Origin of the sequence: Pseudomonas sp. NPDC087336, assembly GCF_044744285.1 — a bacterium.
In the GTDB taxonomy this organism is placed as follows: Bacteria; Pseudomonadota; Gammaproteobacteria; order Pseudomonadales; family Pseudomonadaceae; genus Aquipseudomonas.
The window spans coordinates 114,965-230,307 of sequence record NZ_JBIUYA010000008.1 but is presented as its reverse complement, the minus strand read 5'-3'; the positions used below and the strand labels follow the sequence as shown (position 1 = coordinate 230,307).

At 60.7% G+C, this 115,343-nt stretch carries 99 protein-coding genes and 2 pseudogenes (2 of these 101 running past the window's edge); 50 read left to right on the top strand and 51 right to left on the bottom strand.

Annotated features, from left to right (window positions below):
- The 24 genes from ACIO0C_RS10775 to ACIO0C_RS10660 form a co-directional block, all read right to left on the bottom strand.
- Positions 1-141: the 5' portion of a hydroxyquinol 1,2-dioxygenase gene (locus ACIO0C_RS10775; RefSeq protein ID WP_401311374.1), read on the bottom strand. It extends 354 nt beyond the left edge of the window; 141 of the gene's 495 nt are visible here — the first part of the coding sequence; the start codon lies at positions 139-141; its stop codon lies off the left edge, out of view.
- 177 nt (positions 142-318) lie between these two features.
- A complete protein-coding gene (locus ACIO0C_RS10770) occupies positions 319-1,248 on the bottom strand; it encodes a LysR family transcriptional regulator (RefSeq protein WP_401311372.1) in 930 nt (309 codons plus the stop codon).
- A 189-nt stretch (positions 1,249-1,437) separates the two neighbouring features.
- Complete coding sequence (locus ACIO0C_RS10765; protein ID WP_401311370.1) at positions 1,438-1,899, bottom strand: nuclear transport factor 2 family protein; 462 nt, start codon at positions 1,897-1,899, stop codon at positions 1,438-1,440.
- A gap of 45 nt (positions 1,900-1,944) precedes the next feature.
- The gene (locus ACIO0C_RS10760; RefSeq protein ID WP_401311367.1) at positions 1,945-2,340 is read right to left on the bottom strand and encodes a c-type cytochrome; all 396 of its coding nucleotides are present in this window, start codon (positions 2,338-2,340) and stop codon (positions 1,945-1,947) included.
- Positions 2,341-2,372: 32 nt separating this feature from the next.
- Positions 2,373-4,100 carry an FAD-dependent oxidoreductase gene (locus ACIO0C_RS10755; protein WP_401311365.1) on the bottom strand — a complete coding sequence of 576 codons (1,728 nt, stop codon included), beginning with the start codon at positions 4,098-4,100 and terminating at the stop codon, positions 2,373-2,375.
- 49 nt (positions 4,101-4,149) lie between these two features.
- The gene (locus tag ACIO0C_RS10750; RefSeq protein ID WP_401311362.1) at positions 4,150-5,061 is read right to left on the bottom strand and encodes a transporter; all 912 of its coding nucleotides are present in this window, start codon (positions 5,059-5,061) and stop codon (positions 4,150-4,152) included.
- Between the two features lie 326 nt (positions 5,062-5,387).
- Positions 5,388-6,092, bottom strand: a complete 705-nt coding sequence (locus ACIO0C_RS10745) for an NAD(P)H-dependent oxidoreductase (RefSeq protein ID WP_401311360.1) — start codon at positions 6,090-6,092, stop codon at positions 5,388-5,390.
- A 9-nt stretch (positions 6,093-6,101) separates the two neighbouring features.
- Positions 6,102-7,748 (bottom strand): ABC transporter ATP-binding protein, encoded by a 1,647-nt coding sequence (locus ACIO0C_RS10740; protein ID WP_401311358.1) that lies wholly within the window; start codon positions 7,746-7,748, stop codon positions 6,102-6,104.
- A gap of 2 nt (positions 7,749-7,750) precedes the next feature.
- Positions 7,751-8,578 (bottom strand): ABC transporter permease, encoded by an 828-nt coding sequence (locus ACIO0C_RS10735; protein ID WP_401311355.1) that lies wholly within the window; start codon positions 8,576-8,578, stop codon positions 7,751-7,753.
- 3 nt (positions 8,579-8,581) lie between these two features.
- Positions 8,582-9,541, bottom strand: coding sequence for an ABC transporter permease (locus tag ACIO0C_RS10730; protein ID WP_401311353.1), 960 nt, complete (start codon positions 9,539-9,541; stop codon positions 8,582-8,584).
- Positions 9,542-9,706: 165 nt separating this feature from the next.
- Positions 9,707-11,308: an ABC transporter substrate-binding protein gene (locus ACIO0C_RS10725; RefSeq protein WP_401311351.1), complete on the bottom strand. Its 1,602-nt coding sequence runs from the start codon at positions 11,306-11,308 to the stop codon at positions 9,707-9,709.
- Positions 11,309-11,406: 98 nt separating this feature from the next.
- Positions 11,407-12,822: an aldehyde dehydrogenase family protein gene (locus ACIO0C_RS10720; RefSeq protein WP_401311348.1), complete on the bottom strand. Its 1,416-nt coding sequence runs from the start codon at positions 12,820-12,822 to the stop codon at positions 11,407-11,409.
- The gene (locus tag ACIO0C_RS10715) at positions 12,815-14,005 is read right to left on the bottom strand and encodes a pyridoxal phosphate-dependent aminotransferase (protein ID WP_401311347.1); all 1,191 of its coding nucleotides are present in this window, start codon (positions 14,003-14,005) and stop codon (positions 12,815-12,817) included. The genes ACIO0C_RS10720 and ACIO0C_RS10715 overlap by 8 nt, the downstream gene beginning before the upstream one ends.
- Positions 14,006-14,029: 24 nt before the next feature.
- Positions 14,030-15,637 carry a 5-guanidino-2-oxopentanoate decarboxylase gene (locus ACIO0C_RS10710; RefSeq protein WP_401311345.1) on the bottom strand — a complete coding sequence of 536 codons (1,608 nt, stop codon included), beginning with the start codon at positions 15,635-15,637 and terminating at the stop codon, positions 14,030-14,032.
- 10 nt (positions 15,638-15,647) lie between these two features.
- Entirely contained in the window at positions 15,648-17,747 is a 2,100-nt protein-coding gene (locus ACIO0C_RS10705; RefSeq protein ID WP_401311343.1) for an acetate--CoA ligase family protein, read from the bottom strand.
- 17 nt (positions 17,748-17,764) lie between these two features.
- The gene (locus ACIO0C_RS10700; protein ID WP_401311340.1) at positions 17,765-18,925 is read right to left on the bottom strand and encodes an acyl-CoA dehydrogenase family protein; all 1,161 of its coding nucleotides are present in this window, start codon (positions 18,923-18,925) and stop codon (positions 17,765-17,767) included.
- A 69-nt stretch (positions 18,926-18,994) separates the two neighbouring features.
- Positions 18,995-19,786, bottom strand: coding sequence for an enoyl-CoA hydratase/isomerase family protein (locus ACIO0C_RS10695; RefSeq protein ID WP_401311338.1), 792 nt, complete (start codon positions 19,784-19,786; stop codon positions 18,995-18,997).
- Positions 19,787-20,129: 343 nt separating this feature from the next.
- Positions 20,130-21,542: an amino acid permease gene (locus ACIO0C_RS10690; protein WP_401311336.1), complete on the bottom strand. Its 1,413-nt coding sequence runs from the start codon at positions 21,540-21,542 to the stop codon at positions 20,130-20,132.
- 204 nt (positions 21,543-21,746) lie between these two features.
- A complete protein-coding gene (locus ACIO0C_RS10685) occupies positions 21,747-24,008 on the bottom strand; it encodes an ATP-binding protein (RefSeq protein ID WP_401311333.1) in 2,262 nt (753 codons plus the stop codon).
- A complete protein-coding gene (locus tag ACIO0C_RS10680) occupies positions 24,005-24,751 on the bottom strand; it encodes a substrate-binding periplasmic protein (protein ID WP_401311331.1) in 747 nt (248 codons plus the stop codon). Before ACIO0C_RS10680 ends, ACIO0C_RS10685 begins: the two co-directional genes overlap by 4 nt.
- Before the next feature lie 32 nt (positions 24,752-24,783).
- Positions 24,784-25,500: a response regulator gene (locus tag ACIO0C_RS10675; protein ID WP_401311328.1), complete on the bottom strand. Its 717-nt coding sequence runs from the start codon at positions 25,498-25,500 to the stop codon at positions 24,784-24,786.
- Positions 25,501-25,574: 74 nt separating this feature from the next.
- Positions 25,575-26,237: a TetR family transcriptional regulator C-terminal domain-containing protein gene (locus tag ACIO0C_RS10670; RefSeq protein ID WP_401311325.1), complete on the bottom strand. Its 663-nt coding sequence runs from the start codon at positions 26,235-26,237 to the stop codon at positions 25,575-25,577.
- A gap of 210 nt (positions 26,238-26,447) precedes the next feature.
- Positions 26,448-27,239: a class II aldolase/adducin family protein gene (locus ACIO0C_RS10665; RefSeq protein WP_401311322.1), complete on the bottom strand. Its 792-nt coding sequence runs from the start codon at positions 27,237-27,239 to the stop codon at positions 26,448-26,450.
- A 76-nt stretch (positions 27,240-27,315) separates the two neighbouring features.
- Complete coding sequence (locus ACIO0C_RS10660; RefSeq protein ID WP_401311319.1) at positions 27,316-28,365, bottom strand: ABC transporter substrate-binding protein; 1,050 nt, start codon at positions 28,363-28,365, stop codon at positions 27,316-27,318.
- Between the two features lie 215 nt (positions 28,366-28,580).
- On the opposite strand from ACIO0C_RS10660, the gene ACIO0C_RS10655 reads away from it, so the two are divergent.
- On the top strand, positions 28,581-30,542 hold the full coding sequence (locus tag ACIO0C_RS10655) for an FAD-dependent oxidoreductase (protein WP_401311316.1): 1,962 nt from the start codon (positions 28,581-28,583) through the stop codon (positions 30,540-30,542).
- A 171-nt stretch (positions 30,543-30,713) separates the two neighbouring features.
- Positions 30,714-31,295, top strand: coding sequence for a cupin domain-containing protein (locus ACIO0C_RS10650; protein ID WP_401311313.1), 582 nt, complete (start codon positions 30,714-30,716; stop codon positions 31,293-31,295).
- Here ACIO0C_RS10650 and ACIO0C_RS10645 read toward each other — a convergent pair.
- The gene (locus tag ACIO0C_RS10645; RefSeq protein ID WP_401311311.1) at positions 31,292-32,224 is read right to left on the bottom strand and encodes a helix-turn-helix domain-containing protein; all 933 of its coding nucleotides are present in this window, start codon (positions 32,222-32,224) and stop codon (positions 31,292-31,294) included. The two genes, ACIO0C_RS10650 and ACIO0C_RS10645, sit on opposite strands and share 4 nt — an antisense overlap.
- Before the next feature lie 162 nt (positions 32,225-32,386).
- Between ACIO0C_RS10645 and ACIO0C_RS10640 the strand changes: the two genes are divergently transcribed.
- From ACIO0C_RS10640 to ACIO0C_RS10595, 10 genes are all read left to right on the top strand, one after another.
- Positions 32,387-33,745, top strand: a complete 1,359-nt coding sequence (locus ACIO0C_RS10640; RefSeq protein WP_401311309.1) for a glutamine synthetase family protein — start codon at positions 32,387-32,389, stop codon at positions 33,743-33,745.
- 107 nt (positions 33,746-33,852) lie between these two features.
- A complete protein-coding gene (locus ACIO0C_RS10635; RefSeq protein WP_401311307.1) occupies positions 33,853-34,941 on the top strand; it encodes a polyamine ABC transporter substrate-binding protein in 1,089 nt (362 codons plus the stop codon).
- Complete coding sequence (locus ACIO0C_RS10630) at positions 34,938-36,239, top strand: NAD(P)/FAD-dependent oxidoreductase (protein WP_401311304.1); 1,302 nt, start codon at positions 34,938-34,940, stop codon at positions 36,237-36,239. Before ACIO0C_RS10635 ends, ACIO0C_RS10630 begins: the two co-directional genes overlap by 4 nt.
- Before the next feature lie 221 nt (positions 36,240-36,460).
- The gene (locus tag ACIO0C_RS10625) at positions 36,461-37,057 is read left to right on the top strand and encodes a paraquat-inducible protein A (RefSeq protein ID WP_401311301.1); all 597 of its coding nucleotides are present in this window, start codon (positions 36,461-36,463) and stop codon (positions 37,055-37,057) included.
- On the top strand, positions 37,054-37,710 hold the full coding sequence (locus ACIO0C_RS10620; protein ID WP_401311298.1) for a paraquat-inducible protein A: 657 nt from the start codon (positions 37,054-37,056) through the stop codon (positions 37,708-37,710). The genes ACIO0C_RS10625 and ACIO0C_RS10620 overlap by 4 nt, the downstream gene beginning before the upstream one ends.
- Positions 37,691-39,367 carry an intermembrane transport protein PqiB gene (locus ACIO0C_RS10615; protein WP_401311296.1) on the top strand — a complete coding sequence of 559 codons (1,677 nt, stop codon included), beginning with the start codon at positions 37,691-37,693 and terminating at the stop codon, positions 39,365-39,367. Before ACIO0C_RS10620 ends, ACIO0C_RS10615 begins: the two co-directional genes overlap by 20 nt.
- Positions 39,368-39,384: 17 nt before the next feature.
- Positions 39,385-39,951, top strand: a complete 567-nt coding sequence (locus ACIO0C_RS10610) for a membrane integrity-associated transporter subunit PqiC (RefSeq protein ID WP_401311293.1) — start codon at positions 39,385-39,387, stop codon at positions 39,949-39,951.
- Between the two features lie 350 nt (positions 39,952-40,301).
- Positions 40,302-41,315, top strand: coding sequence for an iron ABC transporter substrate-binding protein (locus ACIO0C_RS10605; RefSeq protein ID WP_401311291.1), 1,014 nt, complete (start codon positions 40,302-40,304; stop codon positions 41,313-41,315).
- A 3-nt stretch (positions 41,316-41,318) separates the two neighbouring features.
- Positions 41,319-42,917: an ABC transporter permease gene (locus tag ACIO0C_RS10600; RefSeq protein ID WP_401311289.1), complete on the top strand. Its 1,599-nt coding sequence runs from the start codon at positions 41,319-41,321 to the stop codon at positions 42,915-42,917.
- Positions 42,914-43,984, top strand: a complete 1,071-nt coding sequence (locus ACIO0C_RS10595) for an ABC transporter ATP-binding protein (RefSeq protein ID WP_401311286.1) — start codon at positions 42,914-42,916, stop codon at positions 43,982-43,984. The genes ACIO0C_RS10600 and ACIO0C_RS10595 overlap by 4 nt, the downstream gene beginning before the upstream one ends.
- 9 nt (positions 43,985-43,993) lie before the next feature.
- On the opposite strand, the gene xerC is transcribed toward ACIO0C_RS10595, so the two are convergent.
- Positions 43,994-44,932, bottom strand: coding sequence for a tyrosine recombinase XerC (gene xerC / locus ACIO0C_RS10590; protein WP_008062697.1), 939 nt, complete (start codon positions 44,930-44,932; stop codon positions 43,994-43,996).
- Positions 44,933-45,121: 189 nt separating this feature from the next.
- Between xerC and ACIO0C_RS10585 the strand changes: the two genes are divergently transcribed.
- Positions 45,122-46,501 carry a UDP-glucose dehydrogenase family protein gene (locus ACIO0C_RS10585; RefSeq protein ID WP_401311284.1) on the top strand — a complete coding sequence of 460 codons (1,380 nt, stop codon included), beginning with the start codon at positions 45,122-45,124 and terminating at the stop codon, positions 46,499-46,501.
- A gap of 16 nt (positions 46,502-46,517) precedes the next feature.
- Here the strand turns inward: ACIO0C_RS10585 and ACIO0C_RS10580 are convergent, their stop codons facing one another.
- Positions 46,518-47,480 carry a LysR family transcriptional regulator gene (locus ACIO0C_RS10580; protein WP_401311281.1) on the bottom strand — a complete coding sequence of 321 codons (963 nt, stop codon included), beginning with the start codon at positions 47,478-47,480 and terminating at the stop codon, positions 46,518-46,520.
- 308 nt (positions 47,481-47,788) lie between these two features.
- Between ACIO0C_RS10580 and argH the strand changes: the two genes are divergently transcribed.
- The 10 genes from argH to ACIO0C_RS10530 all read left to right on the top strand — a co-directional run bounded on the left by argH (position 47,789) and on the right by ACIO0C_RS10530 (position 58,394).
- Positions 47,789-49,216, top strand: a complete 1,428-nt coding sequence (gene argH, locus ACIO0C_RS10575; RefSeq protein WP_401311278.1) for an argininosuccinate lyase — start codon at positions 47,789-47,791, stop codon at positions 49,214-49,216.
- A gap of 151 nt (positions 49,217-49,367) precedes the next feature.
- Complete coding sequence (locus ACIO0C_RS10570) at positions 49,368-50,246, top strand: amino acid ABC transporter permease (protein WP_180206290.1); 879 nt, start codon at positions 49,368-49,370, stop codon at positions 50,244-50,246.
- 10 nt (positions 50,247-50,256) lie between these two features.
- Positions 50,257-51,021, top strand: coding sequence for an amino acid ABC transporter ATP-binding protein (locus tag ACIO0C_RS10565; protein WP_095194808.1), 765 nt, complete (start codon positions 50,257-50,259; stop codon positions 51,019-51,021).
- Between the two features lie 39 nt (positions 51,022-51,060).
- A complete protein-coding gene (locus tag ACIO0C_RS10560) occupies positions 51,061-51,885 on the top strand; it encodes an ABC transporter substrate-binding protein (protein ID WP_401311274.1) in 825 nt (274 codons plus the stop codon).
- A 134-nt stretch (positions 51,886-52,019) separates the two neighbouring features.
- Positions 52,020-52,868, top strand: coding sequence for a polysaccharide deacetylase (locus tag ACIO0C_RS10555; RefSeq protein WP_401311271.1), 849 nt, complete (start codon positions 52,020-52,022; stop codon positions 52,866-52,868).
- The gene (locus ACIO0C_RS10550; RefSeq protein WP_401311268.1) at positions 52,861-53,748 is read left to right on the top strand and encodes a polysaccharide deacetylase; all 888 of its coding nucleotides are present in this window, start codon (positions 52,861-52,863) and stop codon (positions 53,746-53,748) included. The genes ACIO0C_RS10555 and ACIO0C_RS10550 overlap by 8 nt, the downstream gene beginning before the upstream one ends.
- 189 nt (positions 53,749-53,937) lie before the next feature.
- Complete coding sequence (locus ACIO0C_RS10545) at positions 53,938-55,116, top strand: MFS transporter (RefSeq protein WP_401311266.1); 1,179 nt, start codon at positions 53,938-53,940, stop codon at positions 55,114-55,116.
- Positions 55,117-55,274: 158 nt separating this feature from the next.
- On the top strand, positions 55,275-55,982 hold the full coding sequence (locus ACIO0C_RS10540; RefSeq protein ID WP_401311263.1) for an HPP family protein: 708 nt from the start codon (positions 55,275-55,277) through the stop codon (positions 55,980-55,982).
- Between the two features lie 150 nt (positions 55,983-56,132).
- Positions 56,133-57,239, top strand: a complete 1,107-nt coding sequence (locus ACIO0C_RS10535; RefSeq protein WP_401311260.1) for an enoyl-CoA hydratase/isomerase family protein — start codon at positions 56,133-56,135, stop codon at positions 57,237-57,239.
- A 3-nt stretch (positions 57,240-57,242) separates the two neighbouring features.
- Positions 57,243-58,394, top strand: a complete 1,152-nt coding sequence (locus tag ACIO0C_RS10530) for an acyl-CoA dehydrogenase family protein (RefSeq protein WP_272602165.1) — start codon at positions 57,243-57,245, stop codon at positions 58,392-58,394.
- 64 nt (positions 58,395-58,458) lie between these two features.
- On the opposite strand, the gene ACIO0C_RS10525 is transcribed toward ACIO0C_RS10530, so the two are convergent.
- From ACIO0C_RS10525 to ACIO0C_RS10500, 6 genes are all read right to left on the bottom strand, one after another.
- Positions 58,459-59,232, bottom strand: a complete 774-nt coding sequence (locus ACIO0C_RS10525) for an enoyl-CoA hydratase (RefSeq protein ID WP_401311257.1) — start codon at positions 59,230-59,232, stop codon at positions 58,459-58,461.
- 14 nt (positions 59,233-59,246) lie between these two features.
- Positions 59,247-60,374 (bottom strand): acyl-CoA dehydrogenase, encoded by a 1,128-nt coding sequence (locus tag ACIO0C_RS10520; protein WP_401311254.1) that lies wholly within the window; start codon positions 60,372-60,374, stop codon positions 59,247-59,249.
- Between the two features lie 66 nt (positions 60,375-60,440).
- The gene (locus tag ACIO0C_RS10515) at positions 60,441-61,634 is read right to left on the bottom strand and encodes an acetyl-CoA C-acyltransferase (protein WP_401311251.1); all 1,194 of its coding nucleotides are present in this window, start codon (positions 61,632-61,634) and stop codon (positions 60,441-60,443) included.
- 12 nt (positions 61,635-61,646) lie between these two features.
- Positions 61,647-62,408, bottom strand: a complete 762-nt coding sequence (locus tag ACIO0C_RS10510; RefSeq protein ID WP_401311249.1) for an SDR family NAD(P)-dependent oxidoreductase — start codon at positions 62,406-62,408, stop codon at positions 61,647-61,649.
- A gap of 13 nt (positions 62,409-62,421) precedes the next feature.
- The gene (locus ACIO0C_RS10505) at positions 62,422-64,086 is read right to left on the bottom strand and encodes an AMP-binding protein (protein WP_401311246.1); all 1,665 of its coding nucleotides are present in this window, start codon (positions 64,084-64,086) and stop codon (positions 62,422-62,424) included.
- A 167-nt stretch (positions 64,087-64,253) separates the two neighbouring features.
- A complete protein-coding gene (locus ACIO0C_RS10500) occupies positions 64,254-65,273 on the bottom strand; it encodes an AraC family transcriptional regulator (protein WP_401311243.1) in 1,020 nt (339 codons plus the stop codon).
- A 233-nt stretch (positions 65,274-65,506) separates the two neighbouring features.
- Between ACIO0C_RS10500 and ACIO0C_RS10495 the strand changes: the two genes are divergently transcribed.
- From ACIO0C_RS10495 to ACIO0C_RS10485, 3 genes are all read left to right on the top strand, one after another.
- Positions 65,507-66,364: an SDR family oxidoreductase gene (locus tag ACIO0C_RS10495; RefSeq protein WP_401311240.1), complete on the top strand. Its 858-nt coding sequence runs from the start codon at positions 65,507-65,509 to the stop codon at positions 66,362-66,364.
- Positions 66,365-66,505: 141 nt separating this feature from the next.
- Positions 66,506-67,855, top strand: coding sequence for a cation:proton antiporter (locus ACIO0C_RS10490; RefSeq protein ID WP_401311237.1), 1,350 nt, complete (start codon positions 66,506-66,508; stop codon positions 67,853-67,855).
- 202 nt (positions 67,856-68,057) lie between these two features.
- Positions 68,058-68,534, top strand: a complete 477-nt coding sequence (locus ACIO0C_RS10485; protein ID WP_401311234.1) for a hemerythrin domain-containing protein — start codon at positions 68,058-68,060, stop codon at positions 68,532-68,534.
- Positions 68,535-68,684: 150 nt separating this feature from the next.
- Here ACIO0C_RS10485 and ACIO0C_RS10480 read toward each other — a convergent pair whose 3' ends face one another.
- From ACIO0C_RS10480 to ACIO0C_RS10470, 3 genes are read right to left on the bottom strand one after another with little or no spacing between them, the layout of a single operon-like run.
- Positions 68,685-70,604: a PAS domain S-box protein gene (locus tag ACIO0C_RS10480; protein ID WP_401311231.1), complete on the bottom strand. Its 1,920-nt coding sequence runs from the start codon at positions 70,602-70,604 to the stop codon at positions 68,685-68,687.
- Between the two features lie 7 nt (positions 70,605-70,611).
- Positions 70,612-72,924 carry an ATP-dependent DNA helicase gene (locus tag ACIO0C_RS10475; protein ID WP_401311229.1) on the bottom strand — a complete coding sequence of 771 codons (2,313 nt, stop codon included), beginning with the start codon at positions 72,922-72,924 and terminating at the stop codon, positions 70,612-70,614.
- Entirely contained in the window at positions 72,921-74,573 is a 1,653-nt protein-coding gene (locus ACIO0C_RS10470) for a VRR-NUC domain-containing protein (protein WP_401311226.1), read from the bottom strand. Before ACIO0C_RS10470 ends, ACIO0C_RS10475 begins: the two co-directional genes overlap by 4 nt.
- 208 nt (positions 74,574-74,781) lie before the next feature.
- On the opposite strand from ACIO0C_RS10470, the gene ACIO0C_RS10465 reads away from it, so the two are divergent.
- Both ACIO0C_RS10465 and ACIO0C_RS10460 read left to right on the top strand, forming a co-directional pair.
- Positions 74,782-75,006: a YgdI/YgdR family lipoprotein gene (locus ACIO0C_RS10465; RefSeq protein ID WP_008063639.1), complete on the top strand. Its 225-nt coding sequence runs from the start codon at positions 74,782-74,784 to the stop codon at positions 75,004-75,006.
- Positions 75,007-75,104: 98 nt separating this feature from the next.
- The gene (locus ACIO0C_RS10460; RefSeq protein WP_401311223.1) at positions 75,105-75,764 is read left to right on the top strand and encodes an MliC family protein; all 660 of its coding nucleotides are present in this window, start codon (positions 75,105-75,107) and stop codon (positions 75,762-75,764) included.
- A gap of 26 nt (positions 75,765-75,790) precedes the next feature.
- On the opposite strand, the gene ACIO0C_RS10455 is transcribed toward ACIO0C_RS10460, so the two are convergent.
- Positions 75,791-77,197, bottom strand: coding sequence for an NAD(P)/FAD-dependent oxidoreductase (locus ACIO0C_RS10455; RefSeq protein ID WP_401311220.1), 1,407 nt, complete (start codon positions 77,195-77,197; stop codon positions 75,791-75,793).
- 50 nt (positions 77,198-77,247) lie between these two features.
- The gene (locus tag ACIO0C_RS10450) at positions 77,248-78,060 is read right to left on the bottom strand and encodes a nuclear transport factor 2 family protein (RefSeq protein ID WP_401311218.1); all 813 of its coding nucleotides are present in this window, start codon (positions 78,058-78,060) and stop codon (positions 77,248-77,250) included.
- A 260-nt stretch (positions 78,061-78,320) separates the two neighbouring features.
- Here ACIO0C_RS10450 and ACIO0C_RS10445 point away from each other — a divergent pair, with 260 nt between their 5' ends.
- Positions 78,321-78,593: a DUF1652 domain-containing protein gene (locus tag ACIO0C_RS10445; protein ID WP_033054957.1), complete on the top strand. Its 273-nt coding sequence runs from the start codon at positions 78,321-78,323 to the stop codon at positions 78,591-78,593.
- 507 nt (positions 78,594-79,100) lie between these two features.
- Here ACIO0C_RS10445 and ACIO0C_RS10440 read toward each other — a convergent pair.
- A complete protein-coding gene (locus ACIO0C_RS10440; RefSeq protein ID WP_401311215.1) occupies positions 79,101-81,575 on the bottom strand; it encodes a UvrD-helicase domain-containing protein in 2,475 nt (824 codons plus the stop codon).
- Positions 81,576-81,852: 277 nt separating this feature from the next.
- Between ACIO0C_RS10440 and ACIO0C_RS10435 the strand changes: the two genes are divergently transcribed.
- Positions 81,853-82,548 (top strand): pirin family protein, encoded by a 696-nt coding sequence (locus ACIO0C_RS10435; protein WP_401311212.1) that lies wholly within the window; start codon positions 81,853-81,855, stop codon positions 82,546-82,548.
- A 160-nt stretch (positions 82,549-82,708) separates the two neighbouring features.
- Here the strand turns inward: ACIO0C_RS10435 and pgm are convergent, their stop codons facing one another.
- From pgm to ACIO0C_RS10415, 4 genes are all read right to left on the bottom strand, one after another.
- Positions 82,709-84,355 (bottom strand): phosphoglucomutase (alpha-D-glucose-1,6-bisphosphate-dependent), encoded by a 1,647-nt coding sequence (pgm, locus tag ACIO0C_RS10430; protein ID WP_401311209.1) that lies wholly within the window; start codon positions 84,353-84,355, stop codon positions 82,709-82,711.
- A gap of 99 nt (positions 84,356-84,454) precedes the next feature.
- Positions 84,455-85,855, bottom strand: coding sequence for a PLP-dependent aminotransferase family protein (locus ACIO0C_RS10425; protein WP_401311206.1), 1,401 nt, complete (start codon positions 85,853-85,855; stop codon positions 84,455-84,457).
- A gap of 67 nt (positions 85,856-85,922) precedes the next feature.
- Positions 85,923-87,401: a hypothetical protein gene (locus ACIO0C_RS10420; protein WP_401311204.1), complete on the bottom strand. Its 1,479-nt coding sequence runs from the start codon at positions 87,399-87,401 to the stop codon at positions 85,923-85,925.
- A gap of 568 nt (positions 87,402-87,969) precedes the next feature.
- Positions 87,970-88,992: a zinc-dependent alcohol dehydrogenase family protein gene (locus tag ACIO0C_RS10415; protein ID WP_401311201.1), complete on the bottom strand. Its 1,023-nt coding sequence runs from the start codon at positions 88,990-88,992 to the stop codon at positions 87,970-87,972.
- Between the two features lie 269 nt (positions 88,993-89,261).
- Here ACIO0C_RS10415 and ACIO0C_RS10410 point away from each other — a divergent pair, with 269 nt between their 5' ends.
- The 5 genes and pseudogenes from ACIO0C_RS10410 to ACIO0C_RS10390 form a co-directional block, all read left to right on the top strand.
- Positions 89,262-90,176, top strand: coding sequence for a LysR family transcriptional regulator (locus tag ACIO0C_RS10410; protein WP_223505297.1), 915 nt, complete (start codon positions 89,262-89,264; stop codon positions 90,174-90,176).
- A 398-nt stretch (positions 90,177-90,574) separates the two neighbouring features.
- Complete coding sequence (locus ACIO0C_RS10405; protein ID WP_401311198.1) at positions 90,575-91,267, top strand: 3-oxoacid CoA-transferase subunit A; 693 nt, start codon at positions 90,575-90,577, stop codon at positions 91,265-91,267.
- A gap of 8 nt (positions 91,268-91,275) precedes the next feature.
- Positions 91,276-91,917 carry a 3-oxoacid CoA-transferase subunit B gene (locus ACIO0C_RS10400; RefSeq protein WP_401311196.1) on the top strand — a complete coding sequence of 214 codons (642 nt, stop codon included), beginning with the start codon at positions 91,276-91,278 and terminating at the stop codon, positions 91,915-91,917.
- 71 nt (positions 91,918-91,988) lie between these two features.
- Positions 91,989-92,036: pseudogene (locus ACIO0C_RS10395) on the top strand (hypothetical protein); the annotation flags it as partial.
- A gap of 144 nt (positions 92,037-92,180) precedes the next feature.
- A pseudogene (locus ACIO0C_RS10390) lies at positions 92,181-92,558 on the top strand (OprD family outer membrane porin); the annotation flags it as partial.
- 30 nt (positions 92,559-92,588) lie between these two features.
- Here ACIO0C_RS10390 and ACIO0C_RS10385 read toward each other — a convergent pair.
- A complete protein-coding gene (locus ACIO0C_RS10385; RefSeq protein WP_401311441.1) occupies positions 92,589-93,491 on the bottom strand; it encodes a LysR family transcriptional regulator in 903 nt (300 codons plus the stop codon).
- Between the two features lie 166 nt (positions 93,492-93,657).
- Here ACIO0C_RS10385 and ACIO0C_RS10380 point away from each other — a divergent pair, with 166 nt between their 5' ends.
- The 5 genes from ACIO0C_RS10380 to ACIO0C_RS10360 all read left to right on the top strand — a co-directional run bounded on the left by ACIO0C_RS10380 (position 93,658) and on the right by ACIO0C_RS10360 (position 97,445).
- Positions 93,658-93,855: a 4-oxalocrotonate tautomerase family protein gene (locus ACIO0C_RS10380; protein ID WP_401311193.1), complete on the top strand. Its 198-nt coding sequence runs from the start codon at positions 93,658-93,660 to the stop codon at positions 93,853-93,855.
- An 84-nt stretch (positions 93,856-93,939) separates the two neighbouring features.
- Entirely contained in the window at positions 93,940-94,293 is a 354-nt protein-coding gene (locus ACIO0C_RS10375; RefSeq protein WP_401311192.1) for a putative quinol monooxygenase, read from the top strand.
- Between the two features lie 70 nt (positions 94,294-94,363).
- A complete protein-coding gene (locus ACIO0C_RS10370; protein WP_401311190.1) occupies positions 94,364-94,978 on the top strand; it encodes a nitroreductase family protein in 615 nt (204 codons plus the stop codon).
- Between the two features lie 91 nt (positions 94,979-95,069).
- Positions 95,070-96,437, top strand: coding sequence for an MFS transporter (locus tag ACIO0C_RS10365; protein ID WP_401311187.1), 1,368 nt, complete (start codon positions 95,070-95,072; stop codon positions 96,435-96,437).
- A gap of 54 nt (positions 96,438-96,491) precedes the next feature.
- Positions 96,492-97,445, top strand: coding sequence for an alpha/beta fold hydrolase (locus ACIO0C_RS10360; protein ID WP_401311185.1), 954 nt, complete (start codon positions 96,492-96,494; stop codon positions 97,443-97,445).
- Between the two features lie 27 nt (positions 97,446-97,472).
- Here the strand turns inward: ACIO0C_RS10360 and ACIO0C_RS10355 are convergent, their stop codons facing one another.
- Positions 97,473-98,372 (bottom strand): LysR family transcriptional regulator, encoded by a 900-nt coding sequence (locus tag ACIO0C_RS10355; RefSeq protein WP_401311182.1) that lies wholly within the window; start codon positions 98,370-98,372, stop codon positions 97,473-97,475.
- A gap of 113 nt (positions 98,373-98,485) precedes the next feature.
- Between ACIO0C_RS10355 and ACIO0C_RS10350 the strand changes: the two genes are divergently transcribed.
- The 3 genes from ACIO0C_RS10350 to ACIO0C_RS10340 are packed head-to-tail and all read left to right on the top strand — an operon-like array spanning position 98,486 to position 100,409.
- Positions 98,486-99,313, top strand: a complete 828-nt coding sequence (locus tag ACIO0C_RS10350; RefSeq protein ID WP_401311180.1) for a DODA-type extradiol aromatic ring-opening family dioxygenase — start codon at positions 98,486-98,488, stop codon at positions 99,311-99,313.
- Positions 99,314-99,319: 6 nt separating this feature from the next.
- On the top strand, positions 99,320-99,991 hold the full coding sequence (locus ACIO0C_RS10345; RefSeq protein WP_401311178.1) for an alpha/beta hydrolase: 672 nt from the start codon (positions 99,320-99,322) through the stop codon (positions 99,989-99,991).
- A gap of 16 nt (positions 99,992-100,007) precedes the next feature.
- The gene (locus ACIO0C_RS10340) at positions 100,008-100,409 is read left to right on the top strand and encodes a DoxX family protein (RefSeq protein WP_401311175.1); all 402 of its coding nucleotides are present in this window, start codon (positions 100,008-100,010) and stop codon (positions 100,407-100,409) included.
- Between the two features lie 77 nt (positions 100,410-100,486).
- Here ACIO0C_RS10340 and ACIO0C_RS10335 read toward each other — a convergent pair whose 3' ends face one another.
- Positions 100,487-101,368: a LysR family transcriptional regulator gene (locus ACIO0C_RS10335; protein WP_401311438.1), complete on the bottom strand. Its 882-nt coding sequence runs from the start codon at positions 101,366-101,368 to the stop codon at positions 100,487-100,489.
- A 158-nt stretch (positions 101,369-101,526) separates the two neighbouring features.
- Between ACIO0C_RS10335 and ACIO0C_RS10330 the strand changes: the two genes are divergently transcribed.
- The 5 genes from ACIO0C_RS10330 to ACIO0C_RS10310 are packed head-to-tail and all read left to right on the top strand — an operon-like array spanning position 101,527 to position 106,357.
- A complete protein-coding gene (locus ACIO0C_RS10330) occupies positions 101,527-102,543 on the top strand; it encodes an LLM class oxidoreductase (protein WP_401311173.1) in 1,017 nt (338 codons plus the stop codon).
- Entirely contained in the window at positions 102,540-103,340 is an 801-nt protein-coding gene (locus ACIO0C_RS10325) for a sugar phosphate isomerase/epimerase family protein (protein WP_401311171.1), read from the top strand. Before ACIO0C_RS10330 ends, ACIO0C_RS10325 begins: the two co-directional genes overlap by 4 nt.
- 15 nt (positions 103,341-103,355) lie before the next feature.
- Positions 103,356-104,162 (top strand): sugar phosphate isomerase/epimerase family protein, encoded by an 807-nt coding sequence (locus ACIO0C_RS10320; RefSeq protein WP_401311168.1) that lies wholly within the window; start codon positions 103,356-103,358, stop codon positions 104,160-104,162.
- Between the two features lie 44 nt (positions 104,163-104,206).
- Positions 104,207-105,190 carry an LLM class flavin-dependent oxidoreductase gene (locus tag ACIO0C_RS10315; protein WP_401311166.1) on the top strand — a complete coding sequence of 328 codons (984 nt, stop codon included), beginning with the start codon at positions 104,207-104,209 and terminating at the stop codon, positions 105,188-105,190.
- Between the two features lie 57 nt (positions 105,191-105,247).
- The gene (locus ACIO0C_RS10310; protein WP_401311163.1) at positions 105,248-106,357 is read left to right on the top strand and encodes an S-(hydroxymethyl)glutathione dehydrogenase/class III alcohol dehydrogenase; all 1,110 of its coding nucleotides are present in this window, start codon (positions 105,248-105,250) and stop codon (positions 106,355-106,357) included.
- Between the two features lie 75 nt (positions 106,358-106,432).
- On the opposite strand, the gene ACIO0C_RS10305 is transcribed toward ACIO0C_RS10310, so the two are convergent.
- From ACIO0C_RS10305 to ACIO0C_RS10285, 5 genes are all read right to left on the bottom strand, one after another.
- A complete protein-coding gene (locus ACIO0C_RS10305; RefSeq protein ID WP_401311160.1) occupies positions 106,433-107,884 on the bottom strand; it encodes an aldehyde dehydrogenase in 1,452 nt (483 codons plus the stop codon).
- Positions 107,885-107,911: 27 nt separating this feature from the next.
- Positions 107,912-109,057, bottom strand: coding sequence for an NAD(P)-dependent alcohol dehydrogenase (locus ACIO0C_RS10300; protein WP_401311157.1), 1,146 nt, complete (start codon positions 109,055-109,057; stop codon positions 107,912-107,914).
- Positions 109,058-109,105: 48 nt separating this feature from the next.
- On the bottom strand, positions 109,106-110,044 hold the full coding sequence (gene catA, locus ACIO0C_RS10295) for a catechol 1,2-dioxygenase (RefSeq protein ID WP_401311155.1): 939 nt from the start codon (positions 110,042-110,044) through the stop codon (positions 109,106-109,108).
- Positions 110,045-110,124: 80 nt separating this feature from the next.
- The gene (gene salA / locus ACIO0C_RS10290; protein ID WP_401311153.1) at positions 110,125-111,408 is read right to left on the bottom strand and encodes a salicylate 1-monooxygenase; all 1,284 of its coding nucleotides are present in this window, start codon (positions 111,406-111,408) and stop codon (positions 110,125-110,127) included.
- A 176-nt stretch (positions 111,409-111,584) separates the two neighbouring features.
- Positions 111,585-112,925, bottom strand: a complete 1,341-nt coding sequence (locus ACIO0C_RS10285; RefSeq protein ID WP_401311436.1) for an MFS transporter — start codon at positions 112,923-112,925, stop codon at positions 111,585-111,587.
- Positions 112,926-113,263: 338 nt separating this feature from the next.
- Here ACIO0C_RS10285 and ACIO0C_RS10280 point away from each other — a divergent pair, with 338 nt between their 5' ends.
- Positions 113,264-114,166 (top strand): LysR family transcriptional regulator, encoded by a 903-nt coding sequence (locus ACIO0C_RS10280; RefSeq protein ID WP_056856509.1) that lies wholly within the window; start codon positions 113,264-113,266, stop codon positions 114,164-114,166.
- Between the two features lie 130 nt (positions 114,167-114,296).
- A protein-coding gene (locus tag ACIO0C_RS10275) for an FAD-dependent oxidoreductase (protein WP_401311150.1) crosses the window boundary here: on the top strand, positions 114,297-115,343 show its 5' portion. The gene runs 849 nt beyond the window's last position; 1,047 of the gene's 1,896 nt are visible here — the first part of the coding sequence; the start codon lies at positions 114,297-114,299; the stop codon falls past the right edge of the window.

Genomic DNA, 115,343 nt, shown 5'->3' with positions numbered 1-115,343 from the left:
TTCATACGCAAGGGATTTGTCCGCCACCTCGAAAACGTTGGAAAAGGCATAGTGACTGGCCTGGCCGCTGATGATTTCAACCGAGCCCTTGGTGTACTTGTCCAGCGAGCCGAAGACCGTTTCGATTGCCGCGCTACTCATGGGTTTTCACCGTTTTGTTGTTGTAGTAACAGTGAGCCAACAGTACGTCGCGCCTGGTCCCGGGACAATTAGAGGAGCGGCGACAACAGTGTTTGCGAAACGCAAACACTGGGGGTGGCGATCTCTTCTTGTAGGAGCGGAGCTTGCTCGCTCCTACAAAAATAGGCGGCGCATCTCTCAGCGGACCCAGCCGCGCTCCAGCAACGGCTTATCCCAGCAGGGCTCATCGCCGAAATTCTCCACCAGGAAGTCGATCAACGTACGGACTTTCAAGGCCCGGCGCTGGGTCGCGGGATACACCGCGGAGAAATTGAAGGAGGACAACGCGTACTCGGACAGCACCGGAATCAGGCGTCCGCTGAGCAGGTCGTCACTGGCCACCAGCGTTGGCAGGCAGACAATACAGACGCCGGTCTGCGCGTAATCACGCAACAGGTGCACCGAGTTCGAGCGCACCTGACCCGGCAGGCTCAGTTCCACCTGCTCGTCTTCGCGGTTGAACAGCCAGCGGTTGCGCGACGGATAACCCTCGTACAGGGCGATCTTGTGTTGCAGCAATTGCTGGGGATGGGTCGGCACGCCGAACTCGCTGGCGTAATCGGGGGACATGCAGAACAGCCGGCGCACGCTGAACAATTTGCGCTCGATCAGGGTTTCCGCCATCGGCGGGAACATCTGGAACGCCACGTCAAAACCTTCTTCGATCGGGTCCACCACCCGGTCGTTGACGATGACGTCCACCTCAATGTCCGGGTACAGCCGGGTGAATTCGGCCAACATGCGGCCGAAGTGCCCGATGGCAAACCCGGGCAGCATCTGCACCCGCAGTTTGCCGGTGGGTTTGGCGCGCAGTTCGCGCATGTGTTCGGTCAGCGAGTTAAAACTCGCGACCATGTCCGCGCATTCCTTGTAGTACGTCTCCCCGACCTCGGAGAGCCGCACATGGCGCGTGCTGCGATGGAACAGCGGCGCATTGATGAACTGCTCCAGCTGCTGGATGCGATGGGTGATGACCGAGCGGGTCACGCCCAGTTGCTGGGCCGCCCTGGCGAAGTTGCCGGTTTCGGCAACCCGCACGAAGGCTTCGACACTGAGTAAACGATCCATGGGGCAGGTTCTCTGGATGTTTTTTGTTCTTATAGGCATACGAGGTTAGCCTTTCGGCACCTCGCACTCCACATCCGGGGCGAGAACCTGCGATGAACTCAATTGGCGCCCCCTTGTAGGAGCGTGCATGCTCGCTCCTACAAGGGGTCAGCGGTCAGCGGTCAGCGGTCAGCGGTCAGCGGTCAGCGGTCACCGATTGAGCCACGGATAGCGCGCCGTGTCCTGGCTGCCGTAGTCAGGGTCCAGGTAGATAAAGCAGCGCTGGATCTTGAAATCACGGATCTCGAACACGTCAGCCCAGTAACCGGCACCGGCCGGCGACGGGACGCCCGCGCGCCAGTGGCCCTCGACGTGCTCGCCAAAACTGGTGCCTTCGCAGACCAGCGTGTCAGTGCCCGTGAGAATCCAGTTGAAGTGCGCGTAGTCGTGGGTGATCGATTTCAGGCGGCTGCCCAGGTCGCTGAACATCTGGCCGATCTGGTCACGGCCGGTGGCCAGTCCCCACTTTGGAAACAGGACCTGCGCATCCTCGGCGAACAGCTCGAGAATGCTGGCGCCAGTGGAGGTGATACCGCCGTTGTCGAATGCCTTGAGGTATTCCAGGGCGACCGATTTGCGTTGCTCGTCGGTCATTGTCAGGGTGCTGATCATGGCTGTCTCCGTCGGATTTTATGGGAGTGATAGGGATGCTGGCCGTCAGTGCAACGACTTGATGTAGGTGATGATCTTTTGCCGCTTGGCCGGGTCGTCCTGGGAATACACCATGGCACTGCCCGGCGCGACGCTCTGGGCATCGGTCAGCCAGGCGTCGAGCATCGGCTCGTCCCAGACCTTGCCTGCCATGGCTTTGGAGTAGCCGTCGCTATACGTAAAGTTGGTTTCGCTGGCCGCCTTGCGACCCAGCAACCCGAACAGGTTCGGGCCCTGACCCGGCGGTCCGCCCTTGTCGAAGGTGTGGCAGACCGCGCAGTGGTTGGTCGCCAGTTTCTGCGCCACCGCCAGGTCATCGGCCAAAGCGCTGCCGGTCAAAGCAAAACTTGCCGCCACCGCCAACAGCGCGGGGGCTCGCAGGTAGAAGTTGAAATGCGTCATATCGTTGTTCTCATGCAGTCACGGGGCTTGATTCAGCTTCGGCTCGGTTCCTTGTGCGCCTGGTTCGCCGCGCGATAGGCAAAGGCGATGATCGGGCCAAGCGTCGAACCACCGGCCCAATAGGCGCGACCGGAGGCCGACGCCACGCAGTTGCCGACGCCGTACAGGCCCGGGATCGGTGCATTGGCGTTGTTCAATACCTGGCCGACGGAGTTGGTTTTCGGGCCGCCCTTGGTGTCGAGGTTGCCGCCGGTGATCAACGCCGCGTAGTACGGACCTTTCGCCGCCAAGGGGTACAGGGTCAGGTTGCCGGTGCGATCGGGCTTGACCGGGCCGGTGAACACGCCCTGGATCACCCGTTCGCCGCGATGGAAGTCCAGGTCCTTGCCCGTCTTCGCCAGCTCGTTGAAGCGCTTGAGCGTGGCTTTCAAGTTGAGGTTGAAATCCACGCTGAGCTTCATCCCGCCAATGTCGGCGGCGTGCTTATCCAGGCGTTCGGCGATGTTCTTCGCCAGCTCTTCCAGGGTGTCGCCCCGCACCACATGGCGGTCGTTGCCGCCCTTGGGCACGATCGGCGAGCCGTATTCGTCGCTGCTGCAGTAGTCCTGGGCACGCTGGTCCCAGATCGAAAACATCACCAGGTTCGGGTATTCGGCTTTATCGCCATCCCACTGGAAGAAGGTCGGGACCAGTTCGTTGTAGACGGTTTTTTCGTTGACGACGCGCTTGCCGTACTTGTTCACCATCAGCATCGAATCGCCGTTCATGGTGAAGATGCCGGACATCGAACCGTCTTTGGCCAGGGCCTTTTCCAACAGGATCGGGCACGACCACGCGTAGTTCATGTTGCGCAGTTGCACCCCCAATTCGCTCGAGATACGGATGAAATCGCCTTCGTTGGTCAAGGCCGCGCAGCCACCGTAGACCGGGGCGTTGAGGAAGTTGCGGCGCAGTTCCGGATCGTGGGTAAAGCCACCCGTGGCGAAGATCACCGCTTTGCGCGCCTTGACCCGTTGCCGCGTGCCCTCCTCGGTTTCGACTTCGACACCAGTTGCTTCGCCTTTGCCGTTGAGGATCACCTTCACCACGCGTTCGCCAGTGCGGATTTGCACGCCGTCACGCTTGGCGGCGGCGGTCAGCGTACGAATCGCCACGCGACCGCCGTCCGACATGCTGGGCCGGGCTTCCTTGGGCACCAGTACGCGGCCTTTATTGGCCTTGTCTTCGGGCAACTCTGCGAAATAGTCCGGCACGTCCGGGCAATGGCGATAAGGCAGCGCGTCGCGTTCGGCCAACAGTTCGGCAGCGGGCGAGGCGCTCTCGTAGATCGCTTCGCACATCTCGTATTCCCAATCCGACAGGCCGAGCTTGGGCAGCGAGGCGTCGTAGGATTGTGGCCGTGTCAGGCGCGCGACATAGCGCAGGTAGTCGGCTTTTTCATCGACGATGCCCGCATCACGCATCGGCTTGTTGTTCGGCACCCAGTACCAGAACGCCGCTTTCGCTGCAGTGCCACCGGGGCTACCGGCCTTTTCCAGGATGACCACGTCGTTGCCCAGCCAACAGGAGAACAACGCGGTTGGCAAACCGCTGCCGCCACCGCCAACCACGACAATGTCGTGCTCTCTATCAAAGGGCAGCTCGTCGCTGGCCATCGCGCGTGCGGCCACCCCCGACAAGGCGGCGACAGCCGTACCGGCGGCGCCGGCCTTGATGAAGCTGCGACGTGACAGTGCAAGTTTCTGGTTTTCTTCGTTCACTTTTTATTCTCCGGAATGAGTCGCGGCGACGCAGGCAGGCGTCGGGGTTTCACCAGTAATGCCAGAGCTGCACAAACAAGCCGTCGGTGACGGTGGTGTTGCGCCCTTCCACGCCTTTGGAATAGTGGATGGACACCTGGTCCCACATTTTCTGGGCGAAGACCTTTTGCACGCCGGGTTTGAGCTGGAACAGCACGCCGGCGCCGAGCGCGGTTTCGTTGGATTCGGAGAACTCGATGGCATCGTTGTTGCGGTCATCGGAGCTGAAGGTTTTCTGGTAATCGGCACTGACGAAGGGCGTGATCTGGTAGGTCGGGCGATCGACGATGTTGTAGCCCAGGCGCAGGTTGGCGTGGGCTGTGTCGCCAGGTTCGGTGTGGTGCGGGCCATCGCCGCGTAGGATCGCGCCGACCAACAGGTCGATGTTCACCTTGCCCAGCCATTCGTTGTAGAAAAGCGAAGGCCACAAGGCGTAGGTGTCGCTGCTGACCGAATCGGCGCCGGTCGGCAGTTGCACATAGGCTTGCGCACCGATGGTGCGCAGCGGCGTCGGGTTGTACCAGACCAGGCCACCGACCAGCGGATCGCCGAACCCGCTGACCCGCGTGCCGTTGCCGCGCACCGCGATTTCCGGGAGGGTGATACTGGCGATGAAGCCGGTGTTGGGCAGGCCGTCCATCTTCCAGTAGTGCAACAACGACGTCAGGCCAACGTAGGTCTCGGTGTTGCTGCCGGCGACCTTGTTGCCGTGATCGTCGAAGCGCTTGCGGTCGTCGTTGTATTCAAACTCCTGACCCACCGAGTTGTAGGGCTCGGTGAAGTCCGAACTGAACTGAAAGCTTTGGGGCCGGTTGCTGGCAAAAGGGATGCCCGATGCTTGCGCCATCGCGGGAAACAAAATGCCAGCCCCCAGAACGGGAGCGAACAGGGTCGCTGCACAACCCCATGCACGAATACTCATACCTGCCTTCCTTATTTTTATTAGGCGCCAACCCCCCGAAGGGGCGTAAGGCCGAAAGCAAGGTATGACGTCTTGATGAGCCCTGGCGGGAGCTCCACCGGATCGTTGGCCGATCCCGGTGTTCGGCGAGATGGAGGCTACAAGCCGGCCACTGCACCAACAATTCCATTCTCGGCGACATCAGTGTTTGCGTATTCAGAACAATGGGGCGGGGAATTTGAAACTGTAGGAGCTGGCTCGCCGGCGAAAGCGCCAGGTCAGCCGACATCGATGCAATCTGTGCCGACCCATTCGCTGGCAAGCCAGCTCCTACAGGTTTTGTGATGTTATTGAGGCAGCGGATACAAATGCTCATCAAACTGCGACAGCTTCGGAAATTCCAGCGGCTGGTCGTCGCTCAGGTGTTGCAGACGCTGGGTGTAGTCCACCAGAAATTGCTGACGCGCCTCATCGCTGATATACGGCACATGCCAGGCCACGAACGGTTCCAGCACATCAAATCCAACATACGCCAGCGTGCCGCGCAAAATCGGTCGCAGCATGTCCTGCAACGGCCCATGGATCGCCTCTTCACCGAACATGTGTTCACGGCCACCCAGGGTCACGGTCACCAATGCCTTTTTACCGGCCAAGCCGCCCTGATCGTAGAAGCGCTTGCCGCCGTAACAGATGCCCGACACCAGCACCCGGTCGATCCAGCCCTTGAGCATGGCCGGGGTGGAGAACCAGAAGATCGGGAAGTTGAGGATCAGCAGGTCGGCCCACAGCAGTTTGTCCAGCTCGGCTTGGATATCCGCCGCCAGTGACTGGCTTTTCACGCCCAGGCGTTGTTCCAGCGCATAGACCAGGTACTCGGGATTTTCCCGCGACGAAAAATCATCGGCGCTGGCCACCGGGTTCCATTTCATCTTGTACAGGTCGCTGACCTGCACTTCATGGCCCTGGGCTTCAAGGGTCGCGACAGCCTGGTCGCGCAGGGCGGCGGTGAAGGATTGTGGCTCAGGGTGAGCATGGACGATCAGTACTTTCATGATGATTCCTTAGACTTTTTCCAGCGTAGGGTTTGAATTCGGGGTGGCGCGGCTGGCCAGCAGGTGGTCGAGCCAGTCGGGGTCCATTTGCGGTTCGCAGGAAAACAGCAGGCCGGTGTAGTCCTGGTGCGGTGGCGTGAAAATAGCACTGCGCGAGCCGTGATCCACCACCCGGCCCCGTTGCATCACCAGCACTTCGTCGGCAATCGCGCGCACGGTGGCGACGTCATGGGTGATGAACAGGTAGGCAACGCCGAGCTGTTGCTGAATGCGGTTGAGCAGCTTGAGCACGCCTTCGGCCACCAGTTGATCGAGGGCCGAGGTGACTTCGTCGCAGATGATCAGTTGCGGATCGGCGGCCAGGGCCCTGGCGATGCAGATCCGCTGCTTTTGTCCACCGGACAACTCCCGGGGCTGACGCTCCATGAAGGTCGCGGGATCGAGTTCGATCATCTCCAGCAACTCGGCCACCCGCGTGCGCATGGCCTTGCCCTTGAGCCCCAGATAAAAGGTCAACGGCCGGCCGATGATATCGACGATGCGCTGGCGCGGGTTCAGCGCAGTGTCCGGGATCTGGTAGATCATCTGCACGCGCCGCAGTTGTTCTTTGCTGCGCTGGCGAAAGTCCGCGGGCAGCGGCTCACCGTCGTACAACACTTGGCCGTAAGTCGGTGGCAACAAACCGGTGATCAGCCGTGCCGTCGAGCTTTTACCACTGCCGGATTCGCCGATGACCGCCAGGGTCTGGCCGCGATACAGCTTCAAGGAAACGTCATGCAGCACCGGTTGCTGCCCGTAACTGGCGCAGCTGTTGCGCAGTTCCAGCAGCGGTTTTTCCTGTTGCGGGCAGGGTTTGGGTTCGGTACGGAAACTGCGCACCGCCCACAACGACTTGGTGTAGTCCTCTTGCGGATCGCCGAGCATCTTGCGGGTCTCGGCCTCCTCCACCAGTTTGCCGTGACGCAGCACCATGATGCGGTCGGCCATTTGCGCCACCACCGCCAGGTCGTGGCTGATGTAGATCGCCGCGCTGCCGTAGGTCTTCACCGCATCGCGAATCGCCGCCAGCACTTCGATCTGGGTGGTGACGTCCAGCGCGGTGGTCGGTTCGTCGAAGATGATCAGGTCCGGGTGACAGGCCATCGCCATGGCGGTCATGACCCGCTGCAACTGGCCGCCGGAGACCTGGTGCGGGTAACGCTGGCCGATCAGTTCGGGGTTGGGCAGGCGCAGCACGCGATACAACTCCACCGCCTCGCGCATGGCCTGTTCACGACTGATGCCGCCGTTCTTCACCGCCGTTTCCACGTGCTGATCGATCAACCGATGGGCTGGGTTGAACGAGGCTGCCGCACTTTGCGCGACGTAGGCGATGCGCAGACCGCGCAACTTGCGCAGGGCCTCGGGCTTGGCCTTGAGCAGGTCGATGCCGTCGAAATGCACCGTGCCGCCAGTAATCTTGCAGCCGTCGCGGGTGTAGCCCATGGCGGACAGGCCCAGGGTCGATTTGCCCGCCCCGGATTCACCGATCAGCCCCAGCACTTCACCGCGCTGCAGGGTCAGGTCGATGCCCTTGATCAGCGGATGCCAGGCGTCCTCGTAGTGACCTTCGATGTGCAGGTTGCGGATTTCCAGCAAAGGTTTGGATGTCGTCATGTTCAGCATTCCTTGAGGCCACTGGACTTGTGCAGCATCCAGTCGACGACGAAGTTGACGCTGACCGTGATCAGGGCCACGGCCAGGGCGGGCAGTAATGGACTGATGTCGCCGAAGGTGATCAGCACCGCGTTGTCGCGCACCATGCTGCCCCAGTCGGCGGTGGGCGGCTGGATGCCCAGGCCGAGGAACGACAGCGCACTGATGAACAGGAACACGAAGCAGAACCGCAGGCCGAATTCGGCAATCAGCGGCGCCGCGGCGTTGGGCAGTACCTCGCGGGTCACCAGCCAGCACAGGCCTTCACCACGCAGGCGCGCGGCCTCGACGAAGTCCTGCACCACCACGTTCATCGCCACGGCGCGTGACAGGCGAAACACCCGGGTTGCGTCCAGCAGCGCGATCACCAGCACCAGCGACGTGGCCGTGGTGCCGACCACACTGAGAATCAGCAAGGCGAAGATCAATTGCGGAATGGCCATCAGGATGTCCACCACCCGCGACAGGCCCTGATCGACCCAACCGCCCTTGATCGCCGCGATCAGGCCGCAGGTGCCACCGAGCAGGAACGCCAGCACCGTGGTCAGGAAGGCAATGCCCAGTGTGTTGCGCGCGCCATAGACCAGGCGGCTGAACATGTCGCGCCCCAGGTTATCGGTACCCAACAGGAACTGCCCGCCCCACGGCGCGAAGCCCTCGCCCACCACCTGGGTTTCGCCAAACGGCGCCAGTACCGGGGCGAACAGCGCCACCAGGATGTACACAACGATCACCAGCAATCCGAACTTCGCACTCAGCGGCGCCCGGAGCAATTGTTTAAGCAGGCTCATGGTCTACCCCTTTGGATGCATCAGGCGTGGGTTGCTGGCAATCGACAGCACGTCGGCACTGGTATTGAGCAGGATGTAGGTGGCGGCGAAGATCAGGCTGCAGGCTTGCACCACCGGGATATCGCGCTTGGCCACCGAGTCCACCAGTAACTGGCCCAGGCCCGGATAGACGAACACCACCTCGACCACCACCACGCCGACCACCAGGTACGCCAGGTTCAGCGCCACCACGTTGACGATGGGCGCCAGTGCGTTGGGCAAGGCGTGGCGCAAGATGATGCGCGACTGGCTGATGCCCTTGAGCCGGGCCATTTCGATGTACGGGCTGGCCAGCAGGTTGATCAAGGAGGCGCGGGTCATGCGCATCATCTGCGCGATCACCACCAGGCTCAGGGTCGCCACCGGCAATACCGAGCGCTCCAGTACCTCACCCAGGCTGGCGTTCGGCGAGAGGTTGGAAATGCTCGGGAACCAGTTGAGTTTCACCGCGAACACCAGGATCAGGATGTAGGCGACGAAAAACTCGGGGAACGACACCGCGCTCAGGGCCGAGGTGTTGAGCAGGCGGTCGAACCAGCTGTTGCGATACAACGCCGCGAGCATGCCCAGCAACAACGCCAAAGGCACCGACACCAGTGCCGCCAACAGCGCCAGGCTGAAGGTGTTGCCCAGGCGGGTGCCGACCAGTTCGGCGATCGGCCGCTGGTTGGCCAGCGACACGCCGAGGTCACCGTGCAGCAATTGCCAGATCCAGTGCCCGAAACGGGTCAGGGGCGGCAGGTCCAGGCCCAGTTGCGCGCGGTAGGCCGCCACGGTTTCCGGGGTGGCGGACTGGCCGAGCATGGCCTGGGCGATGTCGCCCGGGAGCAGGCCGACGGCGAGGAAGATGATGACTGATACTGCGAACAGGGACAGCAGGCCCAGGGCCAGACGCTGCCCCAACAGCTTGAAAATACTCTTCATCGTGCAGTTCCTTGAATTGGGCACGCTGGTGAAGATTGCAAATTCCACTGTGGGAGCTGGCTTGCCAGCGATTGCGGTAGGTCTTTCAACATCAATGTTGACTGTGCCGACGTCATCGCGGGCAAGCCCGCTCCCACAGGGATTTTCATTGCATCGACTATTTCGTTACGCCTGCCACCAGCGCTCGATTACGCGCAATCCGTCGAGTTCGCCGTATGGCGCGGTCTGCCCGCCGTGCGCCACGCGGTTGGAACGCGCCGCCACCGAGCTGGCGAACAGCGGCACGATCGCGCCACCGTCATCCCGGCACAGGGACTGCATTTCGTTGTACATCTCGCGGCGCAGCGAGTCGTTCATCTCGCCCCGGGCGGCGTTGAGCAGCTTGTTAAACCTGGGGTTGTCCCAATGGGTTTCGTTCCACGCCGCGCCCTTGGCGTAGCCGATGCTGAACATGCGGTCGGCGGTCAGGCTGCTGTACCAGAACGAGGTGGTGAAAGGCTGCTTCATCCAGACGTTGGAGAAGAAACCGTCGGCAGGCTCGCGCACCACGTCGATGTCGATCCCCGCTGCACGGGCCTGTTCCTTGAACAGTACAGAGGCGTCGACGGCCCCGGTGTACGCCGCGTCGGAGGCCTGCAGGCGCACCTTGAGCGAATCCAGGCCGGCCTTTTTCAGGTGGAAGCGCGCCTTGTCCGGGTCATAGCTGCGCTGTTCCAGCGCGGTGTTGATGAAGCGGCTGCCGGGCTGGATCGGGTGATCGTTGCCCACCAGACCATAGCCGTGCAGCACCGACGCCAGCAGGGTTTCGCGATTGATCGCGTGCTTCATCGCCAGGCGCACGTCGTTGTTCTGGAACACCTGGCTGTCGGTGAGCATCGGGAAGGTGTAGTGCTGGGCGCCCTTGGTTTCTTCGATGACCAGGTTCGGGTTGCGCTTGAGCAGCGCCACGGTCTTGAGGTCGACCTTGTTGATCACATCCACTTGCCCGGTGACCAGCGCGTTGACCCGCGCTGCGCCGTCGGCGATGGCGATCAACTCGGCACTGGCGAAGTGCGCCCGCCCGGCTTTCCAGTAATCGGGGCTGCGTTCCAGGGTCATGCGCACGCCCGGCTCGAAGTCCTTGAGGCGATAGCCGCCGGTGCCGACGCCGGCCTGCCAGTCCGGCGTGCCGTCCTTGCTCGGCATGATCACCAGGTGGTAATCGGCGACCACGTAAGAGAAATCGGCGTTGCCCGAGTGCAGCTCGAACACCACGCTATCGCTGCCATTGACGCTGACCTTGGCCACATCGCCCAGCACGGTCTTGGCCGCCGAGGTGGATTTCTCGCCGAGGTGATGCTGGATCGACGCCACCACGTCATCGGCGGTCAGACTCTTGCCATTGTGGAAGGTCACGCCCTGGCGCAGCTTGAAGGTCCAGACGCGGGCATCGGGGGTCGAGGTCCAGCTTTCGGCAAGTTCGGGGATCGCCGTGCCGTCCACGGCAATTTCAGTCAGGGTGTTATAGACCGCCGAGAAGCCGACGAAGGTGAAGGTATCGCTCCAGGAACCGGGGTCCTTCGAGTCGGTTGTGCTGCCACCGGCCAGGCCCAAGCGCAATACGCCGCCGGCCTTTGGCGTCGATTCCGCGGCCATGGCGCCAAACGGCAGGCCCATGGAAAACGCCCCGGCGATTGCCGCAGCGCCAGCGCTGTACTTCAAAAAGTCCCGACGCGGAAAACTGAATTCATGGTTCGCTTGAGTAATCTTGTTTTTGTTATCGCTCATTGCATTGCCCCTGATCAAAAACTAATGGAATGCCGCTTCAAAACCACGCAAAACACCGGGCCAGGACCCGGTGCGCAAAACCTTTGAATCGCCAACAGTCACACCTGGATCGCCTTCACTTCGACGAATTCGCTGAGCCCCTCTTCCCCCCATTCACGCCCGTTACCGGATTGTTTGTAGCCGCCGAACGGCGCCTGATAGTTGAACGCCGCGCCATTGAGAAAACATTGCCCGGCGCGCAGTTGTCGGCCCAACTGCAAGGCACGCTCGGCACTGCCGGCCCAGACCCCGCTGGACAGGCCAAACGGCGAGTCATTGGCGATCTGGATCGCTTGCGCCTCATCGGCGTAGGGAATCAGGCACAACACCGGGCCGAAGATTTCTTCCTGGGCAATGCGCATGCGGTTGTCGACGTCGGCGAACAGCGTCGGGCTGACGTAGTAGCCCCGTTCGAACGCCGCGACCGAATCGCCGCCGCACAACAGCCGCGCGCCTTCATGCTGGCCGACCTTGATGTAGTCGAGCACGGTGCGTCGTTGCCCCGCCGAACACATCGGGCCGAGGAAGCTTTGTGGATCGAGCGGATCGCCCATGCGCAGGCTCAGGGTTTCAGCCAGTGCCAACTCCACGGCCTCGGCGTAACGGCTGGCCGGCAGCAACATGCGGGTCAGCGCCGTGCAGGTCTGCCCGGAGTTGATCATCACGTCTTGCACGCCATAGCGCACGGCGGCGGCCAGATCCGCGTCCTCGGCGATCAGCAGCGGCGACTTTCCCCCCAATTCCAGGCACACCCGTTTCACTGAAGGCGCCGCCGCCTGCGCAACCCGCACCCCGGCACCGGTGGAACCGGTGAACGACACCATGTCCACGTCCGGGTGCTTGGCCAAAGCCTCGCCGACCTTGGAACCCGGTCCGCTGACCAGGTTGAACACCCCGGCCGGCAGGCCGATGTCCTCGATCATCTGGGCCAGCAAAAACGCGTGCAACGGGGTTTCCTGGCTTGGCTTGACCACCACCGTGCAACCCGCGGCGAGTGCCGGGGCGAGTTTGCCGATCAACTGGTGCAGCGGGTAGTTCCAGGGATTGATGAACGCACAGACGCCCACCGCTTCACGAATCACCAGGGAGTTGCCGACTTCGCGCACTTCGTCCATCCAGCCTGCGAGTTCGACGTATTGCTCAAGCCCCACGATCGGTCCGTCCACTTGCACCGAACGGCACCATTGCACCGGCATCCCCAGTTCACTGGTGATCACCGAGGCCATTTCATCGGCGCGGGTCTTCAGTTGTTCCGCTAACGCACGGATGTAACCGGCACGCACACTCGACGGTGTGCGCGACCATGGACCGAAGGCCTTGCGGGCAGCGGCCACGGCGTTGTCGACATCGCGTTCATCGCCCAACGGCACGCTGCCGGCGACTTCTTCGGTGGCCGGGTTGATCACCTCGGCGATGCCCTGGCCGGACGGGGTTTGCCAGCGGCCATCGATAAACAGTGCCTTGTGGTTAAGCATGTGGCTGAGCCTCCATCAGTTCCTGGGCACAACGGGCGATGCGCTGACAGGCATCGCGCAAAGGATCAGGGCCAACCACCAGGCCGAGGCGAATGTGCCCCGCCGCACTCGGGCCGAAGGCTTCACCGGCCAGTACTGAAACGCCGTGGCGATCAAGCAGGCGGTCAGCGAACGCCTGGGCGCTCAGCCCGGTTTCACGAATATCGAGCATCACGAACATCCCGCCGTCGGGCTTCAAGGCGCGCACGCCCTGGCAATCGGCCAGGTGCTCACACACCAGGTCGCGACGCTGGCGATAGGCTTCGCGCATGGCGTCCAATTCCGGCAGGTCGCTTTCCAGCGCCACGACCGCCGCATCCTGAACGAAGTCGGGCGATCCGTAGAGCATGCACAGCGCGAGGTTTTCCAGGTGTGCGGCCAGGGACGGCGGCGCCACCACCCAACCGACCCGCCACCCGGTCATGGCGTGGGATTTCGACAGGCTGTTGAGCGTCGCGGTGCGCTCGGCCATGCCCGGCAGGCTCGCCGGGCTGATGTGCTCGCCTTCGAACAGCAGTTCGCTGTAGACCTCGTCGGAAATCAGCCACAGGTCGTGGGCGATGCACAAATCGGCCAGCGCTTGCCAGGTAGTGCGCGGCAGGCTTGCGCCGGACGGGTTGTGCGGGCTGTTCAGCGCCAGGGCTCGGGTACGCGGGGTGATGCGGGCGGCGACGTCTTCGGGCAGCACGCGGAAACCGTTTTCCGAACGCACCGGCACCGGCACGACCTTGGCGCCGCAAGCGCCGAACACCGCCTCATAGGTGACGTACATCGGCTCGGCCACGATCACCTCATCGCCCGGGTTGAGCACGCACTGGGCCACACTGAACAGCGCGCACTGGGCGCCGGCCAACACCGTGACGTCGTCCGCTGTCACCGACTGCCCGCTGCGTTGCTGGTGGCGCTTGGCGATGGCCTCACGCAAGGTGCGCTTGCCGCGTACCTCGGCGTAGTGGGTATTGCCAGCCAACAGACTGTCGATGGCGCCCTGGACTATAGGCTGCGGCGTGTCGAAATCCGGATCGCCCACCGACAGCAGCAGAATGTCCTTGCCCTGCTCCAGCATGGCCAGCGCGCGGTAATGAATATCCCAGGCGGCGGCGCCGTCACCGGCGATACGTTGAGTCAGATCGGAAAAGCGCATGGCTTCATCCCCTTAAAATACAGATCAGTGCGCACAGGCATGCTTGAGTTCGATCAGGGTCACGCCGTTGCGCTTGAAGCCGTGGCGCAAGTCGGTCTGCAACTCGGCCAGGCTTTGTGGTTGGTTCACCGTGCAACCGAACGCGCGACCGAGGGCGGCGAAGTCCGGGTTACGCGGCAGCACGCCGATGGGCTCGATATCCAGGCCGACCATGTCGTCGCGGATCTGCCCCAGCGCGTCGTTGTTCCACAGCAACACCACCAACGGGCTGTCCAGCTCTTCAACCGCCGTCGCCAGTTCCTGCGCGGTGTAGAGGAAACCGCCATCGCCGACCAGCACCAGGCCAGGCCGCTGCGGTGCGCCGAACTTGGCGCCGATGCCGGCCGGCAGGCCATAACCCAAGGTGCCGTAGCCGGTCGGGTGCAACCAGCTGCGGGGGGCCTGCGAGTCGAAGGCGTAGTTGCCGGTGTAGGCCAACTGGGTCATGTCGGTGCTGATGAAAGCGTTCTCCGGCAACTCTGCGCCAATGCGCTCAAGAATCGACTGATGAATCGATTGCAACGGGCCATGGCTGGCCTTGACCGCTTCACGCAGTGCGCTGACCGAAGCAATTGCAGCGCTGGCATCACGCACCTCGCACGGCAGGCGCTCGAGCAAGCCACAGAGGGTTTGTTGCGCATCGCCATGCAAGGCCACGGCGCACGGGTAGAAGTCGTTGAACTTGCGTGGGTCGATGTCCACCCGCAGCAGTTCGGCGTTGAGCGGCAGGCGCTCTCGCCAGAAGTCGGTGTCGGCCATTTCGGTGCCGACCGCCAGTACCACGTCGGCCTCGGCGATCAGGTTCCAACCCGGTTCCACACATAGCGAGGAACCGGCGTTGAGCGGCGCATTCGGTGGCAGCAAGCCCTTGCCAGCGACGCTGGTGAACAGAGGCGCGGCCAGTCGGGTGCTCAGCTCCTGCAACGGTGAAGCGGCATTCAATGCACCGCCGCCGGCGATGATCATCGGCCGTTTTGCACCCTGCAGTTTCGCTACGGCTTCATCCAGCACCGAGGCCGCCGGCATGCCGCGCCCGGGACGACGCACCACCTCGTTGCTCCAGTCACGCGTCACGGGTGCAGACAGCACGTCCAGCGGCACCGAAATGTGCACCGGGCGCGGACGCTCGCTGTCGAACACCGCATAGGCGCGGGCGATCAGTTCCGGCAGGTCCTCGGCAGTCAAGGCCACTGCCGAGAACGCGGTGATCGGCGCCGTCATTGCGCGTTGATCCTGGCATTCGTGGAGGATGCCCCAGCCCTTGCCCAGGCTGGCCGTGTGGTTGACGCTGGAAATCACCAGCATCGGAATCGAATCGGCGTAGGCCTGGCCGATGCCGGTGGCGGCGTTGGTCACACCGGGGCCGGTAATGACAAAGCACACACCGGGCTTGCCACTGACCCGGGCATAGCCGTCGGCCATGAAACTGGCGCCTTGTTCGTGGCGGGTCAGCACGTGGCGGATGCCGCTGCCGGGCAGACCGCGATACAGCTCCAGGGTGTGGACGCCGGGAATGCCGAACACGGTATCGACGCCGTAGTTGGCCAGCAGGCGCACCAGCGCCTGGCCACCGGTCAAGGTTTTGCTTTGCATGTTCAGGTCCTCACGCATGAGCGATGCGAATCAACGCATCGACCGCGGTCGTGCCATCGGCCCCGACCAACAATGGGTTCACATCGAGTTCCAGCAGCTGCGCGGCGTTTTCGCAGGCGTAGTCGGCCACGGCGCGGATTGCCGCCACCAGCGCATCGAGATCCGCCGCTTCACGACCGCGAAAGCCTTGCAGCAACGGAGCGCTACGCAGACTCAGCAAGGCCTGGCGAATCGCGCCGTCGGTGGTCGGCAGCAACAGGCTGCGACTGTCTTTGAGCAGTTCCACCAGAATCCCGCCGGCGCCAATCACCAGGGCCAGGCCGAAATCGTTTTCGCGCTTGATGCCGACGATCAGCTCGGCCAATGGCGGCTTGGCCATCGGTTCCAGCAGCAGTTGATCGAAGGCCACCTGTGGCGCGTACGCCTTGATGCTGGCGCGCATCCTGTCCAGCGCGGCGCTCAAAGCCATGTCGTCCTTGAGGTTCAGTGCCACGGCACCGGCTTCGGTCTTGTGCGGCAGTTGTGCACTGACGGCTTTGACCACCAACGGATACCCCAGCGCCGCGGCGTCCTTCAGGGCATGTTCTGGTGTGCTCAACACACCGTTGGGCGTCGGCAGGCCAAAGGCACACAAGGCCTGTTTCGAATCCCATTCGTTGAGCAATTGCCCCTCGCCTTCCAACGCCTGCGGGCACAGCGGCACCAGGGCCGATTCGCCGAGCGCCAGCAATGCCTGGCGCTTGCGTTGGTAACCGGCGATGCGCCCCCACGCCGCCAAGCCGTCTTCAACGCCCTGCAATGCCGCCACGCCCTGGGCATGCAAACGCTCGCGGGCGTGCGGCGGCAGCAGCTCCGGGAACGCCGAGGTGACGAAACCGGTCTTGCCGTGACGCGCCAGCGCCTCGCAGTACAGATCGAGCAACAGGTCGCATTCCTTGCGCTCGCCGGTGAACTGCGCCGGGTAGTCGAGCACCAGCATCGCCGCATCGGCTTCAGTGCGCAGGGCGCTGTCGAGCATGCGGTCCAGGGCTTCGCCGTCGCCCCAGATGGCGGTGGTGAAATCCAGCGGGTTGACCAGGTTGGCGTAGCTGGGCAGCACCTGCGCCAGTTCAGCCGTTTGCCCGGCATCGAGTTTGGGCAAACCCAAATCGTTGCGTTCGGCATAGTCGGCGATCAGGCCGGCATCGCCACCGGAGCAAGCCAGCGCGATCAGGCTGTTGCCCGCCGGCAGGTTGCCGCAGGCGGCCGCCTTGAGGGTTTCAACGAAGCTCACCGGGCCGCTGACACGGATCACGCCGAGACGATCGAACAGCGCGTCGTACAGCGCATCGGAACCGGACAACGAACTGGTGTGACTGAGGGCCAGTTCGGCACCGATCTGCGACACGCCGGTTTTCAGCGCGATGATCGGGATGCCTTTCTCCAGCGCCTTGTGCGCGGCGCGGGCGAATCCCGGGACATTCTTCAGGCCTTCCAGATGCAGGCCGATGGCGGTGACACGCGGCTCGTCGAGCAACACGTCCATCAGTTCCGCCACCCCCAGTTGCGCCTGATTGCCGACCGAGGCCATGTAGGCCACCGGCAGCGAGCGGTCGCTCATGGACAGGTTGTAGGCGAAGTTGCCGCTCTGGGTCAGCACCGCCACGCCCTTCTCTACCGCTTTGCCGCCATGGGCCACCGGCCACAGCGCGCTGCTGTGCAGGTAGTCGAGCAGGCCATAGCAGTTGGGGCCGAGCAAGGCCATGTCGCCCGCAGCGTCCAGCAATTGCTGTTGCAGGGCCTGGCCTTCGGCGCCGGTTTCGGCAAAACCCGATGCATAGCAGATCGCGCCGCCGGTGCCGATGGCGGCCAGTTCGGCGACACAGGTCAGGGTCAGGTCGCGGTTGGTGGCGATGAACACCGCGTCCGGCCCGGTTGGCAAATCGGCAATGCTGCGCACGCAGGGCACGCCTTCAAGGCTGTCATTCTGCGGGTTGACCAGCCACATCTGGCCTGGGTAGCCGCCCTCGGCGCAGCGCTTGAGGGCACGGGCCATGCTGCGCCCGCCGACAAAAGCCACATGCCGTGGCGCGAGCATGCGCTTGAGGTTGTCACGAATGGTCTGGGACATGGTGATTCTCCGGGCGCTCAGCGCAGCAGCGGCCGCAGCAGTTCACGGGAAATGATGTGACGCTGGATTTCCGAGGTGCCTTCCCAGACCCGCTCGATCCGCGCGTTACGCCAGATACGTTCCACCGGGATTTCGTCCATCAGGCCCATGCCACCGAAGATCTGCACCGCCTCGTCGGCCGCGCGGCCGAGCACTTCACTGGCGAATAGCTTGGCCATGCCGGCCTCGCCGTCGGTCATGGTGCCCTGGTCCATTTTCCAGGCGGTGTGCAGGGTCAGCAGTTCGGCGGCGCGGATTTGCGTGGCCATGTCGGCCAGCTTGAACGACACGCCCTGGAAGTTACCGATGGCCTGACCGAACTGTTTGCGATCGGCGGCCCACTGCAGCGACACGTCCAGCGCCCGTTGCGCCTGGCCCACGCAGTTGGCGGCGACCATCACCCGGCCTGCGGTGAGCCAGGCGTTGGCCACGTCCCACCCCTTGCCGACTTCGCCCAGCACTTTGTTGGCCGGTACCCGGCAGTCGTCGAAGAACATTTCGAAGGTGTGGTAACCGCGGTTGCTCACGCACTTGGGCCCGCGGCGGATGGTCATGCCCGGGGTGTTGCGGTCGACCAGGAACGAGGTCACGGCGTTGCGTTTCTTGCCGTTGTGTTCATAGGTGTCGGTGACGGCGAAAACGATGGCGAAATCGGCGTGGCCGGCGTGGCTGATGAAGTGCTTGCTGCCGTTGAGCACGAAGTCGTCGCCCTCACGCACGGCGCGGGTCTTGATCGCGTTGGCATCGGAACCGGCACCCGGTTCGGTCAGGGCGAAGCAGTCGATTTTCTCGCCCTGGATGCACGGCAAGAGGTAGTCCTTTATCTGCTCGCCTGTGCAGGCCATGAGGATTTTCGATGGCCGCGCGACAAATACATGCAGCGCCCAGGAAACCTTGGACAGCTCACGTTCGATCAGCGCCTGGGACAGGTAATCCAGGCCACCACCGCCCACCTCTTCGGGCATGTTGAAGGCATAGAAACCGGCGGCGATCGCCTTGCCGCGAATCTGCGCGGCCAGTTCCGGGGAGACTTCGTCGGCGCGGTCGACCTCGGTTTCATAGGGCAGCAGTTCCTTCTCGACGAAGCTGCGTACCGAGTCCACCAACATTTCTTGTTCTTGGGTCAGTTGGAAATTCATGGGTGCTACCTGTTGTTCGTTAACTGCGAAATGGGCGAGATGCCAAAAGCTTCGCTGGCAAGCCAGCGCCTACCGACCGATAAAGCGTACCGGGCGTTTTTCCGTGGCGGCACGCAAGGCTTCGTTGCCGTCTTCGCTGCGACCGCACAACAGGCCGGCGGCCAGTTCCGCTTGCAGTTGCTCGGCCAGGCTGCGATCGGCGCCTTCGCGCATGAGCTTTTTGGTCTGGACGAAGGCAAAGGTCGGCCCGGCGGCCAGGCGTGCGGCGAGTTCGCTGGTGACCGTCAGCAGTTGATCGTCGGCGCAGACTTCGCCGACCAGGCCGGCGTCCAGGGCGCGGTCGGCACCCCACAGTTCGTCGAGGAACAGCAGGCGTTTGGCTTGCTCGGTGCCAATCAGCCGTGGCAGGTGCCAACTGGCGCCGGCGTCTGGCGAATAGGCCATGCTGGTGTAGCCGGCCTTGAACCGGGCCGATTGCCCGGCGATGCGCAGGTCGCAGCACAGGGTCAGGTCCATGCCGGCGCCGACGGCGGTGCCATTGATGGCGGCAATGGTCGGTTTATCCAGGCTGTGCAGGCGGGTCATCAAGGCGTGGGCGGTTTCGGTCCAGCCGTAGGTTTCCAGGGCGCCACGCGCCTCGGCTTCGGCCCATTCAGCCAGGTCGGCACCGGCGCAGAAGCTGCGACCGCTGCCCGTCAATACCACCACGCGCACCGCAGGATCAGCGTTGAAGGCGTCGAGCAAGGCGTGCAGGTTTTTCAGGGTCGGGATGTCCAGCGCATTGCGCTGGGCGGTGCGATTGAGGGTGATCCAGGCAACGCCGGCTTCGACCTGACTGAGCAGCGAATCGTGAGTAGTCATGCGAGTCCTCGAATTATTGTGTTTGGTCTGAGGTGATGCGACTTGAGGTCATACTAAACGAGTGTTCAGTAAGGCGGCAATCGGGGATCAGATGCGCTGTAACAAGCTCTAGAGTTCGTTAACTCGTTGTTTTTATTGTATTTTTTATAGACAAAGGGGCGAAAGCCGTTGGCGTTGTTACAACTTCGAACAACTGGTGACAGAGCGCAGGTTCAGGTGACGCCACAAACCACTGTGGGAGCGAGCTTGCTCGCGATAGCGGTGGATCAGGCAACGATGATGTTGGACCTGATGCCGCCATCGCGAGCAAGCTCGCTCCCACAGGTAAAGTGAACAGCCTGCGTTAAACGCTCGGCAAGCTCGGCGCCAGCACCGCCCCACGCTTGCGATGAATCAGGAAGTACGCGCCATAACACAGCACAATAAATCCAAAACCCCAATACAGTGATGGTCGCTGGGTTTCATCCAGTGCCAGGAACACGAACAGCGAGCAGCACAGCGTGATGCACATCAGCGGCAACACCGGGAACCAGGGTGCGCGGTATTTCAGGTCGCTGAGTTTGCCGCCGTCACGCAGGTAGGCCTTGCGGAACTTGTATTGCGCCAAGGCGATGACAATCCAGGTCACCGTGCCGGACATGCCGCTCACCGCCATCAGCACCATGAACAAGGTGTCGGCGGCAATGAAACTGGTCATCAGCGATACCAGGGCGAAGCACAAGGTGATGCTCAACGCGCGCAACGGCACACCACGCTTGCTCAGCGGTGTCAGGCTCTTGGGCGCCATGCCGGTTTTCGACATGGCCCACAGGATGCGCGTCGAGGCGTACAGGCCGGAGTTGCCCACCGACAGGATCGCCGTGAGGATCACGAAATTCATCAGGTCGGCGGCGTAGGGAATGCCGACCATGTCGAACACCTGCACGAACGGGCTTTCCATCAACCCCGCCTGCTGCCACGGCACGATGGCCGAGAGTACGACGATTGCCAACACGTAGAAGATCAGCACGCGAAACACCACGTTGCGCACGGCGCGGGGAATGCTTTTTTCCGGCTGGTCGGTTTCGCCCGCCGCCACGCCCATGATCTCGCAGCCCTGGAAGGCGTAGACCACGGTCATCATCACCGCGAACACCGCGGACATGCCGTTGGGGAACAGCGAGTCGCCGATCAGGTTGCTCATCATGGGCGCAGGCGCGCCACTGGTCAGCGGGATGGCGCCGAAGATCACCAGCACACCGACCACGATAAAACCGAGAATCGCCGCCACCTTGATCCCGGAGAACCAATATTCCGCCTCACCGAAGGCACGGGTTGCCATCGCGTTGATGCCGAACAGCACCACCACGAACAGCGCCGACCAGTACCAGATCGGCACCGCCGGGAACCAGCGCGTCATCAACATCCCGGCGGCGGTGAACTCCAGGCCGACGGTGGTGGCCCAGCTCATCCAGTACACCCAGCCGATCATGAAACCGGTGGCCGGGCCGATGAATTTGGTCGCGTGGGTCTGGAACGAGCCGGACACCGGCATCTGCACCGACAGTTCACCCAGGCAGACCATCACCAGGTACATCAGGAAACCGGCGACCAGATAGGCCAGGATCGCCCCCACCGGCCCGCCCTGGTTGATGGTCACGCCAGAGCCCATGAACAACCCGGTGCCAATCACGCCGCCCAGGGACAACATGAAAATGTGCCGACTCTTCAGGGCCCGAGTCAGCTGGATACCTTTACGATCGGTGTTTTCGTTCATGCCCGGTACCCCGACTCGCTGAGGCGCGAAGCGCATGACCGGACGTCAGGCAGGGAGGAAGCAGCTTTACGGCAATTCATTATTATTATCTCCAATAAGCTTCGAAGACCGCGCTGCGGCGGTTGCGTCGATTATTGGAAAGCCATGTAAGGCCCTGTTGTACGTAAAGATCAAAGTTGTAGAAAGTCGTAACAAACTTGTACGTCAGCTCTGCAACAGGCCTTTGAGGGTGTGCAACGATCCTTGCAGTTGCGCTTCGACCAAGGGCACCAACGATCGAATCGCGGGTTGGTCATTGCCCAGCGCCGCGATTTCCAGGCTGCGTAATACCGCAGCCAATGCGCGAAATCCCAGGGAGTCGCTGCTGCCGGCCAGGCGGTGCGCCAGTTGTGCCACTTCGGTGCAATCGTCGGCCGCAATGGCTTCGCCCAGCCCCTCACGGTGTTGCAGGATCGAATCGCGCAGCACGGCCAGCAGGCCCTGGACTTTCTGCTCGCCAAGCAGACTGCGATGGGTCTGCAGCAACGGCCAGTCCATCGCTGCGTCGTCTACCTCGGACTGGTCGATCGTTGCCTGTCCGGCCAGCACCTGTCGCAGATTTTCCAGCTTCAAGGGTTTGGCCAGGATGCCGTCCATACCGGCATCCAGATAGCCGCGCACCAACGCCGGTTGCACGCTGGCGGTCAAGGCCAGTATGCGCGTGTGGCGGTTCGGTCCGTCGTTGCTGCGGATCTGTTCGCACAACTGCACGCCGCTCATCCCCGGCAGATGCACATCCAGCAAGATCAAATCGAAACTGCGCGCCGTGCATTGCACCCATGCCTGTTCGGCATCGATGGAAAGCCAGACTCGATGCCCGTCCCGTTGCAGCAAGCCTTCTGCAACTTCGCGGTTGAGCGCCACGTCCTCGACCACCAGGATGTCCAGCGCCGGGCCCGCGGCATGAGTGGGCGTCGCGGCAAGGGCTTGAAGGGCCGGCTGCAACGTCAACTCGAACCAGAAGCAACTGCCGCGCCCGACTTCGCTGCTGACGCCGATGCCGCCGCCCATCTTCTCCACCAGATGCTCACAGATGGCCAGCCCCAATCCCGTGCCGCCATAACGCTGCGCGACTTCTTCGCTGGCCTGGGTGAAACGCTCGAAAATCTTCGCCTGCATCGCCGGGGCGATACCGATGCCGTTGTCGGTGACACTCACCCGCAGACGTTGCCCGTGCTGCTCTTGCGCAAGCGCAAGCAACGCCACTTCGACACTGACGTCGCCGCCTTGCGTGAACTTGATCGCGTTGGCCAACAGGTTGCTCAACACTTGGCGCAGGTATTGCTCGGCGCCATGGTGGTGATCGGACACCCGTTGATCGACCCGGCAATGCAGGAGCGTGTCGTTGTCCAGCGCCTTGGGCTCCAGCAGCGTGAGGACGTCGTCGAGCAACTGGCGAATGGAAAAATTCACCGGCTCCGGGAGGCTGGTGCCCTCCTCCAGCTTGGCGAAGTACAGCACTTCATTGAGGATGCTCAGCAGCCCCTCGCCGGCCTTGTGCAACGCATCCAGGCGCCGGCTGTCCTGCGGGTCGAGACGGGCACCACGCAGCAACTCGGCCATGCCCAGGATGCCATTGAGCGGCGTGCGCAGTTCGTGGCTCATGGTCGCCAGGAACCGCGACTTGGCGAGGTTGGCCGCTTCGGCTTCGTCCTTGGCACGCATCAGGCTGGCCGTGCGCCGCTCGACCATTCGCAGCAATTCGTCGCGGTTGTCCTGCAGGGCCAGGCGGTCGGTTTCCCGGCGGTCGATGTCACTGAGAATCGCCCGGCGCATGTCGTCGAGGGCATGGGCCACGGTGTCGATTTCGTCGTTTTGCACGCCAGGCCGCTTGTCCAGGCGCAGCGGCTCGTGCCATTCCCCTGCGGCAATGCGCCGGGCAAATTCGGCCATGATTTTCAGGTGGCGGGTCACCAGGCGATAAAACAGCCCCGACAGCGCCACCGACAGGCCACAGAAAAATACCGCCATCCACAACAGGTTGGTCAAGCCGGTAGCGTACAGTCGCTGATACACCGCCCCCAGGTCGGTGCTGACTTCCAGTTCGCCGAGCTGGCGCAAAGGACCGGAAGGTGGTTGGTAATCGAGGGCAAAGCGCTCGATGCGCAACGGCCCTGCCGGCGCTGGATTGCCTTGTACCAGGTCGAAATCGGGACCGGTCAGATGCACCCTGGCGACGTCGGAGAAATCCACCAGGCCGCGCAGCTGCACATTCAACTGCTCCTGGTTCAGGTCCCAGAGACTGCGCTCCAGGCTGGCCAGGTAACCGGCGCGGATCAGCTCCATGCGCGAGTCGATCTCGCGCATTTCCCGGCGATACTCGATGTACAGCTGCACGCTGCTGGCAAGCACGGTGAAACACAGGCTGAACAGCAGAATGAACCACAGCAGGCGCCGCAGCAGACCACCGGGACGCGCGCGGATCATTGCGCGTTCACCGGCAGGTTGATCATGTCGCGGTAGATGACTTCGCTTTCATCGAGAAGGCGCTGGACATCACCGGCATCCACCATGCGCTGCAACTGCGCGTCTATCTGCGGCATGTGGGCGGACAGCGGCGAACGGCGGGAAACGGCGACCCGCAAGTAGTCCACGCTCAGGGCCTTGGGCAAGGCGACGATGTCCTGGGCGCCGGGCAGGTTCTGCACGTACAACTCGCCGGTGCGGCGCTCCTGGGTGATGAAATCGATGCGCCCGCGAATCAGCTTGCCGAAGTTCTGGCGGCTGCTGGCGACCCACTCGATGTTGTTGTGTTGGGCGACCATGCGATCGAACGCCACGCCGTAGCTTTCACCGAACAGCAAGCCGCCCCGGTACTCGGCCAGGTCCTGCAGTTGTTCGAACTTCACCGGGTGCTGGCGATTGATGAACAACGCCACCTCTTCGCGCAGCACCGGCACGCTGGAAAACAGCATGCTCTGTTCCCGTTGCGCGGTGCTATAGGCCAGCACCACATCGACCCGGCCTTCGGCAGCGTCCAGCAGGCAGCGTTTCCAGTTATCCAGCACCACGATCTCGACCTCGTAGCCGAGCTTACCGAACAGCTGCCGGACCACGCTCGGCGCCAGGCCACGCACGTGCTTGCCGTCGCTCCAGGAAATCGGCGGGTACACCGGGTAATCGCAATAGCGGATCTTGTCCGCGGCCTGCACATTGCTCGCCAACAACATCAGTAGCACCCAGAGCAACCGTCCCACCGCGGTCACGCCGCCAGGCTGGCAGTGAACAGGTAACCGGCGCCGTGGATGGTGATGATCAGTTGCGGTTCGGCGGGATCGTCGTGCAGCTTGCGGCGCAAGCGCCCGACCAGCACGTCGATCGAACGGTCGTTGGGCACCCATTCGCGGTTGCGGATCTGGTCCATCAATTGGTCGCGGCTGAGGGTGTGGCCGCTGTTGCGCAAAAACACGCTGAGCAACTGGTACTCGCCGTGGGTCAGCAAGGTCTCGCTGCCGGACGGGTCGATCAGGCGCCGGCGGTCGGTGTCCAGTGCCCAGTCGGCGAACTGCTTGACCGGCTTGGCGACGGCGGCGACCGGCTGGGGCATTTGCGCATGACGGACCCGGCGAATCAGGTTTTTTGCCCGCGACACCAGTTCCCGTGGATTGAGAGGTTTGATCACGTAGTCATCGGCGCCGCATTCGAGGCCGACGATTCGGTCGATTTCGTCATTGCGCCCGGTGATCAGGATGATCCCGACTTCCGAGCGCACCCGCAGCTCGCGGGTCAGGGTCAGGCCGTCCTTGCCCGGCAGGCGGATATCGAGCATGACCAGGTCGACGGCCTGGCTGGCCAGGAAGGTTTCGGCCAGTTCCGCCGTGGCGGCGCAGTGCACGTCGTAGCCTTCCTGTGACAGGTAGGCATGCAACAGATCGCGAATCAGCGGATCGTCATCGACGATCAGTACCCGAGGAGTCATTGCTGGGTGTCCTGCTTGTTTCTTATTAGAGGGCTTGCATCAGCGCCAGAGAGTAGCCACTGCTGAACGGGTGATCAACAGCTACTCGTCTGCACACAAAACCGCTGCCGGCCACCGGCCTGCAAACCGTCGACCCAGGCTTCGCAAATCTGGATGCCCTGCTCAGGGGTAAAGGTCCCGGGATTGAGCCCGGACTCCAGCCACAGGCCATCGAGCAACGCGCTGAGGCTGATCGCGGCCAGGTCGGCGTCGAAGTGCTCGCCCCCTTCCTCCTCCCACCCCTCCTCCTGCGCCAATTCCCTGAGCACCTTGCTCAGGATCGCGCGGTACTCGCCATAGGAATGCTCGTGGGCCTGATTGATCGCCTCGGCGGTTTTCACCGCGCCCCAGAAGGCGAGCCAGGCATCGATCAGTTGCGGGTCGAGCAATTCGGCGCAGAACGAAGCACGGAAAAATGCCGACAAACGCTCCCGGCCAGTGGGTGCCGCTTGCTCCATGGCGTCGCGCAGCAACGTCATGACGCGCCCGGTGATCGCCATGTACGCCTCGGCCACCAGTTCGTCCTTGCCCGAATAGTGATGGCTGATCAGCCCCACCGAAACACCCGCCTCGGCGGAAATCTTGCGGATCGACGCCCCCTGGAAACCATGGCGCTTGAGGCACACCAGCGTCGCCTCGATCAGGTTGGCCTTGCGCAACTCCGGTTCCATGCGGGAAAAACGGGCTTCCTGATTCATGGCAACATGCTCCTGGGTCTCGATCATCGGGGCTCGCTTTTAACTACGAGCTGAACGACTGTACAGCAATCGAGGGGCAAGGCTCCAGTCAGTCGTATGACTGTAGGAGCGAGGCTTGCCCGCGAAGAACGATGACGCGGTGTGGCAGGTAAACCTCAGCGTCTGGTTCGCCGGCAAGCCGGGCTCCTGCAAGAGATGGCGTCAGTCCATTCAGTCTCGATACCCCGGCGCCACCCGATCCAGCATCCGCAACAACGCCGCCCAAGCCAATTGCATGGCATCAGGGTCGCTCAACTCGCCGTCATCCAGAGGCCGCCCCGGATCATTGAACTGGCGCTCGGTGTGCGCGCAAACCTCGGCCGGCGGCAATACCAACTCGCCGGCCGCCTGCGCGGCCAGCTGGATTTCGCAAGCCTTTTCCAGATAATACATGCGCAAGAATGCCTGGCTCACGGTTTCGCCGACGGTCAGCAGGCCATGATTGCGCAGCATCAGCACCGGCTTGTCGCCCAGGTCGGCTACCAACCGCTGCTGCTCGCTCATGTCCAGGGCCACGCCTTCGTAGTCGTGGTAGGCAACGCGGCCGTAGAACTCCATGGAAATCTGGTTCACCGGCAGCAATCCGCACTTCAACGCCGCCACCGCGCAACCGGATTTGGTGTGGGTATGCAGCACGCATTGCGCATCTTCGCGGGCGCCGTGAATGGCGCTGTGGATCACGAACCCGGCCGGGTTCACCGGATACGGCGAAGGCTCCACGGCGTTGCCGTTGAGGTCGATTTTGACGAGGTTCGACGCGGTGATCTCATCGAACATCAGCCCGTAGGGGTTGATCAGGAAGTGATGCTCCGGCCCCGGAATGCGCACCGAGATGTGGGTGAAGATCAGGTCGGTCATGCGAAAGTGTGCAATCAGGCGATAACAGGCCGCCAGTTCTTCACGCAGGCGCTGTTCGGTGGCGCTGCGCTCAGGGGTGGTCTGGGCTGTGGCGAGGTTATTCATCGTCGGGTTCTCCAGGCTGTTCGGCTGGGCAGACAGTAAAGCTGGACGCTTCGGCACGTCCAGCCATCCTCTGGACTTATTTGCTGGCCCAGGCGTTGAAGCGCTCTTCCAGTTCTTCGCCATGGTCGACCCAGAAACCGACGTTCATCGACAACGCACCCTTGAGGTTCTGCGGCGCCGTGGGCACCCATTGCGCCAGTTTGTCATCGAGTCGCGCGGCGGCCTGGATGTTGGTCGGGCCATAGGGAATTTGCTCGACGTATTTCACCTGCGCATCCGGCTGGTTGGCGAAGGCAATGAAGCGCTTGGCCTGGTCGACGTGCCTGGAGCCCTTGATGATCGCCCAGTAGTCCATGCCGTACAGGCTGCCGGGCCAGACCAGCGCCAGGTGGCTGCCTTTGTGCGCAGCGTCGGCGATGCGCCCACTGTAGGTCGAGGTCATCACCACGTCGCCAGCGGTCAGCCACTGTGGCGGTTGCGCGCCGGCTTCCCACCACTGGATGTAAGGCTTGAGCTCAGTGAGTTTGGCGAATGCCCGGTCCACGCCTTGCGGGGTACCGAGTACCTTGTAGACATCTTCGGTTTTCACGCCGTCCGCCAGCAAGGCGAATTCCAGGTTGTACACCGCGCGCTTGCGCAGCCCGCGCTTGCCGGGGATTTTCTGTACGTTCCAGAAGTCCGCCCAGGACGTCGGGGCCTGGGCCAGTTTGTCGGTGTCGTAGGCAATCGCCACGCTCCACACCAGCGCGGCGGACCCGCACTCCTGCGCGGCCTCCGGGATCAACTGTTCGCTGTGGCCCAGGCGAGTCCAGTCCAGTCGCTCATACATGCCTTCTTCGCAACCGCGCATCAGGTCCGGGCCTTCGATCTGAACCACGTCCCAGTCGACGTTGCCGGTGTCGACCATGACCTTGATCTTGGCCATCTCACCGTTGTATTCGCTCTGGATCACCTTGCTCTGATCCACCGCGGCAAAAGGCTGGAAGAACGCCACGTCCTGGGCTTTTTGTCCGGCGCCGCCGTAACCGACCACCACCATGTCCGATGCGGCCTGTGCGCTGCCAAGGCTCATCGCCAGGGTCAGCGCCAAGGGATAAAAACCGTGCTTGAGCGTATTCGATTTCATCAGTGGTTCCTCGTGCAGGTGCCAGGCGAGCGAAGTCGGCATGGCCCTTTTTTATTGTTGGTGAGGTTCGCCCCAGGAGCGGGCTCGACACGAAACTACTCAACACATAGTAAAAAAACAAGTTGATTTTTTACTGAAGGTAAATTTCTATAGATCAATAATAACAACGCCGAAACCCGGTTTTTCGGCTTCAGCCTGCCTGGAGTGCCCGTACCATGCCGACCCCGACACCTGCCTTCGCGCACCTGTTCGAACCCTTGCAGATTCGTGGCAAGCGCCTGAAAAACCGCATCATGTCCAGCGGTCACGACACCTCCATGCCCACTGACAATTTGGTCAACGAGCAGCTGATTGCCTATCACCGGGCACGTGCCGAAGGCGGTGTCGGGCTGATCGTGCTGCAGGTGGCCGGGGTGCATGACAGTGCGCGGTACACCTCCCATGTGCTGATGGCCACCGACGATGAATGCATCGAGGGCTACCGCAAACTGGCGCAAACCTGCCACGCCCATGGCACCCTGGTGCTATCGCAGGTGTTCCATCCGGGGCGGGAAATCATGGAGTCCAGCGATGGCCTGCTGGCGGTGGCTTACTCGGCGTCGGCGGTGCCTAACGAGCGGTTCCGGGTGATGCCACGGGCGCTGGACCAGGCGATGATCGACGAGATTGTCCAAGGTTACGCGGCGGCGGCCCGACGCCTGCATCTGGCCGGCATCGATGGCGTGGAAGTGGTCGCCAGTCACGGTTACCTGCCGGCGCAGTTCATCAACCCGCGAGTCAACCGGCGCACCGACGGCTATAACGGCGAGTTGGAGCAGCGCCTGCGTTTCCTGCGGGAAGTCATTGCCGCCATCCGCGCTGCGACTGACGAACAATTCATCATCGGCCTGCGCATCTCAGCCGATGAACGCGACCCTGAGGGGCTGACCGAACACGAGTCCCTGGCTGCCGTGCAATCGCTGCAAGCGCAACTGGATTACGTCCACATCGTCGCCGGCACCTCGGCATCGCTCGGCGGCGCCGTACACATCGTGCCGCCGATGGCGATTGAAGCGGCGTACCTGGCCAAGGAGGCCGGCACCTTCAAGGCTGGCTTGAGCATTCCGTTGTTCGTCACCGGGCGCATTAACCAGCCCCAGGAAGCCGAGTTGATTCTGGCCCGTGGCCAGGCCGACGTGTGCGGCATGACCCGGGCGTTGATCTGCGATCCGCAAATGCCCAACAAGACCGATGTTGGCTGCGTTGAAGATGTGCGTGCGTGCATTGCCTGCAATCAGGCGTGCATCGGGCACTTCCACAAGGGCTTGCCGATTTCCTGCATCCAGCACCCGGAAACCGGCCGTGAGCTGATTTTTGGCCAGCGCCAACCGGCTGCAAGACGCAAACGCATCATGATTGCCGGCGGTGGCCCGGCCGGGATGAAAGCCGCTGCCGTGGCCGCCCAGCGCGGGCACGAGGTGACGCTGTACGAGGCCAGCGCGCAACTGGGCGGCCAGGTGTTGCTCGCGCAACTGCTGCCACGGCGCAGCGAATTCGGCGGTGCCAGTACCAACCTGCAACGGGAAATGCAATTGGCCGGCGTGCGTGTGGTGCGTAACACACGGGTCGACCGCGCACTGGTGGAGCAGGAAAAGCCGGACATGGTGATCGTCGCCACGGGGGCCGAACCCTATTGGCCGCCCTTCGAGCGCGGTGGCGAACTGCAGGTGGTGGATGCCTGGCAGGTGCTGCGTGAGGAGGTAAAAATCGGCCGTTCGGTGGTGGTGGTCGACTGGCGCTGCGACTGGATCGGCCCCGGTATCGCCGAGCGCCTGACCCGTGCCGGGCATCAGGTGCAACTGGCGGTCAACGGTACCCATTGCGGGGAAAACCTGCCGCTGTACGTGCGCGATCAACTGGCCGGCGAGCTGCACAAGCTCGCCATTCCCATCATCCCCTACGCCCGCTTGTACGGTTGCGACGACAACACGGTCTACTTGCAGCACACCGCCAGTGGCGAGCCGATGCTGATGGAGAATGTCGATACGCTGGTGCTGTGCCAGGGGCATCAACCGGTGGACACCTTGGGAGAGCAACTGCAAGGCCTGGTGGAATTTAGACGCATTGGCGATTGCCTGGCGCCGCGTACTGCCGAAGAAGCGATTTATGAAGGTTTGAAAGTCGCGTGGGAGCTTTAAGCCTGTTTATACTCCGGGGCTTTAATGACTAATCCCTAACTGTAGGAGCGAGCTTGCTCGCGATGGACTCGATAGCGCCGCGTTGAACCAGTCATCACGCGTCATCGTTCGCGACCATCGCGAGCAAGCTCGCTCCTACAGGGGCCGTAGATTTCCGGTTTGGAACTTCGTATGAGCAATGACAGCAAGACCCAGGCCGAACCGCATTTCCTCGGCACGCGCATCCGCGGCCTGCGCAAACGCCGGGGCATGACCCTGGCGGAACTGGCGCAGCAGAGCGAGCTGACCGCCGGCTACATCAGCCAGCTGGAGCGCAACCTCGCCTATCCGTCGATCCCGGCGCTGTTCAACATTGCCCGCAGTCTCGGCGTGACCATCCAATGGTTTTTCGCCAGCGAGGCAATCACCGATCCTGAAGACGACGGTATCGTCGTGCGCAAGCACAGCCGCCTGAACGTGCATTACGAAGACGGCATCGTCGACCAGTTGCTGACCCCGCAAGTCAACCGCCAGCTGGAAATGCTCCACTCGCGTTTCCCCCCCGGTACCTACAGCCAGCAAAGCTACAGCCACGACGGCGAAGAAGCCGGCTATCTGCTGTCGGGCAGCTTCGAGTTGTGGGTGGGCGAGCGCCATTTTCAACTCAATGAAGGCGACAGCTTCAGTTTCTCCAGCCAGGAACCGCACCGCTACGGCAATCCCGGTGAGGTGGATGCCGTGGTGATCTGGGTGATCACTCCGCCAACCTTCTAACGCCGGCCGCGCCCGACTGCCTGAGCCACGCTTGCACGCTTGAGGGTGTCGCTCGGCAGTTCCTTGAACAGCGCGCGATAGCTGCTGGAAAACCGTCCCAGGTGCCAGAACGACCAGTGCATTGCCACTTCGGCCACGGTGGTTTGCGCAGGCGTGCGGCTGAGCAGTTCGCGGCGGGCGCTGTTGAGGCGGCGCAGACGTAGCCACTGGGCCGGCGCCATGCCGGTGAAGGTCTTGAAGGTGTGCTGCAGCTGGCGTAGCGAAACCCCGGCGACCTGGGACAACGCCAGCAGGTTGAGCTGTTCTTCCGGGCTGTCCGCCGCCCATTCCCCTACCCGCTTCATGATCGCCCGCTCCCCGGCCCGGCGCTGCAGCGCACCCTGGTCGAGGCAGACACAGGCGTTGTCGAGGATGAACAGGCAGTCGTCCAGCAACTGCTGGGTCAAGGCTTCACGGCTTGGCGGGTCGTAGGTCTGCGACAGCTGGGTCAGGGTTGCGCTGAGCCAGCGACTAAACAATGCATTTTGCTGCGAATTAAGCGGCGCCATGAACAGCCCCTCCAGCCGCGCGACGTCCAGGGCATGGCGCTGGACAAACTCCGGCCCGAACACCACGGCGATTTCCTGGTAGTTCTCCGGGGTGATCCAGATGTTGCGGCTTTCGCCGTTCAACACGTACAGCGCATTGTCGCTGCGGTCGAAACAGAACGCCAGCGAGCCTTGTGGCGCGCTGAAATTCTGTTCGACCCGGGTGTTCATGTGCTCTTCGTAAATCTCCACGCCCTGCAGGTCCAGATAGCGCACCCTTCCGGCAAAATGCCCCGGCGACATCTGTTGGTAATGCTGGACCCAGCCCGGTGTGGCGCGGATTTGCTCGGCGATATCGGCCGTGCTGAACGCCTGGACCTGTAATGAATTGCAGACTGTCATAGGGTGACCCTGCGCACTCTTTTGGTGCGCTTTGTGCTGCTTAAAGTGGATAGATGGAACCGCAAGGCTCGCCCAAGATAGACGTCAACGCGCTACAGGGGAAGTGTCCGGCGGATGAAACCGGCCTCTCCTGGCGTTAATAAAACCAACTACGAGGTCTTTATGAATGTCCCTTTCGATCAGCTGTTCACTTGGCTGAAAGATCACAAGATTACCGAAGTCGAGTGTGTGGTCAGCGACCTGACCGGCATTGCACGCGGCAAAATCGCACCCACCAACAAGTTCCTGCATGAGCGAGGCATGCGCCTGCCGGAAAGTGTGCTGTTGCAAACGGTAACCGGGGACTTTGTCGACGACGACATCTACTACGACCTGCTGGACCCGGCCGATATCGACATGGTCTGCAAGCCGGTGTCCGATGCGGTGTACGTCGTGCCTTGGGCGATCGAGCCGACCGCCATCGTAATTCACGACACCTTCGACAAGTTCGGCAATCCGATTGAGTTGTCGCCGCGCAACGTGCTCAAGAAAGTCCTGCAGCTGTACACCGACAAAGGCTGGCGGCCGATTGTGGCGCCGGAAATGGAGTTTTACCTGACCCAGCGTTGCGAAGACCCGGACTTGCCGCTCAAGGCCCCGATGGGCCGCTCCGGCCGCGCCGAAAGCGGTCGCCAGTCGTTCTCCATCGACGCCGCCAACGAATTCGACCCGTTGTTCGAAGACGTCTACGACTGGTGCGAACTCCAGGGCCTGGACCTCGACACGCTGATCCACGAAGACGGCCCGGCGCAGATGGAAATCAACTTCCGCCACGGCGATGCCTTGGACCTGGCCGACCAGATCACCGTGTTCAAGCGCACCATGCGCGAGGCAGCGCTCAAGCACAACGTGGCCGCGACCTTCATGGCCAAGCCGGTCGGCGATGAGCCGGGCAGCGCCATGCATATCCACCAGAGCGTGGTGGACATCGCCACCGGCCAACCGATCTTCGCCGACGCCCATGGCAACATGAGCGAGTTGTTCCTGCACCACATCGGTGGCCTGCAGAAGTACATCCCCAAAGTCCTGCCGATGTTCGCCCCCAACGTCAACTCGTTCCGCCGCTTCCTGCCGGACACGTCGGCACCGGTGAACGTCGAATGGGGCGAAGAAAACCGTACCGTCGGCCTGCGCGTGCCGACCTCAAGCCCGGACGCCATGCGCGTGGAAAACCGCTTGCCAGGGGCCGATGCCAACCCTTACCTGGCCATCGCCGCCAGCCTGCTGTGCGGTTACCTGGGCATGGTCGAGCGCATTGAACCCAGCGCTGCGGTGCAGGGCCGGGCCTATGAACGGCGCAACCTGCGCCTGCCGATCACCATCGAAGATGCGCTGACGCAGATGGAAGAATGCACCACCGTCAGCCGCTACCTGGGCGACAGGTTCGTGCGTGGCTACGTCGCGGTCAAGCGCGCCGAGCACGAGAACTTCAAGCGCGTGATCAGTTCGTGGGAGCGTGAGTTCCTGTTGCTCAGCGTCTGATTCCCCCCCCCCCCCGCTTCACACATCCCCTGTGGGAGCGGGCTTGCCCGCTCCCACAGGGAAAGCGAACACCAGAAAATCTCAACAAATCCAAAAAAGGTGTCGATATGCGTCTATTGAAATCCGTGGTCCCGCTAGCACTGACCGTATTGTTCAGCGCCGTTGCCCAGGCGCAGCCACAAGTCAGCGTCTACAACTGGACCGACTACATCGGCGAAACCACCCTCGCCGACTTCCAGGCCAAAACCTCAATCAAAGTGATCTACGACGTTTTCGATTCCAATGAAACCCTGGAAGGCAAGCTGCTCGCTGGGCGTACCGGGTATGACGTGGTGGTACCGTCCAACCACTTCCTCGCCCGCCAGGTGAAGGCCGGCGCGTTCCTCAAGCTGGACCGCGAGCAACTGCCGAACTTCAAGAACCTCGACCCGAAACTGCTGGCGTTGCTGGAGAAAAACGACCCAGGTAATGCGCACTCGGTGCCGTACTTGTGGGGCACCAACGGCATCGGCTACAACGTCGACAAGGTCAAGCAGGTGCTGGGCATCGACCACATCGATTCCTGGGCCGTGCTGTTCGAACCGCAAAACATCAAGAAGCTCAGCCAGTGCGGCGTATCGATGATGGACTCAGCCGATGAAGTGTTCCCCGCGGTTCTCAACTACATGGGCATGGACCCGCGCAGCGAGAACCCCGAAGACTTCAAGAAGGCGGAAGCCAAGCTGTTGAGCATCCGCCCGTACATCACCTATTTCCACTCGTCCAAGTATGTCTCGGACCTGGCCAACGGCGACATCTGCGTGGCGTTCGGTTACTCGGGCGATGTGTTCCAGGCCGCCAACCGTGCCAAGGAAGCCAAGAACGGCGTGAACATCGCCTACGCCATTCCCAAGGAAGGCAGCAACCTGTGGTTCGACCTGCTGGCCATCCCCGCCGACGCCAGCAACCCGAAAGAAGCCCATGCCTTCATCAATTACCTGCTCGACCCGCAAGTGATCGCCAAAGTCAGTGCCTCGGTCGGCTATGCCAACCCCAACCCGGCGGCCAAGCAGTACATGGACCCGGAACTTGTGAACAACCCCGAGGTTTACCCGCCTCAGGAAGTGCTCGACAAGCTCTACATCTCTACCACGCCGCCGCAGTCGATCATGCGCCTGATGACCCGTTCGTGGAGCAAAGTGAAGTCCAACAAATGAACCAGAACCCACAGGAACATACTCGCTCGTACTACGCCGCGTCGGCCCATGGCATGGCGCAATTTCCGGGGCTGACGGCGGACCTTGAGGCCGATGTCTGCGTGATTGGCGGTGGTTTCACCGGCATCAACACGGCCATCGAACTGGCTCAGCGCGGGCTCTCGGTGATCCTGCTGGAAGGCCGGAGGATCGGCTGGGGTGCCAGCGGGCGCAACGGCGGACAACTGATTCGCGGCATTGGGCATGACGTCAGCGGCTTCGCCAAACATATCGGTACCGAAGGCGTGCGTTATCTGGAGCGCGCCGGTATCGATTCGGTCGAGCTGGTAGGCCGGCGTATCCGCGAACACGGCATCGATTGCGACCTGCGCTGGGGCTTTTGCGAATTGGCCAACACCCCGGCGCAGTTTGCCGGGCTGAAGGCTGAATACGCAGCGCTCAAGGAGTCAGGTTACGCCCACGAAACCCGCCTGGTGGAACCCGGGCAGATTCGTCGGCAGGTGGTGAATTCCGGCATGTATGCCGGCGGCCTGGTCGACATGGGTTCCGGACACTTGCACCCCTTGAACCTGGCCCTGGGCGAAGCGACGCTTGCGCACTCCCTTGGTGTACAGATCTTCGAACAGAGTACGGTGCTGGAGTTGATCCATGGCGACACCGTGCAGGTTCGTTGTGCCAACGGCACGGTTCGCGCTGGCAGCCTGGTGCTCGCCTGCAACGCCCACCTGGACGAGCTCGAACCGAAGCTCAGCGGCAAAGTGCTCCCGGCCGGCAGCTACATCATCGCCACCGAACCCTTGTCGGCCCAGGTTGCCGAAGAGCTGATCCCTCGCGACCTGGCGCTGTGCGACCAGAAAGTCGGCCTGGATTACTACCGGCTCTCGGCGGACCGGCGCCTGTTGTTCGGCGGCGCCTGCCATTACTCCGGCCGTGACCCTGCGGATATCAGCGCCTACATGCGCCCGCAGATGCTCAAGGTGTTCCCCCAGTTGGCGAATGTGCGCATCGACTATCAATGGGGCGGCAAGATCGGCATCACGGCCAATCGATTCCCTCAGGTCGGGCGCCTGCGCCAGCACCCGAACGTGTTCTACGCCCAGGGATACTCCGGCCATGGCCTCAACGTGACCCACTGGTGCGCGAAGCTGCTGGGCGAAGCGATCCAGGCCGGCCACAGCCGCGGTTTCGACCTGTTCAGCGCCGTCCCCCACATGACCTTCCCGGGCGGCCGCGCCCTGCGTTCGCCACTGCTGGCCCTGGGCATGCTCTGGTACCGGATGCGCGAAGTGCTCGGCTAACCCCTCTGTACATTCCTGTAGGAGCTGGCGCAGGCTGCGATCTTTTGATTTTGTTGTTTAAAAGCAAAAGCAAAAGCAAAAGATCGCAGCCTGCGCCAGCTCCTACTCGGAATCGACGCCCTTCCCCATCGCCTTGTTCGGCCTTTCGATTTGCTCAATCGCGAGTCACTTCTATATTGAGGGGGTGCTCTGAACTTCCTGCCTCCTGTTGAGCCTGGCCCATGGCAACTACTGATCAACTGATCATCTGCGAGCACTGCGACTGCGTGTATGAAAAAGTCACGCTCGCCAAACATCAGAAAACCCTGTGTACGCGCTGCGGCGGTGTGCTACAGCGCTATAACGGCCTGACGGTGGAACAGCGTCTGGCGTTGACCTTCACCGCATTGATGCTGTGGATCTTTGCCAATTTCTATCCGGTCATGAGCATCAGCCTCAAAGGCCTGAAAAATAGTGCAACACTCTGGGATTCGGTGCTGGCATTGAGCCAGGGCCCCATCACCTTCATCGCCATGGTGGCCGCGATCGCCATGATCATCGCGCCGATTTTCCAGTTGGTGCTCTTGATCTGGGTCCTGGGTTTCGCCCTCGCCCGCAGGCGTTCACCCGGTTTCAGGTTCTGCATGCGCTGGCTGGAAACCCTCAGGCCCTGGAGCATGCTGGAAGTCTGCCTGCTGGGGGCAATGGTCGCGGTGATCAAGCTCGCCGGGTTGCTGGATGTACTGCCCGGCATCGGTCTGTTTGCCCTGGCGATCCTCAGCCTGATGATGATCCGCATTGCCGGCCGCGACATCCGTGAACTGTGGGACATTGTATGACAACACCTCCCGTCGCCAGCGATCTCAACCTGTGCCTGTGCCACAGCTGCGGCCTGGCCTGCGACATGACCTTGGAACCCCACGAATGCGAGCGCTGTGGCGCCCCCCTGCATCGACGTAAAACCAACTCGTTGACCCGGACCTGGGCCTATATGTTCACCGCCCTGGTGTTTTACATCCCAGCCAACCTGTTGCCGGTGATGAACACCAAGATGGTCGGCAATGGCGCCGACAGCACCATCATGAGCGGCGTGATCGAGTTCTGGCAGCACGGCGCCTGGGACATCGCCCTGATCATTTTCATCGCCAGCATCGCGGTGCCAGGCGTCAAGTTCGTCGCCCTGACGCTGCTGCTGGTGACCGTTCAGCGCGACAGCCAGTGGGCACTGCGCGAGCGCTCGCAAATGTACCGTTTTGTCGAGCTCATCGGTTATTGGTCGATGCTTGACGTCATCGTGGTCGCCCTGGTGGCCTCCCTGGTGAAATTCCAGGCCCTGGCCGATATCGAACCGCGACCGGGCATCCTGTTCTTTGGTCTGGTGGTGGTGTTCACCATGCTCTCGGCGATGAGTTTCGATCCGCGACTGATCTGGGATAAAGAGCGGCAAAAACCATTAAATGAGGAGGTCACGGATGAAGTCACAAGCCACTGACGGGCCGCTGGTTCCCGGGCAGGCTCCGATCAAGACCCGCCGCTTCGGCTTTTCGCTGGTGTGGATCGTGCCGATTGTTGCCGTGCTGATAGGGATATCGCTGGTGGTCCACAGCATCTTGCAGGAGGGGCCGACCATCACCGTCACGTTCAAGACCGGTGGCGGCCTGACCGCCAACAAGACCGAGGTCAAATACCGCAACGTGGTGATCGGCCAAGTCTCTGACGTGGAACTGAGCGACGACCAGAAAAGCGTGAACGCCACCATCAAACTGGCCAAACAGGCGGAAAGTTTTACCCGTAAAGACTCGAAGTTCTGGGTGGTACGGCCGCGGATCGGCGCTGGTGGGGTGTCGGGTATCGACACGCTGTTATCCGGGGACTACATCGGCGCCGATATCGGCCAGGACAATGCGCGGGCGAAGCACTTCACAGGCCTGGAAAACCCGCCGCCGATCACCTACGGCGAGCCAGGCAAGCGTTTCACCCTGCACACCCAGGATCTGGGCTCGCTGGATATCGGCTCTCCGGTCTACTACCGCAAGATACCGGTCGGCCAAGTGGTGGCCTACGCGCTGGACCCCGACGGCAAGGGCGTGAACATCGAATTGTTCATCCATGCGCCCAATGATCAGTACGTTACCGAGAACACCCGCTTCTGGAACGCCAGCGGTGTCGACGTGAGCGTTGGCGCCAACGGCTTTGCGGTCAAGACCGAGTCCTTGTCGTCCCTATTGGTCGGCGGCATCGCCTTTCGCGCTCCGGAGTACAGTCCCAACGACAAGCAGGCCCCGGAAGATTATGCCTACGAACTGTTCCCCGACCAACTGACCGCCCTCGCCCCGCCCAATGGCAAGGCGCAGTTCATGGTGCTGCGCTTTGATCAGGCCTTGCGCGGGCTAAAGGTTGATGCGCCGGTGGAGTTCCTGGGTATTGATATCGGCAAGGTGGTCTCGGTCAACCTGGATTTCGACGAGAAAAAACGCACCTTCCCGGTCAACGTAGGCATCGTGATTTACCCGCAACGCCTGGGCCAGGCGCACACCAAGATGCTCAAGGTGCTCAATCATGACCCTAACAACGAAGCCGCGGGCGTACGCGTGATCGGCACCTTCATCGAGAATGGCCTGCGCGCCCAGGCCCGCACCGGCAACCTGTTGACCGGTCAGCTCTACATTTCCCTGGACTTCTACCCCAAAGCGGAGAAAGTCGCCTTTGATCCGACGTTGCGACCGGTCGTCCTGCCCACCGTACCTGGCAGCCTCGAACAATTGCAGGAAAAGCTCGAGGCCATGGTCACCAAGATCAATCAACTGCCCATCGAACGGATCGCCGGCAATCTGGACAGCAACCTCGTCGAAATGCGCAAGAGTCTGGCGCAATTCAATGCCAAGACCCTGCCTAGCGTGCAAAGCGCCCTGGGCGATGTCAGCAAAACCCTGCAATCGGCCAGCACGACCCTGCAATCGGCCAATTCGACGCTTGCCGAAGACTCGCCGCAACGGGAAAAACTTGGCCAGACCATGGACGAACTCGGACGTACGTCGCGCGCCTTGCGTGATCTGGCGGATTACCTGGGCCGACATCCGGAATCGCTGATTCGCGGTCGTCCGAACAATGCCGCGCCGATCGATCTGCAAGGGCCGCCGAGCAAATGACCACAGGAGCAACATTCATGGCTTTTCCGCTGAAATTCACCTTGGTTGCCGCGTTGTCGTTGCTCGCCGCCTGCCGCAGCGATCCGATCCAGTTCCACACCCTGACCCCGGCCCAACTGACGGGCAGTTCACGCAGCTCCGCGGATATCCAGATTGAGTTGCTCACTGTCCCGCCGCAGGTCGATCGCCCGCAGATCGTCGTGCGCCAGGGCAATACCGGCATGGCGATCCTGGAAACCGACTGGTGGGGGGCCAGCCTGGTGGATGAATTACGCAGTGCCTTGGTCGACCAGATGATCAACAACAATCCGCAACGCAAATTGTCGGTGCGCGTGGAGGTCCAGCGCTTCGATTCGATTCCCGGCCAGTACGGATTGCTCGACGTGAAATGGCGCCTTCGCAGCAGCAATGGCCATGAAGACGTCATGGAAAATTGCCGCAGCACCCTGCAGACGCCGTCGGGCCCATCGATCGATGAGCTGGTAGCCGCGCAGCAGAACAACGTCAGGCGCCTGGCCGCGCTGATCAGCCAGGCAGCGGCCGGTACGCAAAAAGGTTGTCCTTCGGCAAATGCCAACCCATGACGCAATACCCCTGTGGGAGCGGGCTTTGTCGGCTCGAGAATTGATCGTTCCCACGCTCTGCGTGGGAACGATCAGATCCCGGACAGACCTGCATTCAGGTCGGCTGTCAGGCCGCCTCACTTTGGCTTTTGATTTTCTTTCCACATCGAGCCACTAAAGTGAACAGCATTACCTGTAGGAGCGGGCTTCGTCGGCTCGAGAATTTGACGATTTTTTCTCATTCGCGGCTCTACATTAGCCGCGCCTTAATCTGCAAATGATTCGTATTGATCTAGAATAATTGAAGTCCTTCTTTTTTCGATTCACTCGAATCAGCCTGCAAGAGCAAAAATAACAGGAGCTGGCGCTGCATGAAGTCCCCTATCCCTTCGTTCCTCAAAAAGGCCTTGCTGGCCACCGCTTTGCTGAGTGCTGGTCAGGCGTACGCCGCCGATACGGTCGGTATCGTGGTCTACAACGCACAGCATGAAAGCCTGACCAAATCCTGGGTCGAAGGTTTTACCCAGGAAACCGGTATTGCGGTGACCTTGCGCAACGGCGATGACACCGAAATGGGCAACCAGATCGTACAGGAAGGCGCCGACTCGCCGGCCGATGTGTTCCTCACCGAAAACTCCCCGGCGATGGTCCTGGTCGATAACGCAGGCTTGTTTGCGCCCGTGGACAAAACCACCCTGGAGCAGGTCGACTCGGCCTACCGTCCGGCCCACGGCAAATGGGTGGGGATCGCTGCGCGTTCCACGGTGTTCGTCTACAACCCGAGCAAACTGCCCCAAGCCCAGTTGCCCAAGTCGATCATGGACCTTGGTGCACCGAGCTGGAAAGGCCGCTGGGGCGCATCGCCCGGTGGCGCCGACTTCCAGGCGATCGTCGCCGCCATGCTGGAACAAAAAGGCGAAGCCGCCACCCTGGACTGGCTCAAGGCGATGAAAACCAACTTCACCGCGTACCGGGGCAACAGCTCGGTGCTCAAGGCGGTCAACGCCGGGCAGATCGACAGCGGCGTGATCTACCACTATTACAGCTTCGTCGATCAGGCCAAGACCGGCGAGAACAGCAACAATACCGCCTTGCACTATTTCAAGCACAAGGACCCGGGCGCGTTCGTGAGCATTTCCGGGGGCGGCGTCCTGGCCTCCAGCAAGCACAAGGAAAATGCCCAGGCGTTCCTCAAATGGATCACCGGCAAGGACGGCCAGGCCATCCTCAAGAACGGTAAATCGTTTGAATACGCCGTAGGCAAGAACGCCGAATCCAACCCTAAACTGGTGCCTTTGCAGCAGCTCGACGCGCCGTCTGTCGACGCCTCGAAACTCGACAGTAAAAAAGCCGTGGAGCTGATGACTCAGGCGGGACTGCTTTAATTGATGCCTGAAATCCTGCCGGTGGGTACCGCCCAGGCGTTACCCGAAAATTTGCGTAAACGGTCACGCGGCGCGTTCGCGAGCCGCGGTGGCGCATGGGTGATCGGTTTGTCGGTGCTGGTGTCGGTGCTGGCGCTGCTGCCGATTGCCTACGTCATCGGCGTGTCCTTGCAGACGGGCTGGTCCACGGTGGTGACACTGGTGTTCCGGCCACGGGTGGGCGAGTTGTTGACCAACACCGTGTTGCTGGTGGTGCTGACGATTCCCCTTTGCGTGGCGCTGGGCGTGACGCTGGCCTGGCTGACCGAGCGCACGGATTTGCCGGGGCGGCGTTGGTGGTCGTTACTGGCGACGGCGCCCCTGGCAGTGCCAGCCTTTGTCCACAGCTATGCCTGGGTCAGCCTGGTGCCGCCGATCCACGGCTTGTTCGCCGGGGTGCTGGTGTCGGTCATTGCCTACTTCCCGTTTCTGTACCTGCCGATTGCCGCGACGCTGCGTCGCCTCGACCCGGCCATCGAGGATGTCGCCGAGTCGCTTGGACTGAAGCCCTGGGCGGTGTTTTTTCGCGTGGTGCTGCCGCAGTTGCGCCTGGCCATTTGCGGTGGCGCGTTGCTGGTCGGCCTGCATTTGCTGGCCGAGTACGGCCTGTACGCGATGATCCGCTTCGACACCTTCACCACCGCGATCTTCGATCAGTTCAAGTCCACCTTCAACGGGCCTGCCGCCCACATGCTGGCCAGTGTGCTTGCCCTGTGTTGCCTGGTGATGCTGACTGTGGAATCCACCGCACGGGGCCATGCGCGCTATGCCCGCGTGGGCTCCGGTAGCGCCCGTGAGCAACGGGTGGTGTGCCTGAAATCCCCCGCCAGGGTGCTTGCACTGGTTTTGCAGGCCGCCACCTGCGTCCTGGCGCTGGGTGTGCCCTTGATCACCCTGGGCCGGTGGTTGATCGCCGGCGGTGTGCAAGCCTGGGACCTGGACGAACTGCTGCCGGCGCTGCAACAGACCCTGCTGCTGGGCGTCGCGGGCGCCGCCCTGACCACCTGCGCCGCCATTCCGATTGCCTGGCTGTCGATCCGTTATCCTGGTCGCTTGCAACGGGTACTGGAAAGCTGCAACTACATCACCAGCTCCTTGCCGGGCATCGTCGTGGCGTTGGCACTGGTAACCGTGACCATTCACTTTGCCCGGCCGATCTACCAGACCACCATCACCGTGCTCCTGGCTTATCTGCTGATGTTCTTGCCCCGGGCCCTGGTGAGCTTGCGCGCCGGCATCGCCCAGGCCCCCGTGGAACTGGAAAACGTGGCCCGCAGCCTGGGTCGCTCCCCAGCCCGCGCGTTGTGGCTGATCACCCTGCGCCTGGCCGCTCCGGGGGCTGCGGCTGGCGCTGCGTTGGTGTTCCTGGCGATCACCAACGAACTGACGGCCACCCTGTTGCTCGCGCCCAATGGCACCCGGACCCTGGCGACCGGGTTCTGGGCGATGACCAGCGAAATCGACTATGTCGCGGCGGCGCCCTATGCCCTGCTGATGATCCTGTTGTCGCTGCCACTGACCGGGCTCCTTTATCACCAATCGAAAAAAACGGCTGGCCGATGAGCACTCTAGAACTGCATTCACTGAACAAATCCTACGGCACCCATAGAGCCCTGGATAATGTAAGCCTCTCGGTGCCCAGCGGCAGCCGCACGGTCATTGTCGGTCCCTCGGGCTCGGGCAAGACCACCTTGCTGCGCATGATTGCCGGCTTCGAGTTCCCCGACTCCGGGCGCTTGTCGCTCAATGGTCAAACCCTGGTCGACAGCACCCATGAAGTACCGGCGCACCAACGCCTGATTGGCTATGTCCCGCAGGACGGCGCCTTGTTCCCGCACATGACGGTGGCTGCCAACATCGGCTTCGGCTTGTCGATCAAGGGCAACGAAAAGCATGAGCGAGTCGCTCAGTTGATGGACAGCGTGGCCCTCGATTCGAACATGGCCGAGCGCTGGCCCCACGAGCTGTCCGGCGGCCAGCAGCAACGTGTGGCACTGGCACGGGCGCTGGCGCAGCAGCCGCGCCTGATGTTGCTGGACGAGCCGTTTTCGGCACTCGACACAGGCTTGCGCGCCGTCATGCGCAAGATGGTCGCGCGCCTGCTGGAAGATGCGGGGGTCACCACCATCCTGGTCACCCATGATCAGAGCGAAGCCTTGTCCTTCGCCGATCAACTGGCAGTGATGCGCCATGGCCGGCTGGTGCAGTCAGGCCATCCGCTGGACCTCTATCGCTACCCCGAAGACGAACAGACCGCGCTGTTTCTCGGCGACGCCGTGGTCATGCCGGCCCGGATCGAGGCTGGCTGGGCGCACTGCGACCTGGGCCGGATACCGGTCAACAATCACCGCAACAACCACAGCGCGCAGATCATGCTGAGGCCCGAACAGTTGCAACTGGCCAGCGTTTTGCCCGACGACACAGGTGCCGCTGGCTGCCGGGCCAGGGTGATCGACCGGGATTTCAGCGGCAACACCTGCACCCTGACCGTGGAGTTGCAGCCTCGCGCCCCCGATCAGCCCATCGGCCGATCATTGCTGGTACGCAGTTCCGGCATGTATGCGCCGCCTGCCGGCAGCGCCGTCCAGGTCTCGACCATCGGCCATGCGCATGTGCTGAGCGAGCCTTGATCAAAGCGGTCAAAGATCGAAGCGGTCCACCGCCCGGCGCCGCTCGTTGTCGTCGCGCACATCGTAGTTGGCCGTGGTCTGGATATTGCTGTGATGCGCCAGTTTTTGCGCGATGGACAGGTCGTGTTCTTCAATCACCCGGGTGATGAACGAGCGGCGAAAATCATGGGGCATGATTTTCACCCCCACCTGCGTGCCCCGCTGCCGGGCGATGTAATAGATCGCGTGCTTGGTGATGCGCTCACGGGTGATGTGACTGCCACGGCGGATACGGTTGAACAGGAACGGGTCGTCCTCTTCGCCTTCCTTGAGCATCGAGCGGCGCAGTTCCAGCCAGGCATCGAGTTTGGCGAAGGCCCAGGCCGGGGCGTACTTGATCAACTGCTTGTTACCCTTGGCCGTCACGCGCAGGCTGCGCTCATTGAAGTCGACCTGGTTGAGGTCGAGGTTCACCGACTCCGATTTGCGCATGCCCGAGCCGTACAGGATCGCGATGATGGCGGCGTCCCGCAGGCCTTGTGGCCGAGGATCGGCGGCGCAGACTTCCATCAATTCCTGGATCAATGAGCGCCGCAGGTTGCGCCCCTGGGACAGGCGCGTGCCGGCGATCCCCTTGACCGAGCGCATTTTCAGCAAGTGTTCCTGGCTGATCAGGCTCATGCGCCACGCTTCGTTCATCACGCCGCGCACCGCATTGACGTACAACGACGACGTGTTGGGCGCATAACCGTCGGTGCGCAACGTGGCGACCAGGGCGATGACGTCTTCGGGTTGCAGGTCGTGCCAGGCAATCTCCTCGAGATTCACCTCTTCGTAGCCCAGGCGGTCGGCGGCGTCCTGCAGGACATAACGCATGGTCAGCTGGCTGGAGGGCGCCAGCCGTGCCAGATACAGGGTCAGGGGATTGGGTTTGGCGGCTTTTGGATCAGCAGCAGGTAAGTCAGTCAAACGAAACGGCCTTGAAGAAAGAGGAAGCAGAAAACGGTGTTAGACAGCGATGGCCGCTACGCTGCCGGTCATGGCCTTGAAAGTCAAATGCTCTGCCGGCAACGACCAATTTGGCCGACGAAGCGATAGACGAATTGAAACATGGCGCTGCTAAACCTTGACCGGACTCGATCGGGGCAGGAGCAAACCATGAGAATCAGTGTGTTGGGTAGCGGCTACGTTGGCCTGGTGCAAGCGGCCGTTCTGGCTGAAGTCGGCCACGACGTGGTCTGCATGGACGTCGACGAGAAAAAGGTCGAGTCGCTGCGACAAGGCCACGTGAGCATTTTCGAGCCCGGGCTGGCCAGCCTGGTGCGCGAGGGCCTGGACGCCCGTCGTTTGCAGTTCACCAGCGATGAGAAACTCGCGGTGCAACATGGCCAGGTGCTGTTCATCGCGGTCGGTACGCCATCGCGCGACGATGGCTCGGCAGACCTGAGTCAGGTGATGGCGGTGGGCGAGGCGGTGGCGCGGCACCGCGAACAACCGCTGATCCTGGTGGAGAAGTCCACGGTGCCGGTGGGGACTGGCGATGCCCTGCGCGCGCATATCGACAAGTGCCTGATCAAGGTCGGGCGGCTGTTGCAGTTCGATATCGTCTCCAATCCCGAGTTTCTCAAGGAAGGCTCGGCGGTGGCCGATTGCCGGCGCCCGGACCGTATCGTCATTGGCTGCGAACGTGAAGACGTGCGCGAGGTGATGCGTGACCTGTACGCACCGTTCAACCGCAACCATGAACGCATCATGTTCATGGACCTGCGTAGCGCCGAGCTGACCAAATACGCCGCCAACTGCATGCTGGCGACCAAGATCAGCTTCATCAACCAGATCGCCGAACTGGCCGAACACCTGGGTGCCGACATCGAATCGGTGCGCCTGGGCATCGGCGCCGACTCGCGCATCGGCTACCACTTTATCTACCCCGGCTGCGGTTATGGCGGCTCCTGCTTCCCCAAGGACATGCGCGCCCTGATCCACAGCGCCGCAGAGGCCAATTGCACCAGCGACCTGCTGCAAGCGGTGGAAGCCATCAACCAGCGGCAGAAACACAAGTTGTACGAACGCATCAAGGCTTTCTACCAGGGCGATTTGCGCGGCAAGACCTTTGCCCTGTGGGGGCTGGCGTTCAAACCCAACACCGACGACATGCGCGATGCGCCAAGCCGGGTGCTGCTCGAAGCGCTATGGGCCGCCGGTGCCAACGTGCGAGCGTTCGACCCGGAAGCCATGCAGGAGACCCAGAAACTGTACCCCGATGAAACCCGGCTGATGCTCATGGGCACGCCGGAATCGGTACTCAACGGTGCGGATGCGCTGATCATTTGCACCGAATGGCAACAGTTCAAGGCCCCGGATTTCGACCTGATCCGCCAGCGCCTTACTGCACCGGTAATCTTCGACGGCCGCAACCTGTACGATGCCGAACGCCTGGCGCGCAATGGTTTCCTGTACTTCCCGATGGGCCGCGGCGAGTCGCGCAAGTTGCCGATTCCTTATCAGCAATGGCCGGCGGCACAGGGGGTCGCATAACAATAAGCGTTGCCCGTTAGTTACTCTTCAAGTCCACGCCCAACGCCTGGGCAAACGCCTTGACCAACGGGCTGCGCACCGTGTTGTGACGCAGGATCAGATTGAACGGTGTGACAATGCTGATCAGGTCAGGGCGTATCGCGCGAAACTCTGCGCGATCGACCATGGGTGCCGCGTAATGCTGCGGCAGGAAACCCACGAAGCGGCCGGTCTTGATCAGCAGCGCCACGGCTTCTACCTGGGTCGCCGAGGCGGAAAAGCTGTCGTAGTGGGTGAAGTAGAGTTTGTCGCGATGGATCGCGTAACGGTGGTTGATGCACGCGTAGTCCTTGAGCACATCGGCGCCTGTTTGTGCGTCTGCCAGAGTGAATAACGGGTGGCCAACAGCGCAATAAACGTGCGAGCGCTCCTCATACAGCGCAAAGTAATCAAATTCTTCGCGCTTTTGATAAACCGGCACAATCCCGGCAACTAACCGGCCCTCTACGACACCCCGCTCAATTTCATCCAGCTGCGCCGCCTGAAGTTGCAATCGAACTTTCGGCGAGTGCTCATTCATGCTTCTAAGCGCGGCAACTAGAGGCGAATTGTCGTCGGAGATAGTGTTATCAATAATGCCCACTCCAAGATCGCCGACCAGTTCGTTTTGAGCTGAACTAAGGCGATCGCGGAAGTTGTCGACCGAGGCAAATAAATCAATCGAAGCCTGATACACCAAGCGCCCTTCTTCGGTCAGGTGGAAACCCTCGCGACCTCGGGTGCACAGGCGCATACCGATACGGATCTCCAGGTCGGAGATTTGTTTGCTGATCGCCGCCAAGCCCACATTCAACTCATTTTGCGCCGCACTAAAACCGCCGGCCTCGACCACCGCCTTGAACACCTTGAGCAGCTTGAAATCCAGCCCACTGAGGGCCAGCGGTGCCCGTTGCAGCGTTTTCGGTGGCGGGTTTCCGGAATTGGAAAGTGGGGTTTCCATAATGCTTATTTACCTCTGGCGCCATATTCAACAACCTGTGTCCAACAACAAAAACATAGCTGGCCTAATAATAATGAACACAGAAAACCAGGCTTGGCAACCGCCAAAAAATTCCCGAACATCAGTGCCAACTGGCTGTTCTCCAAACAATAAAAGCTGACACTACGATCAGCTTCGGCCACCCGGCAACCGCGTTTTTTCCCCTGCCCTTGAAAACTGATTTGGCCTGAATGCGCCCGAATGCTCTTCGGCACTCGCGGCAATCCGGCACTGCGATTTCAATCCGCTTATCGACGAGGAAAACAACAATGTCTCAAACCACCGACCGTCTCTGGGGAGCACGCTTCAAAAGCGGTCCGTCCGAAGCCCTGGCCGCGCTGTCCCGTTGCCCGGAACGCTACTTTCGCCTGACCCCGTATGACCTCGCCGGCTCCAAGGCCCATGCCCGGGAACTGCAGCGCGCCGGGCTTCTGAGCGAACAGGAAACCCGGACCATGCTCGACGCCCTGGAAGGCATCGGTGCTGATTTTCGCGCCGGCAGCATCCGCCCAACCCTCGACGACGAAGACGTCCACACCTTCATCGAACGCCTGCTGACCGAGCGTCTTGGCGCGCTGGGTGGCAAGCTGCGCGCCGGACGCTCGCGCAACGACCAGACCGCCAACGATCTGCGGCTGTTCCTGCGTGACCATGTGCGCACCCTGGCTGTTGAAGTGCTGGCCTTGCAGCAGGCGCTGGTGGAGCAGGCCGAGCAACACATCGAAAGCATCTGCCCCGGTTTCACCCACTTGCAGCAAGCACAGCCGATCGTGTTTGCCCATCACTTGCTGGCCCACGCCCAATCGATGCTGCGCGACGTCCAGCGCCTGGTGGACTGGGATGTGCGTACCTCGCTGTCGCCACTGGGCGCGGCAGCGATGGCGGGCTCGGCCATTGCGCGCCTGCCACAGCAGTCGGCGCAGGAGATGGGTTACCGCGGGGTGTGTGAAAACTCCATCGACGCCGTCGCCAGCCGCGATCACGTCGCCGAGTTCCTGTTCATCGCCAGCATGCTTGGGGTCAACATTTCCCGGCTCGCCGAAGAGTTCTGCCTGTGGTCCTCGCGCCAGTTCCGTTGGGTCGCCCTGGACGACGCCTACGCCACCGGCAGTTCGATCATGCCGCAGAAGAAAAACCCGGACATCGCCGAACTGGCCCGGGGCAAGGCCGGCCGCCTGATCGGCAACCTGACCGGTCTGCTGTCCACCCTCAAATCCCTGCCGCTGTCCTACAACCGCGACTTGAGCGAAGACAAGCACGGCGTGCTCGACAGCGTCGACACCCTGCTGCTGGTGCTGCCGGCCATGGCCGGGATGGTGGCGACCATGAAGGTCAACGTCGAAGAATTGCGGCGCCAGGCGCCCCTGGGGTTTACCCTCGCCACCGAAGTCGCCGACTGGCTGGCGGTGCGCGGCGTGCCGTTCAAGGAAGCTCACGAAATCACCGGGGCGCTGGTCCAGGCCTGCGAGAAACACGACATCGAACTGTGGGAAGCGTCGCCTGCGTTGCTGGCCGAGATCGACCCGCGCCTGACGGCGCAGGTGCGCGACAGTCTGACCCTGGAAGCCGCCATTGCTGCACGCAGTGGTTGGGGCGGCACCGCGCCGCAACAGGTACGCGAACAGATCGCCCGCCTGAAAACCGCCCTCGCCGCCCAGCAGGCCTGGACCGAGGACTATCAGGGCTTGCGCCTCTGAGCCAAAACACAAAACCTGTAGGAGCTGGCTTGCCAGCGAAAGCGGATTTTCAATCAACTTCGATGTTGACTGTGCCGCCGTCTTCGCTGGCAAGCCAGCGCCTACAAGGGATTGGTGTTTGACCTGAAATAACGTGTACGGAGAAACAACCATGAGCCAGACACAAGCAGAACGACTCCAGGCGGAGCGCAAACTGGCGGAAAACCAGTTCGACATTACCCAGTACGATCATGTGCCGCGGCGTTACTACGGACGGATTTTCTTCGCCACGGTGATTGTCATTGCCATCATCGGCCTGGTGCGGGCTTTTGCCGAAGGCAAGATCGAATGGTCGTACATCGGCCAGTTCCTCACCTCCCAGGCAATCATGTGGGGCTTGCTCAACACCATCGTCATGGCGGTGCTGGCGATGGCGCTGGGTATCGTGTTCGGGGTGATCACCGCGATCATGCGCATGTCGGCCAACCCGATCCTGCGCTACGTGGCGGTGACCTACACCTGGCTGTTTCGCGGCACGCCGCTGATCCTGCAACTGCTGTTGTGGTTCAACCTGGCGTTGATCTTCCCCACCATCGGCATCCCCGGCCTGTTCGAACTGGACACCGTGAGCCTGATGACGCCCTTCGTGGCCGCCCTGCTCGGCTTGAGCATCAACCAGGGCGCCTACACCGCCGAAGTGGTGCGCGCCGGCCTGCTCTCGGTGGATACCGGACAGTACGAAGCGGCCAAGTCGATCGGCATGCCGCGCCTGCAGGCCTTGCGCCGGATCATCCTGCCCCAAGCCATGCGGATCATCATTCCGCCGGTGGGCAACGAGTTCATCGGCATGGTGAAAATGACTTCGCTGGCGAGCGTGATCCAGTACTCGGAACTGCTCTACAACGCCCAGAACATCTACTACGCCAACGCTCGCGTGATGGAGCTGCTGATCGTCGCCGGTATCTGGTACCTGGCCACCGTCACCGTCCTGTCCTTTGGTCAAAGCCGCCTGGAGCGTCGTTTCGCCCGCGGTGCCGGCAAGCGTTCTTGAGGAATCCGACATGAGAAGCATCGTCAAGGCCGTGAGCCTGAACAAGTACTACGACCATTTCCACGCCCTCAAGGACATCAATATCGAAGTCGAGCAAGGCGAAGTGCTGTGCATCATCGGGCCGTCGGGCTCGGGCAAGAGCACCTTGCTGCGCTGCGTGAACCAGCTGGAAAAGATCGACAAGGGCGGCCTCTGGGTCGACGGCGAACTGGTGGGTTACCGCATCGTCGGCAACAAGCTGCACGAACTCAACGAAACGCAGATCGCCCGCCAGCGCCTATCCACCGGCATGGTGTTCCAGCGCTTCAACCTGTTCCCGCACATGACCGTGCTGCAAAACATCATCGAAGGGCCCTGCCAGGTGCTCAAGCGTTCGCCCAAGGAGGCGCATGAAGAAGCCGTGGAATTGTTGGCCCGGGTCGGCCTTGCCGACAAGCGCAACAGCTACCCGATCGAACTCTCGGGTGGCCAGCAACAGCGGGTGGCGATTGCCCGCGCCCTGGCCATGCGCCCCAAGCTGATGCTGTTCGATGAACCCACTTCGGCACTCGACCCGGAACTGGTCGGTGAGGTGCTGTCGGTGATGCGCGATCTGGCGCAGACCGGCATGACCATGATCGTCGTCACCCATGAACTGGGCTTCGCTCGCGAAGTGTCCAACCGCATGGTGTTCATGGACGGCGGGCAGATCGTGGAGGCAGGAAGCCCCGAAGAAATACTAATAAGTCCGCAAAACCCACGCACCCAAAGCTTCATTTCTGCCGTTCGAACCTGAACGCCAACTGGCGTTACAACACACATAAGAGAACGACCCATGAAGAACTTCGTTATTCCAGCAGTACTCGCAGGCGTTATGGCATCCAGCTTCACCATGGCCGCCGAGTTGCCGGCCAGCATCAAGGAAAAAGGCGAGATCGTCGTCGCGATCATGCCCAACTATCCGCCGATGGACTTCAAGGACCCGGCCACCAACACCCTCACCGGGCTGGACGTTGACCTGGGCAACGCCCTGGCCGAACGCCTGGGGGTGAAGATCAAATGGCAGGAAACCGGCTTCGAGCAAATGATCAACGCCCTGACCACCGACCGCGTGGACATGGTGCTGTCGGGCATGACCGATACCAAGGAACGCCAGGCCAGCGTGACCTTCGTCGACTACTTCACCAGCGGCCCGCAGTTCTACACCCTGCAGAAAAACGCGGCCACCAACGAGATCATCGACCTGTGCGGCAAGAAGGTCGGCACCAGCCGCCGTACCACCTTCCCGGCGGAAATCGCCGAGTGGAGCAAGGCCAACTGTGAAGCCGCGGGCAAGCCTGCGATCAACGTGATCGGCACCGAAGGCTCGGCCGATGCCCGCGCGCAACTGCGCCAGAGCCGTATCGATGCGGCCATGCAGGGCAGCGAAACCCTGCCGTACCTCAAGACCCAGGAAAAGGACATGTACAAGACCGTGGGCCTGCCGATCTCCTCGCAGTTCACCGGCCTTGGCGTGAGCAAGAAAAAACCTGAGCTCAGCGAAGCGGTGAAGGTAGCGCTGCAGAGCATGGTCGATGACGGCAGCTACCAGGCGATCCTGAAGAAGTGGGACCTGGAACTGGGCGCGATCAAGACCGTGACCATCAACGCCGGCAAGTAATGCTTGCCCTGTAGGAGCTGGCTTGCCAGCGAAGGCGTAATGCCAGACAACCCCCATGTTGCTGACACACCGCCTTCGCTGGCAAGCCGGCTCCTACAGGGTGTGCGTTTACCCATAGATAGCGGAGCGCAACGATGTCCTCCTCACCCCAACCCACCTGGCCCGACCAGCACAAGGCCTGCCTGGCCCTGGCCTTCGACCTCGACGGCCCGACCGGCGATGCCATGCTCAACGGCTCGATCTGGCGCAAGCCTGAGTACTTCGGATTCGGTGGCTACGGCCCCTACCGGGCATTGCCGCGGATTCTCGATTTGCTCGACGAATTCCGCCTGCCGACGACGTTCTTCGTCCCGGCCTGGGTCGTGGAGAACTGGCCAAAACAGTGCCAGGCAATTGTCGAGCGCGGGCATGAGGTGGCTTATCACGGCTACAAACATGAATCCTTCTACGCCCTGACGCTGGACCAGCAAAAGGACGTGATGAAACGCTCCCGCGAGGTCTTCTGGAAGCACTTGCACATCCGCGCCGAAGGCTTCCGCACGCCCTCCGGCGACTGGCGCGCCGAAACCCCGGCCATGCTGGTGGAAGCCGGCGTGACCTACTCCAGCAGCATGCGCGGCGATGATCGGCCGTACCTGGTCAACGTGCCGGGCCACGCCACGCCGCTGGTGGAAATCCCCGGGCGCTGGGAAATGGACGACTACGCCTCCATCGCCTACACCCGGGCTCCGGACTTCCCGTCCGGGCTGGACCGCACCGCCAGCTACGCGCTGACCCTGGACAACTGGTGCCGCGAATACGACGGTGCGATGAACGAAGGGTTGTGCCTGACCACCCTGTTCCACCCCAAGATCACCGGCAAACCGGGGCGCATCCTGTTGCTGGAAAAACTCTTCGAACACATGCGCCAACGCGACGACGTCTGGTTCGCCACCTGCCGTGACGTCGCCCGCTGGTGGCTCAAGGAGCATCACCATGGCTGAGTCCACCGTCTGGCCCAAAGGCTATCGCTGCGCCGTGGTGCTGACCGTCGATTACAACGACATCCACGGCATTCTCACCCAGGCCCCGGACGTGGCCGGACGCGACAAGACCCTGTCAGTCTGGCGCTACGGCACCCAGCGCGGCGTGGAGCGTTTGCTCGGCCTGTTCAAGGAGCTCGGTGTCTGCAGCAGCTGGTTTGTCCCCGGCATCGTCGCCGAGGAAAACCCCGGCCACATTCGAGCAATCACTGCCGGCGGGCATGAAATCGCCTGCGCCGGGTATCGCCACCAGAACTACGACACTCTCGACCTCAGCGCACAAAGCGCCGAGGTGGCCAAGGGTTGCGCCGCGTTGACCGCGCTGACCGGCCAGCGCCCCAGCGGTTTTCGCATTCCGGCCGGCAACGCGGCCCCAGGCTTCATCGAGGCGCTGCAGGATCAGGGCTTTGAATGGTCGTCGTCATGGCGCGGCGATGACCTACCGTTCACGCACCCGACAGCTGCCCAGTTGATCGAGCTGCCGTTGCACTACGAACTGGAGGACGAACCCTACTTCGCCTTCAACCTCAGCCCGGCAGTGCCGCCGGCGCAATCGCGGATCGCCTCCTACAGCCACACCTTGGGCAACCTGCAAATGGACTTCGCCGGCTTCCACCGTTTTGGCTTGTGCTACGTGTTGCGCCTGCACCCGGAAATCATTGCCACGCCCGGGCGCATCGGGGTGTTGCGCGAATTGCTCGAAGGGTTTTTGCAGCACGATGACGTGTGGATCGCCACCGGCGCCGAAGTCGCAAGGTGGTGGGCGCAAACCGCAGCCCCCGTGACCGAGGATCATCCGGCGTGCGTGTTTGAACGGCATTATCGGGATTACCTGTCATGAGCGGGCGCATGCAGCGACTGGAGGAATTGGCATCCATTGAAACCTCGATCGTTCCCATGCTCCGCGTGGGAACGCAGCCAGGAACGCTCCGCGTTCCAGAGGCGGACGCAGAGCGTCCGGTGAGGCATTCCCACGCAGAGCGTGGGAACGATCTGTCAGAGCTCATTGAATAAGGACATTTGCACCCCCGTGGCCACTTACTCGCTCGTTATTCGCCGGCTGATGATCGTGTCGCTGACCATCGTCGTCAGCCGCGCCATCACCAGCCCGCTGCTCACCCTGTTCCTGAGCAACAAACTGGGCCTCAACCAACAGGACGTCGGCTTGCTGCTGGGCATCGCGGTGTTCATCGCCACCCTGCTCGCCCTGTACGGCGGCTACATCATCGACCGCCTGGAAAAACGCCGGTTGCTGATCCTGGCGATGCTGTCCAGCGCCATCGGCTTCGTGCTGCTGACCTTTGCCGAAAACCTCTACCTGACCACCCTGACGCTGGTCATCACCGAGACTGCCTCGGCCTTGTTCCTGATCGGCTCCAAGGCGATCCTCAGCGAAAACCTGCCCATGGGCCAACGCGCCAAAGCGTTTTCCCTGCGCTATACCCTGACCAACATCGGCTACGCCACCGGCCCCATGCTCGGCGTGGTGATTGCCGGGGTCTATCCGATCGCGCCGTTCCTGATCGCCGGGGGCATCGCGTTCTTCAGCATCTTCCTGATGCTGGGAATCCCCAGGGACTCAGCACAGTCATCGACAGTCAGCCAACCGCAGAGCTTCCTCAAGACGCTGGTCACCCTGAAAAATGACCGCACGTTGATCATGTTCACCTGCGGCTGCCTGCTCAGCACCGTGGTGCACGGACGCTTCACCCTGTACCTGTCGCAATACCTGCTGGTCACCGAAGATTCCAAGCGCGCCCTGGAAACCATGGCGGCCCTGCTCGCCTGCAATGCGATCAGTGTGATCCTGCTGCAATACCAGATCGGTCGCTTCCTCAACCGCGAGCAACTGCGTTACTGGATCGCAGGCGGCACCAGCCTGTTCATTGTCGGGCTGATCGGTTTCAGCCTGGCCGACAGTCTGGTGGGCTGGTGCGTGGCGATGTTCATCTTCACCCTTGGCGAAATGATCATCTACCCGGCCGAATTCCTCTTCGTCGACACCCTGGCCCCGGAAGAACTGCGCGGCAGCTACTACGGCGCGCAGAACCTGGCCGCCCTCGGTGGCGCATTGAGCCCGGTGATCTGCGGTTTCCTGTTGATGCACACCCCGGCACCGACCATGTTCTACGCCTTGAGTGCGCTGACGGCCATGGGCGGTTTCCTGTGTTTCATGAGTGGCCGGCGCGTGACGATACATCAGAAATAATGAACTAAAGCTTCATTAATATGAATTTGTCAGCATCGAGAATGCACGGCACACTGTCATCGTTCCTCCCCCAACAGTTGGAACACCTTCAAGGGCTTTCCGGGTTTCCCAGGCAAGCCCTTTTTTTTACTCGGTTTTTTATTGGAACGATGTTCATCATGCTTGCTCGCTGGTTGCCCGCTGCTATCAATACCCGACCTTCGGAATGGAGTCGCGCCGCCATCGGCATGGCCTTGGGAACGATGTTCAGCGTCTGGCTGTGCGCTCAGGTATTCGGCATGCAGGTGGCGCAGCATCTGGTTGGTCCACTGGGTGCCTCGGCGGTGTTGCTGTTTGCCGTGTCGTCCGGCGCGCTCGCGCAACCTTGGTCGATACTCGGCGGCTACTTGAGCGCCGCGGTGGTAGCGCTGCTGGTGGCCCACGTGCTCGGCCGGACCCTGGGCAGTGCTTGCCTGGCGGCGGGCATGGCGCTGATCGTGATGTGCTGGCTGCGTTGCCTGCACCCGCCAGCCGGGGCGCTGGCATTGCTGTTGGTCCTGGCCGACCCCGCGACCATTGCCATGGACTGGAAAGCCCTGGGCCCGGTGATGCTCGCCGCGTCAACCATGCTGTTCAGTGCCCTGGCCTACAACAACCTGACGCGCATCCGGTACCCGAAACGCGCCAGCGAACCGGTGGCCGTGGTGCCCGCCGACCACCCTCCGGTCGACAGCCAGGCGATCACCGCCCAGGACCTGAAACTGGCCCTGGCGCAGATGGAGGCCTTCATTGACGTTACCCCTGAAGACCTTGAACAGCTGATCCACGCCACCGAATTGCAGGCCAGGCGGCGCAGTATCGGGGAGGTGTTAAGCCGTAGCGCTTGAACCGGACTGTTTTCCTGTAATGGCTTCTGCAAAAATGCAGAAAGCACCTGCACATTTCCCGGTTGTACTAGGCAAATTTGCACTGTTACGATCCGGCATCGCTCGCGCGCGAGCTTGTCTATAAAGAACAATAAAAGCAGGGAGTTAGTGATGACTGCTCAGGTTTTATCGAAGGGCACTTCGTCCATGGATGCCATGCAGAACGAAGTGCTGGCCGAGGTTCGCAACCACATCGGTCACCTGACCCTCAACCGCCCCGCCGGCCTCAACGCCATCACCCTGGAAATGGTCCGCGACCTGCGGCGTCAGCTCGACGCCTGGGCGCAGGATGACCAGGTGCATGCCGTGGTGCTGCGCGGCGCCGGCGAAAAAGCCTTCTGTGCCGGTGGCGACATTCGCTCGCTGTACGACAGCTTCAAGAGCGGCGACACCCTGCACGAAGATTTCTTCGTCGAGGAATACGCACTCGACCTCGCGATTCACCATTACCGCAAACCGGTGCTGGCCTTGATGGATGGCTTCGTGCTGGGCGGCGGCATGGGCCTGGTGCAAGGCGCCGACCTGCGGGTGGTCACCGAGAAAAGCCGGTTGGCGATGCCTGAAGTCGGCATCGGTTATTTCCCGGACGTTGGCGGCAGCTACTTCCTGCCGCGCATCCCCGGGGAGCTGGGGATTTACCTGGGCGTCAGCGGCGTGCAGATCCGCGCGGCCGATGCGCTGTACTGCGGTCTGGCCGATTGGTACCTGGACAGCAGCAAACTGACCACGCTGGATGAGCGACTCGATCAACTGCAGTGGAATGACACGCCACTGAAGGACCTTCAGGGCCTGCTGGCGAAACTCGGGGTGCAACAGTTGCCCGATGCGCCGCTGGCCGCCTTGCGCCCGGCTATCGACCACTTCTTCGCCTTGCCCGATGTGCCGAGTATTGTGGAGCAACTGCGCGAAGTAACAGTCGCCGACAGCCATGAGTGGGCCGCGACCACCGCCGACCTGCTGCAGACCCGCTCGCCTTTGGCCATGGGCGTGACCCTGGAAATGCTCCGCCGCGGTCGGCACCTGGGCCTTGAACAGTGCTTCGCCCTTGAGCTGCACCTGGACCGCCAGTGGTTCGAGCGCGGCGACCTGATCGAAGGCGTGCGCGCCTTGCTGATCGAGAAAGACAAGAATCCGCGCTGGAACCCGCCTACCCTGCAGGCGCTGGACGCCGAGCACGTAGCGAGTTTCTTCAGCGGTTTCGATGAGAGCGGGAGCTGAACCATGCATGATCTCGAATTGACTGAAGAACAAGTCATGATCCGCGACATGGCCCGGGACTTTGCCCGTGGCGAAATCGCGCCCCACGCCCAGGCCTGGGAAAAGGCCGGCTGGATCGACGACGCCCTGGTGGCGAAGATGGGTGAGCTGGGCCTGCTGGGCATGGTGGTGCCCGAAGAATGGGGCGGCACCTATGTCGATTACGTTGCCTATGCCCTGGCGGTGGAAGAAATCTCCGCCGGCGACGGCGCCACCGGCGCGTTCATGAGCATCCACAACTCGGTGGGCTGCGGGCCAGTGCTCAACTACGGCAGCGAAGAACAGAAACAGACCTGGCTGGCGGACCTGGCCAGCGGCCAGGTGATTGGTTGCTTCTGCCTGACCGAACCACAAGCCGGTTCCGAGGCGCACAACCTGCGCACCCGCGCCGAATTGCGCGATGGCCAGTGGGTGATCAACGGCGCCAAGCAGTTTGTCAGCAATGGCAAGCGGGCCAAGCTGGCCATCGTGTTTGCCGTGACCGACCCGGACCTGGGCAAGCGCGGCATTTCGGCGTTCCTGGTACCCACCGATACCCCGGGCTTCATCGTCGACCGCACCGAACACAAAATGGGCATCCGCGCTTCCGACACCTGCGCGGTCACCCTGAACAACTGCAGCATTCCAGAAGCCAACCTGTTGGGTGAGCGCGGCAAGGGCCTGGCGATCGCCCTGTCCAACCTCGAAGGCGGCCGCATCGGCATCGCCGCCCAGGCACTGGGCATTGCCCGCGCGGCATTCGAAGCGGCGCTGACCTATTCGCGCGAGCGCGTGCAGTTCGGCAAAACGATCAATGAACACCAGAGCATCGCCAACCTGCTGGCCGACATGCACATGCAGCTGAACGCCGCGCGGCTAATGATCCTGCACGCGGCACGCCTGCGCACGGCCGGCAAGCCGTGTCTGTCGGAGGCCTCGCAGGCAAAGCTGTTTGCGTCGGAAATGGCCGAGAAAGTCTGCTCGTCAGCGATTCAGATTCATGGCGGGTATGGCTATCTGGAAGATTACCCGGTCGAGAAGTATTACCGGGATGCGCGAATTACGCAGATCTATGAAGGGTCGAGCGAGATTCAGCGGATGGTGATTGCCCGGGAACTCAAAAACTACCTGGTGTAAAGCCTTAAAAGCTTCGCGGGCAAGTCGGATCGCCGCCCGCGAAGACGTCAGCGAAAACGCTACATTACTTGCCTTGGAACTCAGGCTCACGCTTGGCAATGAACGCCGCCATCCCTTCCTTCTGATCCTGCGTCGCAAACGCCGCATGGAACACCCGGCGCTCAAAGCGCACGCCTTCGGACAGGCTCACTTCAAAGGCACGGTTGACGCTTTCCTTGACCATCATCGCAATCGGCAGCGATTTCCTGGCGATCAACGCCGCGACTTTCAGCGCTTCATCCAGCAATTCATCGCTTGGCACGATGCGCGCCACGATGCCGCAACGCTCCGCTTCCACGGCATCGATCAAGCGACCGCTCAGGCACATTTCCATGGCCTTGGCCTTGCCCACGGCGCGGGTCAGGCGTTGGGTACCGCCCATGCCCGGCAACACGCCGAGGTTGATTTCCGGCTGGCCGAATTTGGCGTTATCGCCGGCCAGGATGAAATCGCACATCAGCGCCAGCTCACAGCCGCCGCCCAGGGCGAAACCGTTGACCGCGGCGATGATCGGCTTGCGGCGGTTGGCCACGCGGTCGCTGTCGCTGAACAGGTCGTCGATGTAGATCTGCGGATAGGTCAGCTCGGCCATTTCCTTGATGTCGGCACCGGCGGCAAAGGCCTTTTTCGATCCGGTCAGGACGATGCAGCCGATGTTCGAGTCGGCCTCGAAGCCGTCGAGGGCCTGGTTCAGTTCGCTGACGATCTGCGCGTTCAACGCGTTCAGCGCCTGCGGGCGGTTGAGGGTAATCAGGCCGACCCGGCCATGGGTTTCCAGCAAAATCGTTTCGTAGCTCACAAGTGGTTTCCTTTTCAAAGATTGCGTGAAATGACCATGCGTTGAATATCGCTGGTGCCTTCGTAGATCTGGCAAACCCGCACGTCGCGGTAGATCCGCTCCAGCGGGAAGTCGTTCAAGTAACCGTAACCGCCAAGGGTTTGCAGCGCCGAGGAGCATACCTTCTCGGCCATTTCCGAGGCGAACAGCTTGGCCATCGACGCTTCCACCAGCGCCGGCTTGCCGCTGTCCCGCAGCGCCGCCGCGTAATGCACCATCTGCCGCGCCACCGCGATCTGGGTCGCCATGTCCGCCAGGCGGAAGGCCACGGCCTGGTGCTCGATGATCGGCTTGCCGAAGCTCTCGCGCTCACGGGCATAGTCGCGGGCCGCTTCGAACGCGGCGCGGGCCATGCCCACTGATTGCGAGGCGATGCCAACACGCCCGCCTTCGAGGTTGGCCAGGGCGATCCGGTAGCCTTCGCCTTCTTCACCCAAGCGGTTGGCGACGGGCACTTTGACGTCTTCGAAGAGAATCTGGCAGGTGTCGGAGGCGTGCTGGCCGAGCTTGTCCTCGACCCGGGCGACTTTGTAGCCTGGCGAATCGGTGGGCACGATGAACGCCGTGATGCCGCGCTTGCCAGCAGCCGGGTCGGTCACGGCGAACACGATCACCACCGCGGCGTTCTGCCCGGAGGTGATGAACTGCTTGCAGCCGTTGAGAACGTAGTGATCGCTTTCCAGGCGCGCACGGGTTTTCAGGCCGCTGGCGTCGGAGCCGGCCTGGGGTTCGGTCAGGGCAAAAGCACCGAGCATCGCGCCGCTGGCCAGCGGTTTGAGAAAGCGCTCTTTCTGATCGTCGTTACCGTAGTTGAGGATCGGCACGCAACCCACCGAGTTGTGCACGCTCATGATGGTCGAGCAGGCACCGTCACCTGCGGCGATTTCTTCCAGGGCCATGGCGTAGGCCAGGTAACCGGTATCGCAACCGCCCCACTGCTCCGGCACCAGCATGCCGAAGAAGCCCAGCTGGCCCATCTCGGCGATGGCTTCCTTGGGGAAACGGTGTTCACGGTCCCACTCGGCCGCGAACGGTTTCAGCCGTTCCTGGGCAAAGTCCCGGGCCGCGTCGCGTATCTGCTGTTGTTCGTCATTGGGGATCATGACCATTCCTTGAAAATGTAATTACCCCCTGTAGAAGCGAGCATGCTCGCTCCTACAGGGATCGCATTAGTACAGGCACTCCACGGCCATGGCCGTCGCTTCGCCACCACCGATGCAGATCGCTGCAACACCACGCTTGAGGCCTTTCTGGCGCAGGGCCGAGAGCAAGGTCACGATAATCCGCGCGCCAGACGCACCGATCGGGTGGCCCAGGGCGCAAGCGCCGCCGTGCACGTTGAGTTTCTCGTGGGGAATTTCCAGGTGGGTCATCGCCGCCATGCCGACCACGGCGAAGGCTTCGTTGACTTCGACCAGATCGACCTGATCCAGCGACCAACCGGTCTTCTTCATCAGCTTCTTGATCGCGCCAATCGGCGCCACCGGGAACAGGCCCGGGGTATCGGCGAAGGCCGCATGGCCATGGATCACCGCCAGCGGCTTGAGGCCACGCTTGTCGGCTTCGGAGCGGCGCATCAGCACCAGTGCCGCCGCGCCGTCGGAGATCGAACTGGAGTTGGCCGCCGTCACGGTCCCGCCATCGCGAAACGCAGGCTTGAGCGAGGCGATCTTGTCCAGCCGGGCTTTCGGTGGCTGCTCGTCGTTGCTGATCGTCACCTGTTCCTTACCGACGGTGACCGTCAACGGCACGATCTCGTCCTTGAAGCTGCCGTCCTTGATCGCCTGCTGGGCGCGGGTGGTCGAAGCCACCGCAAACGCATCCTGGGCCTCACGGCTGAAACCGTGGGTTTCGGCGCAGTCTTCGGCGAAGGTGCCCATCAGGCGCCCCTTGTCGTAGGCATCTTCCAGGCCGTCGAGGAACATCGAATCGAGCACCCGGCCATGCCCCATGCGGTAGCCGCTACGGGCGCGGTCCAGCAGGTACGGCGCGTTGGACATGCTTTCCATGCCACCGGCGATGACCACCTCGGCGCTGCCGGCCACCAGCATGTCATGGGCCAGGATGGCCGCTTCCATGCCCGAACCGCACATTTTGTTGAGGGTGGTGCAACGGGTCGACTTATCCAGCCCGGCACCCAGCGCCGCCTGGCGCGCGGGCGCCTGGCCCTGGCCGGCAGGGAGGACGCAGCCGAACAGCACTTCGTCGACGGCATCGCGTGCAACGCCGGCACGTTCAACCGCGGCCTTGATCGCGGCGGCACCGAGTTGCGGCGCGGTGAGGCTTTTCAGTTCGCCCTGGAAACCACCCATCGGGGTGCGGACGGCGCTGACGATAACAATCGGATCGTTGGTTATAGTCATGACAAATCCTCCTTATTTGGCCGCCATGCGCAAGGCACCGTCGAGACGGATCACCTCGCCATTGAGCATGCTGTTTTCAATGATATGCCGAACCAGGGATGCGTACTCGGCAGGCTTGCCCAGGCGCGGCGGGAACGGTACGCCGGCGGCCAGGGAGTCGCGAACTTCCTGGGTCATGCCGGCCATCATCGGCGTTTCGAAAATGCCCGGGGCGATGGTCATTACGCGGATGCCGAAGCGCGCCAGTTCACGGGCCGCGGGCAAGGTCAGGCTGACAATCGCTCCCTTGGACGCCGAATAAGCCGCCTGGCCGATCTGGCCATCGTAAGCCGCGGCGGACGCGGTGTTGATGATCACGCCGCGCTCGCCATCGGCGTCCGCTTCAGTCTCGGCAATCGCCGCGCAGGCCAGGCGCAGCATGTTGAAGCTGCCGATCAGGTTGACGTTGATCACCTGGCTGAAGCTTTCCAGGGCGTGCGGACCATTCTTGCCGAGGATCTTTTCGCCGCGCACGATGCCGGCGCAGTTGACCAGGCCATTGAGCCCGCCAAAGGCCTTGACGGTCGCCTGTACCGCGGCCTGGGCCGCGGCTTCGTTGCTGATGTCCGCCACCACGCTTTGCGCGCCCAGTCGCTGGGCCTGGGCCGCGACGGCTTCGGCGTTCATGTCCACCAGCATCACCTTGGCGCCGGCCGCGACCAGCATCTCAGCGGTGGCCGCACCCAGCCCGGAAGCACCACCGGTGACGAGAAAAACCTTGTTTTCGATCTGCATCATTGTTTCCTTTTCAAGCTGGAACGTTCTTCGCGGCGGCCTCTTGAGCCTTGGCGATTTCCTGGTTGCGCAAGATAAAGCGCTGCAATTTGCCGCTTGGGGTTTTCGGCAACTCGCTGACAAATTCGATTTCGCGCGGATACGAGTGAGCCGCCAGACGCTTGCGCACGTATTGGCGCAACTCTTCGGCCAGCTCCGGCGTAGCGCGGTATTGCGAGCAGATCACGACGAACGCCTTGACCAGCTCGGTGCGTTCCGGGTCGGGTTTGCCGACCACGGCGGCTTCCACCACCGCCGGGTGCTCGATCAATGCGCTTTCCACATCGAACGGACCGACGCGGTAGCCGGAGGTGGTGATCACGTCGTCGCTACGGCCGACGAAGCTGATGCTGCCGTCCGGGTTCCACTCGACGGTGTCGCCGCTCAAGTAATAAGTGCCGACGAAGGCCTTGGTCGGTACGCCTTCGTAACCGGCGAACCAGCACATCGGCGACTGGCTGCGGTCGATGGCCAGAATGCCCGGCTGGCCGACGCCCAGTTCCTGGTAGTCGTCATCCAGCACCACGATGCGGTGGCCGGGCGAGGCAAAACCGGCAGCGCCCATATGGATCGGGTGCTCCAGGCCATGGTGGTTGCACAGCACCATGCCCAGCTCGGTCTGGCCGTAATGGTCATGGATGACCACGTCCAGATTATCGGCGAACCAGCGGATCACTTCCGGGTTCAGCGGCTCGCCGGCGCTGCTGACGATGCGCAGCTTGCCTTTGATCGACCGGGCGAATTCGTCGCCACCGGCGATCAACAGGCGATACGCCGTCGGTGAGCCGGTGAGGTTGGTGATTCCATATTTGTTGATCACCCGGCAGGTGCTTTCCAAGGTGAACGGGCCATCGTAGAAGGTGATCGGGTGCCCCAGGGCCAATGGACCTGTAACGCCAAAATAGATGCCGTAGGCCCAGCCCGGGTCGGCCAGGTTCCAGAAGGCATCTTCGGGCCGCAGATCCACCGCGTCACGGGTGTAGCCCTGGAAGGCGACGATGGCCTTGAGCGGCACAGACAACGCTTTCGATGGGCCGGTGGTGCCCGAGGTGAACATCAGCAGGAACGGGTCTTCGCCGGTCAGCAGCACCGGCTCGCAGACATTGGCGTAGTTGGCCAGTTCGGCCCAGAAGCTGTAATCGCCGCGGACAATGCCCTGCCCCTTGGGGCCTGCGACGGTGACGATGGTCGGGCAGTCGGCGACCTCCGCGAGTTTCGCGCGGTTGACCGCGTCGGTGACCACCACCCTGGCCCCGGAACTGCCCAGGCGATGCTCGATGGCCTTGGGGCCGAAGGCGGTAAACAACGGTTGATACACCGCGCCGATGCGCCAGGTGGCGAACACGGTGATCAGCAATTCGATATTGCGTGGCAGGAGACCGGCGACCTTGTCGCCTTTCTTCACGCCCTGGGCCAGCAGGAAGTTGGCAAAACGCGCGGCTTTGTCCTGCAGCTCGTTGAAGGTGTAGGTCGCGCTGGTGCCGTCACGGCCTTCCCAGAACAGCGCGATACGCCCAGGCAGCGCATGCCGGTCACAACACTCGATGCAGGCGTTGAGAGCGGTCAGATTGCCTGCGAGTGCGGCATCGACGGAGTGCTGATAGTTGAACTGTGAAACGGCAGACAAGTAATCGCGCATTGCCAGAGTCCCTGTGTATTTTTGTTAGGTGGGGGGAACCGTAACCAACAGGGAAATACTCGCTCTGCGCGGGGTCTCGGGCAATGGTCAAAGTTATCAAGTTGCTTGACTGGTTTGGCCAAGGTCCAACCTTCGAACGCGATCTCTGGAGCTGCCGAAGGCTGCTCCTACAAGTGAGATTCGTTGAGAATCAGACTGCGGTAATGCCCGGGATTGGACCCCGACCATTTGCGAAACGCCTTGTAGAACGAGCTCGCATCGGCGAACCCCAGCCGGGCGGCGATTTCGGCGAAGCTGATGGCAGGTTCCGCCAGCCAGGCGATGGCCAGCTCCTTGCGCACGCTGTCCTTGAGCCCCTGGTATGTCTGGCCCTCCTCGGCCAGGCGCCGGCGCAGGGTCGAGGCCGACATGCACAGGCGTTGCGCCAGAGCTTCGGTCTCCGGCCAGAGCTCGGCGGGCAGTTGTCGCAGGTCCTGCTTGATCCGGCTGGCCAGGCTTTGCGGATCGCGGTACTTGACCAGGATGTTGGCCGGCGCCTGGGCCAGGAAGCGTCGCAACTCTTCATCGCTGCGCTTGATCGGCAAACCCAGGCAGTCGGCGGAAAAGATCATTCGCGTACGCGGTCGGTCGAAGCGCAGGTTCTCGGAGAACATCACCTGATAGTCATGGCAGAAATCCGGCTGCGCACAGCGCAGTTCGATCGCCAGGATCGGAATTCGTCGCCCGGCCAGCCAACAGGCCACGCCGTGCACGATCATCCAGTAGGTAAAGTAAGTGAAGGCCCGGCGCGGCTCATGGTCGTCTTCGTGCAACACGATTTCCGCGAGGCTTTGCTGATGCACCAGCTCGGCGGGCATGCGCTCGAGCATCAACGACAGGAAGTTCAGACCACTGGTAAGCCCGGCGGCCAGGCTCGGCTGGACCATGGCACAGCGACAGAGGAACTCCAGGCTGCCGGATTTGAGCTTGCGCGGATCCATGCCAAAAAACTCGTCATCCCCCCGCCGGGCCAGCAAGCGCCACAGACGCGCATAGGCACTGGCCGGAACACGGGCGTCGCTGCTGCCGAGCAACGCCGGATCGAGGCCGACCTTGTGCAACACCTCATCGGTGGCCGCGCCGGGGTCGCAACTTTGCAGCAGCGCTTCACGCACCAGCTGAATGGAAATGGTGTCTTTTTCCGACATGCGCCAGGCGTGCCCTGTTCTGGTTTGAGTGGTGGGCATATTAGCGCAGCGGCTGGCTTGTCGGCGAAGGCGAGTCCATACAAAGAGCGAAACCCTAAGTGGCCGTTACCGCAGGAATGGATATGTACTCCGACAACAAGCAAGGAATTCAATGGATCGCCATCCAACCGAACTCCACCCAAAAGGCCAGGGTCAACCCTTTGACCGTCCAACCTTGAATGCGGAGAGCGATGATGAACAACTACCCCAAACCACCCTTCCCCAAACAACACCAACCCGTCCCCGGCTCCCAACGCAAAATGGACCCCTACCCGGACTGTGGTGAGCAGAGCTACAAAGGCTCGGGTCGACTGGACGGCAAGATCGCCCTGATTACCGGAGCCGACAGCGGCATAGGCCGCGCGGTAGCCATTGCCTTCGCCCGTGAAGGCGCCGACGTGGCCGTGGCCTACCTTGATGAACAGGAAGATGCGCAGGAAACCGCGCGCTGGGTTGAACAGGCCGGCCGCCAATGCCTGCTGCTGCCGGGTGACCTGGCGCACAAGGTGCACTGCCGGGCCCTGGTGGAGAAAACGGTCGAGCGTTTCGGCCGCATCGACATTCTGGTCAACAACGCGGCGTTCCAGATGACCCACGAGAACCTCGAGGACATTCCCGACGAAGAATGGGTGATGACCTTTGACGTCAACATCACCGCCATGTTCAGGATCTGCCAGGCGGCGCTCAAACATATGCAGCCCGGTAGCTCGATCATCAACACCAGTTCGGTCAACTCCGACATGCCCAATCCCACCCTGCTGGCGTATGCCACGACCAAGGGCGCGATCGCCAACTTCACCGCCGGCCTGGCGCAGATGCTCGGACCGAACAATATCCGGGTCAACAGCGTGGCGCCGGGGCCGATCTGGACGCCGCTGATCGTCTCGACCATGCCCGAGGAAACGGTACAGAACTTCGGCGCCAACACCCCACTCGGCCGTCCGGGCCAGCCGGTTGAAGTCGCACCGATCTATGTGCTGCTGGCTTCGGATGAAGGCAGCTATATTACCGGCCAGCGTTTTGGGGTAACCGGGGGCAAGCCGATCCTTTGATGCGCGATGCCTGAAAAATGGAACCTGTCCATGCCTCCAACGCTCAACACTTCATAGGCCCTGGGTGGCGGGTCTTTCGATACCTGGAGGTCGTCATGTCCGCACCTTTCGCCAAACTGCTCACTCAATGACCCCCGGGCCATGAGTTTCATTGCCTGGGTCGCGGTGTTGGGTGCCGTTCTGCTGACGCTGGCACTGACCTCGTCCTACCTGCGCTGGATGCCGGTGACCACCTCGGCCGTCTGCCTGGCATTGGGTGTGGCCATCGGGCCGGCGGGGTTGGGCTGGCTCAGGCTGGACATCATGGAGGCCGCGTACTGGATGGAGCACCTGACGGAAGTCGCGGTGCTCTTTTCGTTGTTCGTCTGTGGACTCAAGCTGCGCCTGCCCCTCAGGGATCGCAGGTGGCGCGTGGCTTTCGGGCTGGCGGGACCGGTCATGGTCCTGACCATCATCGGTGTCTGCCTGTTGCTGCATTATGCCTTCGACTTGCCGTGGGGACCGTCGTTGCTGATCGGTGCGATCCTGGCGCCCACCGACCCGGTACTGGCTTCATTGGTGCAGGTCAACGATGCCAAGGACGTCGACGCGGTTCGCTTCGGCCTGTCCGGTGAGGCCGGGCTCAACGATGGCATTGCCTTTCCCTTCGTGATCCTGGGCTTGCTGTTCATCCAGCTAGGCGGCGGTTCTTCCACCGCCTGGCTGGATGACTGGGCGCTCAAGCGTCTGCTGTGGGCGGTGCCCGCCGGATTGCTGGTCGGCTATGGCATGGGCCGTGCCATTGGCCGCCTGACGTTGTCCATGCGCATCAGGAATGCCGACAGCACCCTGTCGCCCAACGACTACCTGACCTTTGCCCTGATCGCCCTGGCATATGTCACCGCCGAGGCAGTGCACGGCTACGGTTTCCTGTCGGTGTTCGCGGCGGCACTGGGGTTGCGTCGGGCCGAAGTCAAATCCATGGGGCACTCACAGACGCCGGCCGAGCACCTGGTGCAGCCGGTCGTCGGTCATCAGAACGTCGAGCCCGATGCCGCCGTGCATGGCGATGTGGCGAACATGGAGGAGGCGCAAGTGGCGGCCGGGATCATGATCGGTGACATGCTGTCCTTCGGCAGCCTGGTCGAACGGGCCATGGAGGTTTTCCTGGTGACCTTGCTCGGGGTGGTGCTGGTGGGCCATTGGGACTGGCGCGCACTGGCGATTGCACTGGTGCTGTTCTGCGTGATTCGCCCGCTGATTGTCGGGTTGGTGCCCTGGGGCAATTTGCTTGACGGCAAGCAACGGCTGTTGATCGGCTGGTTCGGGATTCGCGGTATCGGTAGTTTCTACTACCTGTTCTACGCCTTGAATCACGACCTCGCACCTTCGATGGCCACCTTGTGCACCGACCTCACGCTCTCGGTGGTTGCACTGAGCATTCTGATTCACGGAATCAGCACCCAACCGCTCCTCGCCCACTATGAACGGCAAAAGCAGCCAAGCGACTGATCTTCTCCGTGGCGAAGTGCATGAACCAAAGTTGGAACTCATGCAGCCTGCATGGCGCCTATTTGCCATTAGCGCGTACATCCCATTGATTTCCAAACTCTTTTAGGAGGCATCCAAAGCGGCACGACAAATGCTCCAGAACGATGAGTGACCTGCGGTGTAGAGACCGTTTGCGCTACCCACAACTTGGAGAGACTTGACCATGAACGCCATAGACTTGTTGAAAGCCGACCATGAACGCGTAAAAGGCATCCTTAGCCAACTGAGCGAATCCACCGAGCGCGGTCTGAAAAAGCGCGCCGACCTCCTTGCAAAGCTGGAAATGGAAATCTCGATTCATACCCGCCTGGAAGAAGACGTCCTGTACCCCGCCTACAAGGAAGCCGGTGGCAAGGAGCAGGACGTCATGTATTACGAAGCCAAGGAAGAACACCGTACCGTGGATTCCCTGGTACTGCCGGACCTGAAAGTCACCGACCCGTCCACACCCGAGTTCGCCGGTCGCGTCAAAGTGGTCAAGGAACTGCTCGAACACCACATTGAAGAGGAAGAGACCACGATGTTTCCCCAGGCTAAAAAGCTGCTGGGTAAAGCGGCGCTGGATGAACTGGGAGAAAAAATGGAGACCCTCAAGACCCGCCTGAAAAAGGAACACGATGGTTCGCATATGGCTGCTTGATGGTTAGATGTTTTGTAACGGCGGCGCTCCAAACCTGTAGGAGCCAGGCTTGCCGGCGAAGGCGTCCTTGAACATGGCACTGGTCTTACGGACATCTTCGCCGGCAAGCCGGGCTCCTACAAAAAAACGCGGTGACACAGAGGAAGGTGTCTACATGGCCGAGGCAATGATCTCCACCAGGTTCAGCTGGGTAAACGGCTTGGACAACCGCGGCAACTTGGCCGCAAACCCTTCCAGGCGCTCGGCATAGCCGGTGGCCAGGATGATCGGAATGCCGGGGTTGCGCATGCGGATGGCCTCCGCCAGTTGCGCGCCGCTCATGTACGGCATGGCCATGTCGGTGATGACAAGGTCGATCGCCGGATTGTTCTCGAACAGCTCCAGGCCCTGGGCACCGGACGTCGCGCTGATCACGCGGTGACCGAGGTCCTCGAGCAACAGGCACGTACTGGTCAACACCAGGCTGTCATCATCCACCACCAGAATGCTCAGCCGAGGGACTTGCGGCGCTGCCAGCTCCTCGACAATGGGTGCCGCTATCGAACCTTCCGAGGCCACGGGCAACCAAAGCTGCGCAGTAGTGCCCTGGTTTTTCTGGCTCTTGAGGATGAATCGCCCGCCCAATTGCTCGATGAAGCCATGCACCATCGATAATCCCAGTCCGGTGCCCTTGCCAAGCCCTTTGGTGGTGAAGAACGGGTCCATCGCCGAGGCCAGCGTCGCTTCATCCATCCCCTCCCCGGTGTCAGTGATACTCAGGCACACATAACGTCCCGCCGCCGGCGTGGATCGGGATTGATCGGCGATGGTTTCGGCGTGGGCACTGATGACGATTTTTCCGCCATCGGGCATGGCATCGCGGGCGTTGGTGGCCAGGTTCAGCACCGCCAGCTCAAGCTGATTGACGTCGGCCATGACCGGCTCGATCTGCGCCGGAAAACGGGTTTCCAGTACCACCGAAGGCCCGAGTGAGCTGCGCAGCAGTCCGCTGATCCCTTGCACCAGGACGGGCAGCTCCACCGGTTCGGACTTGAGCTCCTGCTTCCTGGCAAAGGCCAGCATACGCTGGGTCAGGGACACGCCGCGCAATGCACCCTGGGTGGCATTGTCGAGCAAACGGATGATTTTCGGGTCGTCGGCCATGCGTTTACGGACGATTTCCAGATTACCGAGAATGACGGTCAGCAAATTGTTGAAGTCGTGGGCAATCCCCCCGCTGAGCTGGCCGATGGCCTGCATCTTCTGCGCCTGGAACAGTGCTTCGCGGGTTTGTTCCAGCGCCTGCTGCGCCTGGGTTGCTTCGGTGACGTCGCGGGTGATCTTGGCAAAGCCGAGCAAGGTGCCGGTGTCTCCCCAGATCGGGTCGACCACGACATGGGCCAGGAACCTCGTGCCATCCTTGCGCACCCGCCAGCCCTTGTTCTCGAAGCGCCCCTCCCGCGTGGCAATCTCCAGTGCCCGGCCTGGCAAGCCTATGGCCTGGTCTTCAGGGGTGTAGAACATCGAAAAATGCTGGCCGATGACTTCTTCGGGCAAGTAGCCCTTGATGCGCTGGGCCCCCTGGTTCCAGTTGGTCACGCGGCCATCCGGGTCAAGCATGTAGATGGCGTAGTCGGTAACGCTTTGCACCAGCAACCGAAACTGTTGCTCGCTTTGCTTGAGGGTCTCTTCGGCCATCTTGCGATCAGTCAGGTCACGGGTGATCTTGGCAAACCCCAGGAGCGTGCCCGACGGGTCGTAGATCGGATCGATCACCACGTGTGACCAGAAATGCGTGCCGTCCTTGCGCACTCGCCAGCCTTCGCCTTCGAAACGTCCCTCGCGCATGGCCGTATCCAGCGCCCGCTGGGGCAAACCGGCACGACGATCTTCCTCGGTGTAGAAGCGCGAGAAATGCTGGCCGAGAATCTCGGTCTCCTCGTAACCCTTGAAACGCCGGGCCCCTGCGTTCCAGCTGGTAACGATGCCATCGGGATCAATCATGTAGATCGCATAGTCAACCACCGCATCGATCAGCAGACGCAGGCGTCTGTCTTCAATGCTCCCGGCCCGGGTTCGATCTTCTCTCATTGATCCCTCATATCGGGTGCTGTATTTGTGCAATATGCGATAAACCATCCATTTGAACAGCCGTCGACGCGATTGACCACCAGCGTGGCAGCAATTGCTTGACCTTGCTCTCGCCAAACCGGTCATCGATCAACATCACCACACCTTGGTCCTGCTGTGTACGAATCACACGGCCTGCGGCCTGCACCACTTTTTGCACCCCTGGAAACAAGTAAGTGTAGTCGTAGCCTGCGCCAAACATGGCCGCCATGCGCTGCTTGAATTGCTCGTTGACCGGGTTGAGCTGCGCCAGACCGAGGGTGGCGATGAACGCGCCGATCAGGCGTGCACCCGGCAAATCGATGCCTTCGCCGAACGCCCCGCCCAGCACCGCGAAGCCCACGCCCTGGCCATCGGCGGTGAACCGCTCGAGGAACGCCTGGCGTTGCGCCTCCCCCATGCCCCGTGACTGTGACCACAGGTCGATGTCGGGATAGCGTTCGGCGAGCAACTGCGCCACTTGCTGCAGGTAATCGAAGCTGCTGAAGAACGCCAGGTAATTGCCCGGGCGCTGCAGGAACTGCCGGGCAATCAGCTCGACGATCGGCACCAGGGATGCCTGGCGATGAACGAAACGCGTGGAGATCTGGTTGACGATCTGTACGTGCAACTGATCGGCATGAAATGGCGATTCGACGTCAATGCACACGGTGTTCGCCGGGGTACCCAGCAAATCGGCGTAGTAGTGCCGAGGGCTGAGGGTCGCCGAGAACAGCACGGTACTGCGGGCAGCGCTCAGGCGCGGCCCGATGAAGCCGGCGGGTACCACGTTGCGCAGGCAAAGTTGCGAGAGGTTGCGCTTGCGTTCGAGGTCGCGCTTGCTGATGTCGAACAAGTACTGCTGGTCGAAGAGTTCGGCCACTCGACAGAACTGCAGCACGTCGAAGTAGAAGCTCTGTAATGCGCTGTCGAGTCCCTGGGGATGGTCGTTCAGGTAATCGCCGATGCTGGCGCTGCACGATGACAGGGCCTGAAGCAGTTTTTCCGGCGGCTTGTCGTAGGCCTGATAGGCACCCAGTTGCTGGTTATGCAGGGCATTCCATTCGCGGTTGACCCGCTGCAGAGGTTTTTTCAACGCCTCGGGGGCGGTTTTGCGTACGCCGTCGAGGGTCGATTGATCGAGACTGGCGCTGTACATCTGCCGGCCACGTTCCACCAGGTTGTGGGCTTCGTCGACCAACACCGCGACTTTCCAGCTGTTGGCCTGGGCCAGGCCGAACAACAACGCACTGAAATCGAAGTAATAGTTGTAATCGGCAACCACCACATCGGCCCAGCGCGCCATTTCCTGGCTCAGGTAATACGGACAGACCTCATGCAACAGGGCGACCTGGCGCAATGCGCTCTGGTTCAGCAGGCTCAACTCGCTGGCAGCCTGGCGCGCCGCCGGCAATCGATCATAAAAGCCCTGGGCCAACGGGCAGGATTCACCGTGGCAGGCCTTGTCCGGGTGTTCACAGGCCTTGTCCCGGGCGATCATCTCCAGCACCCGCAGGGGCGGCGCATCGGCGCGTGCCAGGATCACCTGCGCAGCGTCCAGGGCCAGCTGGCGTCCCGGGGTTTTCGCCGTGAGGAAAAACAGCTTGTCCAGTTGCTGCGGCGCCAGGGCCTTGAGCAGAGGAAACAGAGTGCCGATCGTCTTGCCAATCCCCGTGGGCGCCTGGGCCATCAGGCAACGCCCGGTGCTGACGGCCTTGAACACCGATTCGGCGAGGTGACGCTGCCCCGGGCGAAAGTCGGCATGGGGAAACGCCAGCTGTTGTGCAGCAAGGTTTCGTCCCTGGCGATGGGCCGTTTCCTGTTCGGCCCAGTGAAGGAACAGGCCGCAATGGTGTTCGAAGAACTGCCCGAGTTCAGAGGCGCTGAACGCCTCGACCAGACAGGTTTCCCTTTCGCTGACGATATCGAAATACACCAGCGCCAGGTTGATCTGCGCGAGGTCGAGCTTGCGGCACATCAACCAGCCATAGACCTTGGCCTGTGCCCAATGCAGTTGCCGGTGGTTGGCCGGTTGCTTGCTCAAGTCCCCGCGGTAGGTCTTGACCTCTTCGAGGCAGTTTTGCCCGGGATCGTAGCCATCCGCCCTGCCCTTGACCCTCAGGCCCTGATACGTCCCTTCGAGGGCGACTTCACTCTGGTAGCCCTCACTGCGCCGTGACGCCACCGTGCGGTGCCCGACGATGCCTTCCAGCGCGGTCGGCGACGGGGTGAAGCGCAAGTCGAGGTCACCGACCTTGGCGGTGAACTCACATAACGCCCGCACCGCGATGCTGTAGCTCAAGCGTCCTGCTCCGCCCATTGCACATGACACACGGCAATCGGCATCCGGTGCTCATGGCAGAACTCCAGCCAGCGCAGCTGGTTGTCCTGCAGGCGATCGCCCGGCCCCTTGACTTCGATCATGCGGTAGGTTTTTTCCTGCGGCCAGAACTGGATCAGGTCTGGCATGCCCGCACGATTGGCCTTGATGTCCAGCAACAAGCGGTTGAACCAGTGCTTGAGGTGTTCGGCGGGCAAGCAGTCCAGCGCCTGCTCCAGCAACGCCTCGCTGAGGGCGCCCCAGAACACGAATGGCGACTGCACCCCCCACTTCTGGGCATAACGCTGGCGGATGGTTTCCCGGTAGCGGCCGTCGTCGAGTTCGTCGAGGCAGGCCTGGAACAACTCGGCCCGGCGGCTATGGAAGTCTTCGCTCAGCAAGTCCACCGGACCACGCTGGAATGGATGGAAAAACGCCCCCGGCAGCGGTGCGAAGATCGCCGGCCAGCACAGCAGGCCGAACAGCGAGTTGATCAGGCTGTTTTCGACGTAGTGTACCGGCGCCGAGTCTTCGTCCAGGTGCGCCTGCACATAGTCCTCCACCGCCAACACAGGGTCGGTCCTGCTCAGTTGCAGGTCCAGGCGCAACATCTGCCGTGGTGCCGGACGCTTGACCGCCGGCCCGCCCAGCTTGCGCCGCAGCCTGGGCAGGATACGCAGCAGGTGTTGCTGCTCGGCGGCGTTCTGCGGCGACTGTTCGGCCTGACACGCCAGGTCCAGGGCCAGCTGGTACTCGGCGCAGCGCTCCAGCACACGGATCATGCGCAAGCGCGCGCCGGGATACGCGCAGTCCCGGTAGAGGGTCAATGCGCTGGCGAATTCACCGGCGCGCTCACACGCCTGGCCCATCTGGAACAGCTGCTTGTCACGACGCCTTTGCAGCCAGGGATTGCCCAGCGCCAGGCCATTGATCTGCTCGACAATGCCCGCCACCCCCTCGCCGGCCTCGAACATCTGCTGGCACTGGTAGAGGAACAGGCAGGCGTCGACGTCCTCGCGGCTGCGCAAGCCTCGGGAATCGGCGCAAAACTCGACTTTTTCGTAGGTGAAGATCCCCAGGTCCGCCAGGATGAATTCGGACCAGTCCTGATAAAGATTGCCGAAAAACATCAAGCGCAGGCGATCGCACAGGCTCATGATGGTCAGGCTGAACAAGCGGTCGCTCAACGCCGGACACCAGTCGTTGAAGGATTGCGCTTGCTGAAAATGTTCGGAGAGTGCCGGCAGCCAGTCGGTCTTTTTACCCTTGGGTTGAACAATGGCGTGGCCCAGGCATTGAAGTATTTCCGCCTTGAGCAACACTTCGAAGAGCACCTCGACCGGTAACGCCTGGTGCTCGTCGAGCCAGCCCAGCGCCAGTAGCGGCCGGGCTGCGCTGGCAATGTCACCGATCTCGGCGTAATGCAGCTTGCTGGCGCGAAAATGAATGCCCTTGCGCATGACCAGCCTGACCAGCAGCGCCTGCGGCTCGCGGGGCAAGTCATTGAAGTCGCCAATGAAGCGGCGCTCTTCGTCGCTCAACACGTCGGCATAGCGGTGCTCAAGCCAATCAAGCACTTGCATGAAATTGTTGAGGTAATAGAACGGATCGTCGAGCGGATTGGCGGTCACGGGAAATGGGCCATGATGAGCGAGCACTGGTTATGCATACAGATACCAGTAACGCCCTGCCCCATGCAAACGGAAAAGGATAAGCGGCGGCGCTGTAAGGGTTTTTTGCCTTGGGTATCGAACTTTTTGCCGTTGCATGGCACCAATCGCCAGAGAGCTGGGTTCGCTTGCGATAACCCAGTGTTTTTTTGAATAATGAGAGGTGACTATGAACATCAGGAATCTGGGGTTTCCCTTGGCAGTAGCGGCTTTTATCGCCCTGGCCGGCTGCTCGACGCCTACGGTGGTCACCCTGCAGAACGGTACCCAGTATCTGACCAAGGACATGCCAAAAACCAAGACCAAGGACGGTTTCTTCGAGTTCGAGGATATTTCCGGGGCCAAGGTCAGAGTCAGGGCCGATGAAGTGACCACGATTCGCCAGGAAGACTGAGCCCGCGAAGCGTTTTTGCTCCGCTCCCCTGATGTGGCAGGTTTCGAGCACTGCCTTACACTGCGATAGACCCAGTGCGACCGAATGATGGTGTCGAAATGAAAATGGTCACGCCACGTTTGACCTCCCTCCTCGCGGTCGGCGCCTGGGCCTCGATCAGTCTCGGTGCAAGCGCCGCGACACCCGCGCGATCGTTCAATACCAGCTTCGACTGCGCCACGGCCAGGGAGCCCGTTGAAAAGCTTATCTGTCGCGACGCTCGACTGGCGCAGATGGATGTGGAGCTTACGCGGTTGTATCGCCTGGCGCTCACCGACGAGCATTCGGTACCGCGGCCCGACAAGGTCGAGATCGACCAGCGCTTCTGGCTGCTCGCCCGCGATCAGTGCGCCAGCGACGCCGATCCCAAGGGGTGTACGGTGCGCCGCTATGCCGAGCGCGCGCACCAGTTGCGCCAAGGTTCGGCCATTGCCCGAACCAAGGATCCAAGCAGGCTCACCGAAGGCCCGCAGGCTTTTCGTTGTGCAGGACTTGGCGCGCTGGTGGCCGCCACGTACTTCACGGTCGAACCGGCGGTGGTGTACCTGAAATGGGCCAATACCTCGACCACCCTGGAACAGGTGTCGAGCCCTTCCGGAACCCTGTACAGGGGCAACGACTACAGGGGCAGCCAAAGCTTCTGGCAAGAGGGCAACGATGCGCTGTTGCAGATGCCCGGCGCAGGTCCGATGCGGTGCACCGTCGAACCGGTCAGTTGAACATGCCCATCGAAGGCAGCAACGGTTCAGTGCATGAAACCTTCCATGAACCCCGCGACCCCACTGGCGAGCTTTCGCCGCCAGGGTGCGCTGGCCGGGTTGGCCAGGGTCTGGTCTTCGTGGACGAAGCTGCGGATGATCGCGTTGTAGCCAAGCCAGCGCCAGGGTTCGGGCTCCCAGGCCTTGAGCGCGTCCAGACCGCCATTGGCAATCACCCAAGGTTTGCGGACCAACTCGGTGTCACGTTGCAGGATCAGGTCGGCCAGGGTCCTGCCGCCCAGGTTGCTGGCACCGACACCCTCCCCGCCATAACCGCCGGACAAGGCGATGCCGCTGGCCTGGTCGCACAGCATGTGGGGCTTGAAGTGTCGCGACATGCCCAGGTTGCCGCCCCAGCCATGGGTGATTTGCACATTGCGAAGTTGTGGGAACAGTTCGCCGAACAGATAACGCCGCAACTCGATTTCGCTGTGTGTCAGGTCGAAGTCATGGCGCAACTTGCCGGCAAACCGATAGCCGCCACGGGCGCCGAAGATCAACCGGTTATCTGCCGTGCGCTGGCCGTAGGTAACCTGGCGACTGCTTTCGCTGAAGGCCTGGCCACGACTTAGGCCGATCTCGTCCCAGGTGGCGGCCGACAGCGGCTCGGTGGCCACGATCAGGCTTTGCACCGGTAACTGATAACGACCCAACGGCGGCAAGGTCACCGAATAGCCTTCGACCGCCGGCACCAGCCAGCGGCTGCGCACCGAGGCTTGCGCCGTGCGCAAGCTGCCGGACTGCCAATGGATCACCGGGCTGTTCTCGTAGATCCTGACGCCCATGCGCTCGACCGCGCGTGCCAGGCCCCGGACCAGTTTGGCGGTATGGAGGGTCGCGACGTGGGGCGCATAAATACCGCCATAAGGCTTGGCCACGCGGATCTGCTGCGCCAACTGCTCAGGGCTCAGCCAGCGGTAGTCGTTTTCATTGAGACCCTGGCTATAGAGCTTGTCCAGGTACTGGCGCAGGCTGGTCTCCTGCTCCGGGTATCGCGCGGCACAGTAGAGTGCGCCACCTTTACGAAAATCGCAGTCGATGCCTTCACGTTCGATAACATTCTTCACTTCATCGGGAATGCCATGCAGCAAATCGTAAGAGGCACGACGTTGCTCGGGCGACGAGGCGGCGAGCAGCCGGTCTTCGCCCAGCAGATTGCCCATCAACCACCCGCCGTTGCGCCCCGAGGCGCCGAAACCAGCGGTTTGCGCCTCTACGATGACAATGTTCAGCTCAGGCGCCTGGCGCTTGAGGTAGTACGCGGTCCAAAGCCCGGTATACCCCGCGCCGATAATGGCGACGTCGACGTCCAGGTCCCGTTCCAGTGCCGCACGCGCCACCAAAGGCTCGTCGAGTTGGTCCATCCACAAACTGATAGTGCGCCACGCCGGCATGCAAGACTCCACCACTCAGACTTCGATGGCGTGGATCCTAATGCGCGGGCTCAGGCGTTGTCTTGCGCGCGTGCACGCAAGGAAATTTGTTTGACGTAGGCCTTGGGCGACAGGCCGGTGTGCTGGCGGAAACAGCTGTAGAACGCCGAGAGTGAATTGAACCCGGCGGCAAACGCCAGCTCGTCGATGCGCACTGCTGGCATGGCACTGTCCAGTGCGTTGAGCAGGTGCTGCAGGCGGGCCTGGTTGACGTAGCGATAGAAGCTTTGGCCCAGCACCTGATTGAGCAGATAGGACATCTGATTGCGACTGTACCCGCACTCCCGCGCTACCCGTTGCAGGTCGAGCTGCGGATCGAGATAAGGCTGCTGGCGTTGAAAGTACTGCTGCAGGTCGTTGGCCATGAAACTCAATTGACGCGGCGACAAGCCCAGCCGACTGACCGCCGGGCGGATGCCGGCATTTTTGTCGGTTGGCTTTTCGTGAACCAGTGAAGCATATTCGTTGACACGCCAGATCAGCCCGTCCTTCACGGTGATCGCTTCGCTGGCGCGAAACGACACCAGCCCCTCACCGCCGCGCAGGGTGATGCGGTACTGGATGAACGCGGTGTTGCCGTCCATGCGGATGCGGTCCGAATGTTCCAGCGCTTCATCCGGGTCGCGGGGCATGCTGCTTTGCACGTAGTCACGTAACTGCGCCAGCCCCATCACCCTGTTCTGGAACAAATCGCTGTATTGGATTTCGGGGTGATACAGCGCCATGACCCCGTCCAGATCGCCGCGTTTCCAGTGCAGGTGGTAACACATGACCGTCTCGCCCGTGGCCTGGGTTTGCAGCGGGCCATCATCCTCGGCGTGCATGAAAGGTCTCATCGAAAAACGCCGAGCTTGCCCAAGTTTGCCCGCGGCTTCAATGGCATCGGGAAGCGGGCCGTTGCGCAAACGTTGGCGCGTGTGACCTGAATCAAAAAAATCTCAACAATTGCCAAACGACCTGAAAAATCCACATTTTTTTCACATCCAGGTGCTACTTTTAAAAACTGTCAATGGTTGAGCCAATGAAGGCTCCTCCCTCCTAACCTGAGCTAACGGAAGCGCTCGATGAAGAAGGCGGGCAACACATGAATAAAGGGTTCAGCAAGGTCACCTTTCCAAATGCCTGCCAGCTGATGCGCTGGCATTTCCATCCCATGGGTTTCGAGGCAAGCATGGACGCCCCGGGCAGCATGATTGCCCGTTTGTTTGATCGGGCCAGTGGCGAGACCATGATCGCCATCGCCGGCATCCCCTGCGCGACGGTGATGAACGCCGCCGACGTCGAGCGAATAATCGAAGCCGTGGAGGATGAGCTCGAAGCGTTCATTCCTCCGGTGGCCCTCAGGAGTTATGCCTGAAGGCAGGCCTTCCAATGAAAAGCCCACGATACGGTGTAATGCTGTTCACTTAAGCCATCGTGGTTTAATGAGCACCCAAATGATCGTTCCCACGCTCTGCGTGGGAATGCATCCTGTGACGCTGCGCGTCACCGTTGCGCATGGCTCACGTCATGCGTCGTCTGCGGAACGCGGAGCGTCCATGGCGGCATTCCCACGCAGAGCGTGGGAACGATCAGATCCCGGACAGACCTGCATTCAGGTCGGCTGTCAGGCCGCCTCTCTTTGGCTTTTGATTTTCTTTTCAAGTAAACACGTGATCGTTCCCACGCTCTGCGTGGGAATGCATCCTGTGACGCTGCGCGTCACCGTTGCGCAGGGCTCACGTCATGCGTCGTCAGCAGAACGCGGAGCGTCCCTGGCGGCATTCCCACGCAGAGCGTGGGAACGATCAGATTCCGGACAGACCTGCATTCAGGTCGGCTGTCAGGCCGCCTCGGTTTGGACGAGTCCATCCAATTACGAGGATTACGCCGGTGTCTTGGCTTGGCGATGATCGGCGAAGAAGACCTTGTCCTTGCCAATCCGGTCCGATGCCTTGGGCATATTCGCCGCCTGAGTCTCCTGCGCATCGACATACCAATAGCAATGACTCACCGCCCGGGTAATACCCACGTAGGCCAGGCGCAGAATCTCGTCCTTCTGGGCATTGTCATAAGGCTCACTGTCGCCAGCCTTGCCCAGGCCCGCCATGCGGTAAACTTGGTTCTTGTACGGCGAACGGGTCAGGTGCTGGCAATCGCCGAGCAGGAACACCGCGTCCGCCTGAAGCCCCTTGGCGCTGTGATAAGTCAGCTGCTTGAGACGCCGAGCACCATGCGGCAAGCTAGAATCAACATTAACTACAGACTGAATATGCTGCTCAATCAATAACTTATCGCTACTTTTTCGATAAAGCATCAAGATTGAGTCACCTTTGCGGTAGTGCTCCATCAAGCGCTGGGCCATGCCCTGATCGTCCCGGTCCAGCACATTGACCGGCAGCAAGGCCTTGGGCTCGCCGCTGGCCTTGGCCTTCTTGCCGGCAATCGCAGGCGCGGCTCGGACGATGTGTTCGGCGGCGTCGATGATGTGCTGGTGGCTGCGATAATTGTCGCTGAGCATGACCTTGGTGGTACTCGGCGAGGAAAACGTCTTGTTGAATTCCATGAAATAGGTCGGCGAACTGCCACGCCAGCCGTAAATCGACTGCCAGTCATCGCCCACGCACAGCAATGACGAGTGCTGGGCGCCGCGCCCTACGTGCATCGCCGGGCCACGACTGCGGATCTCGGCCAGGCTGGCGCGGATCCACGAGACGATTTGCGGCGAAACATCCTGGAACTCGTCGATCATCAAGTGCGACAGCGGCCGCAACAGCTCGTCGCTGAGCAGCTTGAGGTTGTCCGGGGAATGTTCACTGAACAACGCGAACATGCGGTTGTAGGTCATGACCGGCGGCTTCTGGTCGAGCAGATGATCTTCCAGGGCTCGCCAGTACAGGCTCAAGGCCTCGAAGAAAAACCGGTCCGGGTCATCCTTGGCAAAGCTCATCTCACCCACGGCAGTCGGCACATCGAGGCCGAGATTTTCGATGAACCCGGCAGCAGCGACAAAACAGTCCAGCAATGGCGCGGACGCCAGCTCACCCTTGACCTTGTAATCGAAGCCCGGCCCGGCGCTGGCATCGCCGCCAAGGGACGCCAGGATACGCTTAGATGACTCATAATTATCTAGCCATATCAATGGTTTACGACAGAAAGCTTGAAACAGTGTGCGCTTCACCGCGGTTTCCGCACGCAGCGTCAGCTTGGCATTCGGCCGAGTCAGCTGCGGATTTTCAGCAGGGTCGAAACCCAGTACCACCCAAGCGTCCAGCGACGCAATGTAACCGTGGCAGTGAAAGGCGCTGCCGTTGATATCAAAAGCCTGGCGCTTGGGCTCTATGCCCTTGATCGGCCAGGCACCAGCGCGAAACCACAAGTCTTCCACCAGGTCGCAGAGCTCTTCATCGCGCTTGGCCGCCAGCTCGGTGACAGCCACGCGCTTCTGTACATCGGGGTGGTCGCGCTCCAGCTCCTTGAGTTGCAAGGCGTGACGAGACAATGGCTTGATCAGCTCGCGAAAACGCTCATCGCGGCTGTGCAAGGCGTGATAACAGGTGTTGAGTTGCTGACGTTGGGCGTCATTGATTCGCAGATCGAAGGGGTTGCTGTCCACCTCGTCATCCGCGCCTTGCGCCCGGTGACTGAGGTTCTCGAAAGCTTGCAGCCGTTCGAAGCCCGGCAGGCTGCGAACCATCGGCAGAATGCGAGAATGGAAGGTGCGCACCAGGTCACGCGCCTCGCGCACACCCAGCGCATGCCCCCAGAGCGCAAACAGCTCGATCAGTTTATTGATGAAGTCCTTGCGCGACTCGCGGGTAAAGGTCACCACGGTCATCGAACTCAGCTCGAACCCCAGGTAATGACACAGCAACAATATCCGCAGGACCAGCGTCGTCGATTTGCCTGCGCCCGCACCGGCAATCACCGATGTCGATGGCGTATCACTGAAGATCATCTTCCACTGCGCGGCGCTGGGCTGGGCATGTGCCGGCAGCAGCCGGGCGACGTCGGCCTTCATGCGTTTCTTCAATTCGGCGGTCAGTGGCAGGCGCCAATCGTCGAACAGATGGTCGTCGATGTTCGGTGGCCGGTGCTCGGTGCAGCGCGAGTCGCGAATCAGCAAGACTTGCCGGCCCTCTTCCAGCCCCTCGAGTTTGCCTTCCTTGTATCCGTAGTCCACCCCGGCGCTGTGCCCGCTGCGAAAACCGTCGGCCTGGCCATGCAACCAGGACGCGCGGTGTTGTGCACGCAGGCGTGTCAGGCCATGACCGAAAAAGCGCGCTGCCAGGCGCTTGAGCCATGGCATCTCGGCTAGGGGACGAAGTTCAGGCGGAAGATCGGGGGTGTGTTGCGGCACGCGGACGGACTCCAGGGTGTGAGGCTGTTGAGGGCTATGGTGTCTGTATTTGCCGCTCAGTTCTAGTGAAATGCTTATGACTCATCGGCTTATGGGCGATATTGAAGGCTGGATGAGACGTTTTCGAGGCTTATATCAATCAAATAATTCGATGGTTATGAGGCACTTTTTACGCTTTTTATCGATTGTTGCCTGATGGATGATGCCCGTCATCAACCACCGGTGTCGATTCGTGGCCAGCCCTTGCGCTCCATGACGAACCTTTCAGGAGACGATCATGCTTGAACTCAGACCCTACAACTCGCTTGGCGGCGCTCACCATGGCTGGTTGGATGCCCATCACCACTTTTCGTTCGCCGAATACCATGACCCCAAGCGCATGAACTGGGGCAACCTGCGGGTATGGAACGATGACGTGATAGCCCCGGGCACCGGTTTCCCGCAGCACCCGCACCGGGACATGGAAATCATTACCTATGTTCGTGAAGGTGCCATCACTCACCAGGATAACCTGGGCAACAAGGGTCGCACTGAAGCGGGTGACGTTCAGGTCATGAGTGCCGGCACCGGGATCGCTCACAGTGAATACAACCTGGAAGCGACACCGACGAAGATTTTCCAGATCTGGATCATCCCCAACGAATCCGGCCTGGCACCGTCCTGGGGCGCCAAGCCGTTTCCCAAAGGCCAGCGCGAAGGTTTCGTGACCTTGGCCAGCGGCAAGGCCGGGGACGATCAAAGCCTGCGAATCCGCGCCGATGCACGCTTGGTGGCGGCGAACCTGAAGGCCGGCGAAACCGCTGAATATCACCTGGACAGCGGCCGTCGCGCTTATCTGGTGCCGGCCACTGGAGTCATTGAAATCAATGGCTTGCGTGCACAAGCTCGAGACGGCGTGGCGGTTGCCCAGGAGCAGGTTTTGCGGGTGACGGCGATTGAGGACAGCGAGATCGTGTTGGTGGATCTAGCTTGATGCAGTAAATCGGACAAAAAAGGGCGACCGTGGGAGGTCGCCCTTTTTTATTGGCTGGAGTATCTCGGTGTTCACGCTGCCGTCTTCGCGGCCAAGCCTCGCTCCTACAGGTTCTACGCAACCCTGTGGGGGCGAGCCTGCTCGAGAAGAAGGCCCTCAATCATTTCGCTGAAATAGCACCGTCCACCAGGGCCTGGGCCTCAGCCACCAACTGCTTGAGGTGGTCGTCGCTGACAAAGCTTTCCGCATAGATCTTGTAGATATCCTCGGTCCCTGACGGACGTGCCGCGAACCAGCCGTTTTCGGTCATGACTTTAAGACCGCCAATGGCCTGGTCGTTACCCGGTGCATGGCTGAGGATGCTCTGGATCGGCTCACCCGCAAGTGCAGTCGAGGTGACCTGATCCGGCGACAACTTGCTCAACAGGGCCTTTTGTTCCGGGTTGGCCTTGGCATCCACGCGCACCGAGAACGGCTCGCCCAGTTCGTCGGTCAGGGCCTGGTAGGCCTGGCTTGGGTCGCGACCGGTGCGTGCGGTCATTTCAGCCGCCAGCAAGGCCGGGATCAGCCCGTCCTTGTCCGTGCACCAGACACTGCCGTCCTTGCGCAGGAACGAAGCCCCCGCGCTTTCTTCGCCACCAAAACCCAGGGAGCCGTCGAACAGGCCATCGGCAAACCACTTGAAGCCGACCGGCACTTCATACAGGCGACGTCCCAGGCGCTTGGCCACCCGATCGATCAAGCCGCTGCTGACCACGGTCTTACCCACGGCGGCATCGGCTCGCCAGTGCGGGCGATTCTGGAACAGATAATCGATCGACACGGCCAGGTAGTTGTTCGGCGCCAGCAGGCCGCCGGAAGGGGTGACGATGCCATGACGGTCGTGATCCGGATCGCAGGCGAAGGCCACGTCGAAGCGCTCTTTCAGGCCGATCAGCCCCTGCATCGCGTGGCTGGACGATGGGTCCATGCGAATCTGCCCGTCCCAGTCGACGGTCATGAAGCGGAACGTCGAGTCGACCTGCTTGTTCACCACGTCCAGGTCCAGACGGTAGTGCTCGGCAATCGCCGACCAGTAGCGCACGCCTGCGCCACCCAGCGGATCGACGCCCAGGCGCAGCTTGGCCTCACGAATGGCGTCGAAATCAATCACATTGATGAGGTCGGCGACATAGGTGTTGAGGTAGTCGTGGCGATGGGTGGTGCTGGCCTTCAGCGCCTGCTCGTAGCTGATGCGCTTGACCCCGGCGAGCTTGTTCGCCAACAACTCGTTGGCCTTGGCTTCGATCCACTTGGTGATGTGGGTATCGGCCGGGCCGCCATTGGTCGGGTTGTATTTGTAACCCCCGCTTTGCGGCGGGTTGTGGGACGGGGTGATGACGATGCCATCCGCCAGGCCCGAGGTACGGCCGCGGTTGTAGCACAGGATTGCATGGGAAACGGCGGGCGTCGGCGTGTATTCGTCACCTTCGGCGATCATCACCGTCACGCCGTTGGCGGCCAGCACTTCCAGGGCGCTGGCGCCGGCCGGCGTGGACAATGCGTGGGTGTCGATGCCAACGAACAAGGGGCCGTCGATGCCTTGGGCCTGGCGATACAGGCAGATGGCCTGGCTGATCGCCAGGACGTGCCATTCGTTGAAACTCAAGTCGAACGAGCTGCCTCGGTGCCCGGACGTGCCGAAGGCCACCCGTTGGGTCGAAATGGCGGCGTCGGGTTGGCCGGTGTAATAGGCCGTGACCAGTCGCGGGATGTCTACCAACAAATGCGCCGGTGCCGGCTTGCCCGCAAAAGGACTGAGTGTCATGCGAAACCTCTGAGATCGAGTTCAGGAATTGCAACGGAGTTTACTGGCAGTTAGACCTTAGCGCGATGGAATCGATCCATTGAAGGCATTTGCCTGGGCTCAATCGATGGCTTCCAGGCGCAAGGCGTCACCCAGCAAGCCCAGCGCGGCGGTCAGTTCCTGGTCGCTGCCAACGCCATGGCTCAAGCGCAGGTGTTGCCCATGCAAACCTTGAAGACTGAACAGCTCGCCGGGCGCAACGACGACCTGCTGCCTGAGCAACCGCTGGAACACCCGGCTCATATCCACCCTTCGCAACGAGCGCAGCCAGATCGTCGCCCCGCCCTGGGGTTCGACGAACTGCAAGGCGTCGCCCAGGCGCTCCTGCAGAAGCCGGGTCATTTGCTCCTTGCCGTCCTTGAGCCGCCGGCGCAGTACCTGCAGGTGTTGATCGATGCGTCCGTTGCTGTACAGCCGGGCGATGGCTTTCTGGCGAATTTGCGACAGGCGAAAGGCGCGCAAGAGAAACTGGCGTTGCAGCTCGCTGCTCATATGGCGAGAAAGCAGATAGCCATAAGGGGCTTCCGGGCCGATGATCTTTTCGAACGAGGAAAACACCATCAGGCGCTCCGGGGCCAACAGATCGCGAAATTGCCGCTGGTCGGGTTCAAATCCGAGTTCGCCATAACAATCGTTTTCCAGCACCCAACTGCCATGCCGCTCCAGCAAGTGCGCAATCGCCTGCCGGTTGTCATCGGGCGCCTTGCTGCCCCGGGGCATGTTCAATCCGGACGAGACCATCACCAGGCGTACCGGCTGCGCCTCCAGCAGCTCCCTGAGGTGCTTGCAATCCAGGCTACCGTCACCCAGCAGCGGCCATTCGATCACCTCCACACCGGCCGCCTGAAACAGGCGCAGTATTGCCCAGTCACAGGGCGACTCGACAACCACCGCGGCGTCCTTGAGCTCCAGCACGACGATCAGGATTTCCAGCACACCACGAAGATCGGCACCGATGTAGACATCATCGGCATGCCAGCAGCGCACCGGCGAGGTGGTATAGCGCGCCGCCAGCGCGGTACGCAATTCCAGTTCGCCACAGGGCTGCGCAGCCGGCTGCGGCTGGCGCGGGTATTGGCGCAGCAGCTCCCTCTCCAGCAGCAACAGTGGACTGTCGAGCGGTTGCAGTAACGCAGGCTCATCCGCGCTCAGGACCAGCATGGCGGGAAGACGGGCGTTGACATACACGCTCTCGAGCAAGTCACTGCCATCGTAGAGCGTGCTGTTGGGGGCAACCGGCAGCGCGTAGTAACCGGACTTGGCCACCGAATAAACCCGTCCCTCCTTTTCCAGTAGCGCATAGGCGTACTGAATGGTCGAGATCGACACGTTCAAGCGCTCGGCCAGTTCACGCAAGGATGGCAGGCGTACACGGTTGTCGCTCACGGGTTCGCTGATCAGGCTGGTCAAGTAGCGGTAGACTGCCTGATAGGCAAAATCGGTTTCACGTTGTCCTTTCATTGCAGGGGACCGCTAGCGTGGCGGTGGCTGTCATGCACACTCGAAAAGGCCGGCAACATGCGCACGCTCAACGACCTGCCGACCATTCACCGGTCATCGACACCTCGTCGCTTGCTTGCCCGGGCTCCGGGGCATGGCTGTCGGGCGGGCTCATCGACTTGCCCTCCTGCACCACCGGCGCCATGCGATACAGGTTGCCGATCAGGCTGACAGGCAAGCCGCTGACCTCGACCATCCACTGCAGGATCTGCTCCTGGACCGGATGCCCCTGCATGGCCCGATGCAACTCGGGCATTGCCACGAGCATGCCCGGGTGGCATTGGCGCAGGAAGCGCTCCAGTGCCGCACCCTGCCCGACAAAAGGTGCAAACAGCAGGCACACCCACTGCGCCTCGTTCAGGCCAAAGCCCTGCTGAGCCTCATCGGCGATCAGTGCGCGCTGGGCAACCAGTTTGTGCGGGTTGCCATACGTCTCGTCTGCTCGTTCACACAAGCGCTCCGACAGTTGATTACGGCGCATCATCACCAGGGCGCGCTGCAGGTAGTGTGCAACACCCGCCGCATAGGTGTTGCCCTGGACGAAGCAGGATTGCAACCCCCGCAGGTGTGCCGAGACCGCCACGCTGACGTACTGATTTTCGCCAAGATGCGCCGCCAGTTCATCGGCCTGGAACCCGAGAAACTCTGTCAGGAGCGGCCAGCGCTCTTCAAGGTGGCTGACCAGCACGTCGTGGATATCGATGTAGGTCGTGCGACGACAGGCTTCAAACTGTCCTGCCGGACGCCAGGCCTCCTGGCCGTAGTCTTCATAAAACGCCTGATAAAAGTCGCTGCCAAATTCATCGAGCAACATGAACAACCCACCGTAATCCGCCTCCTGACGGTTGGACGTCACGAGGCTGGCCTTGGCGGCCGCGCGCTTGAGCCCTTCGATGAACCGCTTCTGCTCGCGCGGGGAGTCGCCACTGACCAAGGCATCGACGCCATTGTTCCAGCGGGCGATCTGTCCATGGAACTCGCCTGCGGCCAGGTACCCGTCGTCCCACAGGTCAAGCAGTCCGTCCATGATGCGACGATGGCCCATCATCAGCAGGTTCGTCCGGTTGGCCTCACGTGCGCCGCGCGATAGAGGGGCCCGGTGATCGAACGCCAGCACCTCCCTGTTATCCACCATCAGCACTTCGACCCGGGGATCGTCGTAGACGAACAAGGCGTTGTAGCTGCGATGGATGTTATCCAGTGCCAGCTGGCTCATGCCATTGCGCCGCAGGGTCGCCACCCGCAGCCTGAATGTCGTGGGCGCCCGGGTGGCGATCGTCAACTGTGCGGCCCGCAGCAGTGCCAAGGTGTAGCAACTGTCACGCGATCCGCACTGGACCGCCAATACCTTGTAGTCACCGATCCGATCCATCCCTCCGGCGGCGACACCCAGGCGTTGTATCAACAACTGCAAAGCCGTGCGCTCGGCGCGTGAAAAAAAACTCAACAGGCGCTGTAACACTTGTTGATAGACATAGTTCATCGCCTGGTCATGGATATGGGTCATTTCTATTTACCTGATATTCAAAAGTCCGATACAACGCAAACAACTTCACGCCTAGCGCAAGGAATGCCCGAAGGGAGATTAATTACTGAACTTTATTACCAAATGCTAACAATAAAATTTTTTGTCATCATTTGAAATAATTGATCGCTGCAGGCCAGGCAGGCCCGTAAGGGCTGACGCACAGCAGCTTGGCGGGGGCTTGTTGCGATTGCCTTCGGCATCCTAGGAAATGTCCGACAGCGTCCCACAGACATTTAATACAAAAAATGAGGAAAGTAGCTTCTCGTAGTAATGTAGCGACCACGCAAAAAACCACTAGTTGTCGAACTTGCGTTAACGACGCCCATTGAAAAGTATCGGCTAGATACCTGGCCATGACTCATTCCTTGAGATGAAAGTAATCATGCAATTATCAGTACTTGGATGTTGATTAGAAGCTACAGATCGAGAGCAAAAACCGGTTCAGTTGCTGAACCGACCCACCTTCAGGCTGGTGGGACGTCTCATGTCGGTGGGAAAAGTGCTGAAGACGCAAGAGTCCGTGCGGGCACGGACTCTTTGGCAGGGGTCAAGCAGGTTCGACTTGCAGGGCAACCCGTTCGCGGCATGGGCATTCGTCCATGTAGCGGTGCGCCTCGACGAACTCGGTGAACGGGAAGACCCGGGTCTTGAGCGGCAGCAGCACGCGATCGGCGGTCAGCTGGTTGATATCGCGCAAGGCACGTTGCAGCGCGACCTGGTCCTGGATGATGCCCAGCTCCGGCTTGCCGGTGAAATTGCCGATGCAGTGTACAAAGAACTGAATGTTCTTCTGAAACGCCGCACACGCCGGGAATGGCGTCTGGTTGCCGCCCTGCAGGCCGTACAACACCAGGCTGCCGCGCGGCGCCAGGACGTCGCCGAGCAACGACATTTGCGGGCCACCTAAACCATCGAACACTACATCCACACCGCGGTTGTCGGTGATCTTGTTGATCCGCATCAACAGGTCTTCTTCCTCGGTGACGATGACTTTCTCGGCACCCAGGGACAGCAGGTATTCACGCTCCTGCGCGGATTTGGTCGCGGCGATCACTCGTACGCCCAAGGCTTTACCCAGTTGAACGAACGAAGGGCCGGCGCAGTGGCTGGCGTCGGTGACCAGGGCAAATTGCCCGGGTTTGACCCGTGCCAGGTCGACGTAGCCAAAATAAGCAATCAACAGCGGTGTGTAATGCACGCTGGCTTCGATCGGGCTGAGCACGTCCGGGTAACGAGACACCGACGAGCGCGGCAGGACGATCAACTCGCCATAGACCGGATAATCGTTCGGGCTCTGGGCCGGGAAACTGGCGACCTTGTCACCAACCGCCAGGTCATCGACACCTTCACCGACAGCGGTGACGATACCGGCCATTTCCTGGCCGATACCGGCAGGCAGGCGAGCGTGGGACGACGCCAGATTCTGGCGCCAGAGTGTGTCGTACCAGCTGATGCCAATGGCTTCGACGCGCACCTGCACTTCACCCGGAGCAGGCAGAGCCGCCGCATGCTCTTCGCATTTGAGCACCTCGGCTGGACCAAACTTGTGAAAACGGATCGTGCGGGACATCGCAAACCTCGCCAATTGAACCTCTAATGCCTTGAACTCTAGCTGGGGTTTTGACCCAACACTATCAGTGGCTATTAATAGTCGACATGCCTGTCATTGATTCCGCAGCTGCAGCAACATCGTCAAATGTCGTAAGAAACCGGAGCAGCCGGTGTGGGAAAATTGAATTACTCGGTGCAGAGTACCAGCCTTTCCCCGTAATATTCCTGCTGGCCATTGTTCTCATATGGCCGCTCACGTCAAGTTTGCTGACTCTGCCAGGACTCAAGATGAATCGTAATGACCTGCGTCGTGTCGACCTGAACCTGTTGATCGTGTTTGAAACCCTGATGCACGAGCGCAGCGTGACCCGCGCCGCGGAGAAGCTGTTCCTCGGCCAGCCGGCCATCAGTGCGGCGCTCTCGCGCTTGCGCGGGCTGTTCGACGATCCGTTGTTCGTGCGCACCGGGCGCAGCATGGAACCGTCCGCGCGGGCGGTCGAGATCTTCGCCCTGCTCTCCCCGGCACTGGATTCGATTTCCACCGCCGTCAGCCGTGCCGCCGAGTTCGACCCGGCCACCAGCACCGCGGTGTTTCGCATCGGGCTGTCGGACGACGTCGAATTCGCCCTGCTGCCCATGTTACTCAAGCGCCTGCGCGCCGAATCGCCGGGGATCGTGCTGGTGGTGCGACGGGTCAACTACATATTGATGCCCGGTTTGCTGGCCTCCGGCGAGATATCCATCGGCGTCAGCTACACCACTGACCTGCCAGCCAATGCCAAGCGCAAAGTGCTGCGCCGCAGCTCGCCAAAACTGTTGCGCGCCGACACCGTGCCAGGGCCATTGAGCCTGGATGACTTCTGCGCGCGTCCCCATGCGCTGGTGTCGTTCGCCGGTGACCTGAGCGGCTTCATAGATGAAGAACTGGAAAAGCTCGGGCGCAAACGTCATGTGGTGCTGGCGGTGCCGCAGTTCAACGGGCTGAGCACGCTGTTGAGCGGCACTGATATCGTCGCGACCGTGCCTGACTATACGGCCGATGCCCTGACGGCGGCCGGCGGTGTGCGGGCCGAAGACCCACCGCTGCCGGTGCGCAGCTTTGAATTGCACATGGCATGGCGTGGGTCCCAGGATAATGATCCTGGGGAGCGTTGGTTGAGGTCGCGGATTCAGATGTTCTTTGGGGATCCCGATAGCCTCTGAAGCAATCCCACTGGATACCAAAAAACCTCTAAGAAACAAGATTTTATGACAACAAACTATCCACTGCCGTCCGTCCAGTTCCAGTCGTTTCAAAACCTATGGGACGACCGGTCTGGAAAACCCGCGCAAGCGAGCACTGATGCAGGTACTCAACGACCTTTTTCCTGCATCAGGTTCTGAGCTTCCTTAGGGCTATAGGCAAGGCGGGGTCGGTTCGACCAGCGTCTTTTCCCGTTCAACTACTCACGGTTTCGTTCGCTAATCGCACGACATCACATACCAGGACACCCTCCTCACCCTATTGTTTGGCACGCTATGCAAACCTTTGCTGTCACAGTGATTCAACCGGTTTGCCGTCGGAACATTCTGTTCAGCCAACATAAAAACGGGAGTACGTCTTGATCAACAAAACATTTGAATCCGTCGCCGCTGCACTAGACGGCATTGCCGATGGTTCGGTCATCATGGTGGGTGGTTTCGGTACTGCCGGGATGCCGTCAGAGTTAATCGATGGTGTCATTGCTTCGGGCGCTCGCGAGCTGACCATCATCAGCAACAATGCCGGCAACGGTGAAATCGGTCTGGCCGCATTGCTCAAGGCCGGGCGAGTGGCCAAGGTCATCTGTTCGTTTCCACGCCAATCCGATTCCTATGTATTCGACGAACTCTACCTGGCAGGAAAGGTGCAACTCGAGGTTGTGCCACAAGGCAACCTAGCCGAACGTATCCGCGCGGCAGGCTCCGGAATCGGTGCGTTTTACTCGCCCACCGGATATGGCACGTTGCTCGCCGAAGGCAAGGAAACCCGGGTGATCGACGGTCGCAACTATGTGCTGGAAATGCCGTTGCACGCCGATGTCGCGCTGATCAAGGCCGAACAGGGCGATCGCTGGGGCAATCTCACCTATCGCAAAGCCGCGCGTAATTTTGGACCGATCATGGCAATGGCCGCGAAAACGACAATCGCCCAGGTCAAGCGGATCGTCGAGTTGGGAGAACTGGACCCCGAGCACATCATCACCCCGGGGATCTTCGTTCAGCGCGTGGTCGCAGTGCCGCTCGCCACCCTCTCGAATGCCAACGTCAACTGAGGTCCGCCATGACTGTCATGAAAAAACTATCGCGTAGCGAAATGGCCCAGCGTGTGGCCGACGATATTCTCGAGGGTTCTTACGTGAACCTGGGCATTGGCGTGCCCACGCTGGTGGCCAACTACCTCGGTGATAAGGAAGTGTTCCTGCACAGTGAAAACGGTGTACTGGGCATGGGCCCGAGCCCTGCACCGGGGGAAGAAGACGATGACCTGATCAACGCGGGCAAACAGCATGTGACGTTGCTGGCCGGTGGTGCCTATTTTCACCACGCCGATTCGTTCTCGATGATGCGCGGTGGGCACATCGATATCGCCGTACTTGGCGCCTTTCAGGTTTCGGTCAACGGCGACCTTGCCAACTGGCACACCGGCGCCGAAGGTTCCATTCCGGCAGTGGGTGGTGCGATGGACCTCGCGACAGGCGCGCGTCAGGTGTTCGTCATGATGGATCACCTGACCAAGACGGGCGAAAGCAAATTGGTACCGCAATGCACCTACCCGCTAACCGGCATTGGCTGCGTGACTCGGATTTATACCGACCTGGCTATTCTGGACGTTACTGCGAAAGGCTTGAAGGTCCGGGAGATTCTGGCCGACATCAGCTTTGAGGACCTGCAAACGCTCAGTGGCGTGCCCTTGATCCGATAATGGACTGAGTTTACCGGTCAGGCAGCACCCCCGTACAACTGTTGGACTCCATTGGCCTTGGGCTGTTTGCAGTGGCAGGCGCGAAAAAGGCACTGGCCGTTCAGGCCGGTGCCGAAGTCGCGATAGTACTGGGGATGGTCAGCGCTGTCGGAGGCGGAGTACTCAGAGATCGCTTCACTACGGTTGGCGACTGCCTTCCATTGACAATGATTCTGACGACTACCCAGGCAGTGGTCATTAGCCCCGGCAGCCACTGGGCTCCATTATTATACGACGACTCGCGTCTGCTGCCCCAAGCCTTTACCGGCACGCTTGTCACAAGCAAGGAAATCGAAGGGCTGGAATTGAATGCCGGAAGGTTCACCGCAGATAGCCCAATGGGCGATCCGGCACGTGACCCGAATCATCTCAAAAGTATTGATGTGATTGGTGGCACCTACAGAGTGACCGACGTTTTAAGTGTCGCGGCGTATCATTCCCTGAAAGACGAGCAGTCGTGGCAACTGAGTTACGAGCTGGACTTCGCGGAGTTCGGAGTGCCGGGGCTTACGTACAAGACAGCGTATGTACGCGGCAGCAACATCGATGCAGGTGGAGAGCAAGACGGTACAGAGCGTCAGTTCTTCAACCAGGTCAAATTTTGGATGGCCTTTTCCGCTTGTCAGACTGCATCACTGCCAATGCTCACAGAGCCTGACCAACTCATCGACCACATACCTGACCTTCGGTCGCAGGTGAGACACCTTCGGCCACACGGCATGCACATCGACAGCTTCGGGTTCATACCCTTGCAGAACCTCCACCAGCCTGCCCGCCTCGATATCGTCCTGGAAAAGGCTGCGTGGCATCTGGCACAAACCTGTGCCGGCGACCGCCGCGAGAATCATGGCTTCCCCATCGCCAATCTGATGAGTCGAAGGTGGCGCGTAACGTACGGTCTGCCCTGTCTGCATGACCCGCCACGACAGCGGCTGGCCGCGTCGATGCCCGACAATGCAACGGTGCTGGCTGAGGTCTTCCAGGGTCTGTGGGACGCCGAAGCGCATCAGATAGTCAGGGGAGGCACAAATGGCCCAGCGTTGTCGGGTCAGCCGCCGCGCCACCAGACCGCTGGTGTCTTGCAGTTCTCCAAAGCGAACCAGCAAATCAATGCCCTCCTCGAAGGGATCAACCAAGTGATCGGAGAACGTCAGGTTCAGTTGCAAAGCCGGGTACTTATTGGCGATCTCGAACAGCAATGGGGCCACGACCCGACGCCCGAATGCCACGGGAATATCGACACGCAAGCGTCCAGAGGGCTCACCACCACCGGGACCCAACCCGCTCTCTGCGGCCCCAATTTCTTCAAGGGCAGTAGAGCACGCCACGAAATACGCCTCACCATCCGCGGTCAGGGAAATGCGCCGCGTCGTGCGATGAAACAACTGTGTGCCCAAGCGTTCTTCCAAGCGCGCAATGGCTTTGCCAACAGCAGATTTTGACACCCCGAGGCGCTCGGCAGCCTGGGTGAAGCTGATCGAACGCGCCGCCACGACGAAGGTGATGACGCCTTGAAACGATTCGATAGGGACCATGCCGGCTCGCCGATTGTAGAGTTTTGATCTACCCAGATTATAGTTTTAGGCCGTTTATCGCCAGCAGACGCAACAGTAAGATGAGCTCCAGCAATACAACGGTGCAGTTCGCGATCGCACGGCGTGCACCTCCTCCCGATCATCAATGCCCAAAAAGGACATCATCATGCCCGTAGTACGTGTGAGCTGGTTCGAAGGTAAAGAACACGCGCAAAAAGCTGCTGTTGCCGCCGACATCACCGAAAGCATCGTTAAGCACACCGGTACGGATGCCAATTACATCTACGTCATTTTCGAGGACGTGGCGGCTTCGAATTGGGCTGGCGCCGGCAAGCTGTTCGGGGACGCCCCCGAAAAACCCTGACCCCACCGGCATCGAATGCATCGGCTTGGCCAGCGATGCATCCTCAACAGGCTTTTCAGGAAGCCACTGAAGCAAGGGCTACTCATGCACCCACATATTTCCTGCCTGTTCTCCCTAGCTGTAAAACCCGAAGCATTTGCAGAGTTCAAGACGCTGATCTCGAACATCGTCGCCGCCACCCGCACCGAGACCGGCACGCTGGTTTACGAGTACAGCGTCAACGAAGACAACAGCACCGTTCACATCCTCGAACGCTATAACGCCGACGCCATCGTCAGTCACGTAGACACCACCTTCGCCCCCTTCGGCAAACGTTTCCTTGAGTTGTGCACCATCAAAAGTCTGGTGGTCTACGGCACGCCGGATGCTGAAGTGCGCAAACGCCTGGATCCGTTCGGCGCGGTCTACATGACCCCTTTCGACGGCTTCAGTCGCTAAGTCCATTGACTGCGCACGCCGACGGTAACCGCCGTGGCTGCGCACACTCCCGCCCTGCACAGAGACCACCATGTCCGTTATTGCTGAAGTTATTAAGTCCCGAATTTCCGCCAACAGCTACGACACTGAACGTGAGTTGACCGACCAACAGGTCAGCGACCTGATCGATCTGGCTACGCACGCCCCTTCGGCCTTCAATCTCCAAAACTGGAAGTTCCTGGCCGTTCGCAGCAGTGAAGCCAAGGCACGGTTGCTGCCGCTGGCCTACGGCCAACAGAAAGTCATGGACGCCGCCGTGACCTTCATTGTCTGTGGCACCCTCAATCCCCATGAAACCCTGCCTTCAGCCCTGAAACCGACGCTGGACGCCGGCATTATCGACCAGTCGATCTACGACATGTGGCTGGGCGCCGCTCAAGGCATGTACCAGCAAAACCCGCAACTGCAACGCGATGAGGCAATCCGCTCGGGCTCGCTGGCGGCCATGACCCTGATGCTCGCTGCCAAAGGTCAAGGCCTTGTTTCGACGCCCATGATCGGCTTTGACCAATCGGCAGTGGCACAAGCGTTCGGCCTTTGCGCGACGGAGATCCCGGTGATGTTGATCACCGTTGGCTACCCTGGCTCGGCCAACTGGCCTCAAAAACCTCGTAAAGCTGTAAACGAAGTTCTGCAATTCGTATAAGCCTCGCAGCCAGCGAGAGCCCGGCACTCCCTGGCTCTAGCTGGCCGCTCATGATCGAAACGCGACTACAACATGCCTGGATTGTAAACCAGTGTCCGAACAACCCATCTCACCCACCGCGCTACGGGCGATTCTGATCGCTGCTTGCTTGGGATTCCTTGTCGTTCAACTCGATGTGAGTGTCGTCAACGTCGGCCTGGGTGCCCTCAAGAGCGCTTTCGGTGCTGACCTCACAGGCCTGCAGTGGGTCATCAACAGTTACGCGCTGCCCTTTTCTGCCTTGCTTATCCTGGGTGGGGCATGGGGCGACAAATGGGGGGCAAAATCCGTGTTTGCAGCGGGCTTCGCTCTCTTCACGCTCGCCTCCATTGGCTGTGGTCTCGCCGCCAACATGAACATGCTAATCACCATGCGTATCGTGCAGGGCATCGGAGCGGCTTTTCTGATACCGACATCACTCACCCTGATTCGCGTGTCATTCCATGACCCCGACGCGCGTCGTGCCGCTGTTGCACTTTGGGGCGCCTGTGGGGGTATCGCATTGGCTGCCGGTCCTGTGATTGGCGGTTTGATGATCGAGTACTTCGGCTGGCGAAGCGTATTTCTGCTGAATATTCCGATCGGCCTGCTGGCTGTCGGGCTGATTCTGCGCTTTGCCCCCGCCTCCCCTCGGGTTGACAAGTACGTCGATATGCCAGGGCAAATCAGTATTGCGATTTGCCTGGCGTCACTGACCTATGGCTTGACCGAATCAAGCGCCAAAGGCTGGGCAAGTGAAACACTCACCGCAATGGCCATTGCCGCGATTAGTGCGGTGGCATTTATCCTGATCGAGCGTCGAGTAAAACATCCAATGCTGCCCGCCCACCTGGCAAAGAACAAAGTGCTGGGAAGCATGGCGCTCGCAGGCGCTGCGATCAATTTGACGTTTTATGGGACGGTCTTTGTTTTCAGTATCTACTTTCAAACCTTTCTGCACTACGACGCATTCAAAACCGGGTTGTTGTTTATTCCGCTGACAGCGGTACTGACACTTTCCACGATGCTCTCATCAAGGTTCGCCCGGCGATTCAGTGCCACTCGCATTATCACGACGGGTTTCACGGTTCAGATCGTAGGGTTCATGGCACTCTCGCAAACTACTTCCAATAGCTCGCTCTGGTTGCTCAATGGTGCGTTGATGCTGGTTGGTATTGGCAGCGCCATGTCCGTACCGTTCATTACCAATTCAATGCTGTCATCGGTTACACAGCATGACGCGGGCATCGCATCCGGTCTGATGGCCTCCGCCCGGCAATTGGGCGGCGTAGTAGGAGTTGCTGTGTTTGGCACGATGATCGCTCATGCGGATAAAGCCGATTTTTCTGCCGGGCTATCCGGCGCGATGCTGTTTTCAGCGTTGGTCCTGGTGCTTTGCATCGCGGTCAATCTGTATACGGCCACTGCTCGGCGTCAATAAATCCTGGAGGGTACTGCCCTCCGCGCCATTTCTTCAACTGGATGGGATTGCACTTTGAAATACCCACTGACCAATCAATCGCTGCTCTCGCTGCTCGGCGAAGACTTTCACCTGCCCCATGAAATCCCTGGCCAACCGAATCGGGTTTCTGACTTTGAAGGCCTGAAACTCAACAGCTTTGTCGCCAGCGATGGGGTCAACCTCGCCTATTGGGAAGCCGGTACGGGTACACCGCTGATTTTCATCCCGGGCTGGTCAGCCAATGGCGCGTTGTATATTCACCTCATGCACATCCTCAGCCAGCACTACCATGTGTACGTGCTGGATGTCAGAAACCAGGGACTCTCCGAAAAGGTCGCCTTCGGCAACCGGATTTCGCGATATGCCATGGACGTGAAACAGTTTGCAGATCACCTGGGTGTGTCCCAAGCGGATTACTGCGGGTGGTCGATGGGCGCGTCGATCCTGTGGGCCTATATCGACCTGTTCGGTACACAAGGCATACGCACGCTGAGCATCATTGACCAGGCGCCCTCAGTTTATTGTCATGAAGACTGGACTGAACAGGAGCGACTGCAAGCCGGGGCGTTCACCACCTCGCCCGAGCGCATGATTGCGTCCTACGCCAAAGGAGCGCCCACTAACCAACTGATCAGCGCGACTCGCGTGCTGGAACGGGCCATTGCCCTGGACTCACCCTGGTTTCACAACGCCGTCAGTCTGGCTCAGGCCGTGGTCAAGGATGACATGGCGTTCATGGAGCGCGTGCTCTTCGATCACGTTACCAACGATTGGCGGGATGTCATCCAGTCAAAAATTGATATTCCTACCGCCATTTTCACCGGCGAATACAGCGACTGGCTGGACAGTCAACGCTGGATGAATTCCGTCGTTGCGGGATCTGCGCTGCATGTGTACACCAAGGCCGAACAGGGCGATCACTTCCTGGCGCTGAAGAATCCGGAAAAATTCTCAACCGACCTGCGAAGCTTTCTGGATAAGTATTGAGTCTGCCGCTGTCCGGCGTAGTGCTCTCTACTGCTCCCATTGAGGGTGGGCAAACCGCTCAGCAAGAAAATTGATCAGCACCCTGACCTTGGTCGCCAAGTGCTTGCGGGTGGGATAGACCACGTAGATGCCCAGCTCGACGCATTGGTACTCAGGCAGAATCTCGACCAGGTCCCCTTTGCGCAAATCGTCGGCCACCATGAAGCTGGGCTGCAAGGCAATGCCGCCCCCCGCCAAGGCAATACTGCGACAGGTATCGCCATTGTTGCAGCGAACAATCGGGCGGGTGCGCACACTTTCGCTGCCATCAGGGCCCGTGAACTGCCATTCATTGCCACTGGCGAAGTTGGTGTACGCAATCACTCCGTGCTCTACCAGGTCTGCCAACGTGCACACTTGAGGGTGGCTCGCCAGATAGTCGGGTGAAGCACACAGGCACATCCGCGTGCCCGCCAGTCTGCGCCCTATCAAGGAAGAGCTCTCCATGCGAGCAATACGAACAGCGGCGTCGAAGCCCTCCTCCACAAGATCCACCAGTCGATCGTTCAGACTGATGTCCAACTCGACGTTGGGATAAGCCTTCATGAAGTCGCCCCAAATGGGCGCCAAATGGAGCACACCGAAACTGACTGGTGCATTCACCCTCAGAACGCCACTGGGCTCCGGCGCGGTGGACGATACGGCCTCTTCGGCCTGATCCATGAGCGCCAGGACTTCACGCGCCTGGTGATAAAACTGACGCCCCTCCTCCGTCAATGAAAGCCGTCGGGTCGTGCGGTGCAGCAACCGCACGCCAAGTCGCTCTTCGAGGCCGCTCACGTAGCGAGAGATGGCCGCTTTAGACATACCCAGCGGTTCGGCAGCCCCAATAAAACTGCCTTTTTCGACCACGGTGCAGAAGACCTGCATCTCCAGCGCTCTGTCCATCATTGTCTCTGTAAGTGGAACTGTTAATCACATTTGGCCTTATTTATCTCAATATCTCAACCTATAAACTGAGGCCATTGAAACGCAGATCAAATCATTGAGGAGCAGTCACCATGAACACGTCGTTCCCCCTGCTATTTGTGTCTCATGGTGCTCCTATGTTCGCCATCGAGCCTGGTCTGGCCGGTCAACGTCTGGCCGAGATCGGTCGCGAACTGCCGCGACCTGATGCCATCGCCATTCTCTCCCCGCACTGGATGACCCGCGGCGAAGTCTGCGTTACCGCGAGTACCGCGCCCGAAACCATTCACGATTTCGGTGGGTTTCCCGACGCCTTGTACCAGTTGCGCTACCCGGCGCCAGGCGCTCCGGCCCTCGCCGCTCATATCGTGGGGCTGTTGCAGAATGCAGGATGGAGGTCCCGGCTTGACGCCCGTCGAGGTCTTGACCACGGCGCCTGGGTGCCTCTGCTGCATCTTGTCCCTGAGGCCGACATACCTGTCGTTCAGGTATCGATGCCTGCCGCTCTCGACACCTACCAAGCCTGGAATCTGGGCAAAGCCCTTGCGCCACTGCGCGACATGAACGTGCTGATCGTGGCTTCAGGAAGCCTGACCCATAACTTGTATGAGTTTCGGGGCGCTACCAGTCAGGGGGCTGACTACGTGAAGGATTTTGCCGCCTGGACCGCCCAAACCCTGAAGGCAGGGAACACCGATTTACTGTTGGACTACAGGCAGCACGCCCCATCTGCCGAACGTGCCCACCCGACTGACGAGCATTTTTTGCCGTTGCTCATCGCCCTTGGCGCGGCCGGCGAACACTATGAAACCCTTGTCCTTGAGGGCGGCGTGAGCTACGGAGTGTTGTCGATGGACAGCTACCTTTTTTCTCTAACCACAAGAATGGACCTGAATCCATTCAACTCAGTCAAGGCATGACAGACCATGGGTGACATGACATTTTCTGAAGCGGCACGCGAGCCACAAACGGGCCTGTTTTTCCGCAAAGGGAGCCGTACTGCGGCGCCCAAGGGTCGTCTGCTTTTACTGCATGGTGTGGGGTCAAACGAAGCGAATCTCGCCTCACTGGCCACATGGTTACCTCAAGAGCTGGAAGTGATCCTGCTGCGTGGTCCGCTGCAAGTCGGCCCACAGGGTTACGCCTGGTACCAGGTGACCTTCACCGGCAACGGCCCCTCTTTCAATCAAGAGCAAGCGGAGTCCAGCCGTCAACTGCTGCAGCGTTTCATCGACGCATTGCCACAGTTGCCGACCGTGATCGCCGGCTTCAGCCAGGGCGGCATCATGAGCGCGAGCCTTGGGCTCACCGAGCCTGAGCAGGTTGCCGGTTTCGCCATTTTGAGCGGCCGAATGCTGCGTGAACTTGACCCTCGGATCGCCTCTGCCGATCGGCTCAAGTCCGTCCGCGCGTTCATTGCCCATGGACATCAGGACAACGTCCTGCCTGTGGCCTGGGCGAAAGAAACGGACGCCTGGCTGGATCGAATCGGCGTTGTCCATGAAACGCACTTCTACGACATGGCCCACGAGATCGTCGCTGAAGAACTGGCGGACTTCTCGCAATGGCTGAACCACACACTGTCTCTCTCCAAGTAAAAAAAGGAATTGCACCATGATCGATTCACGTACCGCTCCGTATGCCGCACTCGTTATGCGCCTGGCCCTTGGCATCATGTTCATTGCTCACGGTCTGACCAAAGTGCTGGTGTTCACCCCCGCTGGCACCGCAGGTTTTTTTGAGTCTATTGGTTTCCCGGGTTTCCTGGCGTACCCGGTCATGGCCTTTGAAGTCATCGGCGGCTTGATGCTGGTGCTGGGTTTCTACGCACGCTGGGTGGCCGCTCTGGCGGTGGTTCAACTGTTCGTGGCCGCTACCGTCCACTTCGGTAATGGCTGGAGCTTCACCAACGCCAATGGCGGCTGGGAATATCCTGTCTACCTGGCGGCAACAGCTCTGGTTGTCGCGTTGCTGGGCGACGGCGCCATGGCGACAAAAGCATCCAGCAACGCGTAAGTGACTGCTGGCTCAACATCTGCCGACGCCCTGCCCCCAGCGCGTCGGCAGTTTGCGTTTGGCTCAACCGCAGGGAATCAAGTCAGCCGCGATGTCATGAAGCTGACGAAGGCCTTTATCTTGGGCAATGGCTGGCGACTGGATGGCCAGAGAATGGCAAAGGTGCGGTGGTCGCGAACGTAGCGATCCAGCACCGACACCAATCGTCCGTCAGCGATGGCGTCCTCGACAAAAAAATCAGGCAGGCAAGCGATTCCCTGCCCCGCCTCAGCCATTGCCAACAAAGGTTCAATCGCGTTGGCAGTCGCCGACTGTCCCGGTTCAACACTGGCCTGCCCCTTTTTTGCCACCAGAGGCCAGGCGTCGAGTTTACCGCTGGTGGGGTATCGGTAACGCAGGCATGAATGGCTGGAGAGTTCCGATGGCCGGGAAGGCACACCCCTTTGTGAAAGATAGTCTGGTGACGCCACCAGGCGATGACTGTAGCCGTTGAGCTTGCGCATCATCAGCCGCGAGTCTTCAACCTCACCAATACGCATCACGGCATCGAAACCCTCTTCGATCACGTTGACCAATCGATCACTGAACTCCAGCTCCAGCTCTACTTCGGGATAGGCCTGCTGAAACGCAATCAAGTGAGGCATCAACCTCATCCCCAGCTGTGGCAAACCAAGGCGCAACTTCCCCTGGGGTTTACCGGCCGCCTGCGTGAGCTCCCGCTTGGCAACCTCGTACTCGGCAAAAATTCGATGGCAGCGTTCCAGGAACAGGCTGCCCTCGGATGTCAGGGTGATGGCGCGCGTAGACCGGTGAAACAGCCTTACACCCAGCTCTTCCTCCAGCCGGGCAACCGCCTTGCCAACGGCCGAAGAAGACACCCCGGTCCGGCGTCCGGCTTCGGTAAAACTGCGCGTTTGCGCTGCATGAACAAACGCATTGAGCGCTCCAAAATGATCCATGGCCACCTCAGCCTATTTGAGCCTTTTATTCGCAAATGATCGGAACTGCATCCTGTTTTTCTTTCTCATCATACAACTTATAGTCACCGCCATCGTGACTTCTCGCTGCTCTATCGCACGGCGTAGTTACCTTCATCTGACTAAACGAGAAACTTCGAATGACTTCGATGCCTTGCCCCTATGAACTTGCGCCGGAGCTCAAGCAACACCCCGGCTTCGCGCGCGTTTTCCAACCCGGCCATTTGACCTTCGGTTTTATTGCACCGCTGGAAAGCTATCCCGATAGCCCGGGCCCGACCCTGCAGGATCACGCGCAATTAGCTCATAAGGTTGACGAAGCGGGGTTTTCCGCCATTTGGCTACGGGACGTGCCCTTCTACGATCCGAACTTCGGTGACGTGGGGCAAATACTTGATCCATTGGTCTATGCCGGCTTCCTCGCTGCCGTCACCAAGCAGATAGCCATCGGTACTGCCGGCATTGTCCTGCCCCTGCGCGATCCGTTGATTGTTGCCAAGCAGGCCGCGAGTATCGATCAACTGCTGGGGGGACGATTTATTCTGGGCCTGGCCACAGGCGATCGGCCGGTGGAATACCCTGCCTTTGGACTCGACTTCGACAATCGCGCAGAGCGTTTCCGTGATGCGCTAGCAATCATTCGCGCCGCTTCGGAAACACACTGGGCCGTGCACCCGTCTCGGTTTTATGGCCAGTTGAATGGAGACATCGACCTCGTTCCCAAACCAGTGGGCTCACGCCTGCCAACCATTATCATTGGTCAAGCCGGCCAGTCGTTTGAGTGGGTTGGCAAAAACAGTGACGGCATCCTCTCCTACATTTCCAATCCAGCCTTGATTCCCCAGATCATCGAGCGGTGGCGTGCAGCCTGCGGCGACAACGTCTACAAGCCCTATGGCTACGGCACTCTGTTCGACCTGGACCGAGATCCGAACCATCCCCTCCAGGCGGGGCGCGTGCTGCGTGCCGGACGAAACGCACTGATCGAACACTGGAAACGTCAGCAGGATCAGGGCGTCAGTCACGTTGCCCTGCACTTCAAACCGCAACGACGCCACGCTTCGGAAGTCATCGACGAGCTAGGCGAATACCTCTTGCCGCACTTTCCAAGTGCGTCCTTACCCGCCAAACCAACTACAGCGCAGACCCACTCATGAATCGTCCTTTGCATCACATGGATTTCATTTTTCAGACGGCCTTGGGGACCTATCCCCTGGCGGCGCAGTGCGAGATGCTCGCCGAGCTTGGCTACCAGGGATTGACGATGTCTGCCTGGAGTAACGACCTGAAGTCGATCGCCCAGGTCAAACCCACCTGGGGCCTGGACGTGGGTGCGGTCTACCTGATCTATCGCAGGGGCCTGGAATCATTTGTGACCAACCTGTTCGAGACTATCGAGGGCTGCACCACAATCGAACTGGCCCTGCATTCCGGCGACGAAGTCACCAACTTCGACCGCCAAATGATCCAGCGCCTACTCCCGATCTGCGAACGCCGAGGCCTGGAGATCAGCCTGTATCCGCACGCCCGCTACGGCATGCAGACGACCACCGAGGCAGTGGCCCTTTGCAGGGAGTTCAACCATCCGCGGCTCAACATCGTGTTCAACGGGTATCACTGGTACGCGACTGAAGAACAGGCTCTGGAGCAGCGCCTTGACGCGATGTGGCCCTGGCTGAAACAGGTGAACATTGCCGGTACTCGGCGCTCCCCGCTCGGATGGGGCGGCCTGGCCACCATCGAACCGCTCGACGAGGGGGAAATGGATAACTTCGTGCTGTTGGGCGCGCTCGAACGGCGTGGCTTTGACGGGCGGTTTGGCGTGCTCGGCTGGGAGAGCATGGGCGGCGATGTCTACGGCAACCTTCGCCGATCGGTCACCGCCTTCCGGTCCATGGAACAACGATTGGCCGCCCACCCAGAGTGGGCCGTCTTGACCGACTCGCCCCGCTGAGCCAGGAGATAAATCATGGCTCATCGCATCCATGCACTCGATTCCTTCTTCTACTCGTCGATGGGCGTATACGCCTTTCAGACACAGTGCGAAATGTTGGCCGAGATCGGCTACGACGGCATCACTGTCGCCGCCTGGGGCGGCACACCACTGACTGACCTAAGCCTGTTGCCCAGCGTCCGGGAAAACCATGGCCTGCACATCGAAGGCCTTTACCTGGTGCTACACGAGGGGCGCAATGATGCCCTGGTACGGCGCATCGTCGAAACCGTCGAGGGTGTAGAGCTGATCGAGTTGGCGATTCAGACCACTGTCAATGGCGCCCAAGCCATTCTGCGGTTTATCGAGTCGTTGCTGCCCATTGCCGAGCGGCGCGGATTACGGATCGCCTTGTATCCGCATCTTCATCATGTCACCCAGACCACTACGCAAGTCGTGCAGATTTGCGAGCTCTTCGCTCACCCACGCCTGGGGGCCTCGTTCAATGGGTATCACTGGTACGCCAGCCAGGAAGGCGAATTGGAGCGGCGCCTTGCAGCAATGAAACCCTGGCTCATGCAAGTGGTGACCTCCGGCAGTGCACTTTCGCAGTTGGGCTGGGGCGGCGTGGCGACCATGGAGCCAGTCGACCGCGGGGAGATGGACAACTTCGCCCTGATCGCCGCACTGAATCGCGTGGGGTACACCGGCAGCATCGGCGTGCTCGGCTGGGACTACGGGGGTGACATTTACCTCAAGCTCCAGCGCTGCCTGGCGACGCTACGTGAAATCGATCAACGCCTGGAGCGCCATCCGTCCTGGTCAGAGTTCCCACTGAAGTAGCGGATTGCTGCGTCACAAACCTCACCTTCAAAACGGAATATGCAATGACAGCCCTTTCTGTGCTTGACCTCATGATGATCGGTGAAGGAAAAACCTTCGCCCACACGCTTGATGACGCCGCAACTCTTGCGCGACACGTGGAAGCCCACGGCTACAAACGCTACTGGATCGCCGAACACCACGACCTGCCGGGTATTGCCTCTTCGGCGACCGCCTTGCTCATTCAGCATCTCGCTGCGGCAACCAGCATCCTGCGTATCGGTTCCGGTGGAATCATGCTACCCAACCACTCGCCTCTGATAGTGGCGGAGCAGTTCGGGACATTGAATACCTTGTTTCCCGGTCGCATCGATTTGGGCATTGGCAGAGCACCAGGGTCTGCAGGGCTGGCTATTCGCGCCATGCGCGGTGATGCTTCCGAGCGAGACTTTGCCCAGGATATCCAGCAATTGACGGACTACCTGGCGGACAACGGAAATCAGCCGGTGCGTGCGATCCCTGAGACCCATGACGTTCCGCTATGGCTGTTGGGTTCGAGTCTCAACAGTGCGGATCTCGCTGCAAAAATGGGGCTCCCCTACGCCTTCGCTTCACATTTCGCGCCTCGATTCCTGATGCAGGCCATCGCGCACTATCGCGCCTCGTTCCGGCCCTCGATGTTGCTTGACCGCCCCTATGTCATCGCTGGCGCCAATGTCTTCGCGGCCCCCTCACGCGCCGAAGCTGAGTATCTGGCGAGTTCGCACCGTCATTGGGTAAGCAATTTGTATGCGGGAAAAGCAGGTGCTCTGCCGCGCCCGCAAGAGGGTTTTGTGGAAAGGCTCGCCGACGTGGATCGCCACAACCTGGCTCAGGCCATGGCTTGCACCGCGGTAGGCGACCAAGATGATGTCGGAAGTTGGCTGCGCCAGTTCATCGCGACCACCGAGGCAGACGAGATCATAATCGATGCGCGGATTTATGATCCCCAAGCACGCTCCCGCTCCTATCAACTGGCGGCTGAATCCATTGCCGACCTGCTTAACTGAGGGCTCCTTTTTATGGAGGCAACCTCAAACCAGCATTATCACTTGGAGTAATATTTTATGAAATCTCGTGCCGCCGTTGCATTTGAGCCAGGCAAGCCACTTCAAATTGTCGAGATCGACGTCGCACCACCGCGCGCTGGCGAAGTGTTGATCAGGATCACGGACACCGGTGTATGCCATACCGATGCCTTCACATTATCGGGTGATGACCCTGAAGGGCTGTTCCCCGTGGTACTGGGTCACGAAGGTGCCGGGGTAGTGGTTGAAGTCGGTGAAGGCGTAACGAGTTTGAAGCCTGGTGACCACGTCATCCCCCTCTACACCGCCGAATGCGGCGAATGTCTGTTCTGCAAATCCGGCAAGACCAATCTTTGCGTCGCGGTCCGTGAGACCCAAGGTAAAGGTCTGATGCCAGATGGCACCACTCGTTTTTCCTACAACGGCCAGCCTCTTTACCACTATATGGGCTGCTCCACCTTTAGCGAGTACACGGTTGTCGCTGAAGTCTCTGTCGCGAAGATCAATCCTGAAGCTAACCATGAGCACGTGTGCCTGCTCGGGTGCGGCGTAACCACAGGGATTGGCGCAGTACATAACACTGCGAAAGTGCAACCTGGTGATACCGTTGCGGTGTTCGGACTCGGCGGTATTGGTCTGGCTGTGATTCAAGGCGCACGCCAGGCCAAAGCTGGACGCATCATTGCCATTGATACCAATCCTGGGAAATTTGATCTCGCCAGATCTTTCGGAGCCACTGACTGCATCAACCCGAAGGATCACGAAAAGCCTATTCAGCAAGTCATCATCGAAGCGACGGGCTGGGGTGTTGATCACTCATTCGAATGTATCGGTAATGTGCATGTCATGCGCGCCGCGCTGGAAAGTGCGCATCGTGGATGGGGTCAGTCGATCGTTATCGGCGTCGCCGGCGCGGGCCAGGAAATTTCTACCCGCCCCTTCCAGCTCGTGACGGGTCGCACATGGAAAGGCTCCGCCTTCGGCGGCGTCAAGGGCCGCAGCCAACTGCCAAAAATGGTCGAGGACGCGATGAATGGAGAGATCGAGCTTGCGCCGTTTGTGACGCACACCATGCCATTGGAGCGCATCAATGAAGCGTTCGACTTGATGCATGAAGGCAAGTCGATCCGCACCGTCATCAAGTACTAAAGGACGCGCCTGGGGTGACAGTTCCAGACGTCCCGAGCGGCAGAAAAACCGGCGCATTACGCGCCGGTTTCACACTTAGAAGGGATAAGGCTGGTTGGAGGGTTCAACCGTGACCCACTTGACCTCGGTAAACTCCTCGATGACCGCGCTGCCATCGAAGCGTCCGTAGCCGCTTTTCTTCATTCCGCCGTAAGGGGCCTGCGGTTCGTTTTGTACGGTGGCGCCATTGATGTGTACGCAGCCTGCATCCAGTCGGCCCGCCAACTCCAATGCCCGTGTCACATCGCGACTGAAGATTGAAGAGGAAAGTCCGTAGGCGGTGTCGTTGGCGACCTCGAGCGCTTGCTCGGCACCCTTCACCCGTACGATCGTTGTAACGGGCCCAAAGGTCTCTTCGTCGTAAATCGACATCTCACGGGTAACCCGATCGACCAGTGTCGGGCCCATCAGAGCATTTTCCGCCAGGCCACCAGCCACGATGTCAGCGCCCTTGCCGATGGCGTCATCGAGTAAATGATTGATCCGTTGTACCGAGCCCTGGCCGATCATCGGACCAATCACGCAACTTGGCGACGTCGATGGAACGCCCGTTTCCAGCGACCTCACGCGCTCCGCAAAACGAGAAACGAATTGCTCGGCAACCGCTTCATCGACCACGAAACGCTCGGTCGACATGCAGATTTGACCCTGATAAAGGAACGCTCCGAAAACGGCCGCGTTGACTGCTCCGTCGATATCCGCATCGTCCAGAACAATAAAAGGTGCTTTACCACCCAGTTCCAGGAGGCAGCGCTTGAGATGACTGGCGCACGTCTGGGCGATCATGCGGCCAACCTTGGTCGAGCCGGTGAAATTAACTCGACGCACAACGTCATGAGCGACCAGTGCTTCCGTCACAGCAGATGCGTCTTCTGGCGCGCTGATCAGAAAGTTCAATACCCCCGCCGGCAAACCGGCATCGTAAAAGGCTTCGGCCAGCAACGCATGCGTACGTGGGCTGCTTTCAGAGCCCTTGAAGATCACCGTATTGCCACACGCCAGTGGGTAGGCGATAGCCCGTGCGCCGAGAATGACCGGCCCGTTCCAAGGCACGATGCTCAGTACCGCGCCCACCGGTTGGCGCAACGTCATCGACAGTGCACCGGGCTTGTCGGTAGGTATGGTTTCGCCTTTGATTTGTGTGGTCAGGGCCGCGGCTTCACGCAGCAGGTTGGCCGATGCGCCCACGTTGAATTGTGCCCAGAGTTGCGAAGCGCCAATCTCTTCGGCCATGACCGAGCAGAACTGCGTCATTTTCGATTCCAGGGCATCGGCTGCCGCGAGCAGTATGCGACGGCGTTCGGTTGGGCCGGTTTTTGACCATGTCCGGAAGGCGCGTTGGGAAGACTCGGCAGCACGGATGGCGTCCTCGACGCTGCAGGCTGCACCTACGCTCACGGTCGCGGCACTGAGCGGGTCGATACGCTGGAAAGTCTTGCCATTGGAGGCGTCGAGCTTTTGATTGTCTATTACGATTTGAACGGTCATTGCTGGTTCCTTGGGAGACCGAAAAAGTTAGACCGAAGCAGGGACTGGCATGCGAAGAATCGGTTTGATGGTGACACCGCGCTCGCTATCGGCCATCGCCTGGTTCACCTCATCGAACTCATAAAACTTGCATAGCTTGTCGAAGGGGAATCGGCCCTGCAGGAAGAGATCAACCAGCTTCGGAATAAAGGCATTGGCAACGACATCGCCTTGCACGATGCCCATGATCCGTTTGCCGGGAATCATCACGTCGTTGATATTGAAGGCAACCTCGGTACCCACTTTGGTAGCGCCGACGATGCCACAGGTGCCGAGCGTGGTGACTGAGTCGATCGCCTGGCGCAATACCTCGCAGCGACCGGAGCATTCAAGGCTGTAATTGACACCGCCCTGGGTGATGGCCTGAATGCGTTGAACCGGATCCTCTTCGCGACTATTGATGACATGGGTCGCTCCCAGTTCGAGAGCCAGTTCCAGTCGACTCGCAGTGACGTCCACAGCAATGATGGTCGTAGCGCCAGCGACCTTCGCCGCCATTACCGCTGCCAGTCCGACCGCACCTGCACCAAAGGCGGCGAAGCTCGATCCTGCCTCAACCTTGAGAGCGTTGAGAACTGATCCTGCGCCCGTCTGAATGCCACAACCCAGCGGCCCCAAGAGTTCCAATGGTGCCTGCTTTGGGACTTTGACGACGTTGCGCTCATTGGCGATCGTGTAAGTGGAAAATGAGGATTGGCCAAAGAAATGGTCGTGGATGGCGTGGTCGTTGCCACATGAGCAAGCGGAGGTACTGCCATCGAGTCGGCCACCACCAAAGTTCAGCGGGTGCATGTGCGTACAATGTGCCGGGTGACCTGTTTCGCAAGGCAGGCAAAGACCGCATGACATGTACGTCATGACCACGTGATCGCCCGGTTGCACCGTGGTGACAGCAGAACCGACCGCATCGACGACACCGGCACCTTCATGACCGAGAATGATCGGCAGTGGTGTGGGAAACAGCTGATCACGCACCACCATGTCAGTGTGGCAAACACCTGTTGCGACCACGCGCACTCGCACTTCGGTTGGACGAGGAGCCTCGAGAAGGACATCCTCAATTTGCAATGGGGCTCCCGAGGTGCGCAGTACTGCGGCACGGATGTTCATCGATTGTGCATCGGTCCGGGACATCGTTGTCTCCTTGATGTGGTTCGTCAAAGCCGAGAAAACGTCGGTTTGTCAGGCAGACTGCAACGCTCGCGGGCGTTGGCTGCGATGGGTTGCTTGTTCGCTGGTGGCCGGACGCAGGCTGAAATTGAAAGTCATCTCGGCAAAGCGCCCTGCCACACCCATGGCTGCGGCTCGTTCCTCGTCTTCCACAAAGCGAACTTCGCCAATCAGCCCGTCACGAGTCGCGTAGGCGAAGTCGTCCCACAGGTACTTGTCATTCGACAGATTGATCTGGGTGGTCAGATGTTCATGCCCAGGGGCAGAAATGAAGAAGTGGATATGCGCGGGTCGCTGACCGTGGCGGCCCAAGTGATCGAGGCATTCCTGAGTCGGGCCGGCTGGATCGCAACCGTAGCCCGAAGGCACGATGCTGCGAGCCCGGTAGCAACCATTGGCGTCCGTGAGAATCCGGCGACGCAAGTTGAATTCAGACTGGCTCTTGTCGAAGTAGGAGTAGTTGCCCTGGGTGTTGGCTTGCCACAAATCCACGGTGGCGCCGGCGATCGGCCGACCGTTCAAGTCGGTTACGCGACCCTCCAGGAACATCACCGTTGCGGTGCCGTCCTCGCTCCCATCATCCATGCGAGCCTCGTACTCACTCAGCGGAGCCCCTGCTACATACAGCGGGCCTTCAATGGTGCGTGGCGTGCCGCCGGTCCGACCCGCTTCGGCGTCCCTGGCATCGGCCAGCAGATCAAGGAAATGCTCGATGCCAAGTCCGGCGACCAGCAAACCGGCTTCGTTTCTGGCGCCAAGACGGTTGACGTAGTCCACCGCCCCCCAGAACTCATCGTCGCTGATCTGCAGATCTTCGATCACTCGGGCGACTTCCTGCAGCAACCGCAAAACGATCTGTTTGCGGCGTGGATCGCCTTCGTTGTTGTCCAGCCCCGATGCTTCTCGGAAGAATTGCTGCAATTGCGGCAGTTGCGAAATTGTCACTGTCATCTTGGTTCACCCGATCTTATTGGTATTCACCGACGAAGTGAGCCGCTGGGTGCTCCCTCCGTGCGTGGTGGTTCAAAGCATTACGCGACTGCTCGCCAGCCCAACTGAGCACGAGCCTCTTGAAGGTCGGACTGCATGTCGTGATTCCACAGCCAGTCGAAACGCTCGGCGAGGGTTTTGCCCAGCAGTTGTTCGTCATCGGCCACGGCCGGATCACGCAGTTCATACAGCTCCCCGGCTTCCCAGGAGGTGCGCTGTACACGGCAGGCGCGGGGACGACGAATGGCGTCGTAAGCCGCGAGCACCGCTTGCGGCTGGCTGTCCAGGACCTGCGGATCGGCCAGCAATCGCGCCAGAAGCCAAGCATCTTCCAGGCCCTGACCTGCTCCAGCGCCCTGGTGTGGCAACATCGCATGCGCAGCATCGCCGATCAGACCCACGCGGCCGTGCACGTAACCTGGCAACTCATCGAGTTCATGCAGCGCCCAAAGGGTGGGGGATGGAATGCATTCGAGCAGCACCCGAGCAGCGTCTCCCCAATGGTTGAAGGCACAGAGCATTTCTTCCTGGCTGGCATTGCGTACCCACGGAGCATCGCTTGGCCAGGTTGGATCAGGACGACTGCGATCGGAAATGAAGGCTACAACGTTGATAAGCCGGCCTTGTTTGACGGGGAAAGTGAGGATATGTGCATCCAGCCCCAGGTACATCTGCGGGACGTCGATCAAGTGTTCATCGACACCCCGGGCCCGGTAGGCCGCGCGCAGCTGTTGGCTGTCGATCATCCCGCGATAGGCGCAGGTACCACTGAAACGCGGCGCCACCAGGGGTTGGCCAAGACCGTTGAGCACATGGTCACGAATCGATGACTTGATACCGTCGGCGGCGATCAACAGGTCGCAGCGATACTCAGTGCCATCGGTGAAAACAACGCGAGCCTGTTCGGCATCCTGTTCCACGCTGACGGCACGCTTGCCGAACTGGGCAATCCCTTCGGGCAACTGGCTGGCCAGCGCATCGAGGAAGTCAGCACGGTGTACCGAAGACTGCCCTACCCCTTCGGCCAGGCTTGCGCCCAGATACCCGGCATCTTCACCCCGACGCCATTCGAACCAGATGTCCTGCCAGGGGTCTTGGGTTTGGTCGGCAATCTTGCGGTAGGGTTCGGCAATACCCAGTCCAGCGATGGCGCGAACGGCATTGGCGCCGAAGGAGACACCCGCTCCGACCTCGCCAAAGGCAGGCGCAGCTTCGAACAATTGCACGCTCAGGTGGGAGTGACGGCACAGGTCCAGGGCCAGGGCCACGCCGGCAATACCGCCGCCGACAATACCGATCTGCAGTTTGGATTGAGAAGTACGCATAGCAAGTTACCCATAAGGCTGATTGTTGTTGGAGTAAGCAAATCATCGCCATCTGAGCGCTATTGATAAATACCGCGACCCACATACATCCCATCATAGATGTGAATAATACTTCGCGGGACGAGCGCTCATTGGCCAGGCGAGCCCTTCCTTGAGATCGCCTGATTCGGCCATCGTTATTGCGACACGGTTTGCCTGGACGAGGCGGCCTGACGGCCTGGAGAGTTCTGGATGAGAAACACCAGAATGGCCACGGCCCCTATCAGGCCTGGGACTGCGAAGATGAGAAAACTCGCCTGCAGAGGAAGAGACGACGCGTGCAACGCGCCGCCCAGCAATGGACCGATGATGGCTCCGGTGCGACCGACGCCCATCGCCCAACCAAGCCCGGTAGAGCGTATGTGCGCAGGGTAATACTGCACGGTGCAAGCGTTGGCCAGGATCTGCGTACCAATGGTGCATGCCCCGGCGATGGCGATAAGCAGATAAAGAACGGGTAACGGCGCCTTGAGCGCCAACAGGCTCAGGGCTAACGCTCCACAACTGAAAAACGCGAACAAGACCTTGGCGATCCCAATGCGGTCACCCAGCCACCCACCGACCACTGCGCCTATAATTGCGCCGACGTTTAGTGCCAGCAGAAACGCCAGGCTGGAGTTCAATCCATAGCCTGCGGCCGTCATGAGTTTCGGCAGCCAGGAACTCAGCGCGTAAACCATCAGCAAACAACAGAAAAACGCCAGCCACAGCATGAAAGTGTTCACCTTGCGCCCGTCCTGGAACAGCTGCGCAATCGACACTTTCGTGCCTTTGGCGACCATCTGGTTCAACTGGTCATTGGGAGTGGGTACGTAAGACGGCTCCGCTTGTGCCAATAGATTTTGAGCCTTCACGGACTGCCCGGTGCGCAGTAGAAAATCCATCGACTCCGGCAGTTGGCGTATTAACAAAGGCAAGGCCAACAGAGGTATCAGCGCTACATAGAAGACGGATTGCCATCCCCATTGCGGGATCAGCACCATGCCCAGGCCCGCCGATAGCATTCCGCCCAACGAGTAGCCGCTGAACATGATCGCCACCAGGGTGCTCCGGGATTTCTTTGGCGCGTACTCGTTCATCAACGCCACAACGTTGGGCATCACCCCACCGATCCCAAGACCGGCGATAAACCGGCACAACGCAAACGCCTCGGGGCTTTGCGCCAAGCCGTTGATCGCTGTGACGCCGCTGAAGATGGCGACACACATCATGATGGTTTTACGTCGACCTATACGGTCGGACAGTGAACCGAAAAACAACGCCCCCAGCATCATGCCCACCAGCGCGCAGCTGCCCAGCGCACCCGCCTGCAACGAACTGAGGCCCCACTCGGCCATCAATGAGGGCAACACGACCCCATAGATGACGAGATCGTATCCGTCGAAAATGATGATCAACGCGCACCAGAACAGCACGCGCGCATGGAAGGCATTAAATCGTGCCCCGTCGATCAGGGCTGATGCATCTATCGTACGCATGGCTTCGCTCTTCTTGTCATTGTTATAGAGCCGGAGGATCTGACGCCTCCGGTTATTGCACGTGCCTAAGGGTGAAATGCAGATGCGCTCATACCCGGGCATGGACTCGATCATGGGCAAACCCACAATCGTGATAAATGCAGTGAGTCGAATACCCGCTATTTCGAACGTGAATAAAGATCGAGGGCGAGCAGAAGCCCCGTATATCTCGCGATGGACGCGGCCGTATGGCACTTGTTAGGCTTTGGAGTCTTGCAGCGGCGATTTCAGAGCGGTGCAGACCCAATAATGGGCAAAGATCTATTGCCCTCCTGAGCGCGCAATCTGCACGAGGCGTTATGGAATTACGTGAGCTTGACCTCAATCTTCTGCTGGTATTCAACCAACTGCTGGTTGACAGGCGGGTATCGACCGCGGCGGATAATCTCGATCTGACCCAGCCCGCAGTCAGCAACGCGTTGAAACGCCTGCGTGTCACCTTGAACGACGAGCTTTTCGTGCGCACTTACCAGGGAATGGAGCCCACGCCTTATGCCCGGCAGTTGGCCGAACCCGTGGCACTGGCGATTCAGACCTTACGCGACGCACTGAGCCGACAGGACACGTTCGATCCGCTCAACAGCAATCGCAGATTTACCATGGCAATGACCGATATTGGCGAAATCTACTTCATGCCACGGCTGATGGACGCGCTGGCTGAACGCGCGCCAGGGTGCTCAATCAGCACATTGCGCAACACTTCCGATACCCTGGCCGAAGGGTTGCAAAACGGTGCGATCGACCTCGCCGTTGGATTACTGCCACACCTGCAAGCCGGTTTTTTTCAGCAGCGCCTGTTTCACCATCGCTACGTCTGCATGTGCCGTAAGGATCACCCCGCAACCCGGGAACCGTTAACGCTTGAGCGTTTTTGCAGTTATGAGCACGTTCGCGTCGTAGCGGCGAACACCGGACACGGAGAAGTCGATACGTTTCTGGCGCGGGCCGGTATCGAACGGAACATACGCCTGGAAGTCCCCCATTTCGTTGCGGTTGGCCACATCCTTCAACGCACCAACTTAGTGGCAACAGTGCCTGAGCGATTCGCCAGCAGTTGCGAACAACCCTTTGGCCTCGCGGTTCTACCGACGCCTGTGGAATTGCCGAACATCGAAATCAACCTGTTCTGGCACGCACGCTATAACAAAGACCCCGCCAATCGTTGGCTTCGCCAGCTGATGTTCGAGTTGTTTTCGGACTAAGCCACCTGAACAAGTATCGCTACGACGCCAAGGCAGGATTCTTCAACGCCTCGGCATGAATGTTCAATACTCATGCCGGCGCTCATTCCATGCTTGAACCTCAAACAAAAAAAATAATGAGGAGATGGCAATGGCACACCCAGACATCCGAAACCTTGTGATTTCAGACGGCCCTGCCGCGGCGCTTTACCAACCCGGACGTATTGGCACCTTGCAGTTGCGCAATCGCTTCGTGCAAGCACCGATCTTCACTCAGTTCGCCAGCACCTTCGGTGAGGTTGACGATAAGCTCATCGAATACCATAGAGCCCGCGCCCGAGGCGGCGTTGGTCTGATCATCACCGAGAATACCTCTATCGATTGGGAGGTCGGGCGCACCGCGGGTCACCCGATGCGAATCGACCATGACAGGTTCATTGGCGCACTCAGCAACCTGGTCGACGCGGTCCACGGTGAAGGCGCGAAGATTGCCGTGCAGCTGCACCATACCGGGCGCCAGAACTCCCAAAGCAACACAGAGCGTAACGAGCCACCTCTGGCACCGACAGCCGGTATCACCAGCGCATTCGGTACCCCACCGCGTGCAATTGAAGAACATGAAATACCAGGACTGATCGATAAGTATGTCCAGGGTGCCCGACGTGCGGTGGCCGCTGGCTTTGATGCCGTTGAGCTGCACGGTGCACATGGCTATCTGCTCGGCCAGTTTCTCTCTCCTTTCACAAACAAACGCACTGACCGCTGGGGCGGTTCCCTGGAAAACCGTGCCCGTTTCGCCCTCGAAGTCGTGCGTGGGATCCGCGAACAGGTCGGTGCGGATTATCCGATCCTGTATCGGCTCAGCGTGATGGAGCCTTACGAGGGCGGTCTCTCACTGGAAGATGGCCTGGCCTTTTGCGAAATGCTCGAGCCTTACGTTGACGCCCTGGATGTCAGTGCCGGGAACTACGACACCGCGATGACGTTGCTGCCGATGGTCCCGCCAGGATCATTAGTCAACTACGCCAAGCTGGTGAAACAGCGAGTCTCGATCCCGGTGATCGGTGTCGGTCGGCTCACCTGGCTGTTCGACGAGATGGCACAAGCGGTGTCTGACGGCGAACTCGACTTTGTGGCCTTGGGTCGATCGGGTCTGGCGGACCCCGAAACAGTCAACAAGACACGGCGCGGGCAACCG

Coding starts and splice junctions, on each gene's coding strand:
- ACIO0C_RS10520 (WP_401311254.1), bottom strand. CDS start 60,374: ATGATCCCCAATGACGAACAACAGCAGATACGCGACGCGGCCCGGGAC.
- ACIO0C_RS10655 (WP_401311316.1), top strand. CDS start 28,581: ATGCCGACCCCGACACCTGCCTTCGCGCACCTGTTCGAACCCTTGCAG.
- ACIO0C_RS10760 (WP_401311367.1), bottom strand. CDS start 2,340: ATGACGCATTTCAACTTCTACCTGCGAGCCCCCGCGCTGTTGGCGGTG.
- ACIO0C_RS10380 (WP_401311193.1), top strand. CDS start 93,658: ATGCCCGTAGTACGTGTGAGCTGGTTCGAAGGTAAAGAACACGCGCAA.
- ACIO0C_RS10635 (WP_401311307.1), top strand. CDS start 33,853: ATGCGTCTATTGAAATCCGTGGTCCCGCTAGCACTGACCGTATTGTTC.
- ACIO0C_RS10315 (WP_401311166.1), top strand. CDS start 104,207: ATGACAGCCCTTTCTGTGCTTGACCTCATGATGATCGGTGAAGGAAAA.
- ACIO0C_RS10490 (WP_401311237.1), top strand. CDS start 66,506: ATGAGTTTCATTGCCTGGGTCGCGGTGTTGGGTGCCGTTCTGCTGACG.
- ACIO0C_RS10300 (WP_401311157.1), bottom strand. CDS start 109,057: ATGTCCCGGACCGATGCACAATCGATGAACATCCGTGCCGCAGTACTG.
- argH (WP_401311278.1), top strand. CDS start 47,789: ATGTCTCAAACCACCGACCGTCTCTGGGGAGCACGCTTCAAAAGCGGT.
- ACIO0C_RS10530 (WP_272602165.1), top strand. CDS start 57,243: ATGCATGATCTCGAATTGACTGAAGAACAAGTCATGATCCGCGACATG.
- pgm (WP_401311209.1), bottom strand. CDS start 84,355: ATGACACTCAGTCCTTTTGCGGGCAAGCCGGCACCGGCGCATTTGTTG.
- ACIO0C_RS10410 (WP_223505297.1), top strand. CDS start 89,262: ATGAATCGTAATGACCTGCGTCGTGTCGACCTGAACCTGTTGATCGTG.
- ACIO0C_RS10305 (WP_401311160.1), bottom strand. CDS start 107,884: ATGACCGTTCAAATCGTAATAGACAATCAAAAGCTCGACGCCTCCAAT.
- ACIO0C_RS10285 (WP_401311436.1), bottom strand. CDS start 112,925: ATGCGTACGATAGATGCATCAGCCCTGATCGACGGGGCACGATTTAAT.
- ACIO0C_RS10480 (WP_401311231.1), bottom strand. CDS start 70,604: ATGAGAGAAGATCGAACCCGGGCCGGGAGCATTGAAGACAGACGCCTG.
- ACIO0C_RS10685 (WP_401311333.1), bottom strand. CDS start 24,008: ATGATCCGCGCGCGTCCCGGTGGTCTGCTGCGGCGCCTGCTGTGGTTC.
- ACIO0C_RS10445 (WP_033054957.1), top strand. CDS start 78,321: ATGAATAAAGGGTTCAGCAAGGTCACCTTTCCAAATGCCTGCCAGCTG.
- ACIO0C_RS10640 (WP_401311309.1), top strand. CDS start 32,387: ATGAATGTCCCTTTCGATCAGCTGTTCACTTGGCTGAAAGATCACAAG.
- catA (WP_401311155.1), bottom strand. CDS start 110,044: ATGACAGTGACAATTTCGCAACTGCCGCAATTGCAGCAATTCTTCCGA.
- ACIO0C_RS10750 (WP_401311362.1), bottom strand. CDS start 5,061: ATGAGTATTCGTGCATGGGGTTGTGCAGCGACCCTGTTCGCTCCCGTT.
- ACIO0C_RS10555 (WP_401311271.1), top strand. CDS start 52,020: ATGTCCTCCTCACCCCAACCCACCTGGCCCGACCAGCACAAGGCCTGC.
- ACIO0C_RS10740 (WP_401311358.1), bottom strand. CDS start 7,748: ATGACGACATCCAAACCTTTGCTGGAAATCCGCAACCTGCACATCGAA.
- ACIO0C_RS10540 (WP_401311263.1), top strand. CDS start 55,275: ATGCTTGCTCGCTGGTTGCCCGCTGCTATCAATACCCGACCTTCGGAA.
- ACIO0C_RS10770 (WP_401311372.1), bottom strand. CDS start 1,248: ATGGATCGTTTACTCAGTGTCGAAGCCTTCGTGCGGGTTGCCGAAACC.
- ACIO0C_RS10345 (WP_401311178.1), top strand. CDS start 99,320: ATGGGTGACATGACATTTTCTGAAGCGGCACGCGAGCCACAAACGGGC.
- ACIO0C_RS10510 (WP_401311249.1), bottom strand. CDS start 62,408: ATGCAGATCGAAAACAAGGTTTTTCTCGTCACCGGTGGTGCTTCCGGG.
- ACIO0C_RS10310 (WP_401311163.1), top strand. CDS start 105,248: ATGAAATCTCGTGCCGCCGTTGCATTTGAGCCAGGCAAGCCACTTCAA.
- salA (WP_401311153.1), bottom strand. CDS start 111,408: ATGCGTACTTCTCAATCCAAACTGCAGATCGGTATTGTCGGCGGCGGT.
- ACIO0C_RS10435 (WP_401311212.1), top strand. CDS start 81,853: ATGCTTGAACTCAGACCCTACAACTCGCTTGGCGGCGCTCACCATGGC.
- ACIO0C_RS10605 (WP_401311291.1), top strand. CDS start 40,302: ATGAAGTCCCCTATCCCTTCGTTCCTCAAAAAGGCCTTGCTGGCCACC.
- ACIO0C_RS10700 (WP_401311340.1), bottom strand. CDS start 18,925: ATGAATTTCCAACTGACCCAAGAACAAGAAATGTTGGTGGACTCGGTA.
- ACIO0C_RS10420 (WP_401311204.1), bottom strand. CDS start 87,401: ATGACCCATATCCATGACCAGGCGATGAACTATGTCTATCAACAAGTG.
- ACIO0C_RS10535 (WP_401311260.1), top strand. CDS start 56,133: ATGACTGCTCAGGTTTTATCGAAGGGCACTTCGTCCATGGATGCCATG.
- ACIO0C_RS10715 (WP_401311347.1), bottom strand. CDS start 14,005: ATGCGCTTTTCCGATCTGACTCAACGTATCGCCGGTGACGGCGCCGCC.
- ACIO0C_RS10340 (WP_401311175.1), top strand. CDS start 100,008: ATGATCGATTCACGTACCGCTCCGTATGCCGCACTCGTTATGCGCCTG.
- ACIO0C_RS10320 (WP_401311168.1), top strand. CDS start 103,356: ATGGCTCATCGCATCCATGCACTCGATTCCTTCTTCTACTCGTCGATG.
- ACIO0C_RS10710 (WP_401311345.1), bottom strand. CDS start 15,637: ATGCAAAGCAAAACCTTGACCGGTGGCCAGGCGCTGGTGCGCCTGCTG.
- ACIO0C_RS10560 (WP_401311274.1), top strand. CDS start 51,061: ATGAAGAACTTCGTTATTCCAGCAGTACTCGCAGGCGTTATGGCATCC.
- ACIO0C_RS10280 (WP_056856509.1), top strand. CDS start 113,264: ATGGAATTACGTGAGCTTGACCTCAATCTTCTGCTGGTATTCAACCAA.
- ACIO0C_RS10650 (WP_401311313.1), top strand. CDS start 30,714: ATGAGCAATGACAGCAAGACCCAGGCCGAACCGCATTTCCTCGGCACG.
- ACIO0C_RS10615 (WP_401311296.1), top strand. CDS start 37,691: ATGAAGTCACAAGCCACTGACGGGCCGCTGGTTCCCGGGCAGGCTCCG.
- ACIO0C_RS10720 (WP_401311348.1), bottom strand. CDS start 12,822: ATGCTTAACCACAAGGCACTGTTTATCGATGGCCGCTGGCAAACCCCG.
- ACIO0C_RS10495 (WP_401311240.1), top strand. CDS start 65,507: ATGAACAACTACCCCAAACCACCCTTCCCCAAACAACACCAACCCGTC.
- ACIO0C_RS10350 (WP_401311180.1), top strand. CDS start 98,486: ATGAACACGTCGTTCCCCCTGCTATTTGTGTCTCATGGTGCTCCTATG.
- ACIO0C_RS10335 (WP_401311438.1), bottom strand. CDS start 101,368: ATGGATCATTTTGGAGCGCTCAATGCGTTTGTTCATGCAGCGCAAACG.
- ACIO0C_RS10735 (WP_401311355.1), bottom strand. CDS start 8,578: ATGAGCCTGCTTAAACAATTGCTCCGGGCGCCGCTGAGTGCGAAGTTC.
- ACIO0C_RS10620 (WP_401311298.1), top strand. CDS start 37,054: ATGACAACACCTCCCGTCGCCAGCGATCTCAACCTGTGCCTGTGCCAC.
- ACIO0C_RS10645 (WP_401311311.1), bottom strand. CDS start 32,224: ATGACAGTCTGCAATTCATTACAGGTCCAGGCGTTCAGCACGGCCGAT.
- ACIO0C_RS10450 (WP_401311218.1), bottom strand. CDS start 78,060: ATGCACGCCGAGGATGATGGCCCGCTGCAAACCCAGGCCACGGGCGAG.
- ACIO0C_RS10675 (WP_401311328.1), bottom strand. CDS start 25,500: ATGACTCCTCGGGTACTGATCGTCGATGACGATCCGCTGATTCGCGAT.
- ACIO0C_RS10570 (WP_180206290.1), top strand. CDS start 49,368: ATGAGCCAGACACAAGCAGAACGACTCCAGGCGGAGCGCAAACTGGCG.
- ACIO0C_RS10765 (WP_401311370.1), bottom strand. CDS start 1,899: ATGATCAGCACCCTGACAATGACCGACGAGCAACGCAAATCGGTCGCC.
- ACIO0C_RS10610 (WP_401311293.1), top strand. CDS start 39,385: ATGGCTTTTCCGCTGAAATTCACCTTGGTTGCCGCGTTGTCGTTGCTC.
- ACIO0C_RS10505 (WP_401311246.1), bottom strand. CDS start 64,086: ATGCGCGATTACTTGTCTGCCGTTTCACAGTTCAACTATCAGCACTCC.
- ACIO0C_RS10330 (WP_401311173.1), top strand. CDS start 101,527: ATGACTTCGATGCCTTGCCCCTATGAACTTGCGCCGGAGCTCAAGCAA.
- ACIO0C_RS10625 (WP_401311301.1), top strand. CDS start 36,461: ATGGCAACTACTGATCAACTGATCATCTGCGAGCACTGCGACTGCGTG.
- ACIO0C_RS10370 (WP_401311190.1), top strand. CDS start 94,364: ATGTCCGTTATTGCTGAAGTTATTAAGTCCCGAATTTCCGCCAACAGC.
- ACIO0C_RS10425 (WP_401311206.1), bottom strand. CDS start 85,855: ATGAAAGGACAACGTGAAACCGATTTTGCCTATCAGGCAGTCTACCGC.
- ACIO0C_RS10660 (WP_401311319.1), bottom strand. CDS start 28,365: ATGAAATCGAATACGCTCAAGCACGGTTTTTATCCCTTGGCGCTGACC.
- ACIO0C_RS10485 (WP_401311234.1), top strand. CDS start 68,058: ATGAACGCCATAGACTTGTTGAAAGCCGACCATGAACGCGTAAAAGGC.
- ACIO0C_RS10695 (WP_401311338.1), bottom strand. CDS start 19,786: ATGACTACTCACGATTCGCTGCTCAGTCAGGTCGAAGCCGGCGTTGCC.
- ACIO0C_RS10745 (WP_401311360.1), bottom strand. CDS start 6,092: ATGAAAGTACTGATCGTCCATGCTCACCCTGAGCCACAATCCTTCACC.
- ACIO0C_RS10595 (WP_401311286.1), top strand. CDS start 42,914: ATGAGCACTCTAGAACTGCATTCACTGAACAAATCCTACGGCACCCAT.
- ACIO0C_RS10705 (WP_401311343.1), bottom strand. CDS start 17,747: ATGTCCCAGACCATTCGTGACAACCTCAAGCGCATGCTCGCGCCACGG.
- ACIO0C_RS10385 (WP_401311441.1), bottom strand. CDS start 93,491: ATGGTCCCTATCGAATCGTTTCAAGGCGTCATCACCTTCGTCGTGGCG.
- ACIO0C_RS10415 (WP_401311201.1), bottom strand. CDS start 88,992: ATGTCCCGCACGATCCGTTTTCACAAGTTTGGTCCAGCCGAGGTGCTC.
- ACIO0C_RS10585 (WP_401311284.1), top strand. CDS start 45,122: ATGAGAATCAGTGTGTTGGGTAGCGGCTACGTTGGCCTGGTGCAAGCG.
- ACIO0C_RS10680 (WP_401311331.1), bottom strand. CDS start 24,751: ATGTTGTTGGCGAGCAATGTGCAGGCCGCGGACAAGATCCGCTATTGC.
- ACIO0C_RS10730 (WP_401311353.1), bottom strand. CDS start 9,541: ATGAAGAGTATTTTCAAGCTGTTGGGGCAGCGTCTGGCCCTGGGCCTG.
- ACIO0C_RS10355 (WP_401311182.1), bottom strand. CDS start 98,372: ATGGACAGAGCGCTGGAGATGCAGGTCTTCTGCACCGTGGTCGAAAAA.
- ACIO0C_RS10515 (WP_401311251.1), bottom strand. CDS start 61,634: ATGACTATAACCAACGATCCGATTGTTATCGTCAGCGCCGTCCGCACC.
- ACIO0C_RS10550 (WP_401311268.1), top strand. CDS start 52,861: ATGGCTGAGTCCACCGTCTGGCCCAAAGGCTATCGCTGCGCCGTGGTG.
- ACIO0C_RS10465 (WP_008063639.1), top strand. CDS start 74,782: ATGAACATCAGGAATCTGGGGTTTCCCTTGGCAGTAGCGGCTTTTATC.
- ACIO0C_RS10565 (WP_095194808.1), top strand. CDS start 50,257: ATGAGAAGCATCGTCAAGGCCGTGAGCCTGAACAAGTACTACGACCAT.
- ACIO0C_RS10630 (WP_401311304.1), top strand. CDS start 34,938: ATGAACCAGAACCCACAGGAACATACTCGCTCGTACTACGCCGCGTCG.
- ACIO0C_RS10725 (WP_401311351.1), bottom strand. CDS start 11,308: ATGAGCGATAACAAAAACAAGATTACTCAAGCGAACCATGAATTCAGT.
- ACIO0C_RS10455 (WP_401311220.1), bottom strand. CDS start 77,197: ATGCCGGCGTGGCGCACTATCAGTTTGTGGATGGACCAACTCGACGAG.
- ACIO0C_RS10375 (WP_401311192.1), top strand. CDS start 93,940: ATGCACCCACATATTTCCTGCCTGTTCTCCCTAGCTGTAAAACCCGAA.
- ACIO0C_RS10580 (WP_401311281.1), bottom strand. CDS start 47,480: ATGGAAACCCCACTTTCCAATTCCGGAAACCCGCCACCGAAAACGCTG.
- ACIO0C_RS10690 (WP_401311336.1), bottom strand. CDS start 21,542: ATGAACGAAAACACCGATCGTAAAGGTATCCAGCTGACTCGGGCCCTG.
- ACIO0C_RS10460 (WP_401311223.1), top strand. CDS start 75,105: ATGAAAATGGTCACGCCACGTTTGACCTCCCTCCTCGCGGTCGGCGCC.
- ACIO0C_RS10600 (WP_401311289.1), top strand. CDS start 41,319: ATGCCTGAAATCCTGCCGGTGGGTACCGCCCAGGCGTTACCCGAAAAT.
- ACIO0C_RS10665 (WP_401311322.1), bottom strand. CDS start 27,239: ATGAATAACCTCGCCACAGCCCAGACCACCCCTGAGCGCAGCGCCACC.
- ACIO0C_RS10500 (WP_401311243.1), bottom strand. CDS start 65,273: ATGTCGGAAAAAGACACCATTTCCATTCAGCTGGTGCGTGAAGCGCTG.
- ACIO0C_RS10400 (WP_401311196.1), top strand. CDS start 91,276: ATGACTGTCATGAAAAAACTATCGCGTAGCGAAATGGCCCAGCGTGTG.
- ACIO0C_RS10325 (WP_401311171.1), top strand. CDS start 102,540: ATGAATCGTCCTTTGCATCACATGGATTTCATTTTTCAGACGGCCTTG.
- ACIO0C_RS10670 (WP_401311325.1), bottom strand. CDS start 26,237: ATGAATCAGGAAGCCCGTTTTTCCCGCATGGAACCGGAGTTGCGCAAG.